A 115,343-nucleotide genomic window follows, 5' to 3' on the forward strand; every position below is an offset into this window, starting at 1 on the left:
ACCATGCCTCAAACGGAATGGTAACATTGGTTAAATATAATAGCTTTAACCAATTCTACAAAGATACAGGAGAAGTAGATAACCAGCCGGAGTAGAGATAGTCACTAAAATGACCATTTTGATTCATCCTTGTTGACAACGATACTTATGAGACCATCATGCGTATCGTTGTTAACATAATAAACATAATTAATATACAAAACAATATTATATTCTTCTTTTCTTTATGAATGTATGAATTGTAAAGCAAGTAGATGGCTAATCCTAAAAAGATAAAATGAAAGATAATAGCCCAAGCAGTTTCGGTAATCCCCCAGATAGTGATGAGTAGAAAGATAACTCATGATAAAGATCGTCGTAAATAACCATAAAAAGATAAGCATAGTGAGCTCCCTTAATCCTATTTTAATAGACTAAACCCTCTTGAAGATCATAACCCATTAATCAAGGATAACGTAAGTATCTAACCCAGCTCAAACTCCGCTTTCAGCATGGAATACATATACAAATCATCAAACTTTCCACATGTATATTCATAATGTCTTAATATACCTTCTTTTGTAAATCCTTGCTTTTCTACTAATCGTTGCGATGCACTATTCAGAGGTTCAATTAGAGCCTCGATCCGTTCCAATTCAAAATGCTTATATCCATAGCTCATGACAGCATTTAATGCTTCTTTAGCAATTCCTTTTCCCCAATATAGCTTACTGAGTTCAAATCCAATTTCCGTGCGGTAATGTCTCGGCTGCATATTTAGAAAGCCACAGCTTCCGATAACCGCATCCTTATCTTTCAGGGTAATCCCCCATCGAATCCCAGTTCCTTCTTTCCTAATGGATTGATACCAATTAATTTCCTCTAACACATCCGTTGATGTTTGATACGGCTCCAAGCCCATATGTTTCACTACTTCCTTATCGGATAGGTAGGAATACATATCATCCGCATCCTTACACGTTGCCTCTCTTAAAATCAGTCTCTCTGTTTCAATGATTGGAAATGTATTCATGTCTGTTTCTCCCTTGTTTGTTTTCCTAGCGGTATATCCTAATTCTTTGCTGGTTTATCTAATGAAGTAATTCCTACTACTACAAATTATATTAAAAAGTAGCTAGAATGCGAACATTCAAATGTACAAACCTCCACAAGAATGAATCTTGTGGAGGTTTTGGGTTAGTCTAATTCAAAAAGTTAATCGTTGGGATTGGTTCAACTCCGCTTGCATAATAATAATTAAGGACACTAAAGAAATCAATTGTCTCTCCACTGTTAACGTCCAATACTAAAATATGGTCACCATAGTTAGTTAAATCGTCTGTATCTAATCTTCTTGGTGTTGTTTTACCTAACGTATCAACAAAGGAGCTGCTATATTGTGTTGGAGGTCCTGAACGATAAGATGACTCATGATACGTAAATAATGTCTCTTCATCTAAGTAGATTAATAGTGCATTACTAGAGCTAGCATATGACGAACTATAATTTACTGGTCCTGAAATAGACTTTATATGGACATCCGAGATATTGTGATCACGTTGATTATAGTTACCATCCCATGCGAAATAATATTCACGCTCCCAATCTAAATGCGCATTGTCGCCATCAATCGTAGCGACATAATTTCCATTTGAATATATCTCCCCGCTTGGATAACTTAGTACAGCATATAGCAAGGTGGAAGATGTAGAAATAACACTTGCTGCTCCCGATGGATTGGTAGCATTCATTTTTACGGTATAACTGTCTTCCAATGTGTCCGTTGAATAGACGCGTAATGCCCAATCACCAGCGGGCAATTGATTATTGGCAATTAGATCTCCGTCATATCCACCAATAGATGTTGGATACGCTGTTCCAGTGTCCCAATCAACTTGGTAAAGTTCAACAATATAATTAGGATTGTCTGTTTGTAGCTCAAATAGAATACTTCTATCACTATCTACACTAAAGAACCAAAAATCGTCCGGGTCATCGGCAGTTAGCGAATCCTCAAAATTCATGCGATCACCAGTAACATCAAAATTCGATTGGATTGAAGGAGCTTGATGCACCGGGGTACCATTGTTCTTATTTGCTTCTGGCAGCTTAGAATCAAAATCAATTTGCTTGTTATTGGAAGATGCTTTTACATTAAATTCCTGTAACTCATGATCATCTAGCTTCGCAGCCCCATAAGCGGTAGATGATAAGGCAAAAACACTAACTAGTAAAGTAACCATAAAAGCCAGGATAACACTTACACCATGTTTACGATTCATACAGAATTCCCCTCCATTGATATAATTTGTCTTCTATATTTATATCGGTTTTCTATTGGGAATTTTAATATAAAAAACAAAACATTGATAAATATCAAAAAAATAATCACATAAAAAAAGACTGCCTATTGTAATTCCCCCTTAAAGCATAAATTTTCTTAGACTTTAAGCGGCGGAATATAGACAGCCTTTCATAAAATAAATAGATTTTTAAGCCATTACATTTCCTTTAGCAGGTATCGGATTTTCTTTGAGAAGTTTTGCGAAATACATGGTATTGTAAGCAAGCATCCTTACATGACTTTGTGTGAATTCATTTTCTTCTCCATTTGCTTCAATAAAGGAAGGTCCTGGGCCTGCCTCACCAACCCAATATGCATCAACATTTGGTGGGACTACAAAGCCGATATGCGATAGACCGTATAGAAGCGATGTTGCTGCATTCTTCGCACCGTCCTCATTCCCCGTTATGACAACGCCAGCGACCTTATTATAATAAATGGATTGCCCCTTATTATTAGTTAAACTGCTTCCGCCATATAAACGTTCCATGGCAACCGTAGCTAAACTACTCTTCTCTCCGAGCCAAATCGGTGATCCAATGATTAGGATATCTGCCTTTTTCACTTTTTCTAAAATCAGCGGCCACTCATCACCATCTCCAAGATCATCGCTAATACCAACAGGGATGTGATAATCGGCGAGCCGAATGGTTTCACTTTCGACATCCTCTTGCTGGTAAATCCGTTTGACTTCTTCATATAATGCGTCGGTGTTTGAAATCTCATTACTATCCTTTAATGACGTATTTAAAAAAAATTGCTTTTACATCTGTCATTGTATCTCTCCTTTTACATAACGGTACCCGGAATCGGAGGAGGATAATCGCATGCTCTAAGCATCTTGCTATTTCGACAGCGGCTAACTTTCCTTCACATCTAAATAAGCGATGCACCTAATCATGCATCGCTTTTCCCATTTCTTCTTGTACTTGCTGTTGTTTTGCTTCTCTTTTAAGTTTTATCGGTGCGTAAATCAAACCTAGAATCAACACAAGACCCATATATCCAATGGTGGGATAGAATAAGGAAACCAAATCGGTGAAGCCGACAAAGCTGACGGCAAATCCGACGATTAAGGTAATCGTATAAAAGATTCTAAACTTGCTTGTCTCTACCTCCGTAAAGCGCGCCGCAAACGAATAAAACATACTTAACGCAGTATTAAAGATCATAGCCAAGATTACAATCGCCATCATCGTGCCTAATAACGGCGAGATATCGTTGACAATCGCCAGCATTGGCATATCCATGCTGCCAACTTCCTCAATTTTAGAGAAGATAGCCAAATGACTTAAGATAATCAGTAATCCTAGCACGAATCCTCCAACTAGTCCTCCAATGGCAGCTGCTTTTCTATCCTTTTCAGCACCGCCCATTACCAATGCCATCGATGCACCTACTGCTGTGTTAAAGGATGCATAATTCACTCCTGCAATAAACCAGTTCGGCAATGTCGTCGGCTGTTGATTCGCTAAGCTGTTCAAGGAACTAAACGATCCATCCATCGAAATAAAGCTATAGATTGATATGATCACAATAAATAGGATTAAGAATGGAGTAATTCCTCCAATGACAGAAACCACCTTGTCCACATTCATCATCCCAAGTACCAACACGAGTATCGTCATGAGAATCGTACCTATGATTTCTGGCAGGCCAAATTGCTGAGCTAAGTTAGAACCTGCTCCTGCCAGCATCACAACACCAACACCAAACAAGGTAAAGATAAGAATATAATCAATAACCGTCCCTATGAAGCGACCAACAATAGTTCTCCCACTTATTTTATATATTACATCTTTATGTGAATTCGTTTTCATTCTACTGCCGACCCAAACAAGCGTCATGCCAACATACGCAAATAAAGCGGTTGCAATAATGCCCCCAATAATCCCCATTAAGCCAAAGCTTGTAAAGTATTGCAGTACTTCTTGTCCAGAAGCGAAACCTGCACCTACAATCACGCCGATAAAAGCGCTTCCAATTAATAGGATCTTTTTCATTGTGTTTCCTCCCATCATGATGCATGATTACTATAACATCTTCACTATGAAATCGATTTGTGTATATACTAAAATGAGAGAATAAGCTTTTGTTTATTTGTTCAAACCATATACGGAGGAAAAAGGTCTATGTCCCAAAAGAAAGATGTACTGAATAGTTTAAATGAAAAGATGACATCCCTCGATCAGCTTGCAGACCAAATTGCAGATATCTTCGGATGTCCCATTACCATAGAAGATTCCAATCATCATGTCGTATCCTACAGCAAGCATAAAGACAACATCGACCAAGTTCGCATATCTACGATTATCAATCGGAAGGTACCAGATAAGGTGATTAATGGTTTATGGAAAAAAGGCGTGATGCCAAAATTAATCGATAGCGATGATCCTGTCAGTATTCCCAAGATCAACGAAGTTGGCCTCGGTAATCGCGTCGCTATTTCCGTACGCAAACATAATGAAATATTAGGATTTGTCTGGGCGCATACTTCCGACAAAACCTTCACGGAGGAAGAATTGGTTCTCTTTAAGGAAGCTGCTGCTTATGTAAAGAAATTTTTCCTGAAAGACCTGCAACGCCATCGCAAATTAGAAGAAGGTTATCGAGACTTCTTTTGGCAGCTGTTACGAGGGGATTTGCAAGATACGGATGCCATCAAACAACGGGAAAAGAAATACAATATGCATTTGGAAGGGAATAAGGCAATTGTTGTGATTCGCTTTACCGATGAAGTAACCGAACAAATGGAAAAGCATGCCTTTTATCTATCCGAATCCCAGGTCAAACTTCATGTGATTACCAGCTTGTTTGACGATAATGATTTTATAATGCTCGTCCATCTAAAGGAAGCATTCGATTATAAACAAACGTTGTATGCTTTTATGGATCAATTCATTACTCGAATTAGTCAGCAATTGGACTTGGCCAACGTGTTTGGCGCAGCAGGTCTAGCTTATCAAGCCGCACAACAGATCCAAAACTCCCATCAACAGGCTAGAGAAGTGTTGAAGCTACAGGAAAAATTGCCTGATACCATCGATCCGGTCAAACTCTATGAAGATTTAGGTGTGTATCAATTTATTGAGCAATTGGCAGAAACTCGCAAGGCGGATCAATACCAGAACCCCTTTATGGAGAAGCTTCGTGCGTATGACCAACAGCACGGAACCTCCCTGCTAGCGTCATTGGAAGTGTATTTACACTGTGATAGCAATGTCTATAACGCAGCCAAACGATTATTCATCCATCCGAATACAATGAATTATCGCCTCAAGCGAATGAGAGAAGTGAGTGGCATCGACTTAAAAGATCCGAATCTAAAAGCGAATATCTACCTTGACTTAATTATAGAAAACATCCAACAAACATGATTTGTGCATTTACACAAATCATGTTTTTTTCTTTTAGATTTTTTCATAATGAAACCGTTTCACAGAAGCGATATGATACAAGGAGAGATTGATTGAGAAGGAGTTGGATAAGATGATTATTGGTGTACCAAAGGAAATTAAAAACAACGAGAATCGCGTCGCTATGACACCTGCTGGTGTGATTCATTTAATAAATGCTGGCCATACCGTTTATATCGAAAAAGATGCAGGAATGGGAAGTAACTTTACCGATGCAGAATACCAAGCAGCTGGAGCAGAAATTATCGTTACCGCCGCAGATGTTTGGGAAAAAGCAGATATGATTATGAAAGTAAAAGAACCACTTGCTGCAGAATACAAATACTTCCGCAAAGGACTTATTTTATTCACATACCTTCATCTAGCTGCAGAACCTGAGCTAGCAAAAGCATTGGTTGAAAATGAAGTCACTGCGATTGCTTATGAAACCATTACAGCAAATGGCACATTGCCATTGTTGACTCCAATGAGTGAAGTTGCTGGGCGGATGGCTACGCAAATTGGGGCACAATATCTAGAAAAATCCGAGGGCGGCAAAGGGATTCTACTTGGCGGCATTCCAGGCGTAAAACGTGGAAAAGTAACGGTCATCGGTGGTGGCGTTGTTGGAACAAACGCTGCAAAAATCGCACTTGGTCTTGGTGCAGAAGTGACGATGATTGACTTGAACCCCGTACGCCTTCGTCAATTAGACGATATCTTTGGTTCAAGCATTCAAACATTAATGTCGAATCCATTCAATATCGCACAAGCTGTCAAAGAATCGGATCTTGTGATTGGATCTGTACTCATCCCAGGAAGGAAAGCTCCTAAACTCGTATCCGATGAAATGGTTCAATCCATGCAGCCTGGATCTGTGATCGTTGATGTTGCCATCGATCAAGGTGGTAACTTCGAAACAGTCGATCACCCAACCACCCATGATGATCCAATCTATGTAAAACACGATGTGCTTCATTATGCGGTTGCTAATATCCCTGGTTCCGTGCCACGTACGTCTACGGTTGGTTTGACAAACGTAACGGTACCATATGCGGTACAAATTGCATCTAAAGGTGCTGCGAAAGCAATTCAAGATAACCCGGCAATTCTGTCTGGTGTCAATGTGATGAACGGAAAAGTAACCTACGAAGCAGTAGCAGCTGATCTAGGATACGATTTCGTATCACCAGAAGATCTATTGAAAGACGTATAAGTAAATATCTTCTATGTGCCCTTCTACCTCGGTAAGAAGGGTACTTCTATATCACGACTATTCAAAAAGCACAGGATCAGCAGTCACCTAAGGAGAGATGCAAAATGAAGCTTGGAAGTTATCGGGATACATGGGCAGAAGTTTCGTTAGATGCGCTTCACCATAATGTAATCGCCTTCAGAAGGCATATTGGCAACCAAACCAAACTGATGGCCGTCGTTAAGGCAGATGGCTATGGACACGGAGCCCTCGAAGTGGCAAACGAAGCGATGGCAGCCGGCGCTGACTACCTCGCTGTCGCTTTATTAGATGAAGCCATACAATTGCGAGAAGCAGGAATCGACTTCCCTATCCTCGTACTTGGATACACCCGTGCAGACGGCGTGAGAACAGCGATCGAAAACCATATTACCTTAACGGTTTTTACCGAAGAAGCAGCAACGAAAGTGAAGATGGAAGCAGAAACACTGCAAAAAACTGCACGCGTCCACTTGAAAATTGAAACTGGCATGAATCGAATTGGTGTGACCAGCAAAGAAGAAGCACTTCAAGTGGCCGAAGCAGCTACATCTGATTATGTCATGCTGGAAGGTGCTTTCACCCATTTTGCCGATGCAGATAATACCGATCCAACCTATACCGAAAAACAATTTCATCAATTTAGAAAGGTCGTTTCGTTTCTCAAGCAGCACCGTCATATACCAATTATTCACTGCTGTAATACGGCAGGAACAATAGCCTATCCAGACATGCATCTAGATATGGTACGTGTCGGCATTGGGCTCTATGGCTTATATCCGGAAGAACATCTGAAGGATATCATTAACTTAACCCAAGCCATGAGCTTCAAAACCAAACCCATCCATATCAAGACATTAGCTGCCGATGAACGAATTAGTTATGGACTAACCTATCAGACATCAAGGGAAAGCATCATTGCAACCATCCCCGTAGGCTATGCCGACGGCCTCTCCCGCCTATTATCCAATCACGGCAATGTAACTGTCCATGGAAAGCGCGCACCCATTGTCGGCAGAATTTGTATGGACCAATCGATGATGGATATTACCGACATTGGGGAAGTCGGATTGGGTGATGTGGTTACCATCTTCGGTGAACCTAGCGAGGGCTATGCCGCTATGGAAGAAGTTGCTGCTTTAATGGGAACCATCCATTATGAAACAGCCTGCCTGATAGGGAAACGCGTTCCTCGAGTATATGTGAAGAAGGGTGAGATTATAGAATATAGAGGTTTGGTTGAGGAAGGATTTATTGCTGGAGGTTGAACGGTGGTTTAGGTGTCAATTTTTAAACAAGGATAATCCATCATCCCCTATGAATTATCCTTGTTTTGTATATAACGTGAATATGTTCTTTGATAAAAAAGCAGCTGAATAGGCGTAACTTATTATTAGGGAACAAACAACGATTGCACTTGTACAGAATGTGGAAGTGCAATCGTTTTTGGGTTGGTTTCACCCGTTTTATTTTAAGTTTTTAACTCCCGTTTCTAATATCTCCATTTGCAGCAGTGTCTGCTCGTCGGTAATGGTTTTAGCTTTACCATTTATAATAGCTTCATATAAATCATCATATACGATTCCATAATCGCCATTTACGGATGCCACTTTTTCTTCGTGAATGGTACCTTCGGCATCGATATATGACAGTACACCATAATGTTTGATTGTATCTATACCAAAATCCTTATTATCAGGCATGTAAAATAGCTTTAAATGTTCTTCCTGACGATCTTTAGTTTCTTTTACAAAGCAGCCCTTTTTTCCATGAACGACGAAGCTTGGTCTTTCTTTCAGTCTAAAATAACTCGATTTCACAGATACTTTTAACGTGCCATAATATAAATCCAAATCAAAATAATCATTCATTCTTCCTTTTCCTAATAATTGCCTCACATCATAATGGATTTGATCCGGCTTACCAAAATAGCTGATGACCTGATCGAGGGTATGGCAGCCATGTCCATATAAGAATGATGAAGCTGGGTCAAAAGAATCGGCAGACTCAGGTACTTCGGGACGATAATAATCATAATGCATTTCCACTTCCAGAAGCTCTCCGACTTTCCCTTCCTCCATAACCTTTTGAACGGTTAAGAAATCACTGTCAAACCGTCGGTTTTGATACGCTTGGATAATCAACCCTTTCTCTTTGGCCAATGCAAATATTTCTTTTGCCTGTTCGGAGGTTTCCATAAACGGCTTTTCAACCAAACAGTGTTTATTATGTCCCAATACGAGTTTTGCATATTCATAATGGCTGTCATGCTTTGTGCACACCACGATGAGCTGAATGTCCTCGTCATGTAATAATTCATTTAAATCCGAAGTATAATTTACTCCTGCAATCCTCCCCCAGCTATCACGATCCGGATTTCTTCGATATATTGTTTTTACCTTTATGTTCTCTCTTTGCAGTACGAATGGCAGATGGTATCGATTCGTGCTTTTCCCATTGCCAATATAACCTATCGTCAGCATGGTCATCCTCCTAAATTCATTCTTCGTAAAAGTCTTGTATGAAAAAGCACCTCCTTAGGGTCTATCATACCAGGAGGTACTTCTCTATTTTATATGGATGTCTTAAAAAGATCTAGCTTGTCTATATTTCTTACATCAAGCCTATAGCGTGGAAGATGATACCAACCACGAACAATCCAAGAATCATAATGATTGGAGAAACTTTTTTCCTAAGCAGCCACATACAAAGAAGTGTGATTAACAATCCGGCTAAACCAGGAATTAAGCTATCTAAGTTGTCCTGTAAGGTCGTTACATCCGTCTGGGTCAGTGATCGACCTTCTTCTTGCTGAATCAGTGCGGTTCGAATCCCTTCTGCCCCAGCAGGCAAATTATCCCAATCTATATAAGCACCTTCGTCCAGTTGAACTTCAGATACCGTCGGAGCAAATGAGACAGCTACCCATCTATTTACTAGTGAACCGAGGATGAACATACCGAGTATCGAGGCGCCTTTGGTAATGTCCTGAAGTAATCCACCAGATAAGTCGTCGGTAATTTTGGAACCAGCTTTGTAACCAAGTTCTTGCGAATACCACATGAACCCCATACGAATAAGATTCCATAAAACAAAGTAAAGAATCGGGCCGAGGATGTTACCGGACATAGCAAGAGAAGCTGCTAATGCACCAAGGATTGGCTTAACCGTGAACCAGAAAGTGGGATCGCCGATACCTGCTAGAGGCCCCATCATACCGACTTTAACCCCTTGAATAGCCTTATCGTCAACCGGCGCACCATTCGAACGTTCTTCTTCAAGCGCTAACGTCACACCAAGAATCGGAGAAGCTACATATGGATGTGTATTAAAAAATTCTAAGTGACGCTGGAGTGCCGCTGCACGATCTTCTTTTCTTTTATATAATCTTTTGATGGCAGGAATCATCGAAAATGCCCAACCACCGTTTTGCATCCGTTCATAGTTCCAAGAACCTTGAATAAAAGTGGATCGCCACCAAATCGCAATGCGATCTCTTTTTGTTAATTTCAATTCTTTATCCATTTTTAGTCCCCCTCCTTTTAGTAGTTATCAATAATATCGCCTAACGGATCACCAGTGTTCCCATTTCCGCCATTACCCGAACCGCCTTGTTTCGTAAGCGCTATATAGATAAGGGCAAGAGCCAGACCGATAGCACCAAGACCCAATAGTGTGATAGATGGTATCGTCGCTAATACAAAACCAATTGCAAAGAATGGCCATACCTCTTTTGTAGCCATCATGTTAATAACCATTGCATAACCAACGGCTACTACCATTCCTCCACCAACTGCTAAACCATCTGTCAGCCAAGATGGCATGGACTGAAGTAACTCTCTAACCGGGCCTGCACCAATAGCCAAGATTAATGCAGCTGGGATGGCAATACGTAACCCCTGCATGCAAATAGCGGCAATATGCCATAGTTCTATTTTCCTGATGTTTCCCTCTTTGGCTGCGGCATCCATTAAATGTACCAATCCGGTTGCAATCGTTCGGACAATGATTGTCAATAATAGACCTGCAACTGCAAGCGGTACTGCAATCGCGATTGCAGAAGATACACCAGCTTCGCCCTGACCACCTAATACGAGAATAATAGCAGATGCAACAGAGGCCAACGCAGCATCTGGTGCTACAGCAGCTCCAATGTTTGCCCAGCCTAAAGCAATTAATTGTAAGGTACCACCTAAGACAAGGCATGGTACTATTTCTCCTGTAACTAAGCCGATTAACGTACAGGCAATGATCGGCTGATGGAAGTGGAATTCATCCAAGATTCCTTCTACACCAGCTAAGAATGCTACGATAACAATTAATATTATTTGAATAATCGTCAATTCCATAATGATGACTCATCCTCCTTCTTTTGATAATTAGGATTATTTCTGTTTGCTGAGCTCTGCTTGAGCCCTTTTGATAATTTCATCCATGTCACCTTGTGAATCGTTGGGAACTTTACGTACATCGAACTTCAAACCAGCTTCTTTTAGCTTAGTGAACGCATCGATATCCGCTTGACTAAAGGCTAACACCTTATTCGGTTGAACTTTACCAGGTGAGTGCGCCATTGATCCAACATTAATTGTCTCTAACGGAACGCCACCTTCAACTGCTCTAAGTACATCGTTTGGATTTTCAAAAAGAAGTAACGCGCGCTGTCCGCCAAAATGTTGATCATCCTTTGCCAGTTCGATCATTTTATTAATTGGAACAACATGTGCCTTTACACCCGAAGGAGCAGCCTGCTGAATCAATTTTTTCCGAAGCTCGTCCTTCGCGACTTCATCCGATACCACGATAATACGTGTAGGCAATGTATTCTTTGTCCAAGCAGTTGCTACTTGCCCATGAAGTAAACGAGAATCAATACGCGCTAACACATACTCAAATTTTCCTGGGGCACCTGTATTTACTGACTGATCAGCTGTTGCACCAGCATCTGCTGGTTCTAATTCTTCCGGTTTCACCTTAACCGCTTCTTTTGCTGTGCCCAAGATATGTGCAGCAATTTCGTGTGCGGTGTCCATGGAAAAGCGCGATGAATAAGTTTCGATCAACATTGCTAAGTTGACACCAGCAACGATTGCCCATTTATCTTCATGCGCTTCCATCAAGCCATTTGCTTGATTGAAAGGAGTTCCACCCCAAAGATCGACTAAGAATAATACTTCGTCTTGGTTGTCGAATGAGGCAATTGCTTCTTTCATTTTTACCTTTACATCATCGGGTCCTTCGCTCGGCATCAATGTAACAGCTTTTACATTTTCTTGTTCTCCAAAGATCATCGCTCCAGATTGCAAGATACCATTGGCAAATTCACCGTGGCTAGCAATGATAATTCCTACCATCTTCTTACCTCCTATTTTTATTGGTAAAGCTTACGTAGCAAACCCCTAAAGTATATTCCATCAGCTTATCTAAAGCGATTACACTCTCCTGAAAAAATTAAAAAAGGCATGAGTAAAAATAAGATCAAATGAAGGCAGGGGTATAGAAGGTCCCTTATGCTTCGTTTAATCAATACTTTCACTCATGCCTGATCGAATCAGTAACACGTAAAAATAATGGAGACAACTATATAATTTTATATTGAAAACGCTTTTATAAAACCACTAAAAATAAGCAAAAAACACTTTAAAGATCCCTGCAGAAATTATATCACAGCCGTCCCCCTGATTCAAGAGGTTATTTGACTATATCCGGTCCCCTTCCTGCCTAGGACCACTTAATCTTAACACAGATACCGTTTATTAACATTCATACCATACTTATCCCATACAATCGCCGGCTGCTCTTCTATCATTTTTATAAAATCATTGCGCAGCCGGCAATGCTCTGTTTCCTTCCGAACAACGCTTTGCTTTCGTACACATGAAAACCAGAAAAAACAGTTTCTATTCCTTTTTTAATTTACTCTTCACACTGCGTTTGATTACATCAAAGAAACCCAATGATTGGACCATATGATCGGGCTCAACGTATTCACGCATTGCCCGAAATACTTTTTTGGGATCTTTAGAAGAAAATGTAAATGTTCCATTCTGCTTCGTTTGGATCGCATAACGCGGGATCCATTTCCCTTTGAACAAGACGGAAGCGATTACGTAATCCACTTCTTCCCAAGGAATTTGAATAAACTTGCGCGTATCGCGTTTATTGAAGAACTCAAACCCTTTATCTCCAATCATAATCTGACCATAGTCTGAAACATTTATATGTGAAGTCGCATCTATTACTAAATCGACCTTTGTATTGATTGATTGAACCATTTGATATACTCCTTTTCTTCCGCTTACTAATTATTATACACGTTGAAACACTTTAAGCAAAAAATACTAGGGATAGAGAGGTCTGTTAACTGTGGACTTCTATTTAACAATCTGTATTCTATCAACTATTCGTTTATATCTAATGAATCTTTTATGAACAAGTTTTATTTTGACAAAGTAATTTCCTATGTAGATAATTTCAAACACATCCACCCACCAACCATCAAAAAGAACCTTTAATCTTAAAACAGATCAAGGTTCTGTGTTTATATTGTATTTGTTATCAGAATTTCAGAGTAAATCCTTGTTTCAGTTAACTATGCACCTTTTCTTTTGCACTAAGTCCAAGTATCTGTGCTGTTGAAGTATGAATTTCTTGAAGAAGCTCTGGGTTTTCCGCTAGTGAGACACCATAAGAAGGAATCATCTCTTTTATCTTCGGCTCCCAGTCTTTAACATGTTGAGGGAAACATTTTTCGATAACCTTGAGCATGACATGAGCCGCAGTAGATGCCCCCGGAGAAGCTCCTAGTAAAGCAGCTACCGAACCATCAGCAGAGCTGACAACTTCCGTACCAAATTGTAGTGTTCCTTTACCACCATTCTCCGTATCCTTGATAACTTGCACTCGTTGTCCTGCTACTACTATACCCCAGTCCTCACTTTTAGCATCCGGAATAAACGCTCGTAATTCTTCCATGCGCTTTTCTTTGGAAGATATCACTTGCTCACACAAATATTTAGTCAAGGAAGCATTTTTTACACCTGCCGCTGACATCGTCACGAGATTATCCGTTTTAACCGAGGTTAACAAATCTAGTATTGATCCCTTTTTCAAGAACTTCGGGGAAAAGCCTGCGAATGGTCCAAAAAGCAATGATTTTTCATGGTCGATAAATCTCGTATCAAGGTGAGGCATAGACATCGGTGGAGCTCCTACCTTAGCTTTACCATACACCTTTGCATGATGCTTTGCGATCACCTCTTGATTGTTACATACCATGAATAGTCCACTTACAGGGAAGCCACCAATATGCTTCGATTCAGGAATACCAGTTTTTTGCAGTAAATGCAGACTACCTCCGCCCCCGCCAATAAAAAGAAAATCGGTCGTATGGTACTCGATTTTCCCATTATCGATGTCACGGACTTTTACTTCCCATGAACCGTTACTCAACCGTTGAATGTCCTCAACAGTATGTTTGTAGTTTACTTCAACGTCTTGATGTTCTAAGTGATCAAACATTTTACGCGTTATTTCACCAAAATTGACATCTGTGCCAGAATCAATCTTTGTTGCTGCTATCGGCTGATCCGTTACCCTGTCTTTCATCATAAGTGGAATCCACTTCTTAAGTTGTTCTGGATCATCGGAAAACTCCATGTCCTGGAACAACGGATGATCTGACATAGTTTTGTAGCGCTTTCTTAAAAATTCTATGTTCTTCTGCCCTTGAACAAAACTCATGTGAGGCAAAGGCATAATAAAATCCTTTGGATTACGTATCAGATTGCTGTTTACGAGGTAAGACCAAAATTGTTTTGAAACCTGGAACTGCTCGTTTACTTTGATTGCTTTTGTCATATCTATCGAGCCATCAGGTTTTTCATACGTATAGTTCAGCTCACACAATGCAGCATGACCAGTACCTGCATTATTCCAAACATTTGAACTCTCTTCTCCTGCTCTTTCCAGTTTTTCAAAAACCCTGATGTTCCATTCTGGTACCAATTCTTTTAACAACGACCCTAACGTTGCACTCATGATACCTGCACCAATTAACATTACATCTGTTTTCGTATAGTTTTTGCTCATTCCTATCCATTCTCCCTGTTTTCAACAGAAAAGATGTAATCGCTCTTGTTGAACTTTCCCCTAGACAAGACTTATCTCGTTAAACATCTTTCCCAGAAATATTTAACCCACTCTCTAGCTTACCACTGTTAAACAAATATTTAAATTTTATTTGATAAAGAGGAGGTAATAACTGGACAGAACGAATAAAACTATGAAACGGAGTAAATCAAAACTACTACAGTTACGATGGTAGCCCCAAATTTTATACTTACTTATCTTTAAAAAATTATAAATTCATCATCAAAACTTTAAAAAAAATAAAATAAATCACACCTTATTCACTCTATTTGAGGTAAAATGAAACTAAGAAAAATTTTAAGGAAGTGGTAGATATGGAACAATTCAAATTTGATCCCAAAGATGGCGAAACAATTGTTCATGCTATAGTTGAGGGTTATCGTGATTATATTGACCACCGTAAAAATCGTAACGCAAATATGAAAATTAGTTCTGCTTTTGCCTGGACGAAAGGAAATTTTATAGAGAGCAAAATTGCAGAGTTCAGTCCAGAGTTAAATTTATCTTATAAAATTGCTAAAGCAGGACTAACGTGGGACTATTTACAATTATTCAAGATGATAAGAAGAAAATTTTTCTGATTAAAAATGCTGCCTATTTTAATGAAAATAGCTTCTCACAAGCAATATTACCTCATAAAAAATGCAAGAGCCATCGTAGAACATATCTCCATGAACTTTCTAAAATAAATCAAGGAATTCCATCTACATCTACTCCTGAGAACCAACAAATCTATGAACAAGGTGAACAACTTTCGTTATTTGTACCCATAGAACAAGTTAGCGACGAGCTTCAATGATTTCAATCTACGTATGATGAATTTCATATTCTTACTTACAAGATTGATGAAGCTTCGCAAATCTCGGAAGTTATGCATTACTTGCCAAATCCAGAGAATAATATCGCCTATAAGATTGAAGATCTTTCAGCCTATATATATGGTGCAGAACTAACTGATGAGGAACGTGCAGTTATAGCACCAGAACAAAAGGATGGTATAATTGATCCTGCAGCTTTCGATATTGGTATCTTTGAGGAAGAGGATAAAGAAAGTAATTAGACCTTTATTAAAATAAGGGGGAGCATTATGTTTATCGGTGAAAATTTAACTAATCTTCGAATCATGCATAGTTATTCACGCAAACAGCTCTCTGAAATGTTAAATGTAACAGAACAGGCAGTATGGCAATATGAGAATAATTATACATCACCTAAAATGCAAGTTGTGAATGATTTAAAATCAATTTTTAATGTAAAAAGTAAATATTTTTATAAAAAGGACGCTCTAAAGCGTTTCTTTGAACCAGAAAACATTCCCATTATGAATATTGCATATCGTTCAAAGATCATGCATGTTATTTCTAAAACTCAATCAGAAGCAAAGCACGTCGAATATTTAGACAGTTTCGTCAACTATTTAATAGCTAATTTAAGTCTTCCAACACAAAAAAGTATTCAATTAAGAGATGAAGTTATTAATTACTTAAATACCTCTAATGATGATAGGAAGATACAAATCCATAAAATTGCCAAGCTGGCACGGAATAGAATTGGCCTTCGAGATGACACCAATGATAATCTTTTGTTTTCAATAGAAAAAAGTGGTATTTTTATTTTTGAAAAACCAATTGGTGATGAAGTTGATGCTTATAGTTTATGGTCTAGACAAGATCGACCATATATTATATTGGGTAATATAAAACGTTCAGCGGTTCGTAGAAATTTCGATATAGCTCATGAACTCGGTCATTTGTTACTTCACTACAAAGTTGAATTTACTAATTTAGATCGTAAAGAACATAAAGAACTCGAACGCGAGGCGAATCAGTTTGCAGGTGCGTTTCTCTTACCAGAAGAATCATTTTTAGAGGATATGGAATCTATACATCATGTGACAAACCCTGATGCATATATCGATTTAAAAAAAGAAATGGAAAGCATCCTTACAAGTTTTAGGATATCGGGCAGCTAACTTAGACATATTAGATTCAAAAAAGCATCGTAATTTTTATGCTGCTCTACATCGAAAAGGTTATTTAAAAAGAGAACCACTAGATGAAATGATACCAATACAAAAACCCCAAAAAATAAAATCGATTATTGATTTTGTTGATAAAAGGGGAATGATTGATATCCGCAAAATGGTTGAACAGGATTGGATGGTAGAAACACCTTTTTTCCACAGAGTTACGGGAATTGACTTAAGCTTTTTTGATCGTTACATGATTAGTGAACAAGATTTTGAGCTAGATAATGTCACTAACTTATCAATGAATATAAATAGCAATTAATACACGAGGTAAAACCTTAATACATAGGGTTTACCTCGTTTCCTTGCACCAAGATATAAACTTTTTGATGTACCCATAAACCTCTCTTATCATAGCGATTTCATGTGAATAAAATTTATCGTTTTTATCTTATATTAAAGCTCCCTTTATTAATCTGTATATCTCTCTCCATCCTCTGCCACTTGTATTTCCCCCCCAAAGAATTCATTTGCATTGTACTCAACAACTTTTTCCAATCTACATTGCAAATAGCTCGCTAATTTCTGATCTGTACAATAAACAAAACAGCCTTTCTGGCCACGTGTTAATAGGGTACGATATGTGTTGCGAATAATATCATCAGCTATTTTTGCCGCTTCTTCAGGTTTTTCTTTTATCATCTTTTTAATACCAAATAGTGATCTATCAGACTTTGCTCGTTTCGTATAGTCTGTATGCATCTTACCATCTTTGTAAAATAAATCATCACCAATAATAACTCCGGCGTAATCAAACTCCAGACCTTGCGATGTATGGATACAACCTGCTTCATTTACCGATTCATCATCTATAGCCCACGTTAATGTATTGTCTAGATTCCAGCTGATTCCAAAATCTTTTTCAGGAATAACAATATCAGGGGTATCTGATTTGGTTCTTGTTTCCTTTGGCCACTCCCAACAATATCCTGCAAGCATTCTTGCTTTGTTTTTATCTTTATTTAGCTGCCGAATACTTTCTAGGAGATCATTGGGGTCGTCGAACACACGGAAGTCATAATCTTTTCCTATAAAGTTTGTATTCGCAGTATGTTTAATCTGTAATACATCATCAATCCATGCTAAATAACCATTAGAGCCATTACATCTAAATTGAGACTCCAATTCTAACTGGTGTACTTCTCCATTGTTTTCAGCCGTGTATTTTTTAATTAAATCAATACTGCCAACATCTTTGAGAGTCACTCTCTGGTGTTCATCAATAAAGAAAATCGTCATATTGGCTGCATTAATAAGTTCCTTGACTTGGTTTTCACCTAAGTTCTGGAACATCCCGGACTTTTCATTTAGCCGATGTGCTTCATCTACTATTAATACATCAAATTCATTACTCGGTGCATCAACATAGCTTCCTGATCCTTTAAACAAGTTATCTATCTGGGTCTTCTTAAAGTTCTTTTTAAGTTTCGTAGCATAAATGTTACGTGGGGCAGAATTTTTTGTTACATATTGAGCTACCATACTTTTTTTAGTTAATTCAACTAATAGATTTATTGCTAGAACAGACTTTCCAGTTCCCGGACCGCCTTCTACAATAAGCACCTGCTTTGTATTTGTTCGTTTAGCTTCATTTGCTAACCTTAAGGCTTCTTCGAAAACAACTTTTTGCTCATCAATCATTACAAACTCATCATTTCCTTGCAGCATCGAATTCAAAGCATCTTGCAATGATTTTGATGGACGTATCTTTCCTTTCTCAATTTTATAGAGCGTTTCCTTATTATCGCCATATTTAATATGTCTTTTTATAAAATCTCGAAGTTTCTTTGCGTCTCCTTTTGCAAAAACCGGAGACTGATCTATGTAATATTGATAAATATCATCTGTTAACGGGTCAGAAGCACCATTTACTATATAGTTATGTAAGTAGGCACAAGGATAAATATCAATTTCATCCTGTTGTACTGTGGCATTGTAATCTTTAATTAACGATCCATAAGACCACGCCTGATAAGAAGGATGGGTTGTTTCAGCAAGCCCATGATTAAACCTAGTCTTGACAATGGCTTCTTTTCCCTGAACCTTTTCAACTTTATCCCATTGTTTCAGCTCCACTACAACAACTGATTCTTCTTTATCTCTTTTTCCAGTAATCAAAAAATCTACCCTCTTAGAGGAATAAGGAACTTTATATTCAATAGCAACCCCGGCATTATCTGGTATTTCAGCATCCATTAAGACACGATACATATACTGCATGGAATTATCCCATGATCGAACCTCGCTCTTATTCACCGTACCTATTTTAGACTGGAAATTGTTGATGATGTTATTCGTTAATTCGTCATGAAAAACATCTTCCAAAAATTCGGACTTTACAGCTTCATAAACTAGCATTACTACCCCTCATTTTTTCTCTGTATGTAAAAATTATATGTGACTATAACCCTATTTTATCAGATATTTAACTAGGTATCACCAATAATTCCCATTATGAAAACATTGAAATTCTATAGTTTTAAAAATTATATTAAGATTTTAAAGTCTAATTTAAACTAAATAATGGTTTTATATAAAGTTGTTAACTTCTATCTACTTATGGTACGGTTCCCCTCTATTAATACGAAACCCGCGATACACCTGCTCCAATAACACCAACCGCATCAACTGATGAGGGAATGTCATTTTTGAGAATGACAAAGCCAAGTCACTCCGCTTCTGAACCTCATCACTGATCCCTAACGACCCACCAATGACAAAGGCAATTTTACTTTTACCGTATGTAGCTAGTTCATCCATTTTCTTAGCGAGCTGTTCGGAGCTTAGCATTTTGCCATTGATCTCAAGCGTGATGACATACGTGTCCTGCGAAAGATGGGATAGGATGCGTTCGCCTTCCTTCTGTTTTACTTCCTGCATTTCTGCTTCGCTCATATTCTCTGGTGCTTTTTCATCTGCTACTTCTATTATCGACACTTTGGCGTAAGCGTTTAATCGTTTCAAGTATTCATCGATGCCCTGCTTTAAGTATTTTTCTTTTAGTTTTCCGACCGAGACAATCGTAATTTTCATCGTAATTAACTTCCTTTATCGATTTTTTCTATTCCTTAGTTTAGCATATCCCCACGCAATCAGATTTCTATAACTGGTTCACGCTAACCATGAACCAAACAACTAGATATAGTGCTAGCGTACAAACAAGGCTGATACTGAATAACACCCTTGTTGTCCGTTTGGAAAGACGCTGCATTCGTTTTCCTTTATACCAGCCGGAGAATTGATACTTATTGCGATAGAGAATATAGATGAACCCAAGTATTCCTAGTGCTTGTAGACAACGAAGGAAGAACAAATAGCTATTGCTTTCAATCAGTGCTTGATAATTTATATTGGTCGTATCTTCAAAAAAAGCAGTTACAACCAAACTCGCTAATATAAACAAGAAAACCGTGATTACAAGCACACGCACAGTCTCCAATATGGCTGACAGCATAACCTTCATCCCGCGCACCCCCTTATTTCCCTCACTATACCAAAACATCTACCCATTTTGTATAAATTTTTCCAAATAGAGCTTGCTGCCTCCGCATTTTTCTTGTTTTATATATCTAAAAGATACATATCACATTGATAGGGTGATCACAATTGACGAAAACCTACAACCACACTACCTATGCTTTACTTGGCATTTTAACAACAGATTGCCGTACAGGATACGAAATTAAACAACTGATCGATCAGAGCTTAAATCATTTTTGGAAGATCAGCTACGGACAAATTTATCCGACCTTAAAAAAGCTTGTCCAAGCTGGACTCGCAACGGTTGAAACGACAGCACAGGATGGGAAGCCGGACCGAAAAGAATACTTTCTCACTGCCAAAGGGAAAGAAGCATTACAAACCTGGCTAGAACAGCCGATGAAGCAAATTCCCACGGAACGAAACGAAGTTATCTTAAAGCTTTTCTTCAGCCGGCACCAGCGAACCGAACCAACCTTAGCACTGCTTCAAGATTACAAGCAGCAATTACAGGAGCGCTATGCCACGTATCAATCGATTGAAGCGTTGATTACGCAAAGCTATAAGCAAAGTCAAGATGCCTCTTATTGGCTGTACACCTTAGATTATGGAAAGCGGGTTACGAAAGCCACCATCGACTGGTGTGATGTCACATTGGCAGATATCCAAACAGAAAAGGAATAGGAACATGGGTAAACACATTTATCAAGGTCGGTATACAGCAGCAAACGATGAGGATATCGTCGTATTTCTAATTGGTATGCGGATTAATCATCAGCTTGCCGTTCACAAATGGCTGCCTGTCTTTATGGCGATGCCTGGCATGATCAAAGAACTGTATACCGAGAAAGAGCGGTTAGGATTTTTATCGACAGAGATGTACTTTGGTTTACGAACGACCGTGATGATTCAATACTGGCGCTCCAAGGATGATTTACTGGCGTATGCCAAGGGTGCCAAGCATCTTACTGCTTGGAAAAATTTCAATCAAAAAGTCGGCAGCAGCAAAGCGGTTGGCATATATCATGAGACGTATCTATTGGAGCAGGGTAATTATGAATCGGTGTATGGAAATATGCCGTTATATGGGCTTGCTAAAGCAAAAGGACATATACCGATCACGAAGGAAATCATGACTGCTAAAAAACGACTAAAAGCTTAGATTAACCTAACCACATCTAGAACAATACCTCGTTCGATTCTTGTAGAATCCTCATACACGCATTACTATAATCGAATCTTTATTCATGCTAAAATGAAAATAGAAGGGTTGGTTCCCATACTGTGCTCAAAACTGGGTACAACTAATGTAAAGGAGTGAGAATGATGAATCAACAACAATTCGAAAAAATGAAGAACGGCAAAGGATTTATCGCAGCACTGGACCAGAGTGGTGGCAGTACGCCAAAAGCATTGGCCGCTTATGGGATTGGTGAGGATGCCTATACAAACGAAAAAGAAATGTTTGATTTAGTACACGACATGCGTACAAGAATCATTACCTCTCCTTCGTTTGATCCGGACTCGATTTTAGGTGCGATCCTTTTTGAACAAACGATGGATAGCAAGATAGAAGGCCTATACACGGCAGATTACTTAGCGGAAAAGAAAGGGATTGTCCCATTTCTGAAAGTCGATAAGGGACTTGCAGACGAGAGCAATGGCGTACAGCTTATGAAGCCAATCAATGATTTAGACGAGACACTGCGCCGTGCGAATGAGCGCCATATTTTCGGTACGAAAATGCGTTCGGTGATTAAAAAAGCAAATCCGGAAGCGATCAAAGAAGTCGTTGACCAGCAATTTGAAATCGGCAAACAAATCCTTGCTGCTGGCTTAGTACCAATTATCGAACCAGAAGTAGATATTAACAGCTCGGAAAAAGAACAATGTGAAGAAATTTTAAAGGCAGAGATTCTTAACCAGCTGGATCAATTAAATGAAGATCAAAACGTCATGTTAAAATTATCGATTCCAACGCAGAAAAACTTCTATAAAGAGCTAATCAATCATCCAAGAGTGGTGCGTGTTGTCGCTCTTTCTGGTGGTTACTCTACAGAAGTAGCGAATGAGAAGCTAAAAGAAAACGATGGCCTGATTGCCAGCTTCTCCAGAGCACTTAGCCAAGACTTAAACGTCAATCAATCCGACGAAGAATTCAACGATACACTAAACAGAGCCGTACAATCGATTTACGAAGCTTCAGTTTAACAAAAGAAAGGGCTGAATCATGAGCTATGATTCAGCCCCTTTTCCTTTTCCGGGAACTTCCCATGCATCAACTCTCGTTTACCCAGCTGCTTCATATGCCGCTGAAAGCAAGCCATGACAAAGCGATGCATAATTGCTTGCGTATAGCGATAAACAAACCATGGCAGCGCTGGGACGTAATCATGGATGGCAATAATCGCCTCATTCGATGCTGGGATTTTGCGAAATTCCATTCTTCCTCTATGATGCTGCTTCTTATCTGTCAAAAGCCCATCCGTTATATCATACAATGCCTGATCAGCAGTACTTCGCTCTGGAGAGTACGTTAATTCCAATAATGGACATTGCGGACGAAGGAAACCGATCGTACAATGCAACTTCTCATCGATCTCTGTTCGCACCCATGGCCGGAGAAAAGCTTGTAACCACCTGACATAATACTTGGCAATCGCATGAGCACTGTTGCCTGCTGGGACAATAATACGCTGCACCGAGCGAACGTCCTGCTTCAATGGCATATCTTTGGTTACAAACAGATGCTGTTCCGGCTTTTCTGCCACTAGACCCGTTCGTACGGCGGTGACAGGCGTGCCATATGCACGTAATATCCGTTCCACTTCCAATCTGCTCTTTAAATGGGAAGAAAGCTTCCTTGCAGAATTTGGCATCGGCCCGGTTAAGCAGATGACTTTCTTCACCCCCTGCGTTTTGGCAGCTTGGGCAAAATTATCTGACAAGATGGCATTCCTATCTGCCACATTTCCTTGGGTAAGTTTTGCAGAAGGCTTCAAGGCTTGCGCCAAATAAACTGCTATATCGGCACCCTCCACTGCTTTCTCTGTGTCTTTTATGGAAAATAGATCACAGGAACGCCAGGTGATGTCTTCTGTATCCTGATAATGATCGCCATTACGGGACAGGCCAATCACATGAACCTTCCCCTTTAGCTTTCTTCGTACATGTTGTCCAATATAGCCGCTCGCTCCAGCAATGGCAACCACCGGTTTCGTTTGTTTCATCTCCGCACTTCCTTTTCTCTCCGTTGCTATGATTTATCTTCTAATCTATCGGATTCAGCTACTATTTTCACGTATTTCTTCTTAATCTCAATGATCTACTCTATCACCCAGCAAGCAACACTTACGCTTCATTCTAATAGATCTGACAAGTAAGATTCAATAACTTTTCTCCCTTTTTAAGCCTTTTCATTTTGACTTATTCGCAAAAATGATGTACATTACTAATAGACGAACATTATTTTTGTTATGTTTGATATCATTCGGATTTTGGGGTGTATAACATGGAGAATGTATTTGATTATGAAGATATTCAATTAATTCCTGCAAAATGTATGGTTTCTAGCCGTTCACAATGTGATACAACTGTTACATTAGGTGGCAACACCTTTAAATTACCAGTCGTACCTGCCAATATGCAGACGATTATAGATGAAAAGATTGCTACGTTTTTAGCAGAACATGGTTACTTTTATATCATGCATCGTTTTGAACCAGAAAAACGTATCGACTTTATTAAAGATATGCATGCACGCGATTTAATTGCATCGATTAGTGTTGGGGTAAAAGGAGAAGAATATGATTTTGTTAAACAATTGGCTGAAGCGCAGTTAATACCGGAATATATTACGATCGATATCGCACACGGACATTCCGACGCGGTAATCAAGATGATTCGTCACATTAAGCAGTACCTTCCTGCTAGCTTTGTAATTGCTGGAAATGTTGGGACGCCAGAAGCTGTAAGGGAATTAGAAAATGCTGGCGCAGACGCGACTAAAGTTGGAATTGGACCAGGAAAAGTATGTATTACGAAGATTAAAACAGGCTTTGGAACAGGCGGATGGCAATTAGCAGCACTTCGCTGGTGTGCGAAAGCCGCAACCAAGCCGATTATCGCTGATGGTGGAATTCGTACACATGGTGACATTGCCAAATCGATCCGTTTCGGTGCTTCGATGGTTATGATTGGTTCGCTATTTGCTGGACACGAGGAATCCCCAGGGGTGACCATTGAAAAAGATGGCAAGCTGCTTAAAGAGTATTTCGGTTCTGCTTCTGAATTCCAAAAAGGCGAAAAGAAGAATGTAGAGGGCAAGAAAATGCTCGTGGAGCATAAAGGTTCCTTAGCTGATACGTTAAATGAAATGCAGCAAGACTTGCAATCTTCTATTTCTTATGCTGGCGGCAATAAACTTGATGCGATCCGTACCGTAGATTATGTCGTTGTGAAGAATTCCATTTTTAATGGCGATAAAGTTTATTAAACATTTCTTTACTAAATCAAGGCTTCAGCAAACATATTGCTGGAGTCCTTTTCTTTTTCAGAATTCTGTTATAGAACTTCACGCCTGCTTGATTTATAATGAGGAAAACAACGATTTAGGAGGATTCCAAGTGCCAATTACGATACCCAAACAATTACCTGCACGACATATTCTTGAACAAGAGAATATTTTCTTAATGGATACCGATCGGGCAACGACGCAAGATATCCGTCCTTTAAATATTGTGATTGTGAACTTAATGCCAGAGAAGGAACGCACCGAGACACAGCTGCTTCGCTTGCTAGGGAATTCTCCATTGCAAGTTACAGCGACATTCCTGCACACGGCGACCCATGAGTCGAAGACGGTCAGTCAATCGCATTTGCATCAGTTTTATCAAACCTTTGCGAATATCAAGCATAAGCGATTCGATGGCATGATCATTACTGGTGCACCGGTAGAAATGCTGTCCTTTGAAGAGGTTGATTATTGGGAGGAGCTGGCTACCATTATGGAATGGGCGAAAACCAATGTTACCTCTGTCTTGCATATTTGCTGGGCTGCTCAGGCCGCACTTTATTATCATTACGGCATTGGAAAATTTGAATTGCCAGCGAAATGCACGGGTGTATTAACGCATACTGTTGCCAATTCAACGGTTGAACTTGTGCGTGGATTTGATGAAGAATTTCTCGCACCGCATTCACGATATACCGGTACGTCAGGCGATACGATTCGGGCGGATGATCGGTTGCTCTTGCTGTCATCTACCAAAGACGATGATCCGTTCATCATTTTGTCCAGGGATGAAAAGCATGTCATGGTAACTGGACACTTAGAATACGATCATAGCACGCTTGCTGATGAATACCACCGTGATCGGAATAAAGGACTGGATCCAAGTATCCCAACCAATTACTTCCCGAATAATGATCCGAAAGAGAAGCCATTAAACCGTTGGCGCTCGCATGCACATCTCCTATTCTCCAATTGGTTGAATTATTACGTGTATCAAGAAACACCATACCAATGGGAATGAGAATGAACCTTCGAGCTTGAACCTTTCTGCTTCTACGCTTTATGATTGAGCAACAGACGATAGAGAGGAGAGCGTATGGGAAAAGTAATTGGACTATATGTATTTGCAATTCTATTTATGGGCGCCGGAATGAGTCATTTCTTGCTTGACCATTTCTTTATTAGCGCCATGCCGGAGTGGGTTCCGTTTCGGCCAGCTATTGTCTATTTATCTGGTATCATCGAAATAATACTGGCTTTCTGCTTACTTTATTCACGTACCCGCAGGAAAGCTGGTATCTGGGTAGCGATTTTCTTAATTCTTGTCTTTCCCGTTAATATTTATATGGCATTGATGCCAGAAGCTTATCATCTGCCTGCTATTGCTTTATGGCTTCGATTGCCGCTTCAAATTGTACTGATTTGGTGGGTGTTAGCGTTAACCAAAAAGTCTAGCTAAAGCAGAATGAAACATATCAAGCCAGCACGGAGGGTTCTGTGCTGGCTTGAGCTAACTTTATTTACAAACGCAGGGAACGCATTTGGGACAACGAATATCAATGCTAGCAGTTGAAACACAAACACACATGGTTGTTTAATTTTTAATTTCCGTTCCTGGCTTCCTACTAATAATAAGGCTGATATGGTCCTGGATATGGACCGTATCCGGGACCAGGGTAATACGGGCCTTCATCAAATGCATTAACCAATGTTCCAGCTAATAACCCGCCAGCTAATCCTCCAACAAACGGACCAAACCCAAAACCGAATCCGGGGCCACCGAAGCCAGGCCCTCCGAAGCCAGGTCCCCCGAATCCAGGACCAGGTCCAAATCCAGGGCCACCAAATCCGGGACCCGGACCAAATGGCGGACGTGGTCGTGGTCCAAATGGTGGTCGCCGAACCAGTTCGTTATCTGGATAAAATCCCTGCCCATAGGCTTGAGCTTCTGTCACTTGCGGGTAGAAATGTGGTTCATCCGAATAATACGAATGTGGATCAGGCGGGGTAGCAGGTACATTCCATTCATGACTCATCTTAAATTCCCTCATTTCTAATTTTATGCTATGGAATATGGATATGCATTTGCCTACCTAAACTATTGGGCGTTTATGCCAGGAATGAAAATTTTTTAGGTAAATACCCTTAATGATCTGGTGTAGATACAAGGAGCCGAAGTGCACCAACAAAAAAAGGTTGTCTGCGATAATGACCATACCGCTTATCCCATTTCCCAGACTGCAGATCTGCTTCCAATTTCGTTACCCCTTTTGAAGCCGTTTCCTCCGAAACAAATCCCCAGGCGGATTGATTTCTTCGTACCTCTGGATTTAAAAATGCTTCTGGCCGCCCATAGAATGCCTCCTGAAATCCATCCAAACAATCCAAAGGAATTGGTACAGCCTCTATCTGACAGCTTCCACCTAATGTTGTTGTCAGCCATTCCATCGTTGGGTATCGCTTCCGTTCTGCTTCTACCACTTCTGGGAAATAGGCCATATTCCAAAATTCATGTAATGCATCGGGGTCGAAGGTCAAAATAGCAACAGGCCCCTTACTGACTCTCCGTAATTCTTGAATTCCTCTTTCCATGTCCTGCCAATGATGAATCGTCACCATTGCCATAGCTGCATCAAAGGATCGATCATCAAATGGCAAAGCTTCTGCTCTTCCGATAACTGCAGGGGGACGTCCTTTCTCTTTCCGTTGCAAACGCATTGTTTTCGAAGGCTCTACAGCCATCACATATTTATCTTTCGGTTCATACGAACCTGCCCCAGCACCAACATTGATAATCGTTTGCGCTTCACCTATTGCTCGTTCCACATATGCAGCTATTCTTGGATCGGTTTGTCTGGACCTTCCATACGTCTCTCCCGCTTGATCATAATTGAATGATGATATGGACATTCCATCCTCTCCCTTAATGGTTTGTGATTTCCTATGGCAAGTATACTATTAGAAATTTGCTGGGTAAAAACCGATCAAAAACCCAACCAACGAATTGACCATTGATTGGGTTTTTTATCTGTCTTTTTACATTCTTACGATTACCGATCCCCCGCTACTGGGAGTTGTTACCATCTGACTTTGTTCTGGATAATGCTGTGCTCGCCTTAATAATTCATTGTTTTGTTTTACAATTTGACCAAGCAAATAATTCATATGATCTAATTTTCTTCCTAATTCTGTCTCGGAATTCGAATAGTAACCCGGACTATACGTAGATGCATACGTATCGGATTTAATCGGACTAGAATGTGAATGAATGGTATACGTTGGATAATCATAGCCTCTCGCATACGACGGATTGCTTGCATCGTCCGTTCGGGAAGCTGATGTTGGTTGAACATTAGCAGGCTGACTGCCTGGATAAGAATAACTTGGATCATGGTACCATTCATTGGAAGGATGACTCGTTACCGGCCGAAAAGAATAGCTGTCTTGCACATTTCTTCCCCCTTTCGTCACCAACTAGTTTATTCACCTAATAAGCAAGAGGGTACATCAATAAGAGAATTAAGGCATTCGCCTATGTTATTCAAATAAATGATGTAGAAGCCGATCGCGATTCTCTATAAATTGTTTTAACAATGTGTAATGACTTGTCTGTTCTAACGTGGTTTCTTGCATGCCATCTTCTGTTAATTCCAGTAGCTTCGCATCCGGATAACCCATCAACATTGGCGCATGGGTAGAAATGATAAATTGGGATCCATTCTCCACCAATTCATGAATACGTGCGAGCATCGACATTTGCCTTAATGGAGATAAGGCTGCTTCTGGTTCATCTAGAATATATAAGCCATTGCCACGGAAACGATGCATAAATGCCGCAAAAAAAGCTTGTCCATGCGACTGCTCATGCAATGATTTCCCGCCGAATCCATCAATTACTTTTCCCCCTGCCTGAGGTTGTTTATCCATTTCTTCAATATTGGTCGCCACATTATAAAATGTTTCCGCCCGGAAGAAGAAGGAATCATTTGGCCGCAATACCCCTTTCACTAAGCGGACATAGTGATCCAATGGAGAATGGGAATCATACGTAGAAAAGCGAAAATTGCGGGTGCCACCTTCCGGGTTGAACCCAAACGCAACTGCAATTGCCTCCAATAATGTAGACTTGCCCATACCATTTTCACCAATGATATAGGTCACATTTGGATGGAACACCACATCTTGAAAATGACGAATCACCGGCAAATCAAACGGAAACGTATGATAAGATGGAATTTCTCCTTCCTTTAGTTGCAGCCTTCGTATAAATGCATCGGTCTCTGTTAGCTTGGGCATTCGTTCCACCTCTAATCCATAAATCTATCGATCATATTGTATCCAGAGTTACCATATTGTTCAACTTTATTGAAAATTCCTCAGACTGTATCGATAACATCCTCCACCCTATGAAAAAAGCCCGAATCAGTCCGCTACGATTCGAGCTTTACCATCATCCACTATTCCGTTAAAATTCATGCTTTGCTAATGTAGTTGCTATTTCATCTTCAATATCCCTGATATCTCCACTTGAACCGAGATAATTATTAATCATAATGGAGAAAATCAATGGTTCATCATCTGATGTTGTGACATAACCAGACAAGGTGGAAACACCAGTTAACGATCCGGTTTTGGCTATGACATTTCCTTTTGCTGGTTCAGAAGTCATGCGGTAACGCAGCGTCCCCCCGACAAGACGATCCGGTTCCCCAGCAACTGGTAAGGAATACTGAAATGCATCGAACCACTCTTTATTTTGCGCTTCATACAGCAGCTGAGCAAGATCCTTTGACGGAATCATGTTTTTATGAGACATTCCCGACCCATCACGAAGCAGGATCGTATCTTCATTCACACCAAGAGCGGTAATGACGTCTTCCATGACTTCCAGGCCTTCCTCCCAGCTGCCTTCATCATGAACGAATTTACCCATTTCCTTGGTCAGTACTTCACCATGTCCGTTATTACTTAACTTCATAAACGGAATAAGTAATTTCTCTAATGGCATCGACTGTTTCGAAGTTAGCAGTTTTGCATCATCCGGGGTTTTCGCAAATGTCTCTCTTGATTTGCCTATAAACCTAATTCCTTCGTCTTCTAAGGATGTTTTAAACACATCCAAAGCATAGCCAGTAGGTTCCCAAACAGAAACCCATGAGCGGGAATTCGATCCTCCGACTGGCATGGTCCCTTCGACTATAATCGTATTCGTTCCATGTTCACGTTCTATCGAAATATCTTTCTCTTCATCTTCGCTCACCATTTCGGTTTTATTGTCGATCGTTACGTAATCTGTTTCTGGAGTAACCCTCACCTCTGCTTTTCCCCTCGCCTTGTTACTAGGTGTCACTTCGACAATGACGGTACCTGCATCATAATCATTATTTGGCGATAAAGTTAAAGCAGAAATTTGCGCACCCGTATAAAAAGGTTCATCTGACCAGTTTAAATCCTGAGAAAGCCGTACATCATCATACCACGTATCGTCTCCAATGAGGTCCCCTTTAATTTTATGAATACCTTCTTCCTTTAAGTCTTTGGCAAATTGATCAAAGTCCTCTTTCAATAAGGTTGGATCACCTTTTCCTTTTAAATATAAATCTCCATGAAGCACCTCGCCTCTTTGTCTTCCATCCGTTAATACTTCGGTGGTGAACCGATAATTTTTACCGAGGGTTTCCAAAGCGGAGACTGCTGTGAGCAGCTTCATATTCGAAGCTGGATGCAAGCGCGTATCTGGGTTTTGAGAAAACAGCATATCCCCCGACTCCGCATGCTTGATACTGACACCTGTTACCGCTCCATCCAATAGTTCATCGGATAAAATCGCTGAGAGCTTATCCTCCAACGGAGCGTCTTCTGGGAAATCATCTTGTGTAATCTCTTCGGATGCTTTAACGAATAGCGGCTCATCTGGTTCTACAAAGGGAATGACAGCAAGAATAACTAGAAGAAATACGAGAAATCCTTTTTTAGCTGTATGTTTCCACATCATGAGCATGTCCACACCCTTTCATTTATTTGAATATTTTAATTATACAGTAAAATGATTCTAACTCATAGAGGATTCATAAAAAGACATCCATGGTCCTAGATAAGCTAACTATATCTATCATCGTATCTGATCATAATGCCAGTATTGTTCCTCATTCCTCTCAAAACAATACGATCGAAGTGAACAGATGTCGCTAGGTTTATTTCTATGCTTAGCTGGGAATCGTTCTATAAGTTACAACTCTACCTAAAAAAGGAGTTTTACAATGAATCAAATTCTCTTTATTCAAACTGGAATGGGGATCGATGTTCATGGACAAGATATAACGAAAGCAGCCGTTCGTGCGGTCGAAAATGCCATCTGGTCGAACTCCATGCCTGGCATTGAAAAAAGTCTTCCCGAACAACGGCTGGAAAACATGAGCGTAACTGTTCGACTTGCGGTTCCGTTAGATCGCGAATCCCTCCATATCGACAAGGTAAAAGAGGCAATCCCTTATGGTACTGTAGATGTGGATGTAACCGATGGAGGAATGGCCACATCTAGCGGGATTATTTTAGAGGATAAAAATGATGAGAACGACTTGATGTATATCGTAAATGCCGCAGTAGAAGTAGGATACTAGGATAAAAAAGCATGCAGCACTTGTCTGCATGCTTTTTTCAACTTGTACTTATGGCCATTCGTTGTTTTGGACGTGCTGCGTGATACCAATGCAGGCAAAGTATAAAAATAAGAATACCATCCATTACATCTCCGCCATAATACATTAGCATCGCACCTGTTTCGGCTTGATCCTTTGGTACACCAACAGGCGGATTCGCATAAATGTACTTCGATAATATGGCATGTCCCGATAGAGCGCACACCAGTACAATAGCACGATACATATGGCTAAATCGATGGGGTGCTGGATCTATATATATCATACTGATGGTAAATAAATATCCAGCTGCGAATACATGAAAGTGTACGAATACATGAACCAGCATATGCTGCTGCATCAGCTCGTATAATCCCGTCGTGTACAGCAGCCAAAGACCGCCAATATTGAGCAACGACGCTGTTATTGGATGCCGAAAGAGACGAATCAATCTATTTTTTAATAGCATCGATAATCTACGTGCTGCGTGGACAGGAAGTGCCCGCAGAATAAGCGTGATTGGTGCTGCAAGGGCAATCAACAAGGGGGCTAACATGCCAAGAAATAAGTGGCCGATCATATGGACAGTAAAGTCTGTGTGCGCCTTTCCTGCAACAGGTCCAATCAAGGCAGCCCCCATTGCAATTATTCCAAACCACCAACAAACATAACGAAACAGGGGCCACGGCTTTAGATGCGTTTTTTGTTTTGAAAAAATACCTAACCCTGTATAGATACCAATTGCCAATATAAGCATGACAATAAGGAACCACTCCAGCCGCATTCCACTTCCATGCATTCCATAGTTAGTCATCCAAGCTCAGCCCCTTTAAAGGATTGGCTCTTTTTCGTGTTTGGAAAACCAGTACAATACCTATAATAATCATGATTGCCGCTATACCATTCCAGACGAAATCGTAGACGAAGACATTATCAACATAACGGATTTGATGAATCCGCATCCATTTATGCTGAATAATCCCATCATACAGCTGAAACGAACCCGAACCAAGCATTGCACTCCCCCACCACCGTTTAAACCATAATGCATTCCTTCGGCGTAGATCTGCAAATAGAAATAATCCACCAATGGTTGCAAACCAACTAAATGCATGGAAAAAACCATCCGAAATCAGCCCTACATCTGTTGTTGATTGATCATAAAAATGATGCCAGCGTAATAGCTGATGAAACACTGTTTCATCAATGAATGCTGCTAATCCAATTCCAAACAGAATCCCCGAAAGCAAATTCCGACCTGCATATTTTGATTTCACTGTATACAGCGACGTTTGAGTAACATTATCTGAGGCAATCCCCATAACGTGACCTCCGATCCTAGGTTTTTTATTTTTATACCCAAAATCAGCCAATTGCATGCAAGTGTAAGAGAAAAACACGTTACCATTTCCATCAATCGCTAAGTAAAATAAGATCGACCCAGTTCGATGTGATAGATTTAGACACGCTGAACTCGTAGATTATTAATCTATCGACCATTAACTTAATAAAACAACGGTTATTGCCCAGCCTACACGACAATGTATAATTATGGTAAATATGTAAATTTTTTAAAATAATGTTGAATTATGACATTTGTTTCGTTATAGTAATAATTGTAAGTCGGAAGGAGGTGAGCATAATGGCAGCATTTTTAAAACTTGTAGCACAGTTGGGTACTAAAGCAGCTAAGTGGGCTTGGGCTAACAAAGGAACGGTTATCAACTGGATCAAGAACGGTGCAACGTTCTCGTGGATCAGCGATAAAATTGACAGCATTATTAACTAATTCCTTGTAATTTGGTAGATTTGCGAGAGATAGAGACGTGACCTCTATCCTTACACAAAATAGGTTTTAAGGAGGTGAAAATACAAATGGCAGCTTTTTTAAAACTTGTAGCACAGTTGGGTACTAAAGCAGCTAAGTGGGCTTGGGCTAACAAAGGAACGGTTATCAACTGGATCAAGAACGGTGCAACGTTCTCGTGGATCAGCGATAAAATTGACAGCATTATTAACTAATTCCTTTGTAATTTGGTAGATTTGCGAGAGATGGAGACGTGACCTCTATCCCTTATACAGAATAGGTTTTGAGGAGGTGAAATAGAATGGCAGCATTTCTAAAACTTGTAGCACAGTTAGGTACTAAAGCAGCTAAGTGGGCTTGGGCTAACAAAGGAACGGTTATCAACTGGATCAAGAACGGTGCAACGTTCTCATGGATCAGTGATAAAATCGACAGCATTATTAACTAATTCCTTTGAAAGTGAGTAGGATTACATAAGGGGTAGAGCGTGACCTCTATCCCTTTTCCTAATTTTAGACCTTCTTAATAAGAATGATACCCAAGCTTTTAACTGCTTATCGTACCTTACCTTTTATTTTAAATCATATGTTTTCATTTTGTCTAATTCTTTCTTTCTGTTTCTTTGTAGCGATTTTCTTCCCCGGTGCCATTCTTCTGTTAGAAGAATGATGCCAACTATAAGAATGATGATATAGGCGGTAGTACTTTCGATACGATTAGATGCAAACATCCAAGTAAGACCGGATACAAAAATCACAGGAATAATAGCTCCCCAATACGCACTGCTGCGTGTCGATAGAAAGTATTGTACAGCAAAGGCTGCTATACAGATAAATAAAAATACGAACTCATTCATTAATGATCCATCCTTTCAGCTTTATATTTATCAATTATATTTTTAGCATCATCTAAGCTAATGCGGCTATCAATTGCCAATTGCTTGACATAATTAATTAAAGGTTCTTTCTCTATGTCTTCATTTAATTCTATTTTTTGAATGATCCTATCTAAACGGGTTCTTACGGTGGGATAGGATACCTCATAGCTTTTTGCTATCTGCTTTAACGAACCTGAGCTTAAAACGAATTTCCTAATAAATTCGATATCTTCATTATCTAAAGCTAAAATCCAAGCAGGTATATCTTTGGTATGCATCGTTAACCACCTCTCTTTATTTTATATTACCACATACATCAATAAAAACAAACATTTTTTCACCAAAATAATAAATAAAATTTATTTTTTGTTTAATTTAATTAAAAAAAAGGTGGAATTATCTTTGAACATATGATAAGTTGATTAGAGATCAGCAATCAATCTATATCAATTTGGAGGTAGGTAAAAATGAAACGCACTGCTGAAATACTACTGACTGTGATTGGGGTAATTATATTTTCCTTTTTGCTAATAGGGAGTGTTACTTTATTGGGAAGTACCCAAAATAATGCTCAAACAAAGGAGTTAGTTCAAGAATTTATAAAGGACGAAAACATAACCGCTGTAAATGCTGATCAAGTTGTAAACTTTTTAAGCAATAGTACGTTATACTTTGTTGTTATTTCACTAATTAGTATTGGCTTAGGGGTTATCTCAATCATCCTTTTGAAAAGAAATAAGGCGAAAACGGCAGGTAAGGTTTTAATTATTACAGCAATCCTGAGTACATTATTTACGTTATTTATGGGGCTGTTTGGAGGAATTGCCTATTTCATTGCCGGTGTAATGGCTCTTGTACGTAATAAAAGATAGATAGGCAAAATATATACGAAGGTGTGACCAGATGTTTACTATATGCTTAAGAGAATTTAGAACATTATTTAAAAGTATCCGTTCATTAATCATCATTATCGTGCTTTTTGGGGTTACCACTGGGGCAGCAAAACTGATTAGTCAGTTTGAAGCGCAACTTAAAGATCTCGGTTTAGGTGATAACGCATATGCAGGGGGATTAATGACACTCCTTTTCATCGCATCCCCCTTATTTGTCACTAGTTTATCTCATAGTGCCATTAATAAAGAAATTGACTCTAGAACGATTCGGTTTTTAGTAACCAAGACTTCAAGAGAAAGTATTATTGTCGGGAAATTTCTTGGAAACTTACTATTTTGGATAGTATGTTTGCTTATCGCTTTATTACTTATTATTCCGTTCTCTCACTCATTTTTTTTCTTGGAACTAATTCAATGTATTGTTTTTGTTTCCTACTTTATAGGGTTCACCATATTTCTTTCAACTATCATCCGTAAGCCATCATTAACTATGTTTTTAGGGATTACGGTTTCTATCGGCTTACCAATCATTGGATTATGGAGTATCGGAACAAATAATATATTGATTACAGCATTAAGCTATATCACACCTTATTTTTATTACACTCAAGAAGAAACCTTTTTCACGTATTTCACAGCCGTTTTTACGTGTATATACTTAGCACTCAGTTTAATGATATTTAGAAAGAGGGATTTGTAATGGACGCAATTACGACTCACAACTTAACAAAGACATACGGAAAAAATACAGTGGTCAATAACATCAATTTAAGTATTAAAAAAGGCGTGATTTTTGGATTTTTAGGTAAAAACGGTGCTGGTAAATCTACTTTTATAAATATGATCACGGGACTTGTAAATCCCACTGATGGATCGTTCGAAATCCTTGGGTACAAAGGGAATTCCATAAAAGAAATACGTCATAAAATAGGCGTATTGCCAGATTACTCTACGTTTTATGAGGATTTTACAGCCTTAGATCATTTAAAGTATTTCAGTAAATTATTAAAATTATCTCTAACGAAAGAAGACTTAATAACAACTCTAAAACGAGTTGAGCTGGAAGATGCCATCCATTTAAAAACAAAACAGTTTTCTTTTGGAATGAAAAAGAAATTGGGCATTGCGCAGGCCTTAATCAATAAACCAGATATATTATTTCTTGATGAACCTACTTCTGGAGTTGACGCTAATTCCGTTTTAAACATACATTCAATTATTAAAGATATAGCATTAAATGGCACTACCATTTTCTTAACCTCTCATAATCTGGACGAAGTGGAAAAGCTGTGTGACGAGGTTGCAATCATGAACAAAGGAACGATACAAACCAAAGGGAATATGGAACAGTTAAGATCGCAATATCAAAAGGATACTGCCATCCATATCAAACATCGTTCGATCTCGGAAGCTCAACAGGAACGATTAAAGAAGGATTTAGATTTGCTTGTGGAATATGCAGATATGACACCCACTTATTCCGAACTTTTCGTTAAAGAGGACAATGTGATTCCTGAGATTAATAAGATACTCGTACAAAACAATGTAGACGTGTATAGAATAGAAGTCGATGAGCCATCTTTAGAAGAAATATTTCTTAATTTAGGAGATCAAAAACATCCTGCTTAATTTGCAGGCAAAGAAGGCCATCTTATCTGGTATGTTGTACCTCTTCAAATAGGAGCTAGTTTCTACACGAAAGATTTGACGATCCTTTTTCGATATCTTTCGTGTAGAACGAAATTGGTAAAAGTATGAATAAAGGAAGCGAGTAATTGTGTATAAAATAAAGGAACCAACTCAACGGATATCACCAGACGCAATAAAGGTATGGAGAATAACAGATGCCCTTACTTCATTTATTTTTTTGGTTGTCGTGGCATTTTTTCTCTATTTACATCATTATTATGATTGGCCGCATTGGATTGAAATTGCTCTATACGCAGTTGCAGCAATTGTATGTCTATCTGCAATGATAGAGCTTATTGTTATACCGGTATATAAACAAAAAACGTGGAGATACGAAATTGACAGTAATTGTATTCAATTAAAACATGGTGGTGCAATTAGAAAAACACATATGATTATACCAATGAACAAAGTTTATTTTGTTGATACCTACCAGGGACCGATATTAAAGAAATACCATTTATCAACTATAAAAATTGGTACAGTCGGTTATGTCCATGAAATACCTAGTGTTCCCGAAAACACAGCTAGCGAGATTCGTAATGATATTGCCTATTTATCAGGAATTAATAAAAGGAAAACGTCAAAGGAGGAGGGAAATGAAAAATAATGCTATGAAGGATAACAGAACAGAACTAGGAAAATCACATCCATTATGGATGTTATTTGAACTTGTAAAATCTATAAAAGGTTTTATTTTCTTTTGTATTTTCCTTTCATTTGTATTCGGATTTTCTTCAACTTCTATATTTTCAGCATATGGTATTTCGCTTATTATACTCTTTGTAATCTATCAAATCGTTTCCATTCTATTGGAATGGAAACATTTTGGTTATTCTATAGATGAAGAAGAATTGTTTATTAAAAAAGGGAGGTTTGTTACTTTACATAGGCATTTTCCCTTGGCTAATATTCAAGGTCTACATCAAAATACGACTTTTTTTCCTCGATTGTTTGGTTTAACAACTTTACTAATTGATGCTGGTTCTAGTGACAAAAATGATTCTATAAAGCTAGAAATGATTTCTTTTCAGGAAGCTAATCATATTAAAACAACACTTTCGGATTTGGGCAAGGTTTATATAACCGAGGAAGAAAATAGGAAGGACATAGAAAAAAATTCACAAGAAATCACTTCTATCAAAAAGCATTATGAGATCAAGCGAAGAGAAATTTTGATTGCTTCGCTTACATCTCTCAGATTACTATTCTTTCTAACCTTAATTTATTCTGTATATTCTGAAGTCAATCAATTCTTTCAGATTGATGCGTATGTTGGAGATATTATCGGATTCTTCCAATCTTCTTGGTTCAGATTAACAATGGGAATAATAATTTTGATCTGTCTATCCATAGTCTATGGTGTGTTAAAAACATATTTACAGTATGGTGAGTTCAATGTAACCTCCGATCCGTATCGAATCTACATTGAAAAAGGAAAATTAAATACTGCTCATTTTTCCATACCCAAAGATAGAATCCAAGCTCTCAGTATTAACAGTGGGTTTATTCATAAGTTCTTAAATATAGTAAAGGTAAAAATGATTAGCTCAAGCGATACAGATGAAGATGTCAAAGCCTCCCATATCTTATTTCCATTTATACATAAAAATAAAGCAAAAAAGTTAATTCCGGAAGTAATTTCAGCGTTTGAAATCGAGGAGGACATGACCAAAATTCCTACATCCTCTATCATCGTAAAGCTATTAAGAACCATTTATTTGTGGTTATTTTTCCCTGTCATGTTGTATTGCTTTTTTCCTGGTTTTTGGTACCTAGCAACAATCATGTTTAGTTTAACCCTCGTATCACAACTACTAAGTAGTTTATTTAGTAGTTATGCACTTAACGGTTCTTTTATCCAGATAAAAAAAGGCGCTATAGCAACAAAAGTCTTCATTACCAGTAGAGACAAAATAGAAAGATTAATGGTAACAGAGACCATACTACAAAAGAAGCTGGGGTTGTCTTCGATAAAAATTATTTCTCGCGCAAGACCAGCAAAAGTTACCACTATGCATGATGTGCCTAAAGACATGGCTATTAGATACTATTCATGGTATTACGAAGGAATAGAAAACCATACAACCATATTAGCATCCAAGCAAACTTCATAATCCCCCGTAGATGATACCTGATTAGCTCAACATATCATATTTTGAGCTGATTGGTGTATCCGTGTCCACGGTTGAATAAGATTTAATCGGAATCACCTAAATTTTTTTCCAATTCTTCAATAAGGTCTTTTGCAGCCGTTCTACTTAGGGTTAATTTTCCGTTCGCAAGTGTAAGATTATCATTAGATACAGTACCTGTAATTTGGCACGCATTGGCAGATTGATGCTTTCGCAGAATAATTTTGTCATTTTCAACAAAGATTTCCATGGGGTCTTTAACTTCAATATCTAATGAGGAACGAAGCTCTTTCGGAATGACCACCCGTCCTAACTCATCTACTTTTCTTACGATTCCTGTGCTTTTCATTATAATAATCCCCCTATCTAAAAAATACCTTCCTTATAGTTAAACCATTCGATATGCATACTTTTTTTAAGGATGGGACAAATTCTTTATATTCAACTAAATAGCTTAAATTCAAAATAATATTTATATAGTTTACATACTATCTAGATTTAATATTTCCTGCAAATGAAATGATTTTAATTTCTGGAAATAATTAAAAGAGCACGGACATGCATTTGCAATGATTTATGCAAACAAAAGAAGCTCGTGCAATGCATCTTACTGACAGGGGATATTAAAGACTCTAATCATTGTGTTACTTTCTTTTATTTCTTAAATTAATAATGTACTTCTGCAATTGATAAGACAAATTGATCAGAGCAAATTAACATCAAATGTAAACGCTTTATTAAAAGGAGGGGGATTCTATAACGTCTATTCATCGATTCATAAAGTGGTTGATTTTTTTTAGCCTTATAAACATCGCTTTCATCATCTTTACGTTATTAGGTGGCATTTTATTTGGCTTCATTCCTGCTTTGTCAGCTTCTATCAAGGCTATCCAAAAAGAATTAAACAATGCGTTGCTTTCTTATCGCGATATAATTAAACAGTTTCTTGAAACTTTTAAAACAGCATTCATACCAATCAATCTAGCATCCATTACTCCTATACTCTTTGGAATTATTGCGATAACGAATATAAACATTACATTTGACGTAATGAACTTATTCGGAATAGCAACTTTTTATGGAAGTATTACTGTCCTTATTACATCTATATTTGTACTCATCCATCTTGCTCTTCTCCAAACTACAAATAAAACATTTTCAGTAAAGCAAATGATCAAGTTATCTTTTATAGCAGCATTCTACTACTTTCCACTAAATGTATTAATGGTTTGTTTCTTAATTTTATGGTTGCAATTCTTACTATTAGCTCCAGGAATATCCTTGTTTTTTGGAATTAGTGTACCAATATTCATTTGTACTGTCTGCTACAGCAAGACAAAGCTATATGCAAGTCAAATTTCTACTGGTATTGGGGAGATCAGCTTTGCAAACAAAAAATGATGTAGAGAAATTTATTCAGAGTTATGTGGAACATGTGGAAAAAAAGCTTCACAATGAAAATCAATTGATTTTCGATTATACGGACACAGCCTATGGAAAAGGAATCACTGAAATCGAATCCATACTTAGACCATTATGGGGCGAGGCATCACTTGCTCATTCTGAAAACAGATCGATTAATCAAACTATCTTGAACAAGATTACAAAAGGTATTGACCCGTCGTCGGCGGAATATTGGGGGATCTTGAACGATAAAGACCAAAGAGCCGTAGAAATGGCCGTATTAGGCTATTCCCTGCTATTAAATGAAACCGTGCTTTGGAATAACTTGACTATAAAACAACAAGAACACTTAGTCGATTGGTTACAACAAGTTAATCATATTAACCTACCGAATAATAATTGGCATTTTTTTCGAATCATCGTCAATATTGGGCTAGAGAATGTCGGCGTTCCTCTAAATACTGAAAAACAAAATGAATCGCTCCAGATAATAGAAAGTCTGTATCTAGGTAATGGATGGTATGCAGATGGTTCACCAAATCAAATGGATTATTATGTTTCCTTTGGTTTTCATTTTTTTAGTTTACTTTATGCCTATTTTATGAAAGAGAAGGATGCAAAAAGAGCCAAAACCTATAAAGAAAGAGCTCTATTATTCGCTGACGATTTTATTTATTGGTTCTCTTCTAAAGGAGATGCTGTACCTTTCGGAAGGAGTATGACGTATAAATTCGCTCAATCTGCCTTTTGGAGTGCACTTGCATTCTGTGATATAAAACCTTTTCGTATCGAAATTATCAAAGGAATTATCCTCCGGAATTTACGCTGGTGGGTGAAACAGCCGATTATTGAATACAATGCTTTCCTGCCAATTGGCTATGCGTATCAAAATCTGATTATGGCAGAAGGATATAATAGCCCAGGCTCTTCCTTTTGGGCATTTAAAGCATTAATAATTACCGCTTTATCAAAGGATCACACATTTTGGAAAGCGAATGAAGAGGACCTGCCATTACTAAGGGGAAAAAAATTACTAAAAGAAGCTAGAATGTTAAGTATCCGTCCAGAAAGCGATCAAGTTTATTTATACACTTCTGGACAATATTCTAAAACGGAACATCTGCATAATGCCGAAAAATATGCAAAATTTGTGTACTCCAATCTTTTTGGGTTTAATATTGCACATTCCAATTACCTACGATCACAAATGGCTGGGGATTCCATGCTTTCATTAAGTGAATATGATGACCTATTTCGATTTCGACGAGAATGTACTCAGATATCCTTACATGAAAACTATATCTTCTCAGAATGGTATCCATGGCGCGATGTTCAAATACGAACATACCTCATACCATTTAAGTATTGGCATATTCGTATCCATGAAATTCGTTCAACTAGGAACTTACAAGGAATTGAAGGTGCATTTAGCATCCCGAAACCAGATGTACTAAAAGATACAAACGCAGGGATACATGAAGAGGAAAATCGTTCTTATGTATCTGATGGTAACTTGTATTCCGCCATTATTAACTTACATGGTTATGATAATGGAGGGAAAGTGATTACTACAGAGCCAAATACGAATATTCTTACTTCAAATCCTAGTCTTTTACCTTCGTTGGAAGCTAACATCTCACAAGGAAATAACTTATTAGTCTCAGCAATTTATGGCGGGACCCAACCTCCCGTGTTCGAGAATGTGCCTCGTTTCTTTCAAGAGCGTTATGGATTCAGAATGGTCCAACGTGAATCTGAAACATTTGTTAAGAAGGAAGGATGAGACTATGAAATATAAAGGTGTTATTTTTAGTATTATTCTATTACTATTCACAGTAATTATTATAAGTTTATTAGGCAAAACGGAAAATACAACTAATGTTGCAAATGGAAAAATGCAAGGAACAATTACCGTATGGGCTTGGGGTGGTTGGGCTCAACATCTAGAAGATATAGCGCCTATATTCGAAGAGCGTAACCCCGGTATTAACATCAATGTAAACAATCAAGGAGTTGAACAAGTCTATCAAAGATTAACAACTGGTCTAGCATCAGGCCAATCAAGCCAACTGCCAGATATTGTGCAGATGGAGGAACAACGATTACCTATTTATAACAACAATTTTCCGAATCGTTTTGTGGATTTAACCGAATTTGGATTTGATCAATATGCTGATGACTTGCCTGAAGCAAAAGTTGCTGCATTATCAAATGAAGAGGGGAACTTAATTGGATTGCCAGGTGATATTGGACCTGTAGGTTTATTCTATCGAAAAGATGTTTTTGAAGATGCTAATGTTGATCCACAAAGCATCAAGACTTGGGATGACTATATTGATGCGGGAAAAACAATTAAAGATGAAACTGGTATCGATATGCTTGGCTTTATGGCAAATGATGATATATCTTTGTATAAAATTTTATTACAACAACAAGGAAGTTTTTATTTTAACGAGAACGGGGAAATTACAGCAGAATCCTTGGAATCAAAGAAAGCTTTTCAATTAATGAGTGAACTATTTCATAGTGGGATTGCAGCTAATGTAACAAATTGGGATGGAAGGATCGCATCACTGCAAAATGGTCAAGTTGCTACAGTGCCCGGTGCTGTGTGGTGGTCACGAAGTTTGATGCAGCAGGTGACGAACTCAAAAGGGAATTGGCGAGTCATGAAATTACCAGAATTTAAAGAGGGTAATACAAATGCAGCTGCAGATGGTGGATCAAATTTTGTTATACCTAATGCTTCTGATAAACAAAAAACAGCTTATGAATTCATTAAGTTCGCTACTACTGACTTGGAAAGTTTAACTAGCTTAGTTGAAAACTATTTTATGTTCCCTGCTTATACCCCTTTATATGAAGAAGAAATCTTTAAGGAAGGAAATGCGTACTTTGGAAATCAAAAGGTGCTGCAGTTATTTGCAGAGATCTCCGAAGAAGTACCTAATGTAAATTATACTTCGGACTATTTACGTGCGAACATTACCTATTCAGATGAATTAGCTTCTATGATGCTGCAAAATAAAAACCCTGAAGAAGCTTTACAAGCCGTATTAAAAAAACTACAGTCCAGCACAGGGCGAGAATCAAGCGAGGAGGATTAATATGGAAAGACCCACCATGAGTATTCATCGTTTGGATATTGGAAAGAAACATGCACCTCTCGTTCTATTAGCACCGGCAGTTCTGTTTTTTTCCTTGTTTATTGCTTACCCCATTGTGAGTTCTTTGCTGCTTAGTTTTCAAATATCAGAAGCAGGACAAACAAGTTTTGTAGGTTTTGATAATTATATTCGTCTGTTTCAAGATCCTTTATTTTATGAAGCGATGAAAAACACCTTAATCATCGGTGTTATTCAAACTCCATCTGTTATTATATTAGGATTACTAACAGCAACCTTATTAAATTCGGGATTAATTAAACTAGAAAACTTTTTTCGGTTAACCTATTTTACTCCAGCTGTTACCTCACTGGTTGGGGCATCCGTTATTTTTTTGTTATTACTAAATCAAGAAAATGGACTAATTAATTTCTTATTGAGTTTAGTAGGCATCGACTCAATCGGTTGGCTAAATACCCCTTTTTGGGCTAAGGTATCAATCATTCTACAAGGAACTTGGAGATGGACAGGGTATAATATGGTAATCATTCTTGCGGGATTACAGTCTATTTCAAAAGACTTATATGAGGCGGCTAGTATTGATGGGGCAACTAAAATCCGGCAATTCTTTTCGATCACGATCCCCCAATTGCGCCCTGTATTATTATTCTGTCTGATCATGTCTACGATCGGTTCCTTTCAATTATTTGATGAGCCTTATATTCTAACCAATGGAGGTCCAGTTAACGCAACGACTACCATAACTATGTATCTATATGAAAATGGATTTCAGTTTTTTGATTTTGAATATGCATCTGCCATTGCCTATGTATTGGTCGGATTTATCGCTTTATTAACCTATGTCCAATTTAAATTAGGAGGGGATAAAAATTGAGATCTTCCATAATGAATAAACTAATCATTTATGTCCTCTTATTATTGGGAGTCCTGTTTACAGTAGCGCCTTTTTATTGGATGGTAATTGGTTCTACTAACCCAACAGATGAAATACTCTCTTATCCACCGAAGTTTTTACCAGGTGATTTTATTGCTGAGAATTTGAAGCGTTTGATGGGTTCTGTAGACATCTGGAAAGCATTACTTAATTCATCAATCATAACGATTACCTTTACAATTCTAGCTGGCATTGTAAGTGCTGCTGCAGGTTTTACTTTTGCTAAGTATCATTTTAGAGGTAAAAAAATTATTTTTGCTATGTTTATTTTATCGATGATGATCCCTTATCAGGCACTTGTTATACCACAATTTAACTTATTTGCTAATTTCGGATTACTTAATACACATATCGCAGTCATTCTTCCACAGCTTACGTATCCATTTGCCATATTTCTGATTATGCAGAATATGAAATCCATCCCAGATTCCTTACTAGAATCTGCACGAATCGATGGGGCAGGTGAAATCTTTATTTTTGTTAGAATTGCATTACCGACTATGATTCCAGCACTAGCAGCAGTTAGTATCTTTTTATTTACCTTTCAATGGAATAATTTCCTTTGGCCGTTAGTGTCTTTAATTACAAAGGATATGTATACACTCCCTGTAGCTTTAGCTACGATAGCAAATCAAGATACAATTGATTATGGTCAGCTGATGCTTGGCGCAACCATTTCGGTTATTCCCATTTTTATTATCTTTCTATTTATGCAGCGTTATTTTGTCGCGGGTATTCTCGGTGGTGCAATCAAAGAATAAAAGGCAGGTGTTAACATGTTAAAAACTGGACTATGCTCGGTTACATTCAGAAAGCTTTCTCCAGAAGAAATTATTCATATCGTGGAAACATCAGGTCTAGAAGCTATTGAATGGGGAACAGATGTCCATTTAACCTTGCAAAAAAGTACAGCATATATCCAATCCATTAAAGAAAAATGCAGAAAAGCTGGTATTGAAACACCGTCACTGGGTACCTATTACCGGTTGAACGAAAGTCCGTTAGCTTACTTTAAATCATGCATAAAAATTGCAGATCAAATCGGAGCGCATCAATTACGGATTTGGGGTGGAAATAAGAGCCCGAAAGATATTACGCACTCAGATTGGAAAAAATATGTTCAAGAAACGCAAATGCTATGCGATGTTGCGGGAGAAAATAATAAAAGTGTCCATGTAGAATTACATGAAAAAACACTGACGGAAAGTGAAACCGCAGCCATTCAATTGATCAACGAAGTGAATAAACCCAATTTATACTGCTACTGGCAGCCTCTCTGGATAAGGTCACAATCTGCTAACATATCCGCATTAAAACAATTAAGCGATCATATTAGTAATGTCCATGTATTTCAATGGGATGAACACCAACGGTACCCTTTAGAACAGGGCTGCTCAACATGGTTAACCTATTTTCAAAAACTCGAACCATCGAATACACCTACTTATGCTTATTTAGAGTTTGTCAAAAGGGATGACGTGAATCAATTCTATAAAGATGCAGAAATATTAAAGAAGCTCGCCCTTCATTACCGGTAAGTAAGTTTACCTCCACTCTACCCGTGGAACAGTTAATTACCATGTAAAAAATAATATAGGTCATCAAGGAGGTAAATCGATTATCATGGAACCAAAAGATATGCAAAAGGACGGGACACCACGTCAACACCAAACCAAACAACCGGGAATCGAATCAAAAATGAACCCTCTGCCACATCAACCGATGGATTATCAAGGTTCGGATAAACTAAAAGGTAAAGCTGCTTTAATTACAGGTGGCGATAGTGGCATCGGCCGTGCGGTCGCGATTCTATATGCTAAAGAAGGTGCAAATGTAGCGATTTCCTATCTGGATGAACATCAAGATGCAGAGGAAACCAAGCAGCTAGTCGAGGCGGAAGGTGCACAATGCATATTACTGCCTGGCGATATTAAAAACTCTGATCATTGCGTGGAATTAGTAGAAAAGACCGTCGGGGCATTTGGCAAGATTAATATATTGGTGAACAACGCAGCGATTCAATTTGTTCGTGAAGATGTACTTGATATATCGGATGAACAAATGGAGGAGGTGTTCCGGGTGAACTTCTTCTCGCAATTCTATTTAACAAAGGCTGCTGTCAAGCATATGAAGGCGGGAGATTCAATTATTAGCACCTCTTCCATCAATGCTTATCGGGGTAATCCGATTTTCATGGATTATTCAGCAACAAAAGGTGCCATTACTGCATTTACCAGAAGTATTGCACAAAGTCTAGCTAAGAAAGGAATTCGTGCTAATTCAGTAGCACCAGGTCCGGTATGGACACCACTTATTCCATCGTCCTTTAATGAAGACGGCGTTGAGCACTTTGGGCAAGATGCATTAATGGGCCGTCCTGGCCAACCTTCGGAACATGCTTGGCCGTTCGTTATGCTAGCAGCTGATGAATCATCTTATATGACGGGGCAAGCTATTCATATTAACGGCGGGTCTTGGACCTCCTCATAAGCATCAAATAGCGCTGACGCACAGGTTTGCTTGAATCCTTTACATGAAGAGCTGACTTTTGCGTCAGCCTCTTTCTATATAAGCCACTTTATCGATAGTTTATTTGTGGTTTCAATTGAATAACCGAACGGTTGACTTTATTGGTTTCTATCGTATCTACGAGCACATCGACAAGCTTTTGGGCAATGAAGTGAGAAGGTACACCTACAGAATGAATTGGCGTATCAATGGAGTTAAATTGATCGATATGATCATAAGAGAATATCATTGGTGTTTGTTTAGTGTCTTTTACATGATGAAGCAATCCCATTGTGATATCATAACTACCGCAAACGACTCCCCCATTTAAGTCATGATTGGCTAAAAATGATTTCATTGCACGACTAGCACTCTCTTCTGATAATCCTCCAGAATCAATTATACGATACGTTATACGCCGTTGCTTGCAATGACGGATAAAGGTATCTTTTTTAACAATTTGTCTAATATCATTCGTATGAAGATCACCGAAATAATCGACTTGATGATATCCTTTATGAATAAGAGCGTCGATCGCTTGTTTCATGGCTAGATCATGATTGACATTAATTATTGGATAGTCTAATTCCCTTTCGACTCCATAAGCGACCACTGGTATATTCTTCGTAATCTTTGTTGGTAATGTCGTATGTTCCCCTTCATCAAAGACAATCACTCCATCGAAGCGGAGCTCTAAAAACTTTTGGGCAGCAGTAATCGGATCCTCGATGGAAACCACCATAAAATACCCTTCTTTTTTTAATGCCTGATTAATTTGGGAAGCTAAGGTAGTGATTGCCACCCTATCTACAGCAGGCCATATTAATCCAATGGTATTGCTTCGATTGGACACAAGCGACCGAGCGGAGTTATTAGGAATATAATTCATTTGTTCTGCTTTTTCTTTAATTTTTCGTTTAGTCGCTTCCGTAACTAATGGTGAATCCTTTAGTGCCTTACTTACTGTTGAATAGCTTACACCACATTCACGAGCGATATCTTTGAGTGTTACTGCCATTGCTTTACCCCTTGAAAAATCTATTGATTTATTAGTAAGATCATTATATCATAATAAATAAGCGGGATGGAAAATTTGTAGCCAAAAATAACAACGTTGTTATTCTAATAGGGGGGAAATCTACCACATAATGAAAACGTTGTTATTGGCTTCGTTTCCTTATACATGGATAGAAAAGCCGAATGATAAGGGGGAGAGCAAGTGAAGAGGTTTTTGTTACTTATTGTAAGCGTTTTAATCATTTTGGCTGGTTGTTCTAACTCGAAAGCAGCAGAAACAAAGGAATTAATCCTAGGACATAATCAACCAACAAATCATCCGGTTCATCAATCATTAGTGGACTTTAAAGAACGGTTGGAACAGAAATCAAACGGAAAGCTCCAATTAAAAATCTATGCGAATGGACAATTAGGCAGTGAACGGGAAGTAATTGAAATGACACAAACCAATGCTGTGCAGTTCACAAAAGTATCTGCCAGTGCGTTGGAAGGTTTCTCCGAATCCTATTCACTATTCAGTATGCCGTATCTATTTCAATCACAAGCATCCTATCGAGAAATAATGAAAAAACCGGAAATTCAGGACGCGTTTTTCAAAACAACTACAGATAATGGTTTTATTGGGATTACGTACTATGATGCAGGTGTCAGAAACATGTACACAAAAGATCGAATGATCGAAACAAATGCAGATATGAAAGGTTTAAAAACACGCGTTCAGCCTAGTAAAACAAGTGTTCAGATGATTGATGCGCTTGGCGGAACGCCTACACCGATGTCTTTTGGCGAAGTGTATACTGCGCTGCAGTCAGGAATTATTGATGCAGCTGAAAATAATGAAACCGCCTTAACGGATAATAAACATGGCGAGGTTGCTAAACATTATTTCTACACAGAACATGCCATGGTCCCAGATATCTTAATTATGAACAAAGATGCTTATGATCAATTAACAGATCAAGAAAAACAATGGGTCAAAGAGGCTGCCAAAGAATCCACTGTTTCACATGAAACACGTTGGGACAAGCAGGTGAAAAAAGCAATTAAAACTGCCAAGAGCGATATGGGGGTCGAATTCCATGAGGTAGATAAAAGCTCATTTATGAATGCTGTTAAACCACTGCAAGAGCAGTTTCAAACAAATCCAGCAACAAGGCAACAATATGAGCAAATAAAGGAGGCAGAAGAAAATGAGTAGATTAAAAGCATCTATTGATAGACTTCTTCTGATCGTAACTGGTGTGTTGATAACGATAATGTCGATTCTCTCCATCTGGCAAGTGGTTGCTAGATATGTACTAAATACACCTAGCACGGTAAGTGAGGAAATTATTCGAATGTTACTAATATGGTTTTCCTTGACTAGTGCGGCCTATGTCTTCGGTCAAAAAAAGCATATTGCTATCCACTTCATACGAGAGAAGCTTCATAAAAAAGCGCAACGTATGATGGAGCGATTGTCAAATATTATTTTATTGATCATTGCCCTTGTTCTGATGATATGGGGTGGTATCCAAGTAGTTGAGCTAACGCTATCGCAAATAGCGCCTTCAACAGGTGTATCAATGGCGATGATGTATGGAGCACTTCCTGTTTCCGGAATATTTGTTGCTTTTTATGCTATTCATGGTCTAACTACCTCAGAGGTATCACTATCCAAGGATGGAAGTGACGGGCCATGACGACAATCGCAGGATTCGTATTGTTTATTTCTTTTTTCATTTTGCTTGCTTTAAGTATTCCAATCGCTATATCGATTATTATTAGCGCTATTCTAACGTTGCTATTAATACTTCCATTTGATGTTACGATCATTACAGCAGCGCAACGTATGGTAACAGGAATTGATAACTTTACCATGCTTGCCATCCCGCTATTCGTCTTAGCTGGGATATTAATGAATAATGGTGGTATCGCCTTTCGATTGGTTAACTTTGCAAAGGTACTTGTCGGGAGAATGCCTGGATCGCTTGCGCATACGAATATCGTTGGAAACATGCTATTTGGGTCTATTTCTGGCTCCAGTGTTGCCGCAGCTGCGGCGATGGGAAGGATTATGACACCATTACAAATAACCCAGGGCTATAAGAGGCCTTATTCAGCTGCTGCCAATATCTCTTCTGCTCCAGCGGGCTTACTTATCCCACCAAGTTCCTTACTGATTGTTTATTCCTTAGTCAGTGGCGGGACTTCGATTGCTGCCTTATTTATGGCGGGTTATATACCTGGAATTTTATGGGGAATTGCTTGTATCACGGTTGCATATGTGTTGGCGAAGAAAGAAGGGTATCCCGTTTCAGAACGGATTGGCTGGAAAGATAAAGGATTTTTAATCCTTGATGCGATCCCAAGCTTATTGCTGATTGTTATCGTTATCGGTGGGATTGTAGCAGGTATCTTTACTGCCACTGAAGGGGCTGCAGTAGCGGTATTATATGCCGTCATCCTATCACTCGTCTATAAAAACTTAAAATTAAAAGATATTCCAAATATCTTAAAGGAAACGGTTGAAATTACCGGGATGATCTTATTATTAATTACAGCATCCGCCCTATTTTCATTAGTTATGAGTTTCACCGGCTTGCCAGAAGCTATCTCAAATGGACTTTTATCACTTACGGATAATCCAATCCTTCTTTTATTATTGATGAACATCATCTTATTAGTAATTGGTACGTTTATGGATATTACACCTGCTGTTTTAATATTTACGCCGATCTTCTTACCGATTTCGGAAGCGATTGGTCTGGACCCGGTACATTTTGGAATTGTGATCGCCTTTAATTTATGTTTGGGTAATATTACACCGCCAGTAGGCAGCGCATTATTCGTAGGTGCTAGTGTAGCAGATGTTCGAATCGAGCATGTAATTCGGACACTCGTTCCGTACTTTATTGTACTGATTGTCGTGTTATTAGTTATTACATTTATCCCACAATTATCGTTATTTTTACCAAACTTATTTGGAATTTAATGTGACTGACAAGGAGTGATCATATGGAATTCATTCATGAACATTTTTTACTTACAACAGATAAAGCGAAGCAGTTATATCAAACTATTCAAGATGTACCTATTTATGACTTTCATTGCCATTTAAGTCCTCAAGAAATATATGAGGACAAAAACTTTGCAACGATTACGGAATTATGGCTCGCCCATGATCATTATAAATGGCGGCTCATGCGGGCATACGGCTTGGATGAGTCGGTCATCACCGGCGATGCAGATGATTTCACAAAATTTAAAGCTTTCATCGAGTTGCTGCCTAACACCATTATGAATCCAATGTATCACTGGTGTTACTTAGAATTAGCTCGCTATTTTAACCACTATGAACCGGTGCAACATACTTCGCCGGAGCAACTATATCATGATTTAAATGAACAATTACAGCAATCATCTCATTCGCCGCGTCAATTAATAAAACAAAGCAATGTAAAAGTCATTTGTACAACCGATGACCCTTGTGATGATCTGAAATATCATCAATTGTTAAAAGAAGATCAATCATTTGATATTTCGGTTCGCCCAACATTTAGAGCCGATTTCTATATTAGTCTAACCAAAGATACGATTCAAACAGCAATCGATAAGCTAACGAAAGCAACAGGGCAGCCCATTGAAACACTAGATCACTATATTCATGCATTGTTATCGAGAATAGCATATTTCCACCAACATGGTGCACGGAGCTCCGACCAAAGCTTTACTGAAGTTGTCTTACCCGGACTAACGAAGGAAGAAGCCATCTCTTACTTTAATAAGTTAAAACAAGGAGAAGGTTTGGATAACCGTTCATTAAAACTATTATCCGGGTATCTTTTAACAGAGTTGTCCAAAGCATATAAACAATTTCATTGGGTTATGCAATTACATCTTGGACCATTACGTAATAATAATACCATGCAATATCGAGCCATTGGAAAAGACGCTGGTTTTGATAGTGTGGGTGACCCACTTAACGCCAAAGACTTGAATGCATTACTAGATCACTTAAATAAGAATAATGCATTAAGTGATACGATTATTTATCCAAATAATGCAAATGATCATTTGATGGTCCAGGCGACAGCAGGAAATTTCACATCCAGCAGCATAAGGGTCCAACTAGGTGCTGCCTGGTGGTATAACGATACGAAACAGGGAATGATTCAGCATCTTATCGATTATGCAAATGTTGGATTATTATCTCAATTCGTAGGAATGTTAACCGATTCAAGAAGTCTATTATCTTATTCACGTCATGAATATTTCCGAAGGATTCTCTGCCAACTGCTTGGAAATCTAGTAGAAGAAGGGGAAATTGAAGACAATCCTGAGTTGCTGACTGGAATATTAAAAGATATCTGTTTTAACAATGCCGTTCGGTTATTTACAATTAAAGATGTTGAGGAGGTAAAATAATGGAATTATCCTTTAGATGGTATGGAGAGAACGATCCTGTAAAACTACAAGATATAAAACAAATTCCTAATATGAATCATATTGTATCGGCTATTTATGATGTGCCCGTAGGGAATGTTTGGGAAAAAGAACGGATTGAGGCGTTAAAATCATCTGTTGAAAAAGAAGGTTTGGCTTTATCGGTGATTGAAAGTTTACCAGTCCATGAATCCATTAAACTTGGCGAAAACAATCGTGATCAATTAATTGCAAACTACAAGGAATCATTAAAAAACTTAGGTGAATCCGGAATCAAGACGGTCTGTTATAACTTCATGCCTGTGTTTGATTGGACACGTACCGATTTACATCACCGATTGCAGGATGGATCAGAAACATTATTGTACGATCATGAGTATGTGCAAACCATCGACCCTGTGACAACGAATCTCAACTTGCCAGGCTGGGATGAAAGTTACACAAAAGCGGAAATGGCTGCATTAATTGAGAAATATCGTACGATGACAGATGATGATCTATGGGAGAATCTTGGCTATTTCTTAAACGAGGTTTTACCTGTTGCCATTGAACATGATATCAATCTCACCATTCATCCGGATGATCCACCTTGGTCAATCTTTGGCATCCCTCGAATCATACGATCAAAAGAAAGTTACGACAAACTGGTAACGATAAATAATGCAAAAAATAATAGTATTTGTTTCTGTACCGGTTCCCTCGGTTGTTTAGAAGAAAACGATCTACCTGAGATGATACGAGCATTTGGAGACCATATCCATTTTGTCCATATGCGAAATATTAAACGTCTCGACAACCATTCCTTTGTTGAAACAGGGCATCTTTCTAAAGATGGTTCCGTTGATATGAAAGCAGTTATTAAAGCCTTAAAAGACATTAACTACAAAGGCACGATACGTCCTGACCATGGTCGCATGATTTGGGGCGAAACTGGCAAAGCAGGATACGGCTTATTTGATCGAGCATTAGGTGCCACCTATATCAACGGATTGATAGAAGGAGTGAATCAATCATGAACCAGCGATTTACCGGACGAAATGTGATTATCACAGGCGCAAGTGGTGTTATTGGCAAAACCTTTGTGAAAGCAATCGTGGATGCTGGCGCAAATGTTGGATTAATTGGACGACAAGCTGACAGATTACATGACGTTATTGCAGATGTTAATCCGAAAAAAGACCAGACCATTGCATTAACAGCAGATGTGTTAGATAAAGCCTCATTAATCGAAGCAAAACAGAAATTCAATCAGAGATTTGGTAATGTACATGCATTAATTAACTGTGCAGGTGGCAATCATCCAGATGCCACCACTGTAGATGAGCATTTTCATCCGCAATCAGAAAAGAACTTTTTTGGCTTACGTGAAGAAAGCGTAGATTACGTCTTTAAATTGAACTACACAGGCAGCTTCTTGCCAACCCAGGTTTTTGGTGAAGATTTAACGCAAGGAGAAGGGAATACCATTATTAATATCTCTTCTATGAATGCCTTCCAACCACTTACTAAAATCCCAGCATACAGTGGGGCAAAAGCTGCAATTAGCAATTTCACACAATGGTTAAGTACGTATTTCGAAGGAAAGGTACGTGTGAATGCCATTGCGCCAGGATTTTTTGAAACAACACAAAATAAAGCCTTATTAAGAAATGAAGAAGGCGCCTATTCAGAACGTGCACATAAAATTTTAAGTCAAACCCCTATGAAACGGTTTGGCAATCCAGAAGAATTAATCGGAACATTGTTTTGGCTGCTGGACTATAGTGCAAGCCCATTTGTAACCGGAATTGTTGTACCAGTGGATGGCGGTTTTTCCTCCTATTCCGGCGTATAAAAAAACGCCTGTCACCAAAAGTGTTACAGACTTTTAATGACAGGCGTTTTTTATACTGACTTCGTATTCCCCTTCAATAGGCTTCCTTATTCAAAATGATAATTTTCCACTTGTGTTAATGTTTGATTATACATTGGTATAGAAGCAAACCGTCGAACGAATAATGGAATTTTATCCAGCGTCACCGGTATTTGTATGGTTTGTCCACCTCTATAATAGTCACTTGTATGATAATCAATCCAACCTTCTTCATTTTTCGGTAAATACACCGTTCTTTCCGTCTGACCTGCTTCTACAATCGGACAAACAAGCAGCTTGTCTCCTACCATAAAATCGTCGGAGTCAAGATACGTAGCTGAATCTTGATCAAAGTCATAAAAGGTTGGGCGAATAATTGGCGCATAATTAGAATGGGAGTGCTCTACAAGCGTCTGTAAATAAGGTGTCAGTCGTTCATGAAAATGCATAGCTGCTTGCACTTCTTCCATCACTTTCGGGTACATCCAAGCCTCATTAACAGAGCCATCACTGTTCCACGAATGAATAGAAAACCGCGGATAAAACACTCCACACTGCACCCATCTTACGAATAGTTCAGGATCTGGTTTCGGACCAGAAAAACCACCGATATCATGACCAAAATTGAATACGCCAGATAGGCTCAGTCCAATTGCCATCTTATTATTAAATTTTAAGGTATGCCAGCTCGTTCGATTATCACCCGTCCATGTCTGCACATATTTACTCATACCAGCACATCCAGAACGACTAATAACATATGGCATGTTATCTTGATGATAATCCATTTGGATGTCTCTGGAAGCTTTCATCATGAGTAAGGGCATAATTGCTTTGTAATCATTGAACTTACCACCCTGGCCAAATCCATGCACCTGTGCGCTATCATCCCAAATCTCAAATTCATTATTATCGTTCCAAGTACAATGAATGTGGTTATCAAGCAGGGTTGTCTTCACCTTCTCTTGCCACCATGCGATGGTATCAGGATTTGTAAAATCTAAATAATATCCTTTATCGTCCCAGAATTGAATGAGTAACGGTTCGCCGTGTTCATCTTTAACAAATCCATCAAACGCTAACACTTCATCTAACAGCGGATGATGAAGCATCAATGACGGCTTAATGTTGGCAACGATTTCAACGCCTTTGTCTACAAATGACTTTCCAAATGCTTTTGGATCTGGAAACTTATCATAATTCCAATTAAATACATAGCGTTTATCATCAATGGACGTATATCCAGATGACAAATGGAATGAGCGTACGGTGATTTGATGTTCTTCACATTGAGCTAGAAATTGTTTCATTCGTTCATGTGAATGAGGTGCATCTGTATACTGCATGGTGGAACCGGAATAAGATAGACTCCATGGAGGCATGATGGTTGGCCGCCCAGTTAACCAGCTAAATCGCTGTGTGACATCTTTCACTCTCGGTCCAGCAATAACATAATAATCTAGAAAGCTACTTTTCGTTTCGTAGTATCGATAGGAGCCATGGTAATTGTCCAACTCTTGACCAAAATCAAAAACGGAATCTTGATAATCATCGTAGAAGATACCAACAGATTGGTCGATATCCGGTTTATACGTGATATAAAAAGGAATATGTTTATACAACGGATCGGTTGTTTCAGCATTGTAACCCATCGCATCGATATTCTTCATTCGAAAACGTCTCCCATGTCTATCGGCTGCACCTGTTTTCTCTCCTAGCCCAAAATACATTTCATTTTCTTGGCGTTGTAAATAATGGCATGTTGGATGGCTCGAACTTATATGATGTTTATAACTTTGTGTATGACGGTCGGTAATCACTTCCACAAATTCTTCTGTTTTATTTTTCTGAAACCAGGAAAGATACAGATCTTCTTTTTGAACAACTAATTTTAATTCCATTGTCTCTATTTCTAAAGTCTTTTCCGTTTCCGTAAATGTATAATTCGGACGGGAGAAACGAGACATATCTTGACGTGCAATTCCTTCAAAAGGCAAGACGGTATCTCCAGGAGTGACCGTCCATGTTGGAAGACTAATTTCCTTTTGTTCACTCATGCTGACATTAATGATATGCGGCTCTAGTACACGAATGTTGCAGTACGTGAAACCATCATATAAAGCCATTTGATTATGTTCATGTTCCATTACTTGGAAAACACTCATTATATCACTCCTACAAATAACAACGTTGTTATTATAATATGACATAAGATTGCTGAAAAATAAAGTCTTTTATAGGAATCGTTAAACGGAGTCTATAAAATGTGTTTTTTAAATTACATTTTATAGACTCCTGAATAGAATGGTTTTGCGTCTTGCTCTTTGAAAACGAGCAGAATCGTTTATTTCAAGAGTTTCTCCTGTAGGCGATTCATTTCGGACATCACTTTTTCTTCATCTATCGTTAAACAGCTTCTATCCTTCACAACCATCTTGCCATCAATATACACATCGGCTACGTCACTTCCACGTGCTGCATAAAGTAGATGGGAATACGCTTCACGGAGAGGATGTAGATGCTCCTTATCATAAGGGTAAATAGTAATAAAATCTGCCTTTTTGGCTGCTTCCAATGAACCCGTGCTTTTTCCCATACCAATTGCCTCAGCTCCTCCCCGAGTAGCTAAAGCTAACGCTGTTTGTGCAGGGAATTTAGTTGGATCTTTATATACACCTTTTTGCAGCAGGGAAGCCGTTCGGGTTTCCTCGAACATATCAAAGTTGTTATTGGAAGATACGCCATCTGTTGCAATTCCTACTTTTATCCCGGAATTTAACAGACGAACAATATCCGCAATTCCTGATCCTAATTTCAGATTACTGATTGGATTATGAGCAACACGTACATCATACTGTTTTAGCATTGCTCGCTCCTCATCATTAAGAACCACACCATGGGCCATCACCGTTGGCTGGTCGAAGAGACCTAATCTGCAAAGATGTTCAACAGGACGAAAACCATAGCGACTTTCAATATCCATGATTTCATCATTTGTTTCTGAAACATGAATGTGTACCATCAAATTATTGTCTTTAGCAATTCCGGCACTCGCAGTAAGAGCATCCGGTGTGCATGTGTAGGCACTATGAGGGGCTACCATGGTGGTCAGACGACCATCAGCAAACGTTTTATAGTTTCTAGAAAATTGCTCTGCTTCCCTCAGGTTCATTTTCTGCTCTTCCTCGGTACCAAAGCTAAATATTGTATACGAAAAAGCACCACGAATCCCGGTTTCTCCAACTGCATGTATAACATCATCTGAATCTATGCCATTTGGATTGAACATATCAGAGAACGTCGTAGTCCCTGATTTCAACATCTCCAAAATACCTAGCTTAGCACTAACAGAAGCAATTTCTGTCGTAAACTGTGTTTCCATCGGCCATATTTTCTTTTCCAGCCAAGGCTTTAACAGCATGTCATCTCCAATACCACGTAAAATCGTCATCACAATATGCGAATGCGTATTTACAAGACCAGGCATCACCCATTTCCCAGCAAGATCCACTACTTGGTCTACATCCACCAGCTGCTCTTTAGAATGTGAACCAATGTATGTAATGAACTGATCTTGTACAATCATCATCCCATTTTCAAAAACTCGATTTTCCTTATCCATTGTAAAAAAAGTAGCATTTATATAAGCTGTTTTTCGTTTCCTTTTAGCAACATCACTTCTTATCATTAAAAAACCCCTTACTATCGTATTTAGTTCGTTATCATTCTATCTTTTCTTGTTTAATCAATGGCTAACTTAAAAGTTACTACTATAATAGTAACTTTTTTCTAGATTACAATGAGCTTCTAATCTCTGTCAAATAAAAATAGAGGGATTGGTTTAAGCTAATACCAGCTGAAGAATAGGAGAATCGGCATTTATCAATTGAAATAAATGGTCCATATCATTTAATATAAATAACAGAATTATTTCATTAACTATTTATTTACCATTAAAATATACGTAAGGAATATAGATAGGAGTATATATGTTACAAAAATTTGGTTTTTCACAATATGAAAGTAATGTGTTTGAAACTCTAGCTTCTAGTGATGAACCTATGGATGCTACTCAAATTGTTAAATATTCTGGGGTTCCAAAAGCAAAGGTGTATGAAGTCTTAACACGTATGATTGATAAGGGTATGGTAATGGATTCGATATCAGAAAAGAAAAAGCTTTACACTGCGCTTCCATTACCCCTTGCTATTGAAAAACTAACAGCTGAATTTCAGGAAAATATTAAGCAACTAAAAACCAGCTCAAAGAAAAAGCCGTTCCTTGATGATCGCATATGGAGCCTGAAAGTAAATACATCTATTCAAGCACAAATGAAGCAACTTATCCAGGAAGCAAAAGAAACCATCCGAGTTTCGCTATGGAAAGATGATTTGGTAGAATACTTGCCACTCTTAAAAGAGAAAGAGAAAAACGGTGTAGAGGTTGAAGTCCTTGTCGTAGGGAACATGAACACCAACTTGACTCACGTCCACACCCTTATACCTGCAAAAGAGCATGATGTATTGGAACGGTTTCGATTGATTATTGTGGACGATCGAGAAACGATTTTTGCAGGAGTGGAAAACGATTCATGGCAAGCGATGAAGACCATGTCAAAACCATTTGTTAAGCTATTTATTGAATTTTTCTATCATGACGTTGCATTAGCTAAAATTAATGAAAAGCATAGTGAATTATTAATGAATGATCAAGACATTAAGCATATCCTGATGAAGCTGCGATATTAAGCGTAACCTAATGTCAATTTGAATCGATGCTGAACCTTCAATAAGCTAGAGCTGCTAGTAGTGAGCTAAGCCCACTACTAGCAGCAAATAAACTACCTTTTACCTAAAGGTAGTTTTTTCGATAGACTATTCATTAAACTAGTTCCGTCATAAACAGCATATGAATGGGATACTTTCTTACACAACGATTCAGAGCCTTACCTATAGAACTTTGTACCCTTTTTTCCTCTGAAAAAATCGGAAAATTGTTACTTCCCCCTCTTCTACCAACCTTTATATCATGCTATGATGCTCTACAATTAGTTTACTATATTAAATAGGAGGGATAGTTAGTTCATGAAAACAAAAAATAAGAAGATAGCTAGTATGATAACTTCGCTTCTGCTACTCACCATGTTCTCCACCCCCATCACCGCAGATACAGAAACACATGACAGAACCCCTCAACCTAAGAATTATCATCTTGAAGAAGAAGCGACACAACCGGTTTACGATTACGACAATGCTATTAAAGAAACGATTTATGTGGAGTCAAACATGGATAGTGACCGAGACGGCAACCTTGATCGCATTGCCGCTGATATTATCCGTCCCCAAGAAACCGACCAGGAATTACAAGTACCGATTATTATGGATGCCAGCCCCTATTATGAAAGTATCGGAAGAGGGAATGAGTCAGAAACGAAAGACCCTGATGGAGATGGAGTTAATGAAAAGTTTCCTTTGTTTTATGATAATTATTTTGTTCCACGAGGCTACGCTGTTGTACAAGTAGATATGGTAGGAACGAATAACTCTGATGGCTGCCCACCTACTGGAGGCTATGAAGAAACAGAGAGTGTCAACGTAGTAATTGATTGGTTAAATGGAGAAGGAACTGCGTGGGACGAAAACGGGCAAGAAATCCAAGCAAATTGGTCAACAGGAAAGGTAGGTATGATCGGAAAATCTTATGATGGGACATTAGCCAATGCAGCTGCTGCTACAGGCATCGATGGCCTAGAAACGATAGTTCCAATTGGAGCAATTAGCAGTTGGTATGATTATTATCGTTACGGCGGCATTCCATTTTATCGCAACGGGCCATCCGGTTTATCACATGCGGTAACAGCGAGCGAACGTATCGAACCATGTGCCGTTGTACGAGAGGAAATACGCAATGATGCAGATGATCAAACAGGTAATTACAATTCCTTTTGGGATGAGCGCAATTTTGTAAAAGATGCAGAAAATGTTGAAGCAAGTGTTTTCGTGATTCATGGCTTAAATGATTATAATGTGAAAGCAAACCATTTCTCCAACTGGTGGGATGCTTTAACAAACCATGATGTACCTCGAAAGCTTTGGTTAACGCAAACCGGTCATGTCGATCCTTTTGATTTTCGACGAGCAGAATGGGTGGATACGCTCCATCAATGGTTTGATTATTGGCTGCTTGACATCGATAACGGGATCATGAACGAACCAATGGTTGATATCGAACGAACGGCCGACGAATGGGAAACTACTGGAAATTGGCCGAATGAAGGGGCAGAACCGGTTACTATCAGGCTCGCTCCTGAAAATGAAGAAGTGCCCGGATCACTAATGACCAGTCCAATCCTTGGGGAATTCACCCAGTCTTTTATCGATAACCCAGAGCAAACAGAACAACAGATGGTGGAGGATGAATTTACAGCGAAAGAAAATCGGCTTATGTATTTATCTCCTGAGCTAAAGGACGAAGTCCAACTAAGTGGGGTCCCCAAATTAAATATAAACGCAAGCATTGATCAAGATGATTCGAATCTTACAGCCCTCATTGTCGACTATGGTACCACTGAACGAGTCAACCATCGTGATAGAGGAGAAGGTATTCGTACACTAGATTCAGAATCTTGCTGGGGAGCAAGTACAGATGTAGATGATGCTTGTTATAAAGAGACAGAAAAAACAACGCATGTGGCACCTTATGAGATTGTGTCACATGGTTGGTTAGATGTCCAAAACTGGGATGGACTAGAACATGCAGCGCCAGTAGAACCAGGAAAAACGTATACATTCCAATGGGACATGTTACCAGAAGATTATATTTTTCAAGAGGGTCATCGAATCGGAGTTATTATCGCAGGTAGTGATGACCAGATGCTGATGCCGGACAACAATCAAGCCTCGTTTGATGTTACCCTTGGCGATAGTTCGATTTCCTTACCTGTTGTTGGTGGTAAACAGACACTAGACAAAGCCTTTGATTATAAAGGCGGTACATCTCCAGAAAATGTAGCTGATATGAAAAAAATCATTTCTATCTATCAAGAAGAAGATGCCTTTGCAAATCCTGGTGTAGCACGCTCCTTACTTACCCATTTAACAGCAGTAGAGCGTTTTGAAGAGCAGCAAGCCACCGACAAATTCATGAAACATATGAAAGGGTTTCAACGATTAATTGAGAAAAAATGGGAGAATAAACAGATAGCGAGGCAAGCTTACCAAGTACTAACCATCGATGCAGCGAGTCTTCTGAATAAATGGGAAAACTAAGACGAAGACAAAAATAACTTATTCCTATCATAATCCGAACGATTTCACCCGAATTCGTTCGGATTATAACTTTACATAAAACAGATTCTATCATGCTCCGTCAACATACTTCGCTTTCCCCACGGGCACCGCTTCAGCTTCCTTGCCCTGGCAAGGGGGATGCCGACGTTGTCCTCAAAGGAAGCGTTTCGTAAGCCCTGATCAGAACACTTTCCTGCAGGATAAGGAAGAATCCGGCAGCGACATCGCGCACAGAAAAAGTGTTCTTCTTCAAGGAGCTACGTAGGTTGACTGCACGTGCTATTTTATCGTTCGGCTTTTTGGATTACCTATTTCGCCCCTTCCTCTTCCTTTTTTGATTACATAAATCATTCCTTCCATTCCGCTAGATTAATATAGACTACAAGCTTATTCGGGATCTGTTCAGGTTTACTCTACTTACCCTTCGTTGACTTGTCCTACCACGTTCGTTGAATCAGAGGGCGTTTCCCATTTCCCTATGATATAAGCAGCATATGTTTGCAAATTGGAATAGGCAAGCTCTGAAATGAATTCATTATCTCTCTGATACGCTAATAATCTGTTAAAGCTGTGCATATGCTTTATAACTTTATCTGCTTTCTCTTTTTTCTCAAAGCGATCAACTGCCGTGAGATGCAAGTCTAATGCTCTCGCATTTTCCGCTTCTTCAAATTCCCCTTCCTCTTCAAAGTGAGCAACAAGTGACTTCATATTAGCTGCTGTTCCAACATCTGTACTATCATATAACGCGATGCCTTCCACTTGGGTATATGTTGCTCGTTCATCAAACAAGAACGGAAGAATACCCATTTTTGGTTGGTCCATTGCAGCATACATTCCCCCACCATTCATTGCTTCTGTTTCTATAGCAAATAACTCTTTATAGATCTCTACCTCTTGCGTCTGATCATTTGTCAGCAAATAACCACTTGGTTTTGTCTCTAATATTGTTGTTGGATCAAAGTTATCGGCACCGTCCAAATAAAACGGTTCCGTTTGATCCGAGCCGGCCGCCTGTTGACGCTCTGGCGCACCAGAAACGACGGCACCTACATCATCAAATCGCTCTCGATAAAAGGATAATACCGATTCCAGTGTACGCATTTGCATGTCGACACGTCGTTGGGGTTCTTGTAGGCCTGCCGACTCTGTTAGTAAACCAATGCCGTTACGTAAACCGAGGATATTACGCAAAATACGCTCATCCCCTCCGCCGGCTCCTCCAGGGGAACCATATAATCCAGTAGTAAATCCTGCCTCCTCTACCTCTGGCAGAAGATAATCTTCCACCATCTCTTGATTTAATGAACGAAGCTGCTCATCGACATTTAAATTACGTGGCCATAACATCTCCATATCAGGATTACCGCTATCCCTCGGGCGTTCATGACCATCAACGGTAATATCTGGCGTAAACTCCTCTAAGACACTGGCAATTGCTTTTACTTCATTGGTACGCATACTTAAATGCTCCCGATTAATATCAATTCCTTCTGCATTGGCTCTTGTATTTGCCGCTCTTCCATCAGGATTAGCAGTTGGAATAAATAAAATAGTGGCTTCTTGTAGTTGATCCAATAACACGGGATCATCTGTAAAAGCTAAATTTCTCAATAATTGCAGCGCCATTTCTCTTGGAGCGCCTTCATTTCCATGCTGGGATCCGACTACGAGCATATTGCGACCGTCAGCTATTTCCTCGTCTGTTGGGGGTGCTGGGAAGCCCACTCGAACCAGATGAAGCGGCCACCCCTCCACCGTTGTTCCAATTTCCGAATAAGCAACACGATCCGACGTGGCAGCTACTTCTTCTAAGAAGGCCAACTCTTCCTCTTGGGTTGTCCAACCGTCCCCATTACGATCTTCAAAGCCTGTTGTCGGCACATCTGTTTCATCAGCCAAGCCTGTCACCGGTGTCATTGTAATAACGAGTAGCCCAATTAATATTATAGTTGCTGCTTTTTTCCATACTGATTGTGTCATTCAAATCCTCCTTATAAAAATAATATATACATACAAGGTGAAAGCTAGCTCCTAGGAAACATAGACAGCTAGTTAAGTAAGTTAATAGACGCCTACTGCATTATAGGCTTGTTCAACTGCCGCTGCTGCTTCAGATTGACTTCCATAAAGGTCCTTCGCTGCTTGAATGGCCGCTTGGCGCATCATACTAAAATCCGAATTACTCGTTAAATATACAGACAATGCACGGTAATAGATTTGCTCTGTTGCTTCTCGTCCTACCCCTGTTACTTCTACTCCATAATGCTCGCCACCTTCAGAAACGAGATAAGCAGCTTTATTATTAATACTGCTATTAATATGAACCCCTCCACCGTCTAACGGACCTGTATATCTCTGATCCCAATGATCTGGATACGGTTCTTGTGTTCTACTTTCAATTAATGCTGCAGGATCTTCCAAGGAGCGTAAGGCTAAGCTACCATCGGCCATGATGTCATCTCCAATCAACCAATCATCACGATCAACCATGGCTCCAAAGATATCTGCAAATGACTCATTTAACGCGCCAGATTCATTTCGGTAAATCAAACCAGCCGTATGTTGTACCACTCCATGACTCATCTCATGGGCAGCTACATCCAGTCCGCCGGCAAGCGGATGGAATCGAATACCATCGCCATCCCCATAGGACATTTGCCTGCCATTCCAAGATGCGTTATTCCAGTTGTCGCCAACATGGACTGCCGAAATTAAGATTTGTCCATGATCATCGACAGAATCACGGTTAAATGTATCTAAATAGTAATCATACGTTTTTTGCGCATTTGCATGAGCATCGACTGCTGAACCATCGCGAAACATCTTATTAATACTTGTTACATCAACGTTTTCTCCTGAAGTATTATCATATGTTACTACTCCTTCTCCCCGGGTCACATCAAACAGCCTAAACAGACCATTAAACGCCTGTGCCTCAAATTTCTGCCTTTCCCCAAATACGCCTGTACCGAATGCAGTGACTTGATGTGCCGCATTATAGGAATCTATGATATCGCCATTTGTGGCATCAATAAAGTAATGCCAGTATCCTACTTCTGGTGTTGTCGTTGATGCTGTGACAAGGTACGTATGATAAAACGTATCCTGATGTTTATAGATATATGGCGTTGCCTTTACTGCCCCATCATATTGCTTAACATTCCCAATCTTGTTTTCTATGTTTTCTTTAGCAATTGCCTTCGCCTTTTCCATTGATACAACAGCTTCTCCAGGTATCCTTTGATCTTCTAACTTAGGAATAACCTCTCCAAAATAGGCCGTCACCTGTTTTTCTTTATCTAGGGTAATCGACTGATCGGCGCCATACACTGGAATACCTTTGTACGTTTGGGCAACTCGAAGATGGGTTTCCCCCGTTTCTTGATCTAGTTGTTCAGATTGAATCGTAAAGTCTACATTGGGGTCGCCTGTTAATTGGAACTGGTTCTGTTTATCTGCAAAGTAGTTGCGCACTGCTTCTTCTTTGGTAGCTCCATTAGGTGCCTGCCAATTTCCAATAATATAGGAAGGTGTACCAGATTCATTCTGTTTCATGTTCGTTTCTTCCTCAGCATAGACAAGGCTGCTTTGCAACATCATTCCTAATGACATCGATAATACCAATGTGGAAATCGTTATTTTCTTCGTTAATTTCACTATCTTCATCCCCTCATTGCCTATTCATTATTTTTCTTCGCCTGCTGATTGTGTGGCGTTGAATGCCCATTCTAAAGCGAGACCATCACCCTGGTACATATTTTGTTCCGCATCATTATCAACAAACTCAAATTCCACCCAAAAATCATGTGTTTCATCTGTTTCCAATCCGCCACGCTGTTCCCATAAAGGATCCCATATATCACGCTTTACTACATCTGGATCCATTTGCTGTAAGTCATATAAGGTGGTTTCAAAGATAGGTTCACTTTCCTGCTGCCAATTCCATAAAAAGTTAACTTTAATATGCTTTCCGAAATCATCCACATTGTCATTGCCTACATCCGTAACTGCATACGCTGTTTCTAAGAACACATTTTCAATTTTTAAGCTTCCATCATTTGATATGGCAAATTCTCGCAGCATGGTATCACCCGGTTTTAAATTAACAAGATTTATAATGGCTGTTTCATTTACCGAGAGATCCAACGTTCCTGCTGCAAAGCTATTATTGGTCACTTCCTGATCACTAAAGTACGCATAGGTTCCACCTATCAGTAATACAAACCCAAACATGGCTGTTGTTAGGGCGAAGCCTAACTTTTTCTTTACGTTCATTCCGTTTCCTCCCTCACGAATTAACTTCTTAAAATTTCTCCCTTCCCTTATGAACAGGGAGCTTGTGTCTGCTATCACCTCACTAAGCTTTATATTTATCCCTAAAAAAAGAACACCTCTATTTCTTTCCTAGGTGAACCTCTTTGATGTATGTATAAAGTTGTAAAGACTATTATAATTTAATAGATTTGCTAGAGGTGTCGAAGCATGGAGTAAATATCTGGAATATTTAAAAATAATTAGATAGTACCAGTAATAGATTTTATAGATTTAGGCATAAAGTTCCGTTCTGAAAGGATCTCACGTATGTATGTCATCATTTCCAAGACGAAATAACTATGATTTCATTTATAGATTGAAATCTACTTCAAAAAAATCCACAAAAGCTCCTATATGTTCAAAGAATACCTAGCACAAATTCCACTATATAAGATGTTTTGTGATTCCTTTTTCCTCCTACATGCTCCATCTGAAGTTAAGTATGATAGCAAATGTACTTCCTTAGACTTAAATTACTAAAAAAAAACGATGACTGATTTGTATTTATTGCGAGCAGGATTATCGCAAGATTCGTCGAATATTACCTATAAAAAACGTGGAGGTAACAAATGATACGTGGGAATAATCTTTATTTACGTGCATTAACAACGGAAGATGTGGGTGACTTGCTTGCATTAGAACAAACGAACCGATCGTTTTTTGAGAATTTCTCCATGGATCGTTCGGAAGAATTCTATACCGAACAAGGCCAGTTACGTCGAATGAGACTAATTCGAAAACGGAGGGAAAACGATGAAGAATATCATTATGGTATTTTCCTCCAAACGCAACAGTTAATTGGCGTTATTAATCTCTTCCAAGTATATCGAGGACCTCTGCAACGTGCATTTATCGGATATTTTCTCGATAAATCCTATAACGGCAGAGGCTATATGACTGAGGCAGTGAAGCTATTAGTTAACGAAGGGTTTGATAAATTACAATTGCACCGAATAGAAGCAGGCGTTATGCCCCATAATATAGGATCGATACGTGTTTTAGAGAAAGCAGGGTTCCATAAAGAAGGTATTGCAAAAAAGAATGTCAAGATTAATGGTGTCTGGGAAGATCACCAAGTACTAGCTCGACTTAACCCTGCTGATGAATAAGTAAAAGTTAATGTTTTACTTAGATGTTTCCTGGAAAGTAATTCCTTCTACTTTTTCGGTATCTTGGTGATAACGAATATTTATCCGTACACCAAACTCTTTATTGCCTTGCCTTAGCCATAGTTTGAATTTTTCTACTTTGGAATCATCTTTTACCTCATTACCACTATATAAGTAATCGATGATTTCAGCATCTGGATACTTTGCCATTGTAGCTTTAACAGCCATTTTCCCCCATTTTGCATATGCTGGTACTCCTTCATCAACGGACAATGGTGACTCCGTCGCTGCCGGAGAAGCAATTCCAGTAAACATGAACATACTCAAACTGATCGCTATGAAAAATGAATGCATATCGAATCCTCCTTTTTGTTTAGAATGTGATAAAACATTGAAATTATTCGTAGATGATGAAGACATTATAATCGTTAACAAATTCAAAAGAAGGTATGATTTGATATAATAAGAAAAAATGAATGACGTTAAGGGAGAGAGGAACAATTACAACAGTTTGCTTAATAAGACATGGTGAAACCGATTGGAATGCACAAGGGAAATTGCAAGGGAAGACAGATATCCCACTGAACAACACAGGGAGAAAGCAAGCAGAAGAATGTGGTACTTTTTTAAATGCCGATGATTATGATGTTTTGATATACAGCCCACTTCAACGCGCGAAAGAAACTGCAACAATTATAAATAGACACTTAGGACTTCCCTTTATCGAGATGGACGATTTTAAAGAACGGTCCTTTGGGGATGCAGAGGGCATGACCATCGAAGAGAGATTTCAAGTGTATCCAGATAAGCAATTCCCTCATCAAGAAGAACGGGAGGGTTTCAAAAAGCGCGTAATGACTGGTTTGGAAAAGGTAACACAACAATTTCCCAAACAACGTATTTTATTAGTAGCTCATGGAGCAGTTATTAATGTCATTCTTTCCGAGCTGTCTAACGGAGAGGTTGGTTCAGGTATTACGAAGTTAATGAACGGTTGTATTAGTAATGTTCAATTCCAAGACCAAACATGGAAAGTACATAACTATAACCAAATTGAACATCTTTCCTAACACGTACTGCTTCCTCAATTGGAATCTCTTTCCACAGGCAATGGTTCATCCTCCTCATCAGCAAAAACGCTCACCGAGGGGGATCTTCTTCTCATTGCTACTATTCGATTTGCTATATCTATAAGAGGTATCTTACATCCCCACTCCCCACCATAATCATCATTACAAATAATAAATTGACATAACAAATCACCCCCTTACTCTATCGTTTATTTCCAGATAATACTAGGTATTTAGAATCAAAATTTAGATATTTCTGTTAATTAACTTGAAAATATTTGTAATAACAAATATGATATAGTTATTACAACAAAACATGCATGTTAGTAATCTACAAAACTATGAAAGCGCTTTTCATAATCTAAACATGAAAAGAGAGGATGCTGAAGTAGTGAATCTATTAAAAGGAACAAAAAAGTTCTTCATTTTTTTCATCTTTGGTTTACTAATACTAACAACAATGCCTACCAATCATAGTATAATTCAAGCAAAAGAAGCAGCAGCATCAGGCTACAACATCGTGGGGTATTATCCATCTTGGGCAGCTTACGGAAGGGACTTCCAAGTATGGGATATGGATGCGTCAAAAGTGAGCCATATTAATTATGCTTTTGCCGATATTTGCTGGGATGGAAGACATGGAAACCCTGATCCAGAGAGTCCCAATCCACAAACATGGGCATGTCAGGATGAAAATGGAAATATTGACGTACCAAATGGAACAGTAGTTATGGGGGATCCTTGGATAGATGCACAAAAAACCAACCCAGGTGATAATTGGGATGATCCATTAAAAGGAAATTTTCAACAACTCATTAAATTAAAAGAGGAAAATCCTCATTTAAAGACGTTTATATCAATTGGCGGATGGTCTTGGTCGAATCGGTTTTCAGATGTAGCAGCGGACCCGACAACAAGAGAACAATTCGCTAACTCTGCCGTTGATTTTATCAGAAAGTATGGTTTTGACGGTGTAGACATTGACTGGGAGTACCCAGTTAGCGGGGGATTACCTGGCAATAGCACACGCCCGGAAGATAAACAAAATTATGTCTTGCTTCTGCAAGAAGTACGGGAAAAACTAGATGCAGCAGAGGCTGAAGATGGAACGGAATACTTATTAACCATTGCTTCTGCTGCCAATGAAGAATATGTTAATAATAATGAATTAACCCAAATAGCAGAGATCGTAGATTGGATTAATATTATGACTTATGACTTTAATGGAGGATGGCAAACCCAAAGTGGGCATAACGCTCCGTTATATTTTGATCCTGAAGCAGAAACTGCAGGACTTCCTAATGCAGAATCCTTCAATGTAGCAAGCGCTGTAAATAGCTACTTGAATGAAGGGGTACCAGGGAATAAACTCGTACTTGGTACACCATTCTATGGTAGAGGATGGAGCGATTGTGAGGCAACGAATAATGGGGAATACCAGAACTGTTCACCTGCAACGGAAGGCACATGGGAAAATGGAACGTTTGATTTTAGTGACCTAGAAGATAATTATATAAACAAAAACGGCTATCAGCGCTATTGGAACGATGAAGCGAAAGTACCTTATTTATATAATGCATCTAACGGCAACTTTATTACTTATGATGATGAGGAATCATTTGGATACAAAACCGACTTTATCAAGTCGAAAGGACTTGCTGGAGCAATGTTTTGGGATTATAGCGGCGATGTCAATCATACCCTTGTCACCACACTAGCTACTAATCTTCAATTCACAGGAGGAGATGGTGGCGATCCTGAATCCCCTGCATTAGCACCGCAAAATGTGGAAGCAACAAAGGTAACCGCATCGAGTATTGATCTATCTTGGAACGAGCCAACAGATGCGACATCGGTTGTAGAATATGTTATTACGTATAATAATCAAGAAATTACTACAACAGAACCTTCCATTGTTCTAGAAAACTTGCAGGCGGCCACCGCTTATACCATCACAGTATCTTCTAAAGATGGAGAAGGAAACCTCTACCCAGCCTCCTCATTAACGGTTTCTACGAGTGAAGAAGGGGCGACCTGTGAGTATCCAGCATGGGAGGCAGCTACAAGTTATGTTGGAGGGGATCGTGTTCAACACAATAATAATTTGTATGAAGCCAAGTGGTGGACAAAAGGTGAAGAACCAGGGACAACCGGTGAATGGGGTCCTTGGAAAATCATCGAAAGTTGTAATGAATAGATAAGCTTGCTGAACTTTAATATTTAAAAGCTCCGTTACCGTTACGGAGCTTTCCCTTATTACATCTATTTTAAAAAGCTGCTGTCCAACCAGCATCAGCAGTAATTACCGTTCCATTAACAAAACTAGACTCATCAGATGCTAAGAATAGAGCCACATTGGCAATTTCTTCAGCTTCTCCGGCGCGCGGCATAACGCCTTGTCCAGCCTTGGTACGACTTGCACCGAATTCGTTCATGTTTTTCATCGATGCGCTAATATTTGTGGCAACCCCGCCTGGAGCAATGGCATTACAACGGATGCCTTCATTTGCATACATATAGCCCGTATTTTTCGTGAATCCAACGACAGCATGTTTGGAAGCTGTGTATGTTGCACCTGCATGGGCACCATTCAGACCACCAGTAGAGGCAGTATTGACAATGACACCATTGCCTTTTTCTAAGAAGATGGATAATGCTTTTCTTGTTGCACGCATCACAGCCGTTGTGTTAATAGCAAAGATGCGCTCCCAATTCTCATCTTCAATATCTCCAGCAGCTTCAAATCCATCCATTATTCCAGCATTATTCACTAAAATATCTAATGTTCCATATTCACTTACTGCTGTATCGATCATTTGATCCACTTCTTGACGATTAGCCACATTCGTCTTAAGTGCTTTAGCAGTTCCACCAGCCGATTCAATGGAAGAAACGACTGCTTCCGCACCTTCTAAGTTAATATCAGAAACAATTACCTTTGCTCCTTCTTTTGCATAGAGCTGTGCTATCGCTTTTCCCATACCAGAGGCTGCACCAGTAACAATAGCTACTTTACCATCTAATTTCATTGAAAATCTCTCCTTTCATAAGTATAGACCTCGAATCCCCTTTTAATAGAAACGATATGTTCTACCATATAAAAATTAGCCTTCCAACTAATGACCAAATCATGTAGCTGTATACTATAAGCATAATGTACTATAATGAAGGTAGCAATATTCAAATAACCGCTAACATGTTGATAAATCAACAAATGACACGGATAGTGTTTATAAAAATAAGCTAACTAAACAGATTGGTGGTAGATTGTATATGAAAGTAGATCGTCGCGTTCATAAGTCGAAAAATGCCTTAAAAACTGCATTGATTCAACTCATGAAAGAGAAGGACATGCAACAAATTACGATCACTGACATTGTTAACAAGGCAGACTTAAACAGAGGAACGTTTTATAAACATTATGACATTCAGGAAGCATTGTTTGAGGAACTGATGGAAGATGTCATCACTGATTTAACGCAATCCTTTCGAGAACCATACCAAAATAAACAAACCTTTATTCTCCATGAAATGAATGCATCGACGATAAAAATATTTGAGCATGTAGCTCGTTACTCCGATTTCTATCAAACAATTATCAACCGTGATACGATTTTTCCTGGATTTCAGCAAAAATTATGTACTGTCTTCAGAGATCTATCTGAAAAGGATTTAATTAGCACAAAAGAAGAGGGTGCCATTGATAAAGACTTACAAGCAAGTTATCAAACGTATGCGATTATTGGGATGATAATGGAATGGGTAAAGAACGGGTTTAAATACACTCCTGAATACATGGCCGATCAATTAATCAAAATGCTTTCCCACTCACCAATTACCATGACCTATCAAACTTCACAACACAGCCATTCTCCAGAACAAACACTATAATTAACGTCTCCTCAATCGAAAGAGACTTCAGTGTCGAGATTATTTTCTCGACAGACTTATTTTTGGGCTATTTTATGAAATTCAATTTTTTCGTTAGTAATATCGAATGCCTAATGGTAGTGATTGGTTTTAATCTAAGATCGCACTCGGAAAGGGAATAGTCCTCCCCCCTGAAGGAGAATAAAACGGGGAAGAGGGACTCTACAAGCTGAGGTCTCCTCAATCGAAGGAGACCTTTTCATTTAGTTCAGGTATTCATTTTCTAATAAATAATTAATGACTTGCTGTACAGCTTCATCTAAAGATTGTTCTTCGGTATCAATCGTCAATTCAGGGTTGATTGGTTCTTCATAGGGGGCATCAATTCCTGTAAATCCTGTAATCTCACCAGATCTTGCTTTTTGATACAATCCTTTAGGATCCCTATGTTCACAAGCCTCTAAACTACATCTCACATAAACCTCTATAAATTCGCGTTCTGCAACAAGAGCACGAACTTGATTACGATCTTCTCGATATGGGGAGATAAATGCAGTTAACGTAAGAACACCCGCATCGACAAATAACTTTGCTACTTCACCAATTCGTCTAATATTCTCCGTGCGATCCTCTGGAGAAAAACCTAGATTTTTATTCAGCCCATGACGAATATTATCGCCGTCTAAGCGATACGTATATATTCCAAGCTGATACAGCTTTCGTTCAAGCTCAACGGTAATGGTAGATTTCCCGGACCCTGATAAACCAGTAAACCATAAAATCGCACTTTTATGTTTGTTTTTGGTTTGTCTCTCTGTTTTAGTAATGATCGAATCATGCCACGAGATATTTGTTGATTTACTCACGTTTTTCCTCCTAATCAGCGTTGTCTTAGCCCTTCCATTAATACATGCGCTACCTCTGGTCGAGAAAACTCTTTCGGTAATTCTTCTCCATTGCGCAGCTTTTCTCGTACCTTGGTTCCGCTTAGATGTACATGGTTGGATTTATCATGCGGACATGTTTTTGCTGTCGCCATATTCTCACAAGCTGTACAATAAAACGCATGTTCAAAGGCCAAAATCTGAATACCTAATTCTTGCTCAAACTGTGAAATTAACTCCTGTGCTTCATAGGTGCCATAATAATCACCTACTCCAGCGTGATCACGGCCGACAATAAAATGCGTACACCCATAATTCTTACGTACAATCGCATGTAATATGGCTTCTCTTGGACCTGCATAACGCATTGCTGCTGGATAAATAACAAGTCTTGTTCGGTTTTTCGGATAATATTTATCTAAAATTACTTTATAACTTTTCATTCGAATCTCTGCTGAAATATCATCCGATTTTGTTTCCCCAACAAGTGGATTTAACAGCAAGCCATCGACGATTTCTAATGCACACTTTTGAATATATTCATGCGCCCGATGTACTGGGTTTCGTGTTTGAAATCCGACAATCGTTTTCCACCCCAGTTCAGCAAATAACTTCCTTGTTTCTTTCGGTTCAAGCTGATGTTCAGGAAATTTCTCATTTTGTTTTGCCTGCAGGAGAAAAATAGGGCCGGCGAGATAAATATCCCCTTTTTCATATACTTTTTTTACTCCTGGATGCTCCGAATCTGTGGTTCCATACACAAGCTTTGCTTCTTTTTCTTTATCAAACGTATACATATCCGATAATTCCAAAACACCATATACTTGTTCATCCTGACCAACTAACGCAACTGTAGAACCAATATCCAATGTGTCCGCAGTGGCTTCATCAACATCCAATGTAATTGGAATGCTCCAAACGGTACCATCGCTCAACCGCATTTGTTCTACAACACTTGTATAATCTGTTTCATTCATAAAACCAGTTAATGGACTGAATCCACCATTAGCAATTAACTCTAAATCTGACAGGTTCCATGCATTTAAATAAATCTTAGGCATCGTATCTATTTTTTTCAGGTAAGCATCTCGTGCAGATTCACTTACGTGACGTTGAATAAGCTCTCCACCATGCGGAATACTTCCTGAACGTTTGGTATCAATTGTTGTTGCCATCACTTTCCCTCCAATTTTAATGATTACCCAACGAGTTGTTGATAGTATTGCTTTAGCTCAACTACCATTCTCCCCATCTTAGGCTTGGTTGGCAGAAATACTTCTGCTATCTGTCGATCCATTAATTCTTGTGCAGTTACTTTTCCAACCGCTACTGCCAGCACATCCTCGTTAAAGGCCTGCCCTAACCGCTCGTCAGCTGCGTTAAACAGGTTCTGCACCTGGGTTTTACTTGTAAAAATAACGGCATCCAACGATTGGTGAATAATATGGTTCTGTAAACTGGCTAACGTTTCCCTATTTGGGGCTCTATAGAAGTATGGTTTGGCTAGGTAGACTTCATATCCCATATGCTGTAAAGCATCTTTTAATAGGGCATCGTCCTGATTGTATGCTTGTAAAAAAACACGCTGTCCAGTCTTGTTTGGCTGTTTTTTTAATGTTGCTAATAAATCCTTCATCGTTCCATCGCTAGAAATAAAATCCGGGGATAAGCTATGTTGCTTCAGCCAATTGAATGTTTTACTACCACGGATAGCTAATGTTGTGGCTGCAACCTTTTGAATAAATTCGGTTTCGTATCCCTTTTCTTTGGCAATCCTTTCTAAACTAGAAGCACCTATTCCCGTTGTTAGAATAATGTAGTCAAATCTTTCTGTTAGGAGTGCAGCAATATTTTGTTCGCAAGTAAGATCATCAAAAACTTGCTCGCCTTGAATGGAAAAGAGGGAAGGTTGCCCACCATTTTTCTTTACAAGTGTAGAAATTTCCTCTGCTTTACGCGTAGCCGCAATACCAACTTTTTTGTTAGCTAAACCGCTCATGTGAATCGTTCCTTCCTGTCTTCCTTTTTAACCAATTACTTATCTCCTTCTGTCTATCTTTATCAAGATATTCATCCGATAATAGAGATTGTAAAATCTTCCTTTGTTCCTGCTTGATAAATGAAGTTTGTTTCATAAACTGTCTCATTTCATAAAGGAAATCAACATAATCACCATACTGTTCATCATACTGGGACTTCAGATCGTTCTTAATTTTACTTGTCAGCATCGGACTTGCTCCGTTTGTGGAGACACTGATGGATAGTTTTCCTTGCTGGAAATGGGCAGGGATATGTAACGTGCCCCCTTTTGCATCTGAAGCATTGTTCACAAGCGTATATGGTGAGGCAGATTGGCAAATCGTTTGATTTAATGCTTCATTATTTGTAGCAGCAACTATAATAAATGCATGCTGTATATCCTTTACGTCAAAACATTTTTTTCGCCAATCTATTTGCCCAGCATCTGCCATAGACCGAAGAGAGGGGGCTACCTCAGGACTAACCACAGTAATATATGCAGCTTGTTTTAAAAATAATGAAACACGTCGCTCTGCGACATTTCCTCCACCAATTATCACGATACTTTTTCCACCTACATCAACCATTAACGGCATATGCGACACCTTTGTCACATCCTTTTTTATGATACTGCCTCGATTACCCGGTCCCTTAATGCTTGCTTCATCGCCACGTGTGCACCAAGGTGTTTGCATAATAAAATTTCTTTTCCATGATTATCTAACTCTGCTACTTTCTCGTTCATAAATCGTGTGAGAAAACCTGTAAACCATATATAAGGAACAATGATGATCTGTGCAGATTCCCCTGCGACAGCTTTCTCCAGCATGGTTTCAAAGGAAGGATCACATGCTGCTAAATAACAAGCTTCTACTTGATCAACACCAATAAAAGCTTGTAACCTATCAGCAATTGCCTCCATATCTTTCTTCGTTTGCGGATTACTGCTTCCTCTACCAACCACGAACACCTTTGCATTGGGATCTATTGGTCTATTCGTCTCCTTGATACGTTCTGCTAGAATGGAAGTTAGTCGATTCTGTACGCCTAAAGGCTGCCCATAAGAAAATGATACATGGGGATACATTGCTTTTTGTTGATTAATAATTTCTGGAATATCTTGATAATAATGACCGGCACGTAGTAAGAGCACTGGTATAACTGCAATTGCTGTGGCTCCTTGTAAGACGAGATTATTAATTCCCTGGTGGATATCTGGATCAGCAAGCTCTAAATAGCAGATTTCCTGTAGATGAATAGGGATTTCCTCTTTCACATCTGCAATAAACTGATTCACCTCTGACTTGGTAGTGGCGTAACGACTTCCATGACTTACATAAAGCACGCCCTGCATTCGCTTTTCCTCCTTAACCACTAATTGCAACCGGTGACGGAATATTCTCATCGGCAAGCCATTCAAACCATTGAAGCTGATCACGTAAACGGACGACCTCACCAATAATTATCATGGATGGATTTTTTATACCTTCTGCTTTAGATACAATGGTTTCTAATGTACCCGTTACCGTTTGCTGTGCTTGTGTTGTCCCATAGTGCACGAGAGCGATTGGTGTATCTTTGTCTTTACCATGACGAATCAGTTGATGACAGATCACCGGTAGATTCTTAACGCCCATATAGATACATAATGTATCCACACCTTTTGCTAGATTTCTCCAATACGTATCGATATCTTCATCCTGTTTTGTTACTCCTGATACAAATGCAACGGAAGAACTTATTTTTCGATGCGTTAAAGGAATACCTGCATATGATGGGGCAGCTGAACCAGAAGTAATACCTGGTACAATCTCAAATGGGATATGATGTTGTTGTAAAGCCAGCGCCTCCTCACCACCTCTGCCAAATATGAATGGATCGCCACCTTTAAGCCTCGTTACGGTCTTCCCTTCACTAGCAAACGAACATAGTAATTGATTAATTTGCTCCTGCTTCAATGAATGATGGTCCGGGCGCTTCCCGCAATAGATTCGTTTTGCATGTGGCGAAGCATATGCTAATAATTGTTCGTTTACTAACCGATCGTAAAGAATGACATCCGCTTGCTCGATCATCCTTTTTCCTTTTACAGTAATTAGCTCTGGATCCCCTGGACCTGCTCCTACAAGGTATACTTTCCCCATTGACTACACTCCCTCTATTCATCTTTTTCCTTATGGAAATTAAGTCCAGAATACACAGCTTCAACATAACCAGCACGAATAACATAGTCGCCGAAGTGTTCCTTTTCTGTACGTTCCTTGGCATAGGCATTAATAATCGGCTGCAGTGTTTCTAGAATTTCATGCTCTCCGATGTTTTCACGGTATAATTTACTTAAGCGATCCCCTGTAAAACTCCCACCTAGATACATATTGTATTTACCTGGGGCTTTGCCAATAAAAGCAATTTCTGCTAATGCGGGTCTGGAGCACCCATTCGGGCAACCAGACATTCTTATCACGATTTCTTCCTCTCTTAATCCAGCTTCATCGAGAAGATTTTCTATCTTTTCCAGTAGGGAAGGGAGATACCTTTCCGACTCTGCCATTGCTAATGCACAAGTTGGTAATGCGACACAGGCCATCGAATTACGTCGTAAGCCACTATACTGACCACCATCTGTAAGCTTATATTGTCTTATTAAATGATCGATATCTTGTTTCTTTTCGTCTGTTACATTTGCAATCGTTAGATTCTGATTTGGAGTAAGGCGAAAATCTCCAGTATGAACTTTAGCTATTTCCCTTAATCCCGTCATTAATTGGTAATCATCGGTATCTTTTACGCGACCATTTTGAATAAATAACGTGTAATGCCAATTCGACTTTCCTTTAATCCATCCATAACTGTCTCCATTATGCTTAAACACGTAGTCTTTTGCTGCTTCTAATTCCCAGCCTAAACGTTCATTCAGTTCTTGCTTTAACCAATCGATTCCTCGTTTATCGATGGTGTATTTAAATCTAGCATTTTTTCGATTCGAACGATTTCCATAATCGCGCTGTATCGTAACAATCTTTTCGGCTACATCCACGGCAGCTTCTGGTGCACAAAAACCGATGATTCTTCCTAACTGTGGATAGGTATCGGTGTTTCCATGTGTCATTCCCATACCACCGCCAACCGTTACATTGAAACCAAGCAGCTTATCTGCTTCCTTTACCGCAATAAATCCTAGGTCTTGTGAAAATACATCAACGTCGTTAGAAGGAGGTACAGCAATTCCAATTTTAAATTTTCTAGGAAGATAGGTTGTTCCATAAATTGGTTCCATCTCCGCTTCTTCTCTAGAATCAACTACCTTCTCTTTATCTAACCAAATTTCGTGGTATGCTCCCGTTCGAGGGGTAAGATGATCACTAATGTTCTGTGCCCATGCAACTACTTCCGCATGAACATCCGATTGATAAGGATTCGTATTACACATTACATTTCGATTAACATCCCCACAAGCAGCTATGGAGTCCATCAATGTATCATTAATACTACTGATTGTATTCTTTAAATTCCGTTTCAGAATGCCATGTAGTTGATAAGCTTGCCTTGTCGTCAAACGAATCGTTCCATTCGCATATTTATGTGCTAATTCGTCCATGACCAGCCATTGCTCCGCTGTTGTAACACCACCAGGGACCCGCACGCGTAGCATAAATTGATACGCTGGTTCCAATTTTTTACGTCTCCGTTCATCTCGGAAATCACGATCATCTTGCTGATAGCTACCATGAAATTTTAATAGTTTATTATCATCATCAGAAATGGCACCTGTAATTGGATCTGCCAAGCCTTCTGTAATCGTTCCTCGAAGGTAATTACTATTTTTTTTGATGCGCTCCATATCATCCAATGGTACTTGCTTAATTGAGTCGTTCCCTTTACCCATATAGAAACTCCTTTCGTTAATAGACATCTCTCTGGTAGCGTTTCTCCTGACGCATTTGATTGAGATACGATTCTACCTCATCTGGTGTCATATCGCCTTCTTGTTGCAAAATAGTGGCAATCGTTTCATTTACATCTTTCGCCATATGTTTCTCATCACCACAGACATAGATTGCTGCACCTTGCTTCACCCAGTCATACAATTCTTTGCTTTTTTCCAACATGCGATGTTGGACATATACCTTTTCTTCGGTATCACGGGAGAAGGCTACATCCATTTTTGAAAGTACACCTGAATTCAACCACTTTTGCCAATCCACTTGGTAGAGAAAATCCGAAGAAAAATGCTGTTCACCGAAGAATAACCATGTCTTGCGTTCAGCTTCTGTTTCTTCTAGTTCTTCTAAGTAAGAACGGAATGGGGCAACCCCTGTGCCCGGGCCAATCATAATCACTGGTGTTTCTGGATCTTCAGGGAATTGAAAGTTAGGGTTTTGATGAATATATACAGGTAATTTCTCACCAATTTCAATTCGATCTGCCACTTGTGTGGAACAAACCCCAAAGCGTTCGCGGCCATGAGCTGAAAAACGTACCTTCCCAATCGTAAGGTGGACTTCATCAGGATTTGCATCATAACTACTCGCTATCGAGTAAAGCCTTGCTGGGATTTTACGTAGTATTTTGACAAATGATTCTGGCCCCAGCCCATCCGGCGGATAGTCCTGCACCAAATCCAACATATCTCTGCCGTCAATATACGTTTTAAATTCGTCCTTTCTATCCGGGGTTATCAGTTCACTTAGTTCCTCATTGTGAAAGATCGATGCTGCTTTCTCTACTAATGGTTTTGTCAGGATACTGATTTCAAAATTAGAGATAAGCGCTTCCCGTAAAGACCGTATATCTCCTTGTTTATTGACAGAAACCGTCTCATCAGGATTCCATTGCAGTGCCTGAATGAGCTCATCTACTAGTACAGGATTGTTCTTAGGAAAGATACCTAAACTATCCCCGGGTTTAAATGTAAAGTTTGAACCTTCTAATGATAATTCCAAATGACGTGTCTGCTTGTTTGAACCGCGACCACTAAGGTTAATATTGTCAACGACCTCTGCAAGGAATGGATTTGTCCTGGAGAAAACCGGCTGCTCCGAAACGATTGTTCCTGCCGTTTGTTGGCCAGAAAGCTCTGCTTCGCTAGCTTGATCCATTGATTTTCGCAGTTCTCCAAGCACACCTGCCATCCATTCAGCCGCCGGTTCATCAAAATCTAAGTCACAATCGATTCGCTCATATAGCCTTTCTCCGCCTAATTCCTCTAATCTTGCATCAAAGTCTTTCCCTGTTTGACAGAAAAACTCGTAAGATTCGTCACCTAACGAAAGAACTGCAAAACGCAAATCTGCTAATTTTGGTGCTTTTCGACTATGAAGGAACTCGTGGAAGACCACCGCATTATCCGGTGGATCTCCCTCTCCATGAGTTGCGGTAATAATTAATAAATCTTCTACTTTCTTTAACTTATTTGGTTTAAAGTCATCCATTGCACTACATGTGACATCTAAATTGGTTGCTTCTAACTTCTGTGTCATTGTTTCTGCTAACGATTGTGCTGTACCTGTTTCTGAACCATATAAGATCGTTACAGATCGTGCTGCAGCACCTCCAGTTGTTGCTGTCTGTCCTTGTGTTGTCCTATTAGCATCTTGAATAGATGCCGTGGATTGCACAGCTGAAAGGTATCCACTCAACCACATTTTTTGTTGATCTGTTAGCATTGGTAGTAATCTGTTTAATTGTTCTGTTTGCTCTTCGTTAAAAGGGCTATTCGTTACATCAAGCGGCAATTCATCCACCTCACAGGCTTTTCTATAATTTCGACATGCATAAATCATTTATTACAAAGTATACCAATTAATTTACTCGGAATTAAATGAAATAAAAAAGATGTGTCATTACTTCCATCATAAGCGTTGATTATTTCCAGTTGTATGAAGTCCACATTCCGTCTTATTTAACCCCGTCCAGCGACCAGCACGAAGGTCATCAGAATCTGTCACTTGATTGGTGCAAGGAATACAACCAATACTTGGATAGTTCTGATCATGTAATACATTGTATGGCAATTTGTATTCGCGTATATAATTCCATACATCATCCCATGACCAGTGAATGAGTGGACATACTTTAATCGATTGAAACCGTTCATCTTTATTTACAAAGTCTGTATTGCTGCGACTTGGTGACTGATCTCTTCTTAATCCAGATATCCAAGCAGGTACATTACTTAATGCTTCCTCAAGTGGCTTTATCTTTCGAATGAAGCAGCATTGATCAGGTTCTCTTTTCCATAAAGCAGATCCATGTTTTGCTGCCTGCTCCTCTACAGTCAAATCTGGTTTCTTTAGCCGAATTCGCAGCTGAGGATACGTTGCTTTCACCTCATCAATTAAGTCGTACGTTTCCTGAAAATGCAGCCCGGTGTCTAAAAAAACAATTTCCGCATCTTGCTTCACTTTGGAAATTAAATCAATTAACACCATACCTTCAGCACCAAAGCTACAAGCGTACACAATAGAATCGCCATACGTCTCATACGCCCACTTTAAAATGGTTGATGCCCCTTTTGTTTCATCTTCTGGATGAAAATCTTTAAAAGGATCAACGGTAAAATCATGATAAGAAAGGATTTCACTAGTCACCTTCCATTCCTCCTTCCAAAACACTAGATTGAACAAAAACTCTTCTTACCTAGCGATAAGAAGAGTTAAAATACCATTTATTTGCCACTCTTCTTATCTATCAGACGCATATTGTCTGTAGGAATTAGCACAGTGTTAGCCATCAATAACCTGTTGCCGAAGTTTCATTGGGCCTTTTCCCTCCACTTCTCTTGATAAGAAATGTTTATTTGTACTGATTGTTATTATTGTTAGATATATTAAATCCTTTACCAGAAAAAGTCAATGCTTATTTCAAAAACAAATTAAAATTTAGACTTTTAATATATATACAATAAAATGAAGCTTCTTGTGACAATTATTTTTTAAGATAGTGCTTTTAATCCAGTAACACCGGTGATAATGGCAATAAGGCTTGCAATCCGATATTTATTCGTTGATTCTCCAAAGAACACCATATTCATGATCACTGCTCCAGCCGTTCCTATTCCGATAAATACAGAATAAGCCACACTAACTAGTAAATAAGAAAAAGACGCATAAAGAAATACAAACGAAGCACCCAATCCTCCCAAATAGAGCAAGCCATTTCTAACCGTCTTATCCTGGCTATATAATCGCAAACCCAATACACCTATCATTTCAAATAGAGCAGCGCATGCTATGAATAACCATCCCATTACGAATGCACCTCCTGTTTACTTGGTTGATCGGAGAGTTTAAGACCAACCACACCTGCTACGAGAACGATCATAAATATGATTTTCCCCATGTTTAAGCTTCCGCCAAAAATATACACATCCATGAGCGCCGTACCAACTGTTCCTGCCGCAGCAAAGATAGCATATACGGTTCCAGTAGGTATCCCTTCACATGCTTTCGATAAGAAGTGAAGATCCAGAAAAATTGCAGCAATGATTAGCGCCCAATGCCACCAGTCAGTGGCAGTATTAAATCCATAAATCCAAATTAATTCAAATACACTAGTTAACACGACATAAATCCATGATTTATTCATTTTTCCACCTCATAAAACATCTCATCGTTATTTTCATCACAATTTCATAATCTTTCCAAAAAATGAATGACTATCAGTCATTTTAAGCAATAAAACTTGGACAACTCCAAGTCATTGGTTATATAATGCATGTGTTGCAAATGTTAATACTTCATCCTGCTTGCTTTTAGCTGCTTGCTCATCCTGGTGATCATACAAATAAGATTGTTCAGCCGCTGATTCAATTAATCCGATCAACAGCTTTGCTGTTGCCTCCAAATCGAGAGAGGGACGAAGAACAGCTATAGCTTTTGGTTGTTCTAGAAATTCACGCATCCATGCATAATACGGTTCGTATATTTTTTCCCATTGACTTAAATACTCACTAGACGCCAATCCAGCAAATATTAAGGCAAATACCTCCCGATATTCCTTTGTAATAGCAAAAACAACATCAACCACCTGGGCAAGCTGATCCAAGAAGCTGCATTCATTATTTACTTGCTTGTGCATCTCTTCTACGATTCGTTCTACCATTACTTCCGCAATAGAAGGCATTACGGCTAATTTCGATGGGAAGTATAAATAAAATGTTCCCTGAGCAATACCTGCCCCCTTAACAATATCTGATACTTTGGTTTTTTCAATACCTTTTTCACTAAAAACATGAATAGCAGATTGAACGATTTTTTCCTTTTTATTATCCATATCCCAACTCCTACCCCTTGTGACTGACTATCAGTCATTTTATAATAGATAACTTGCATTGTCAATAGACAGTGTCCTATCCGGCACTGTCTATCATGAGGTCGTTTGAAAATGATCCGTCTGCCATTGCTGAAAACCACCTTGCAGATTCATCACGTCAAATCCTTTATTCACTAATATACTTGCTGCAATTGCCGAACGCTTACCCGAAGCACAGTGAACTACTACTGGTTGGTCGAAAGATAGTTCATGTGCTTGTTCGTTTAATTGAGGAAGGGGGATATGAATCGCTCCTGGTATATGAGCTTTTTCCCATTCTTTTTGGTAACGAACATCCAAAATCTGCACCTGCCCCGCATGTCTTTGCCTTTCTACATCTTTTGGATCCTGATTTAGATAAGAATTCGTATTGCCGGCAGTTTCAACGATTGTTGGGGAGAAAAATCCAACGATATTATCCATTCCGATATTGCTTACAATTGTCTGTATATCCTTTAAATCATTGGAATCAGCAATGAGGTATATGTCATCCTTATAATTCGCCAGTCTCCCCATCCACTCTGCAAACATATCTGGATAAGGAATGTTAATGGTTCTAGGAATGCTCCTCATTGCAAAAGAAGTCGCGCTTCGTGTGTCGATGATAAGATTATTCTTGTCCGTAGCTAACAATTCAACTTCGTCTCCAGGCCGATGGAATTCAACAGTTGATGGAACAGCAGCTAGTGGTGTTAAACCGGATATATTGACTTCTTTCATTTTTGCAAAATAAGCTGGGACTTCAGGCTGTCCATCCAATAAAAAGTCCATAAAAGCTTGCTCATTCGTATACCGTAGCGCTGGATTTGTCCTTTTTTCATAACCTACCGTGCTATTTGGTATGGAACCTAGACCTTTTCCGCAAGCACTTCCTGCCCCATGGCCTGGCCAGATTTGTAGGTAATCTTCGTACTTCTTAAATCGCTGTATAGAAGCAAACATTTGACGTGCCCCTTGAATGGCAGAACCTTTCACACCGAGTGATGTTTCTAAGAGATCTGGTCGTCCTACATTTCCAACAAAAATAAAATCTCCAGTAAATAACCCGATTGGTTGATCGGTTGTTCCTTTGTCTATTAATTCATATGTCATATGTTCTGGAGTATGACCAGGCGTATGCACTGCTTTCAGCTGGATATTACCAACATGAATCGTTTGTTCATCGATAACACCTTGAACAGGGAGGAAGGGGGGCCATTTATATCCTCCATTACGCTCTCCTTCCGTTGAATAATAGATCGTTGCTCCTGTTCGCCTGGCTAATTCAGCAGACCTGAAACAAAATCAGCATGAATATGTGTTTCGATTGCACCCATAATTCGAAAACCCTGTTCTTTTGCAACCGTTAGATACATATCAATATTCCTTATCGGATCTATAATTGCAGCTTCTCCTGTAATCTGGCAACCGATCATATAGGATGCTTGTGCTAAGGACCGATCATAAAAATACTGTAAATACACGGAGTCCCTCCTTCTGTCATGTGTCTATTCTTTTCAGAAGAATGAGCCTGGTACTTGGTTAAGATAAGAAACTTTAAAGCTGAATTCTTTAAACCGCAATCAGGAATACGGCATGCTTTTCGCGGGGACGGCCTCAGCTAACTTGGGTAAGAAAAATTAATTGCCCGCGTGGATTTTCGAGCCCGTGTTGTTCCCGCGCGAATCATGCCTATCAGTATCGGACACGGCTATCCTTCGTTATTTTATAAAAATTACTTTTGTCCCACTCTTAAAATGCTAATCAATCTCTTTTTGACAATAGTACCAGTCGACACATTCGTAATCCTTATTATTCATTCGTTCGTTCGCCTCTTCCTTTGTCTGCGGAGGTTTGACGACTACTTGATCACCTGGCTGCCAGTTTGCCGGAGTGGATACGCCATGCTCATCGGTTGTTTTTAAAGCTTTCACCAGTCGGACAATTTCACTCATATTGCGTCCAGTAGTAAGAGGGTAGTAGATAAGCGATCGAATCACCTGCTTATCATCGATTACAAAGACAGCTCTTGATGTTTCGGTTCCAGTTGATTCTGGCATTACCATCCCATAAGCTGTAGCAACCTTTTGATCCAAATCTGCGATAATTGGAAAATCAATGGTTGTATCAAAATTCTTTTCGATATTACGTAACCAAGCAATATGGGAACTTACACTATCGATGCTTAAACCAATTAATTCCGTGTCCATCTTCTGTAATTGATCATATACCTCCTGAAAAGCCACAAATTCAGACGTACATACAGGGGTGAAGTCAGCTGGATGAGAAAATAGCACGACCCACTTTCCTTGATAATCGCGAAGAGAAATATCCCCTTGTGTCGTTTTGGCCATAAAGCCAGGTGCTTTTTCCCCAATTCTAGGTAATGGATTTGCTTGCACATTTTCCTGCTGTTCCATATGTGAAGCTCCTTTCTATTTCAATATAGGTAGTTCTCCTAATCTTTACCTTTATATTCCGTCTAGCAAACATCCATGTTGAAAATAAAGCAATTGTCATTGATTGTTAACATTTAGACTTCACTTGTACATAAAAAAGGCCAATTCTATATATCATTGACCTTTTAAACGCAATAGCATTTGCCGATTATTCAGCTTGCTTTTCAATATATACTTGATGTGGGAAAGGTATATCAATATTATTTTCATCAAATGCTTCTTTAATCGCTTTACGTAATTGTCTTTCCACACCCCATTGCTCCATATTTTGTGTCTGCGCAATAACACGAAGGGTGATATCTGACTCACCGATCATCTGTACACCTACCACGTCTGGACCTTCGACAACCATATCATTTTCTTCTTTCACTCGATCACACACTTCTTGCAGCACCGTCATCGCATGATCGATATTATCACTATAGGAAATTCCAATATCAACAAGTGCTCGCATATTTCCGCGAGAATGGTTACTTAATGAGCCAATTTCTCGATTTGGGATAAAATTAAGCGTCCCATCAAAACTGCGAAGCTGTGTTGTACGAAGCCCAACTTCCTCTACAATTCCATCATATCCGGCAGTTGTCACATAATCGCCTACATCTAGTTGTTTTTCTAATAATAAGAAAAACCCTGTTACGATATCACTGACAAGCCCTTGTGCGCCAAAACCAATTGCTAACCCAATAATTCCTGCACCAGCAATTAATCCGGCAGCGTTAATGCCGAAGATCCCTAACACAATTACTAAGGTAATAAAAATAAGTATATAGGAAAAAACACTAATAGCGAGAGCTTGTAATGTTTGCGTTCTACCTGCTGACATCTGCTTTTTATTTTGTACCTTTGAAAATGAAGACCGAATTAGTTTTTTACCAATCGCTCGGACGATCATAAACGCAATAAGAATTGCAATTAATTGAATAAGTATAATACCTGCATCTACCGCAAGTTCTGCCCAGTTAATGTTTTCTAGCCAATTCATAACATGTCTACTCCTTTAATCATGATTTATTACTCCGAAAATAGGTATTTTTTCTAAAAAAATATACGTGTAATAATGCAAACTATGAAAATGGAAAGACGGATACATGAAAATCCAGCTTCCAATCATACGTAACCTAAAAAACAACTTCGTAATCCCCCTAAGATAGGGATCATCCCTTTTTCCAGCAAACCATTCATCCTAGTAACGTACGACAGATGAATCCTGCAATACTTAGCATTCACCCCCTACACGAAAGTATGGTGCATAATCACGTAAGAAATTCATTCTACCAGAATACAATGTAACATAAAACACCCATTATGTATGTACTCTATTACTACCATCCATTTCCCTAAAAAAAATTTGGTTAAACAGATCCTTTACAGGTTCTTCGCTTCATACGTAAGAGGCTGTTTTCCACGGGCAAAGACATAGCTAACCAACCGCTTAATCGATCATCATGTTCTCGCTGAATTCACCCCTATTTCATTTGCTGTGGTTACTGACAACACCGTTCTTTTAGGTAATTATCCTCTGCTATTCAAAAAATCCGAACTATTCATCATCCGGATATGACTTCGTATACTCGGATGAATAGTTCGGATATCTCTTTACCTAATTACTTTTAACGTATCCTCTAAAGCATTCTATGCTTCTACTTTTTTGAAGAACTGCGGTAAATGCTCCTGATGTGCCGCTAACATTTCATCTACGATTTCCTTTGCAATCGTATCCGAAGGAGTTAGTGGATTAATCGCTAAAGCTAGCACAGCTTTATTATAGTCGCCAGTTACAGCAGCTTCGGCGGAAACCCTTTCAAACGATTTAATCTGTTGAACTAAGCCACGAACAACTACAGGCAGATCACCAACAGCAATTGGTTTAGGTCCGTCTTTTGTAATAATACAGCTAACCTCTACTGCTGAGTCATCAGGAATACTAGCTATAGCCCCGTTATTTCTTGTATTCACTGGCTGAATATCTTGTTTGTCTGTATAAATAGAAGTAATTAAGCGAACTGCTGCATCAGAATAATAGGCCCCTCCACGTTTTTCTAACTGAGGTGGCTTTATCGCTAAATTTGGATCTTTATACAGCTCAAATAATTCATTTTCTAATTGTTGAACTACTTCCGCACGCGTGCCCTCTAATTCAGCATTTTTCCTATCTTTTTCTATCATGTCTTGCGTTTTATAATAATACATATGATATGGACAAGTTAAGACATTAAGCGCTTTAATAAACGCTGGCTCCCATCCCAATCCGTCAATATTTTTAACAAAACTACTATTATCCGGATCTGTTAATAAATCCATCACCTTATCTTTGACACTTTCGCCATCGACATAAACATCTATCCCATAAACCATATGATTTAGTCCTGCAAAATCAATACGAATTCGCGAATGATCAACATCTAATAACTTAGCAATACCCATTTCCATTCCAATTGGGACATTACACAATCCTACAACTTTTTTAATGTTAGAATAACGCAGTACGGCTTCTGTCACCATACCAGCTGGGTTTGTAAAGTTAATTAACCAGGCATTCGGACATAATTCCTCCATGTCCTTACAAATATCTAATATAACGGGGATTGTACGTAAGCCTTTAAATAAACCTCCTGGCCCATTTGTTTCCTGACCAAGAACGCCATATTTCAATGGAATACGTTCATCTTTTGCACGAGCATCTAATAATCCTACTCGAAATTGAGTAGTAACAAAATCAGCATCCTTTAAAGCTTCTCTTCGATCAAGTGTTAAATGTACATCGATTGGAAGACCAGCTTTTTCAATCATTCTTTTAGCAAGATTGCCAACAATTTCTAGCTTTTCTTTTCCTGCTTCAATATCTACTAACCATAACTCTCCAACCGGTAATTCGTGATATCGTTTGATGAATCCTTCTACTAATTCAGGAGTATAACTAGAACCCCCACCAACCGTTACAATTTTAATACGTTTGGTCATAATCGATACACCTCCGAATAATTTAACAGGCAATTGAGTTGTTTGCCGTTTAAAGAACTATTGCTTTTTAGCAAACGTAAAAGACTTATGCATGAATTGTATATCTATTTTGTAAGAAGGTAAATAAGTCACGAACAACTTGTTTTTTATAACGAAAGAAGGAATATGTTTCATAAATGTAACACAGTGTATCTGAAACATCGTTGTGTTAGGATAAAGTTAGCGTAGTAAGATGAATGATTTCTTATAAAAGGAGTACCTTCTTATATGTTCACACATGACATGATTGCTTCATTCAATGAGTTAGAAACTTCATTATACAATTATATTTGTCAAAACATCGATAAGGTTGCTTATATGCGGATTCGTGAACTTGCTGATGAAACCCATGTATCAACCGCTACGATCTTACGATTTTGCAGAAAAATAAATTGTGATGGTTTTTCCGAGTTTAAAGTAAAGCTAAAAATGCATATGAAAGACACTAAAAGTACGAGCTTACAACGTACCCAGCATGCAGTGATAGAATTTTTTGAGCGCACGCTAAAAGGGGATATAGAAGCATATATCAAGCATGCAGCGAGCCTTGTTGCCAAAGCAGATAATGTCATTTTTATTGGGATAGGAAGCTCAGCTATCCTTGCTGAATATGGAGCGAGGTATTTCTCTAGCCTAGGTAAATTTTCGATGTATATCAAAGATCCTCTTTTTCCGGTTCACACGAATCACCTTTACAATTGCGCAACAATCGCGCTATCCGTCTCAGGAGAAAATAGTTTCACAGTCACGCACCTTCATCAATTGAAACAAGAGGGAAGCAAAATTATTAGTATTACAAATAATAAACATTCAACCATTGCGAAAATATCTGAGATAAATATTCCTTACTATGTAACAGAGGAGTGGCATGAAAATGCGAATATTACTACCCAAGTACCTGTTCTTTATATTCTAGAATCAATGGCCCGTGAAATATATAAATTGAATAAATGAGGAGATAGGAAGAAGCTTGCATGTCTAGATGAATGGTCTTAGCAATAGAAAAAGCTACCCGATCAATCTCGAGCAGCTTGGAATATGCTTAACGCATTTGTACACGATGTAAATGTGCAAAGATGCCATCTCGTTTCAGTAATTCCTCATGACTTCCTTCTTCCTCAATACCATCTTTCGTTACTACCATAATGCGGTCCGCGTTTTTTATGGTTGCAAGACGATGGGCAATTACTAATGTCGTTCGATCTTTCGACAATTCCGTCAATGCTTTTTGAATAATTGTTTCGGTTTCTGTATCCAATGCTGAGGTGGCTTCATCAAGAATGAGAATAGGCGGATTCTTTAAGAACATACGAGCAATAGCAATTCGTTGCTTTTGTCCTCCGGATAGCTTCAATCCTCGTTCTCCCACTTGCGTTTCATATCCATCTGGTAATTCATTAATGAATTCCTCCATATGTGCGCGGCGGGCAGCTAATTCAATCTCTTCATCGGTGGCATCTAACTTTCCATATGCAATATTTTCACGTAATGTACCAGTAAAAAGAAACACATCTTGTTGGACGATCCCAATTTGCTGTCGTAGCGACTCCTTCGTCATGTTACGAATATCCATACCATCAATGGTAACTTGTCCAGCTGCTACATCATAAAATCTAGGAATTAACGAGCAAATAGTTGTTTTACCAGCACCTGATGGACCTACAAAAGCAACCGTTTCTCCCGCATGAATTGAAAAATTCATTTCATTTAACACTGGTTTTTGAGTTTTTTCATATGCAAAGGTTACCTGATTGAATGCGATGTTTCCATGTAGATAATCGACATGTTTAGCATCTTCACGGTTTTGTACATCCGGTTCAACATCTAATAAATCTACAAAACGCTTAAACCCAGCCATCCCTTTTGGATATAATTCAAGCAATGCGGTTATTTTCTGAATAGGTGTAAATAGGACATTTACAAATAAGACAAAACTCACCAATTCACCAATTTGCAGTTGCTGCTGATAGGTGAGCCATGCTCCTACTACCAATACTAATAAAGTAATTAGACGCATGAGCATATAAATATTGGAATGAACAATCGCCATTACTTTGTATGCTCCAACCTTCGCTTTACGGAAACTAAAATTATCTTTGGTAAAGCGATCCATCTCATGAGCTTCATTCGTAAATGACTGAACGACACGAACGCCAGATACAGCATCTTCTACTCGTGCATTCACTCCAGCAATATCTTCATACATCTTTTTCCATGCCTTATTCATTTGAATGTTACTAAAGGCAATTAGGAAAATTAGAACGGGAACCGCAAGTAAGATAATAAATGCTAATTTTACATTTATGGTAAACATGATAATGAATGCTCCAATAAATGTCATAATCGAGATGAAAAAGTCTTCGGGTCCATGATGTGCAAGCTCGCCAATATCAAATAAATCATTGGTAATTCGACTCATGATATGCCCGGTTTTTGTATTATCAAAGAATCGGAACGATTGGCGTTGTACATGTTGAAATAATTCCTGCCGCATATCCGTTTCAATATTTATCCCTAATTTATGACCTAAATAAGTCACTACATATTGTAAGGCGGTACTTATTATATAGACCAACAATAATAAAACACTTACTAACACAATTAAATCCCAATCATTCCCTGGGAGCAATTGATCAATAAATCGTTGAACAGCTACAGGAAAAGCCAACTCTAAAATAGCCACGATTACTGCTGAGGTAAAATCAATTATAAATAAACGCTTATGCGGTTTGTAGTAAGAGAAAAAACGACGTATCATTGCGATGGTAGCACTTCCTTTCCACAGTCTAAAAGAATTATACGGCTTTCCTTGCACGTTTACAAGAAGACTGTTTAAGAATTCATAAAAAGCTTGGCAAGGTTGTCCTATTTCTTGCATATACATAAGCAAATGGTGGAAAAGGAGGTTATCCATGAAAGTAAAATTAAACATGCCATTTCTTCCCTGGGTGTGTTATGCCATTGGCTTTGTATTCATCATTTCTGGAATGATGAAGCTTGTTGTTAATGATTTTAAGGTGACATTTTCCCAATTGGGGATTCCATTTCCAGAATCAACGTTATTTCTTCTAGCCATTCTTGAAATTGCTTGTGGTATTCTAATTGCAGGTAGAATGTATATAAAACTTGCTATCCCTCCATTAATTCTGGTTATGTTTGGAGCACTTTATTTAACCAAACTTCCTATTCTGTTAAATCAAGGTCTTCTTTCATTTTTATTTGAAGCAAGATTGGATATCGTAATGCTTATCTTACTGCTTCTTATTTGGGATAGAGTAAAAGAGTGGAAAACCACCTAACGATCTGTTGATAACTCGTGTATAAATCAATAATATCCTGTTGAAAACCAAAATTATTCACAAAGTTATCCACATATGCACAAGTGTTCGTAGATATTTTGTTATTACCTGTCATTTAAATTCTATATATTGATTTTTACCACAAAAATTATCAACAGATTGTTAATAACTATTAATTTCTGTGGATAAAAAAGCGAGTTATCCTCAATTAAAAGATAACTCGCTTTTTCTATTCCTGTGTACCTAATTTTATTGTTGTTTCGTGGCGTTCTCCTTCACGATAATACACAACGGATACCTCATCTCCAACCTCTTTTTCTTGATAGAGAATTTTGCGAAGATCGATCATGTTCATCACTTGCTTCCCATCTAGTTCTGTTATCACATCGAGTCGCTGTAATCCCGCTTGATCCGCAGGCGATAGCGGCTCCACGCTCCATACATAAACGCCGCCTTCTATATCATTAGGCAATTGAAGTGTATTACTCCACTCTGATTGCGGAACTTCTTCTAATGAGTAAATTTCCACACCTAAGTATGGTCTTGTCACTTCACCTGTGGATTCCAATTCTTCGATAATCGGCATTGCGGAATCAATCGGGATGGCAAACCCTAATCCTTCTACAGCAGTTTCATTAATTTTCATCGAGTTAATTCCAATTAATTGCCCGCTTATATTAATTAATGCTCCACCACTATTTCCTGGATTGATTGCAGCGTCTGTCTGAATAACTTCCGCTTGCCAATCGGCACGTCCATCCTGATTAAAATCTTGCGGAATCGTTCTTTCCGTACCGCTAATCACTCCTTGCGTTACAGAACTTGAAAACATAAGCCCAAGTGGATTACCAATTGCTATTGCTGGCTCACCGACTTTTACATTGCCTGATGACCCAAGCTCCATCACTTGATCCACATGTTCGCTATCCATTCTTAGTACCGCAAGATCGGAAAATAAATCACTGCCTACTAATTCTGCCTCTATATGTGTTTCATCATAGAGTACGACCTCAATCGTATCTGCCCCTTCAACAACATGATGATTCGTAACAACATAGGCTATGCCATCTTCTTGTTTGTAAATAACGCCTGAGCCTTCTCCAGCCTGATTATTATTACCTTCCTGCTGCCAAAAGTCATTTTGGCGTTGAATGTTAATAACACCTACAACGGCTGGTGTTACTTGATCAACGATATCCGTAATTTGTGTAGAAACATCTACATTTACTGACTGGGTTGGACCATTCGTATTATTCCCTGTATCTTCATTGGCTTGTTGATTGCTTTGATCTTCTGATAAAATTCCAGAATCAACAAGTGCTGGCAATGCTACCGAAACAAGTAAGACACCGATAATAATTCCAAGCAATAACGGCACTAGCCAATTTTTCTTCTTTCTTTTTCGATGTGGATTTGGTGGATAATGCTCATCATAATAACCCATTTATCTACCCCTTTGTGAGCTTTCGAATATGACATATTTCAATTTAGTATTATTCCCATCATACGCAAAAACATATACAAAAAATCATCCAACCTCATAAAGAGTTGTTGGACTCTGATGATCTGTATCCATTAAATCCAATGAAATACCATGCTCTTTTAACACACTATCTACCGACATGCGGGCAAGATCTTTCATATTATTATCGAGCGACAAATGGGCTAAGTAGATACGTTGTGTATTATTTCCAATAATATCTGCCAAGGCCAAACCTGAATCTTCATTTGAAATATGGCCAGAGTCCCCTAGAATTCTACGTTTGACATTCCATGGATATTTTCCCATTCGCAGCATGCTCACATCATGATTCGCTTCAAAGACATAAGCATCCGCTTGTTCTACGGTTTTTTTAATTCGTTCCGATACATAACCTAAATCGGTCACAAGCGCCACTTTTTTCCCATGATGATGAAACGTGTAAAACATTGGTTCGGCAGCATCGTGAGAGACACCGAAAGATTCTACATCCATATCGTTAAATGTCTTCACTTCATGCATATTAAATAGAAACTTCTGGTCCGTGGTAATCTTACCAATCGACCCTTCCATCGCTTTCCATGTCTTTTCATTTGCATAAATAGGTAATTGATATTTACGAGCCACAATTCCCAGCCCTTTAATATGATCACTATGTTCATGGGTAACTAATATTCCAGATAATGATGCAGGATCAATATCAATTTCTTGAAAAAGCCGATCCATTTGCTTCCCGCTTAACCCTGCATCCACTAATAATCGTTCCTGCTCTGATTCGATATAAAATGCATTCCCCGTACTGCCAGAAGCCAATACGCTAAACCGTAACGTCATTCCCCTTCACTCCGTTTTGTCTTTATACTTTCTTCTACTACTAAATTATCCACATACTTAACAAACGCATCTTTCCATTCCACGTCATCATTCATCCGCTTATATAAACTCAAATTTTTGCTAATCGTCTCGGAAATAAATTTCGTATCACTATCGGTAGATACGAAAAGCTCCATTGCATTTACAAAGAAGTTTTTCTCATCATTTACGGTAATTCGATAGTTCGGTGCAAACACTTGTGTCCCTGTATCCGACTCGATACGGGTATAATAGCCGTTTTCAATGAAAGTAACCTCATCCCCCTGTACAATCTGATTATCCCTGAACAACGTACTAATAGCACTTATTGGCTTAGAAAGGTTTTTGGCACCACCAAGCTCCTCGTCCTTTCCTAGCGTTGCCTGTGTGTAATAGACCATTTCATTGTCTTCGTTTAAGTACACGAGTAAGGAACCAAAGCGATTATAGTAAATAGGTCGATCGTTTTTTGTCTGAAAGAAAATTAATACATTGCTTTGTTGATCCCAACCCCAATAAGTAAATTCATCGGTAAATGCAGTATAGCTTTTAACCTGTTGCGCAATGCTGCCTTCACTTGCATTCTCCGGTATTGGCACAGGTTCCTCGAAATGGGAGACAATGAGATTATTATCAATAATTTGAGCATCCTGGTTTTTTAATCCTTCGATTTGTTCTGCCTCTTTCTCTGTAAACTCTTTTGGAGCGACATTGATGATCGAATCTTTTTGCAGCACATCTAGGTCAGCACTAATTTTGATGTTTTCTTGCTCCAATTGATCTTCAATTGTTGTTTCCGTACTATCATACGTTTCATAACTCGTTCGATCCTGTTTTTCTAGGAATTGAACAAATAAATAAATATTAAGGACGATAAAGCATAAGATAAATAAGGTCTTAATTTGATTCCACTGCATACCTTACGCCTCCTCCTGTTGAGCATTCGGCACATCTTCAAATTGAATCTGCTGCCATGCTCCATTAATTTCCATAAACCATTCAGGCTCGAGGATTACCGTACGATCATCCTGATAATATAAGTCATATCCAAGCTGAATATCTTCTACGTTTTCGATATTAATATCATTTGTTTCATTTTTGAGATGATAGATAACTTCTTCTCCTGATGGTAAAGATGTAGATTTATCATTTTGTATTTCATTATCCAATCGCAACAGACCACGGTTATAGCGTATTAAATCCTGACCTTGGAATTGTAACTTCATAATCGAATAATCATTTGGGCTATAGACAGGCAATCCAGCGTAATGCAATCGAAATGTAATTTCATTAGATGCCGAATTAATCTCTGATAGCAATTGGCCCGTCCATCCTTTATGACTGTTAACCTCATCAATGCTATTCTGTAATAATGTGAGTGCTCCTATGCTGGTTATACCTATATCCGAAGCATTTGGATTATAGAAATTCATTAATCTCTCGTTTGGACTTATACTAATCTCTCTTGTCCCATCATTATAATATTTTCCCAAATTTAAATTTGGTGTATTTTGAGGGTTGACCACCTGCTCATCTGGGAATAATTCTCTTACGAATTCATCTGGTGATATATGAGAGACAGCAATCGTACGTCGCGTGACATTATCTGTATTACTTCGTACATAGATCGGCTGGGCTCCGCCTTCAAATTCCACGTATTCCGTCAAGCCTTGTCGTGATGCCAATAATTCCGTAATTTGATCATAAACAATGGAATTAGTTAATTGAGCGGTTGCTTGATTTCTTTCATCGACAGATAAGAATTGGATGGTAATCGTTGAGTTATCCGGATTAAGCGTTAAATAAATCTTATCAAACGACCAGTTATCCGTGATTTCTACTTGGTTGGTAAAAGAAAACAATGGATCATTAATGATTCGAATTGGTAAGGCATCTGGTAAAGTCAACTCTACATCATAACCCTCTGGACTTTCCCCATCAGTTAAGGTTAAATCGGTAAATGTCCATGACTGCATTTCCTGAAAGAAATTAGCATTTTCTCTTGGGTTCTCATACCCTAAATGCTGTTCACCTGCATGAAAGATAATTGATTTTGGCTCAATGATCTGATTCTTCGTCACCTCGCTGCCACCAACATCCACTTCCCTCGATAACTGTTGTTGATCATATTGCTCATATTCGGTTTTATAGTTCCATATCCCAAAGGTAAGCAATAGACTAAGGCCGATTAATACGACTAATAAAAATGATTTAAACGTCTCTAGTTTCATTATGCACCTCTCCGCTTCTGATTCATCAGCGGAAGTGTAAAGTAGATCGTTGTCCCTTTACCTTCTTTGCTTTTCGCCCAGATTTGACCATGATGAGCTTCTACGAGCTCTTTCGCAATCGCCAAGCCAAGTCCAGTACCACCCAGTTTTCTAGTTCTTGCTTTATCTGCTCGATAAAACCGTTCAAAAATCTTGTCCACTTTATCATATGCGATGCCCATACCTTGATCTTGAATACTAATTAATAAATGATGCCGTTTATGTTCTACACCTAGTTTAATCGTTCCACCTTCAGGGGAGTATTTGATCGCATTCGATATGATATTATCGAGTACTTGTGTCATTTTATCTTTATCCATCCATACGTTATAATTTCCTTTTGGCAATTCGCGCTGCAAGTGAATTCCTTTTGGTGTATGCATTTCAAAACGATCAATAATATGATGATAATAGCTTATAAAGTCTGTACGCTCTTTCTGTAACGGATACTCTTGGGCATCCATCTTAGAAAGTTGTAACAGATCGTTCACCATCCGAATCATTCGCTCGGTTTCATTTTGAGCCACAGCCAAGAATTTCGGTGCGATTTCTTTATCTTCCCAAGCCCCATCATTTAATGCTTCAATATAACTCTTCATGGTTGTTAATGGTGTGCGTAATTCATGTGAGACATTGGATACAAATTCTCGACGCTCTGCTTCCACCTTCTCCTGCTCAGTTACGTCACTTATCACCGTAATAAAACCAGTGACCTCATCTTCATCATCAAATACAGTGGAGAAATTGGCGCGAATAATAGATTCCTGTTCATCATCACTAAAATCAATAATCATCGATCCACTCTCTTGCAGCTCAGCAATATCGACTACTTTTTCCTCTAGTTGTAATAAATCCAGCAAAAACTCGCCAATAATATCATCTGGATTATAGCCAATTAGACGGCCTGCAGCATCATTAATTAACGTAACCGCTCCACCATTATCTGTGGCAATTACCCCATCTGACATATTTGATAATACGGAACTTAGTTTTCTCCGTTCTTCTTCAATTGTCGCATAGGAATGCTTCAATTGGTTATTCAAGTCATTAAATGTTTCCGATAAATGACCTATTTCGTCTCTTCCATACACATTTACTTTCTGAGTAAAGTCACCTGTTGCCATTTTTTGCGCTTGTCTGCGCATTTCTATAATTGGCTTTGTGATAGTGCGGGCCACTAGAATACCAATGATTGCTGAAACAGTTATCGCTAAAATCGATCCTTGCAGAAAAATTTCATTAATATCATTTAATTGATCATAGACCGGCTCTAATGATGCGCGCAAATAAATAACACCTAAGATAATATTTTCATCATCATCATCCAAAATTGGCTGTGCAAGTACAAAGTAGCGATCACTATCTATTAAATGCCGCCCGCTGCTTTGGGAATTATTCATAAGTGCACTCTGTATATGTTTATCGTTTATTTTCCTGTTGACTTCATCATCTGCATTTAACCCATTGGAAGCGATAACTCTACTCTGGTTATCTATTACTTGCAGACTGGTGATATCAGATGGATCAATACCTGATACAATGCTTTTAATCTCTTCTTCCTTGGTAGGTACATTCGGATCGTCTGCATCTCTCTGCCGTTCAAATGCCTGCTCAACATTACTACTTAATAATTCAACCCGATCGTATATCGAACTTTCAAAACTAGACATTAAATTGTCTTCTAGCTCCGATGTAAAAAAGGAGCCGATAACCTGAATAGCTATCAGCAAGAGAAGAATATAAATAATAATGAATTTAAGCTGGATTGAGCGGAAAAAACCGACTTTTTTCATAAACCTACTCCTGATCTGGGTTTCGTAAATAATATCCGACACCGCGACGTGTTACAATCCACATTGGATTACTCGGATTCTCTTCTATTTTTTCACGTAATCTCCTTACCGTTACATCAACGGTACGAACATCTCCAAAATAATCATAACCCCATACTGTTTCTAGTAAATGTTCACGTGTCATAACTTGTCCCATATGACGTGCAAGGTAATGTAATAACTCAAATTCACGATGAGTTAATTCAATTTGTTCGCCATCACGTGACACTACATATGCATCTGGATGGATGACTAAGGATCCTATGACAATGTCCTTCGATGCTTTTGTTGCATCTTCCGGTACTACCTGCTGTCTCCGTAAGTTTGCTTTAACTCGTGCAATTAGTTCACGATTACTAAATGGTTTGGTAACATAATCATCAGCACCTAGTTCCAAGCCAAGCACTTTATCAATTTCGGAATCTTTTGCTGTCAACATAATAATTGGCATCGTTTGGGTCTTTCGTATTTCCCGACAAACTTCATTCCCATCTTTATTTGGTAACATAATATCTAATACCACTAAATCTGGGTTTTCTGATCCTGCTAGCTCTATAGCTTCATCGCCATCATAAGCTACAACTACTTCGTAACCTTCTTTTTCAAGATTAAACTTTACTATATCTGCAATTGGCTGTTCATCGTCTACTACTAGTATTTTTTGACTCATTTATGCCACATCCTTCTTTTTTACCATACTGTTTATATTTTATCTTATTTTCGTTTAAATGTCTTTTGGTGGATAACAATGTTTAACTGCTTATACTATAACGTTATATAAGTTCGAAAGCAATGAGAGGTTTTATTACGTAGATCGTAGAAAGGAAAGTATTATAAAGTAGAAATAAAACACTTCGTCGTTTTTTTGTGATTTTTAAATCACTTTCCATTCTATACTAGAAAAAAGACTGATTCAAGAGTCACTGCTCTTAACCAGTCTTCTTTTGCTTTTAATTCTGAACATAATCTATCGGGTTTTCACGCTGGTCGTCTTTATATACTTCAAAATGGAGGTGAACGCCTGTGGAATTCCCCGTAGAACCCATTACCCCTATTTTACTTCCTTTTTCAATCGTATCTCCTTTGTTAACGCTCAATGAGGACAAGTGAGCGTAAATGGTTTTCATTCCGTTATTGTGATTGATGATCACCTTGTTTCCATAGCCACCATCATCAAATCCGGCAGAAACCACTGTTCCATTATCAGCTGCCTTGATTGTACGATCGCTAGTACCTGCAATATCAATACCTTTATGCATTTTTCCCCATCGTTCTCCCATATGGCTCGTTATTTGACCACCTACCGCTGGCCATTCTAACTCGCCAGTACCGCGAGATGGAAGTTCTTTTGTACCTTTTATAATAATTTCTTTTTGGGGTTCTTCCGTAGTGGTTTCATTCAATACTTCTTTATTCACCTGATTTCCATTACGAGTTTCCGTTTCGTAAAGTACTTCTTTTTCACCATCTTTACCTTCTTGTTTGGTTTTTTCTTCCCCTTTATACAATTCACCAGACGTAATGATGTCTGTTTCATACTCTACTTTTTCTTCTTGTAGCTGCGTTTCCGTCACAATGACTTCAGCAATTGGTTTTTGTTCATTTACTGTTATTTCCTGATCGATTTTTAATACGCTTTTTTCCTCAAGGGATGCATTTAAATCCATTAATTTCTTGTTCGAAAGATTATAGTTTTCTGCAATTTCACTTAATGCTTCCCCTTTATTAACTTTATGCACCTTTTCTTCCGTCATTCCTTTACGCAATCTTTCAATCCCTTGCTCAAGTGTAGAAAGACGATCAGGTGTGACTTGCTTTTCTTTGTAATCAATGTCCTCAGAAATCGTTACATCTGTTACTTGCTTATCACCTCTGTTGCTTGATTCGAGATTATCCTCCTCTTTAGAAGCTAATGCCTGTAGGTTTTTTTCATCTACAAAGGTTGTGACATAGTTGCGGACAACCTGTTCTGCTGTTTCTCGATCCGTATAATATCCTACCGATTCCCCTCCAATGTTGAGTTCAACAGCATCAGCGATTATCGTGACATTTGCCTTAATGGAATGTAGCACACGCTCATGATCAAATGTTGGGTTAAATACCTTTTCGGATATAACAGAAATCTTTTGCTTTGGTTGCAATGATGTGTGGTTATCGGTTTTGGCTTTTGCCGTTTTTTGATCAATTGCGTCATCAACTACTTTTTCATTAGCTACTTTTCCAATATGTTCGCCATCTATGTAAACATGATAGACTGTATCTAAGTCTTCAGCTGCATACACCGTCGTAACCGTAAAGATAGTTGCTAGAATAAATCCAGTTAGTACTTTTATATGAAAGCCCGTTGAAGCTTTTTTATTATTTTTTTTCTTATCTTTGCCTATACCCACTTCCCGTTGCTCCTCCTTACATCTCTTTCTGTCCATTTAGCTTCTATTAATCTAACATAGGATAATAGACTCAGAAATAGAAATAACAGAATTGTAAAGAAAATGTATATCTACAGTCAATTTCTTAGTATAATTAGGAAATTTATTGGCGAATATTGGATGAAACCAATAGTTAAGGGAGATATTTCCAGATAACCTGGATAAGCAATGTATCAGCCCCAAGCTGTTACGCATTTCTAGGGTTAGCTAGTTATAGAGGAGTCTCCTTTTATGATGGGAAGCTCTAACGTCCATTCGCGAACATCCAGATAAAAAAGCTTGTAGAGAAACACGAGGTTTCACTACAAGCTGAGGGCACCACAATGGGTGGACTTTTTCTAGCTGTATACGCTTCGAACAATATTGGTTTGTGCACGATCTGGGCCAACAGAGAAAATGGATAAAGGAATCTCCGTAAGCTGTGAAATCCGCTCCAAATAATGACGGGCATTTTCTGGAAGTTCATGCAGACTTTTGGCGTTCGTTATATCTTCTGTCCAGCCTGGCATTTCTTCATAAACAGGTTCACATTCAGCAAGTGCAGCTAAGCTAGCTGGGAACTCATGAATGATTTCCCCTTTATACCGATACGCTACACAGATTTTAACCGTTTCGATTCCAGTTAAAACATCTATCGAATTTAATGATAAATCGGTAATACCACTTACACGACGCGCATGGCGGACAACGACACTATCAAACCAGCCAACACGACGGGCCCGACCTGTAGTCGTTCCATATTCCCGTCCAACCTCACGAATTTGTTCTCCAATTTCATCATGTAACTCCGTAGGAAAAGGACCATCGCCTACACGAGTTGTATATGCTTTAGAAACGCCTACCACATGGTCAATCTTGGTTGGTCCCACACCAGAACCGATCGTAACCCCTCCAGCAATCGGGTTAGAGGAAGTAACGAATGGATAGGTACCTTGGTCAATATCTAGCATAACACCTTGTGCACCTTCAAATAGGACACGACGTCCTTCATCCAACGCATCATTTAACACGACGGAAGTATCGCAGACGTATTTTGCCATTTGCTGCCCATACGCATAATATTCTTCGAGAATTTCTTCTACTTGCATAGGCGCTACTTCATAGACCTTTTCGAATAGACGATTTTTTTCTAATAGGTTTTGTTCAAGCTTCGCACGAAAAACTTCCTTATCCATTAAATCAGCGATACGAATGCCACAACGTGCTGCTTTATCCATATAAGCTGGTCCAATACCTTTTTTCGTTGTACCAATCTTATTTTCGCCTTTTGCTTCTTCCTGCAAAACATCTAATTTAAGGTGGTAAGGTAAGATAATATGAGCACGGTTACTGATCCTTAAGTTATCCGTTGAAATATTGCGTTCATGTAAATAGGCAATCTCATCCATAAACGCCTTTGGATCAATAACCATCCCATTCCCTAATACACATGTCTTTTCATCAAAAAATATGCCAGATGGGATCAAATGCAACTTGTATGTGACATCGTCAAATTTAATCGTGTGTCCAGCATTGTTACCACCTTGGTAACGAGCTACTACCTCGGCATTTTGCGATAAGAAATCAGTAATCTTCCCTTTGCCTTCATCGCCCCACTGCGTTCCAACAACTACTACTGAGGACATGGTGCACCTCCACTATATTTATCAATATTGTATGTCTTTAATTAATCACAAAAGTAATTTTATCAGTAATACTCCTAATCGTCAATGTGAAATACGAACATTACATTAAAATACAAATATATCGTTCGTATAAATTCAATAAACAAAAAACAGCCCCTCTTGGAGCTGTTTTATACGGAAACTGGTGGTATATCACTTTCTTGATAACGGTGGTCTAAGTCCACAAACTTATTATACTCTTTCACAAATGCCAATTCTACATTACCAACGGGACCATTCCGCTGCTTCGAAATAATTATTTCGATAATATTTTGTTTTTCGGATTCGGAATCATAATAGTCATCTCGATATAAAAATCCTACTATATCAGCATCCTGCTCAATACTTCCCGATTCACGTAAATCTGACATCATCGGGCGTTTATCCTGACGAGATTCAACACCACGGGATAGCTGAGATAATGCAATTAAAGGCACATTTAATTCTCTCGCTAATCCTTTTAATGCTCTGGAAATCTCAGAAACTTCTTGCTGTCTGTTTTCTTTTGAATTTGCACTGCCTTGGATAAGTTGTAAATAATCAATCAAAATCATGCCAAGTCCATGCTCTTGTTTCAAACGACGACATTTCGAGCGTATGTCTGCTACACGAATTCCCGGCGTATCGTCTATATAGATACCCGCATTTGATAAACTCCCCATAGCCATCGTCAACTTACTCCAATCATCCGCCTGGAGCTGACCATTTCGTAATCGTTGGGCATCTATATTCCCTTCCGCACATAACATACGCTGCACCAATTGATCGGCACCCATCTCTAAACTAAAGATGGCAACATTCTCATCGGTATTAACAGCTACATTCTGGGCAATATTCAGTGCAAATGCGGTTTTACCTACAGATGGACGTGCAGCGACAATAATGAGATCATTTCGCTGAAAGCCGGAGGTAATACGGTCTAAATCACGAAATCCAGTCGGTATCCCTGTGACATCACCAGTTTGATGATGTAATTGTTCTATATTGTCATAAACATCTATTAAAACATCTTTAATTGCTTTAAATGCACCTGAATTCTTCCTCCCAGACACATCAAGAATGCTTTTTTCAGCTTCATTAACAATTTCTTCTACTTCATCCTGACGTTCAAAACTAGACGTAACAATATCCGTTGCAGATCGTATTAATCGCCTTAACAATGCTTTCTCTTCAACAATTCGGCAATAATAACCGATATTTGCCGCTGTCGGTACACTATCAGCAACCTCAGATAAGTATTGAACCCCACCGGCTTCGTCCAATTGTTGAGCGTTATACAAATAAGAAGTAACAGTAACCACATCAATTGGTTCGCCTCGATCAGAAAGAGCCATCATGCATGCAAAAATACGCTGATGACTAGCACGATAGAAATCCTCTGGTACCAAGATTTCCGATGCAGCGGAAAAGGCATCTGGATCAATAAAAACAGCCCCGATAATCGACTGCTCCGCTTCAATATTATGTGGTGGTGTACGATCATTCCATGACTCGCTCATTGGGTCTGTCCCCTTTCTTAGGAGATAAAGTAAATCTTCAATTAGGCTTCTCGGACAAATCATCTCCTCTTCAAGTGGGAGTATTCCTGCCAATTAACCTAGGTTAAATCAAAATAAATGCGCCCTGGACACTAAACAGCGATTCTAGTATTCCAGGAATAACCTTGCTCCAGTACATTCTCCCGAAACGCATAGTGCGAGTAACCTTTACTTTTGTACGGAGGCTGTGAGCAAGCTAAAGAACTAAAACCTACCTGTTCGAAACTATCCTTTTTACCTTTTAAGAAGGAAGGCGCATCAGCATCATGATTTTAAAGAACCTTGATTATTTTTCCGATACATGTACTTTTATTGAACCGGAAACTTCTGGATGTAGCTTCACTGGTACCGTTGTATAGCCTAACGAGCGAATAGGTGAATCCAGTTCAATTTTACGTTTATCAATCTGGTAACCGTGAGCCTTTTTCAGCGTTTCTGAAATCTGTTTACTTGTAATCGAACCAAATAAACGTCCACTATCCCCGGATTTAGCAGTTAATTCAACTGTTAAATTAGCCAATTTATCTTTTAATTGAATCGCTTCTTCTTTTTCTTCTTGTTCTAATTGTTCTTGTTTCTTTTTCTTTGCATCTAATGCTTTAAGATTCCCCGATGTTGCTTCTTCAGCTAAATTATATTTTAATAGATAGTTACGGGCGTACCCATCAGAAACATTTTTCACTTCACCTTTTTTGCCTTTGCCTTTTACATCTTTAAGAAATATTACTTTCATTCGGATTCGCTCCCCTCATAATATTCATCTATAATTTCTTTTAATAGGTTTTCTGCCTCATCAATGGTGGTATCTTTAATTTGAGTAGCAGCATTGGTTAAATGCCCACCACCGTCCATCTTTTCCATTATAATTTGTACGTTAACATCTCCTAATGACCTGGCACTAATGCCAACTCTTCCATCTTTCCGCTCGGAAATAACAAAAGAAGCGCTAATGCCGCTCATCGTGAGTAATATATCTGCAGCCTGTGCGATTAATACCGGCCCATGAACCTGTCCTTCTTCTGCTTTAGATATAGCGATCTCATCTCTGAATATATCTGCCCGTTCAATTAATTTACTTCGTTCAACATACACATCAATGTCTTCCTTCATGAACTCTTGTACCAGCACTGTATCCGCACCTTTTGCACGTAGATAGGAAGCTGCGTCAAACGTTCTAGATCCCGTTCTTAACGTAAAACTTTTTGTATCCACAATGATACCAGCAAGCAATGCGGTCGCTTCCAACATTCTTAGCTTTAATTTTTTCGGTTGGTATTCCAATAGTTCGGTTACTAATTCTGCTGTCGAAGATGCATATGGCTCCATATATACGAGTGTTGGAGTTTTAATAAACTCTTCCCCTCGACGATGATGATCAATAACGACTTTATAATCCGATTTCTGCAGCAATGATTCACTTGCAACCATGGAAGGGCGATGGGTATCAACCACTACAATTAAACTTCGACTACCGATAACAGCGTCTGCCTCGTCAGGGTCAATAAAATACTGCCAAAGTTTTTCGTCATCCTGAATTGCTTTCACAAGGCGATACACACCTGTGTCAACATCCTCTGGATCAAATACAATATAGCCTTCCACATCATTTGCAAGAGCTATATTTAATATGCCAATTGCTGCACCTAATGCATCCATATCCGGTGCTTTATGCCCCATAATAATTACATTATCACTTGCTCGTATCAACTCTTTTAAGGCATGAGAAATAACTCTAGCTCTCACACGGGTCCGCTTCTCCATTGGGTTTGTTTTCCCTCCATAGAAACGAACCTTGCCTGATTCATCCTTGATCGCTACTTGGTCACCGCCTCGGCCGAGAGCTAAATCAAGACTAGATTGTGCTAATTCTCCTAATGTTGGTATATCCACATTGCCTACTCCAACACCAATACTTAGTGTTACAGGAGTATTGCGTTCGCCGCTTAACTCACGTACCTCATCTAAGATTTCAAATTTGGCCTTTTCCAAGCTCGCTAAAATTTCTTTTGAACCGACCGCAATAAACCGCTCTTGGGATGTTCGTTTTAAATAGAGGCCATAGTGATTAGCCCATTTATTTAACACGGAAGTTACTTGTGAGTTTAGATGGCTCTTATTCGTATCATCCATGTTTTGTGTGATTTCCTCATAGTTATCTAAAAAAATAAACGAAATCACGGTTTGTTCATTATGATAGAGGTTCTGTAATTCCGCTTGCTCGGTGCGATCAAATAAGTATAGTAGCCGTTCTTGTTTTTTTACCGTGGTTTGAAACATATAACCTTGTAATTGAAACCAAATATCATCTTTATTCTCTTTTATCTTTGGAATTAAATCCTCTGATAACGTATGAAGTGAATTTCCAACTAAGCTATCCTTTTCAAATCGATTCATATATGGGTTTGCCCATTCTATTTTATAATCCTCACTAAATAGAATGATACCAAACGGCATCTCCAATAATGCTTCTTCTCCTACCTTTTTAATCCTGTGAGATAACGTTGTTATATACTGCTCCGCTTCGTCTTGAAGCGTTTGTTCTGATCGTATACTATAGTAAAGCGAAACAGCTAATAGCACAGTCATGATTAGCCCCAACATCCACTGGAAATACCAAATAACTCCAAGTAGAATAATGGAAAGGAGATAGATAATCCATACATGATTTCTCAATGTTGGCTTATTTTGTTTATCTGACATCACATTCAGCTCCTACTGTGCAATACCTTTTATTTTCATTACCGTTTATTTCTTCTTCGCTAACCGATCTCTTAATTCAAATCCTAAATCGATAATCCCGATAAAGCGTACAATAAAAAGTAGGATAGGGATAAACAGTGCTAATATTGTACATATAACCGGAAACGCTTTTGTCATATTTTTATGATGCGTATAGAAAAACAGGAATGAAAACCCTTGAATCGTCACAAGCATTTGTGTGATTACTAATAAATTCTGAGTCGCCATATATAGCATACTATCTGGATCTGTAAAAATATATGCGAACAATAGTGCAATTACATAAACAAAAATAATTGCTACTGGAAAACGCAAATCTCGAAACGGTGGAAAATGTAAATTCTTTCTATCTAATCGGTTGATTACTTTATAGCTCACCCATTGACTAACAAAAGCAAATAAAATTGCTGATGCAGCTAGGAAAAATGGAAAAAGATCAACTAAACTATTCATCGTCTCTTCCATCGTTGCTTTTAATTCCTCTGTTTGTTCATCTGTAGCAAATTGCTCAATAACCCCAGATGACATTTCCATGGATTCTGTTGTCATCTGTTTAAATTGTTGAAGGATATTTACATCGAACACAAATTGTGTAAATACAAACGCAAATAGCAGTCCTATAATAAAACCAAAGGTGCCCCTTGCCCATGTTTCATAAGCAGTTAGCTTTCTATAAATAGCACCCCCAATTAAAATTCCACCAAGGCCAGCAACAATCGTTAGTGGTAACGTGTAAATCGTTGTTAGTAAAATTGTTATTAGCAAAGCTGCTGTTAACATTAGTAATGCCGGTTTCCAATCATGTCTCGATGTATATAAAATAAATGGAATTGGCAATAAAAAGATCGATACCATAGCTAAAATCGGAATAAACATGCTAACAAGCAATATTCCAATAAATACAGCTGTTAATAACGCACCATCGGTTAGTTGTTTTGATTGATTCATTTTGCACCCCATCTTACTTAGGTTGATACTATATCATTATAATATGATAACATGTTTTTAGCGTAAATAGTTGTCGAAAAGGGTAGAAAAAATATTTCCCGGGTAATAATTTATTCGCTTACCTCGAAATATAGGGGAATTATTTATTACGTATGCCCTGTTTTGTCATATATTGTAATTACAAATGAATAGGTTATATGAATTGTCACTGTTTTTTCAAGTCCGAGAAAGGCAATTATTGCTTGTTTGCCTTATAATAGTAATTGAAATAAGAAATAAGGATGGACAATCATGGTATTTCTAAATGCATTTATACATACTATCAAATTACCTAGAAAAAAGGCAATCTTTCAGCTTAATCGAGTTGGTATGGATATAACAATTATTTACATGTTTATTCTCTTGATGCTTGTTTCTATTCCGTCGCTGATTGATCGATTTACAACAGATAGCGGGCTAAGCGCCGATCTGAGTATCTTGTTTATTATTATTTACTTTTTCATTTTTTATTATTTGCCTCTGACCATTATCGTATTGATTTTAATTTCTATTATTGCTTATATTGCAACAGGTTTGGCAAAACTAATGGGGAGGAAGCTTAAATTTTCGATACTATGGAAAATGACAGCTTTTACCACAACGATTCCATTTATCTTGTATACGATAATAGCCTTATTTTTCTCAATTAGTGATACATATTTATGGGCGATTGCTGGATATTCCATTATTTTATTAATCATCATTATTTCCGTTTATCCCAAACGCCGGAGTACCAAATAATGATTTACAACAACTGCAAGGTGGGGTTATATGAAGCATCTTATTCTTCTTCTGGTTGCCTTACTCTCATTAACTGGATGTGCCATGTTTGAGCAAGAGGAACCTTTTCAAGAATCAACAGAAGAAAATAGAATATTAGTATCTGCAGACGCTAGCTTAACGGATGTACTACCAGAGATTATCTCTGCCTTTGAAGCGAGTCATCCTTACATTACGGTTGATGTAAACTACGGAGGGTCCGGAAAGTTATCTCAGCAGATACAACAAGGAGCACCAGTTGATTTATTTTTATCTTCTAATCAAGAGTGGATGAATGTATTAGAAGAAGAAGATGTTATTGTTAAAGAATCGCGTTCTAATTTTATTGGTAATAAACTCGTTATCATTAGTAATAAAGAATCAAGTCTTTCTTTACCTACGATTCATAGCCTCTTAGATACCTCTGTGAGTAGTATAGCTGTTGGCGATCCAATAACCGTTCCATCAGGTACGTATGCAAAAGAAGCTCTACAATCTCAAGGAGTATGGGATCAAATAGAGAATAAACTCGTTTATACAAATGATGTTCGTCAGGCACTTCAGTATGTAGAAACAGGTAAAAGTAATGTAGGCGTTGTCTACGCTTCTGATGCTGCTAGCTCCAAGCAAATAAATGTGCTAACAGAAATAAATAAAAAGCTGCATACACCAATTGTTTATCCAGCAGGTGTGACATCGTATAGTACCAATCGCCACGATGCAGAATCGTTTATTGATTTTCTAAACACAGAAGAAGCAACTGAGATTTTTGAGTCTTATCAGTTTATTAACATCAATAACAGAAAATAACCATTCTAACCACGAAAACCAAGCCCAGCATGAGCTTGGTTTTCGTTTGTTATAAATAGCCAAACAGGCAAGCTAATGAAGTTGGGTACGCTTAAGCAAATTCAACATTCTTTCAAACGCAATTAGAAGTTATGGCGCTTTCACAGGCACTGCCTCAGCAACTCCGTTAACCAAAAAAGGAAGCATCTCATGAAGATGCTTCCCTTTTATAGATATTATTAATCTGCAACGTAAGGCAATAATGCCATTGTACGAGAACGTTTGATTGCTCTTGTAAGTTTACGTTGGTATTTTGCTGAAGTTCCAGTAACACGACGAGGTAAAATTTTACCACGTTCAGAAATGAAACGTTTTAGCAAATCAACATCTTTATAGTCAATGTGTGTAATTCCGTTCGCTGTGAAGTAACACACCTTACGACGCTTTGCACGACCGCGACGAGCTGCCATAGTTAACCCTCCTATTCTTCATAGAATGCTCTTTAAAATGGTAAATCATCATCTGATATATCGATAGGTTCTCCATTATTCTTAAATGGATCGTCTTGATTGCGATTAGGTTCAAACTGGTTCTGGTTTTGGTCTCTGTTTGGTTGGAATCCTGATGAATCTTGTCCTCCTTGAGAAGAACCTTTTGTTTCCAGGAATTGTACACTATCAGCAACAATTTCTGTAACAAATACAGTCTTTCCATCCTGACCCTCGAATCGACGTGTTTGTACACGACCGTCAACACCAACCATACTTCCTTTTTTCATATAATTTGCTAGGTTCTCAGCTGGTCTCCGCCACACAACGCAGTTAATGAAGTCAGCTTCACGATTACCTTGCTGATTTGAAAAAGGACGGTTCACTGCAAGTGTAAAATTAGCTACAGCAACCCCGCTTGGTGTATACCGTAAATCAGGATCCTTCGTTAACCTGCCGACTAGTACGACACGATTTAACATCAGAACCACTCCTTATTTATTGATCATCTTCTCGAACTGCGATATGACGAATAATATCATCAGAGAACTTAGCTAGACGATCAAACTCATTAATTGCTTGCTCATCTGCACTAAAGTTAATGACTACATAATATCCATCACGATAGTCATTGATTTCATAAGCAAGACGCTTCTTGCCTTTTTCATCAACTTTTTCAATCTCCGCGCCATTATTAGTAAGGACTCCATTGAAACGCTCAATCAAAGCTGTTTGAGCTTCCTCTTCCATGTCTGGGCGGATGATGTACATGATTTCGTATTTTCTCATCCGTTACACCTCCTTTTGGACTTAACGGCCCCTATTTATTGATACACAACATTGCATATCGCAACAGGAGCAAGGAGTAATTCAAATTTTAATTACTCACAATAGTGTATTATACCAAATCATTTTATAATTAACAAGTCTTCGAGAGATCCGATTTACGTCGTTACTAATCTGTTACACATTAAAACGAAAATGAATAACGTCGCCATCTTTCACAATATATTCTTTTCCTTCTAATCTTACTCTTCCATTTTCCTTTGCTTGGTTCATCGTTCCAGCTGCTATCAAATCATCATAAGAAACGGTCTCAGCTCGGATAAATCCTCGCTCAAAATCTGTATGAATGATCCCTGCAGCCTGTGGTGCTTTAATTCCTTTACGGAATGTCCAAGCACGGACTTCTTGTTCTCCGGCTGTAAAATATGTTGCTAATCCTAACAAGGAATAAGCAGCTTTAATAAGCTTGTCTAATCCAGATTCGGCTATCCCCAGATCTTCTAAAAACAATTCTTTTTCTTCTTGATCCAACTCTGCAATTTCTTCTTCTATCTTTGCACAAACAACGATTACTTGGGCATTTTCTTTAGCAGCATATGCTTTTACCTTCTGTACGTTTTCATTTGAGTCAGGGTCTGTAATTTCCGCTTCACTTACATTTGCTACGTAAAGTGTTGGCTTGCTTGTTAACAGATGTAGTCCTTTTACAATCTTCTGTTGTTCTTCGGTAAAGTCTGTAGCTCTTGCTGGCTGTTCATCTTCTAATCCGGTTTTTAATTTCGATAGAACATCATATTCGGCTACCGCCGCTTTATCTTTTTGTCTAGCTAATTTCTCTACCCTTTGCATTCGCTTCGTAACTGTTTCCAAATCGGCAAGAATTAGCTCTAGATTAATCACCTCAATATCATCTATCGGGTTAATTCTGCCAGATACATGTGTAATATTATCGTCTTCAAAACAGCGTACTACCTGACAGATAGCATCTACTTGTCGAATATGTGATAGAAATTGATTTCCTAATCCTTCGCCTTTACTTGCTCCTTTTACAATACCTGCAATATCGGTAAATTCAAACGTTGTTGGTACTGTCTTCTTGGGCTGTACTAAATCGGTTAGTTTATTCAAGCGATTGTCTGGTACTTCCACTATTCCAACATTAGGATCAATGGTAGCGAAAGGATAATTCGCAGCCTCCGCTCCAGCCTGGGTAATAGCATTAAATAATGTAGATTTTCCAACATTAGGAAGACCAACAATTCCTGCTGTTAATGACATTCAAGATTCACTCCTTAAGGATTTCCATTCATATGAACGCGTTTGTCATCCTAATTATAGATATTTGCCTCTAAAATGACAAGCTAGCAAAAAACAAAAATAGGCATAAAATGATGCCTATTTTTGCTTTTCACCCTATTATCTTATAAGTTTTCTTTCTCTATAATGCTATAGTAACATTTTTATGGATAAATAGTCTATTTTAACTACTTATCCTTTTTCTGCTTTTTCGATAACTTTTTTTAGTTTTTTGGTGAATTGCCTTCTTGGTATTAATACACTATGATCACAGCCAAGACATTTGATCCGAATATCCATCCCCATACGTATAATTTTCCAGCGATTTTCTCCACAGGGATGTTGCTTCTTCATCTGTACGACATCATTTAGGGCAAATTCTTTATCTTCCATGGTATTCCTTCTCCTTTTCTGATCCTAGATCGTATATATCCCCACATCTATTGATCCCGTTGAGGTGCTTGTTCTCCTTGACTTGAATCTGTTTCCGGATATCCTTTTTGTAGATGATTTGACGTTGAGCCTTCCGTTTGTCTATCCTTTACGACGTTTTCCTTCTCTTTCCCTGTATACATAACAATTCGTGGTGCAGGAATTTCGATACCTTCTCTATACAATTTATCTTGTATATCTCTTCTAATATTTCGCTCTGCAGCCCATTGGAATCCAGGTAATGTATCAGCAATCACACGGATAACAAAATGAGAAGCTTCTAAATTTTGAACACCTATTATTTCCGGTACACCAACAAGAAAATCATATTTATCAGGAAGCGTTACAGCCACATCATTAATAATTTTCTCTGCATCGTCCACACTGCTTTCATAAGGGACATTAACATCAATTATCGCTAGTCCATTATGTGTCGAATAATTAATGACTTGGGTCACATTGCCATTAGGTAAGATGTGCATTTCACCGGTCCAACTCAACACTTTTGTCGTACGGAGGCCAATTTCTTCAACCGTCCCCTCAATGCCGGAGACCCCAACATAATCTCCAACGGAAAATTGATCTTCAAAAATGATGAAAAAACCAGAGATAATATCTCGTACTAGATTCTGTGCTCCAAAACCAATAGCCAAGCCCGCTACTCCAGCACCGGCTAATAAAGCCCCGACATTAAATCCGAGTACATTATCTAGTATCATGATCATGGCAATGAAATAAACCACATAGGCAACAACACTTTTAATTAATTTCTTTAGTGTGTTTTCTCTACGTTCGGTAATCCGTATGGGGGCATTTTCTCTTCTTCTAAATAATCGATCGACTACTTTTCGAGTAATACGTACAATAGCAAATGCTAACGCGACGATCATCAGAATTTTAAGAGCACCTTCCCCTAACGTCCACCAAAGCTCAGGACCAGTAAGATAATCCCAGAGTGTTGTAATATCCTCAATTCCTTGTTCTACATTTTTTTCTACATTTTGTTGTACATTGCCTTCCACTGAGGATCCCTCCTTTATGCCATACTTACATTACGTCTTTTTATCTTCAATTTTATTCCATAATGGAAATAATAACAATCTAGTTAATACATATAAATTTAAAACACCATAAATCGGGTACAAGTAATTAATTAAAGTAGAAAAACCGAGCGCTGTTAATGGAATCATTGTAACTAAGGTTACACAAACAATCAACCATAATGGTTGCTGAATATAATCTTGAATTCGCGTAACAATTCCCAGTATGCCAGAAGCTGCGGTCGTGAAAATGGCAAACCATAATAAGACACTCATTAACACTAGCATCTGAAATGGATAATGTTTTAATATCGCAAATAACGGTATTTCATATAGCAATAACTCATCTGCTATTTGAATTAAACTATTATTATAAATAAAAGAAATGACACCTAAGGTTAAGCCACTTCCGACACAGGCAATCCATATTTCTTGTTTGGATTGTACCTTATTCCCTATGGCACCCAATACAGCAATTAATGGAAGAATATTTAATGCCGTAAACGGAAACGCTGCTGTCCAATTTCGTTGTTCATCCCAATGTGAGAACAAATTTAATTCCTGATCAATCGTAAACCATAGCAATACAAATAATAGACCAACCAAAAGTAGTGGCAAGATAAATTGATTAATAGATAACAAGCCATTAATCCCTTTCAGAAATAAAACAACCAGCGCTATAATTATTATACTGATCCCCCACCAATAGGAGAAGTTAAATGCCTGAGATGTTGCCCCACTACCAGCAATCATGATAACGGTTGTGGTAAACAGGTAAATAAATATCATTACATCATAGATTCCTGTAAGTCTCCTACCAACTATATCTTTAAGGACAGGTAAATAGTGGGTCGATTTTCTTTGGTAGCTTATACTCATAATGACCAAACAACATATGGTGAAAAATAGAGCAAATAAACCAATAGCTAGTCCACTTTCATGGCCGAAAAATTGCCAAAGTTCCCTCCCCGAAGCATAGCCTGCCCCAATTGTTGTTCCGATAATTAAAAACATCCATTTTAATCCACCACGCAGCATTTCGGTTCCTCCAATATTTTTAATAATCAATGTATAGATCTGTTAAAAATTCCGTATACTATACCAATATGTTTTTGGAGGATAAGCTATGAATTTTAAAAACAGTTTATGGAAAAGAAATGAAAATTTACGGATGCTCCATACAGATTCTGATTTTATTCCTTCTATGCGTGATAAAATTATATCCTGGTTCCCAAATTCACCGCATGATTATGTTGTTGTTTTCATTGGCACTGACCGTTCTACAGGTGACTCGTTAGGCCCATTAGCAGGAACATTACTGGCTGAAAAAAAACCAAAGCATATTACCGTATATGGGACATTAGAAGAGCCTGTACACGCTACAAACTTAACAGAATATATCGATTATATTGAGACACACCATTCAAATCCATTTATCATTGCTGTTGATGCCTGTTTAGGCAAACATAGTTCTGTGGGTTTACTAATTACAGGTACAGGGCCAATTAAACCTGGAGCAGCATTAAATAAACCATTACCTGCAATTGGAGATATGCATATTACTGGGGTGGTGAATGTAAGTGGGTTCATGGAGTATTCTGTGCTTCAAAATACGAGACTTAGCCTAGTGATGGCAATGGCCCAACAAATTTCTTCCTTATTGGATGAATTGGATCAGTGTTTAACCTATGGGAAAGCTACTCCTTCTGTCGTTATCCAAGTATCAAAACCTACCATTATATAACCTTAAAGAGGGGAAAATATTTCAGCTAAACAAAACCCGAATCCATTTAATAGACTCGGGTTAATTATTTTTTACTTATTTAATCAATGATGATAACACTATCGGAACAATACTAGGGAAAAATTTAAGGGTAAGCGATTGTTGCTTACCCATGTTAACTGCTGTAGCCATACTTATG

Annotated in this window: 114 protein-coding genes, 1 pseudogene and 1 riboswitch (1 of these 116 only partly in view); of the genes and pseudogenes, 46 read left to right on the top strand and 69 right to left on the bottom strand. The window is 38.6% G+C overall.

Annotated elements, in window-relative coordinates; genetic code table 11:
* A protein-coding gene (locus tag M948_RS30010; RefSeq protein WP_021290150.1) for a multicopper oxidase family protein crosses the window boundary here: on the top strand, nucleotides 1–95 show its 3' end. It extends 1,441 nt beyond the left edge of the window; only the last 95 of its 1,536 coding nucleotides appear in the window; its start codon lies beyond the left edge, outside the window; it ends in the stop codon at nucleotides 93–95.
* 368 nt (nucleotides 96–463) lie between these two features.
* On the opposite strand, the gene M948_RS30015 is transcribed toward M948_RS30010, so the two are convergent.
* From M948_RS30015 to M948_RS30025, 4 genes are all read right to left on the bottom strand, one after another.
* Complete coding sequence (locus M948_RS30015; protein ID WP_021290151.1) at nucleotides 464–1,012, bottom strand: GNAT family N-acetyltransferase; 549 nt, start codon at nucleotides 1,010–1,012, stop codon at nucleotides 464–466.
* A gap of 169 nt (nucleotides 1,013–1,181) precedes the next feature.
* Nucleotides 1,182–2,261 carry a hypothetical protein gene (locus M948_RS30020; protein WP_021290152.1) on the bottom strand — a complete coding sequence of 360 codons (1,080 nt, stop codon included), beginning with the start codon at nucleotides 2,259–2,261 and terminating at the stop codon, nucleotides 1,182–1,184.
* Nucleotides 2,262–2,471: 210 nt separating this feature from the next.
* Nucleotides 2,472–3,044 carry a flavodoxin family protein gene (locus M948_RS0121740; protein ID WP_051170031.1) on the bottom strand — a complete coding sequence of 191 codons (573 nt, stop codon included), beginning with the start codon at nucleotides 3,042–3,044 and terminating at the stop codon, nucleotides 2,472–2,474.
* 172 nt (nucleotides 3,045–3,216) lie between these two features.
* Nucleotides 3,217–4,326 (bottom strand): YkvI family membrane protein, encoded by a 1,110-nt coding sequence (locus M948_RS30025; RefSeq protein ID WP_021290154.1) that lies wholly within the window; start codon nucleotides 4,324–4,326, stop codon nucleotides 3,217–3,219.
* Between the two features lie 129 nt (nucleotides 4,327–4,455).
* Here M948_RS30025 and M948_RS30030 point away from each other — a divergent pair, with 129 nt between their 5' ends.
* The 3 genes from M948_RS30030 to alr all read left to right on the top strand — a co-directional run bounded on the left by M948_RS30030 (nucleotide 4,456) and on the right by alr (nucleotide 8,220).
* Nucleotides 4,456–5,700, top strand: coding sequence for a PucR family transcriptional regulator (locus M948_RS30030; RefSeq protein WP_021290155.1), 1,245 nt, complete (start codon nucleotides 4,456–4,458; stop codon nucleotides 5,698–5,700).
* 112 nt (nucleotides 5,701–5,812) lie between these two features.
* Nucleotides 5,813–6,934: an alanine dehydrogenase gene (ald, locus tag M948_RS30035; protein WP_021290156.1), complete on the top strand. Its 1,122-nt coding sequence runs from the start codon at nucleotides 5,813–5,815 to the stop codon at nucleotides 6,932–6,934.
* 104 nt (nucleotides 6,935–7,038) lie between these two features.
* On the top strand, nucleotides 7,039–8,220 hold the full coding sequence (alr, locus tag M948_RS30040; RefSeq protein ID WP_021290157.1) for an alanine racemase: 1,182 nt from the start codon (nucleotides 7,039–7,041) through the stop codon (nucleotides 8,218–8,220).
* A gap of 198 nt (nucleotides 8,221–8,418) precedes the next feature.
* Here the strand turns inward: alr and M948_RS30045 are convergent, their stop codons facing one another.
* From M948_RS30045 to mqo, 6 genes are all read right to left on the bottom strand, one after another.
* Complete coding sequence (locus tag M948_RS30045; protein ID WP_021290158.1) at nucleotides 8,419–9,435, bottom strand: oxidoreductase; 1,017 nt, start codon at nucleotides 9,433–9,435, stop codon at nucleotides 8,419–8,421.
* 130 nt (nucleotides 9,436–9,565) lie between these two features.
* Complete coding sequence (locus M948_RS30050) at nucleotides 9,566–10,477, bottom strand: PTS system mannose/fructose/sorbose family transporter subunit IID (RefSeq protein ID WP_021290159.1); 912 nt, start codon at nucleotides 10,475–10,477, stop codon at nucleotides 9,566–9,568.
* Nucleotides 10,478–10,494: 17 nt separating this feature from the next.
* Complete coding sequence (locus M948_RS30055; protein WP_286191272.1) at nucleotides 10,495–11,295, bottom strand: PTS mannose/fructose/sorbose transporter subunit IIC; 801 nt, start codon at nucleotides 11,293–11,295, stop codon at nucleotides 10,495–10,497.
* 42 nt (nucleotides 11,296–11,337) lie between these two features.
* Nucleotides 11,338–12,306 carry a mannose/fructose/sorbose PTS transporter subunit IIA gene (locus M948_RS30060; protein WP_021290161.1) on the bottom strand — a complete coding sequence of 323 codons (969 nt, stop codon included), beginning with the start codon at nucleotides 12,304–12,306 and terminating at the stop codon, nucleotides 11,338–11,340.
* Between the two features lie 546 nt (nucleotides 12,307–12,852).
* Nucleotides 12,853–13,227 (bottom strand): DUF956 family protein, encoded by a 375-nt coding sequence (locus tag M948_RS30065; RefSeq protein WP_021290162.1) that lies wholly within the window; start codon nucleotides 13,225–13,227, stop codon nucleotides 12,853–12,855.
* 313 nt (nucleotides 13,228–13,540) lie between these two features.
* Nucleotides 13,541–15,043, bottom strand: coding sequence for a malate dehydrogenase (quinone) (gene mqo / locus M948_RS30070; protein ID WP_021290163.1), 1,503 nt, complete (start codon nucleotides 15,041–15,043; stop codon nucleotides 13,541–13,543).
* Nucleotides 15,044–15,417: 374 nt separating this feature from the next.
* On the opposite strand from mqo, the gene M948_RS43990 reads away from it, so the two are divergent.
* From M948_RS43990 to M948_RS30080, 3 genes and pseudogenes are all read left to right on the top strand, one after another.
* Nucleotides 15,418–15,684, top strand: coding sequence for a hypothetical protein (locus M948_RS43990; RefSeq protein WP_021290164.1), 267 nt, complete (start codon nucleotides 15,418–15,420; stop codon nucleotides 15,682–15,684).
* Between the two features lie 299 nt (nucleotides 15,685–15,983).
* Nucleotides 15,984–16,163, top strand: a complete 180-nt coding sequence (locus M948_RS43995; protein ID WP_021290166.1) for a hypothetical protein — start codon at nucleotides 15,984–15,986, stop codon at nucleotides 16,161–16,163.
* A 27-nt stretch (nucleotides 16,164–16,190) separates the two neighbouring features.
* Nucleotides 16,191–17,394: pseudogene (locus M948_RS30080) on the top strand (XRE family transcriptional regulator).
* A 149-nt stretch (nucleotides 17,395–17,543) separates the two neighbouring features.
* On the opposite strand, the gene M948_RS30085 reads toward M948_RS30080, so the two are convergent.
* From M948_RS30085 to M948_RS30095, 3 genes are all read right to left on the bottom strand, one after another.
* Nucleotides 17,544–19,490: a DUF2075 domain-containing protein gene (locus M948_RS30085; protein WP_021290167.1), complete on the bottom strand. Its 1,947-nt coding sequence runs from the start codon at nucleotides 19,488–19,490 to the stop codon at nucleotides 17,544–17,546.
* 195 nt (nucleotides 19,491–19,685) lie between these two features.
* The gene (gene rlmH / locus M948_RS30090; RefSeq protein ID WP_021290168.1) at nucleotides 19,686–20,165 is read right to left on the bottom strand and encodes a 23S rRNA (pseudouridine(1915)-N(3))-methyltransferase RlmH; all 480 of its coding nucleotides are present in this window, start codon (nucleotides 20,163–20,165) and stop codon (nucleotides 19,686–19,688) included.
* 67 nt (nucleotides 20,166–20,232) lie between these two features.
* A complete protein-coding gene (locus tag M948_RS30095) occupies nucleotides 20,233–20,595 on the bottom strand; it encodes a hypothetical protein (protein ID WP_021290169.1) in 363 nt (120 codons plus the stop codon).
* A 143-nt stretch (nucleotides 20,596–20,738) separates the two neighbouring features.
* Here M948_RS30095 and M948_RS30100 point away from each other — a divergent pair, with 143 nt between their 5' ends.
* The 3 genes from M948_RS30100 (at nucleotide 20,739) to M948_RS30110 (ending at nucleotide 22,823) form a co-directional block, all read left to right on the top strand.
* On the top strand, nucleotides 20,739–21,296 hold the full coding sequence (locus M948_RS30100; protein ID WP_021290170.1) for a PadR family transcriptional regulator: 558 nt from the start codon (nucleotides 20,739–20,741) through the stop codon (nucleotides 21,294–21,296).
* A gap of 4 nt (nucleotides 21,297–21,300) precedes the next feature.
* Nucleotides 21,301–21,774, top strand: coding sequence for a DUF4188 domain-containing protein (locus tag M948_RS30105; protein WP_021290171.1), 474 nt, complete (start codon nucleotides 21,301–21,303; stop codon nucleotides 21,772–21,774).
* A 164-nt stretch (nucleotides 21,775–21,938) separates the two neighbouring features.
* Nucleotides 21,939–22,823, top strand: a complete 885-nt coding sequence (locus M948_RS30110; RefSeq protein ID WP_021290172.1) for a fructose bisphosphate aldolase — start codon at nucleotides 21,939–21,941, stop codon at nucleotides 22,821–22,823.
* Nucleotides 22,824–22,840: 17 nt separating this feature from the next.
* Here the strand turns inward: M948_RS30110 and M948_RS30115 are convergent, their stop codons facing one another.
* A complete protein-coding gene (locus tag M948_RS30115) occupies nucleotides 22,841–23,842 on the bottom strand; it encodes an NAD(P)H-binding protein (RefSeq protein WP_021290173.1) in 1,002 nt (333 codons plus the stop codon).
* 281 nt (nucleotides 23,843–24,123) lie between these two features.
* Here M948_RS30115 and guaC point away from each other — a divergent pair, with 281 nt between their 5' ends.
* From guaC to M948_RS30130, 3 genes are all read left to right on the top strand, one after another.
* Complete coding sequence (gene guaC, locus M948_RS30120; RefSeq protein ID WP_021290174.1) at nucleotides 24,124–25,107, top strand: GMP reductase; 984 nt, start codon at nucleotides 24,124–24,126, stop codon at nucleotides 25,105–25,107.
* Nucleotides 25,108–25,237: 130 nt separating this feature from the next.
* Nucleotides 25,238–26,146, top strand: coding sequence for a homoserine O-acetyltransferase MetA (metA, locus tag M948_RS30125; RefSeq protein WP_021290175.1), 909 nt, complete (start codon nucleotides 25,238–25,240; stop codon nucleotides 26,144–26,146).
* A gap of 75 nt (nucleotides 26,147–26,221) precedes the next feature.
* The gene (locus tag M948_RS30130) at nucleotides 26,222–26,584 is read left to right on the top strand and encodes a DoxX family protein (RefSeq protein WP_021290176.1); all 363 of its coding nucleotides are present in this window, start codon (nucleotides 26,222–26,224) and stop codon (nucleotides 26,582–26,584) included.
* Nucleotides 26,585–26,750: 166 nt separating this feature from the next.
* Here the strand turns inward: M948_RS30130 and M948_RS0121760 are convergent, their stop codons facing one another.
* The 5 genes from M948_RS0121760 to dacB all read right to left on the bottom strand — a co-directional run bounded on the left by M948_RS0121760 (nucleotide 26,751) and on the right by dacB (nucleotide 31,120).
* The gene (locus tag M948_RS0121760) at nucleotides 26,751–27,161 is read right to left on the bottom strand and encodes a hypothetical protein (protein ID WP_021290177.1); all 411 of its coding nucleotides are present in this window, start codon (nucleotides 27,159–27,161) and stop codon (nucleotides 26,751–26,753) included.
* 109 nt (nucleotides 27,162–27,270) lie between these two features.
* The gene (locus M948_RS30135; RefSeq protein ID WP_021290178.1) at nucleotides 27,271–28,035 is read right to left on the bottom strand and encodes a class I SAM-dependent methyltransferase; all 765 of its coding nucleotides are present in this window, start codon (nucleotides 28,033–28,035) and stop codon (nucleotides 27,271–27,273) included.
* 126 nt (nucleotides 28,036–28,161) lie between these two features.
* Nucleotides 28,162–28,575 (bottom strand): hypothetical protein, encoded by a 414-nt coding sequence (locus M948_RS30140; protein ID WP_021290179.1) that lies wholly within the window; start codon nucleotides 28,573–28,575, stop codon nucleotides 28,162–28,164.
* Nucleotides 28,576–28,662: 87 nt separating this feature from the next.
* Nucleotides 28,663–29,421 carry an AAA family ATPase gene (locus M948_RS30145; protein ID WP_021290180.1) on the bottom strand — a complete coding sequence of 253 codons (759 nt, stop codon included), beginning with the start codon at nucleotides 29,419–29,421 and terminating at the stop codon, nucleotides 28,663–28,665.
* 169 nt (nucleotides 29,422–29,590) lie between these two features.
* A complete protein-coding gene (dacB, locus tag M948_RS30150; protein WP_021290181.1) occupies nucleotides 29,591–31,120 on the bottom strand; it encodes a D-alanyl-D-alanine carboxypeptidase/D-alanyl-D-alanine endopeptidase in 1,530 nt (509 codons plus the stop codon).
* Between the two features lie 265 nt (nucleotides 31,121–31,385).
* On the opposite strand from dacB, the gene M948_RS30155 reads away from it, so the two are divergent.
* The gene (locus tag M948_RS30155; protein ID WP_021290182.1) at nucleotides 31,386–31,745 is read left to right on the top strand and encodes a Lin0512 family protein; all 360 of its coding nucleotides are present in this window, start codon (nucleotides 31,386–31,388) and stop codon (nucleotides 31,743–31,745) included.
* A gap of 37 nt (nucleotides 31,746–31,782) precedes the next feature.
* Here the strand turns inward: M948_RS30155 and M948_RS30160 are convergent, their stop codons facing one another.
* Complete coding sequence (locus M948_RS30160; RefSeq protein ID WP_021290183.1) at nucleotides 31,783–32,577, bottom strand: cytochrome c oxidase assembly protein; 795 nt, start codon at nucleotides 32,575–32,577, stop codon at nucleotides 31,783–31,785.
* Complete coding sequence (locus tag M948_RS30165; RefSeq protein WP_021290184.1) at nucleotides 32,570–33,085, bottom strand: DUF2243 domain-containing protein; 516 nt, start codon at nucleotides 33,083–33,085, stop codon at nucleotides 32,570–32,572. The genes M948_RS30160 and M948_RS30165 overlap by 8 nt, the downstream gene beginning before the upstream one ends.
* A 320-nt stretch (nucleotides 33,086–33,405) precedes the next feature.
* On the opposite strand from M948_RS30165, the gene M948_RS30170 reads away from it, so the two are divergent.
* From M948_RS30170 to M948_RS30180, 3 genes are all read left to right on the top strand, one after another.
* Nucleotides 33,406–33,552: an aureocin A53 family class IId bacteriocin gene (locus M948_RS30170; RefSeq protein WP_021290185.1), complete on the top strand. Its 147-nt coding sequence runs from the start codon at nucleotides 33,406–33,408 to the stop codon at nucleotides 33,550–33,552.
* 86 nt (nucleotides 33,553–33,638) lie between these two features.
* Nucleotides 33,639–33,785 (top strand): aureocin A53 family class IId bacteriocin, encoded by a 147-nt coding sequence (locus M948_RS30175; protein ID WP_021290185.1) that lies wholly within the window; start codon nucleotides 33,639–33,641, stop codon nucleotides 33,783–33,785.
* 86 nt (nucleotides 33,786–33,871) lie between these two features.
* Nucleotides 33,872–34,018 carry an aureocin A53 family class IId bacteriocin gene (locus M948_RS30180; protein WP_021290185.1) on the top strand — a complete coding sequence of 49 codons (147 nt, stop codon included), beginning with the start codon at nucleotides 33,872–33,874 and terminating at the stop codon, nucleotides 34,016–34,018.
* Nucleotides 34,019–34,141: 123 nt separating this feature from the next.
* On the opposite strand, the gene M948_RS30185 is transcribed toward M948_RS30180, so the two are convergent.
* Both M948_RS30185 and M948_RS30190 read right to left on the bottom strand, forming a co-directional pair.
* Nucleotides 34,142–34,426, bottom strand: a complete 285-nt coding sequence (locus M948_RS30185; RefSeq protein ID WP_021290186.1) for a hypothetical protein — start codon at nucleotides 34,424–34,426, stop codon at nucleotides 34,142–34,144.
* Nucleotides 34,426–34,725 (bottom strand): DUF2089 family protein, encoded by a 300-nt coding sequence (locus M948_RS30190; protein ID WP_021290187.1) that lies wholly within the window; start codon nucleotides 34,723–34,725, stop codon nucleotides 34,426–34,428. Before M948_RS30190 ends, M948_RS30185 begins: the two co-directional genes overlap by 1 nt.
* 189 nt (nucleotides 34,726–34,914) lie before the next feature.
* On the opposite strand from M948_RS30190, the gene M948_RS30195 reads away from it, so the two are divergent.
* The 5 genes from M948_RS30195 to M948_RS30215 all read left to right on the top strand — a co-directional run bounded on the left by M948_RS30195 (nucleotide 34,915) and on the right by M948_RS30215 (nucleotide 39,146).
* On the top strand, nucleotides 34,915–35,319 hold the full coding sequence (locus M948_RS30195; RefSeq protein ID WP_021290188.1) for a DUF4064 domain-containing protein: 405 nt from the start codon (nucleotides 34,915–34,917) through the stop codon (nucleotides 35,317–35,319).
* A gap of 31 nt (nucleotides 35,320–35,350) precedes the next feature.
* On the top strand, nucleotides 35,351–36,040 hold the full coding sequence (locus M948_RS30200) for an ABC transporter permease (RefSeq protein ID WP_021290189.1): 690 nt from the start codon (nucleotides 35,351–35,353) through the stop codon (nucleotides 36,038–36,040).
* On the top strand, nucleotides 36,040–36,969 hold the full coding sequence (locus tag M948_RS30205) for an ABC transporter ATP-binding protein (RefSeq protein WP_021290190.1): 930 nt from the start codon (nucleotides 36,040–36,042) through the stop codon (nucleotides 36,967–36,969). The genes M948_RS30200 and M948_RS30205 overlap by 1 nt, the downstream gene beginning before the upstream one ends.
* A 148-nt stretch (nucleotides 36,970–37,117) precedes the next feature.
* Nucleotides 37,118–37,639 carry a PH domain-containing protein gene (locus tag M948_RS30210; RefSeq protein ID WP_021290191.1) on the top strand — a complete coding sequence of 174 codons (522 nt, stop codon included), beginning with the start codon at nucleotides 37,118–37,120 and terminating at the stop codon, nucleotides 37,637–37,639.
* Nucleotides 37,629–39,146 carry a PH domain-containing protein gene (locus tag M948_RS30215; protein WP_021290192.1) on the top strand — a complete coding sequence of 506 codons (1,518 nt, stop codon included), beginning with the start codon at nucleotides 37,629–37,631 and terminating at the stop codon, nucleotides 39,144–39,146. The genes M948_RS30210 and M948_RS30215 overlap by 11 nt, the downstream gene beginning before the upstream one ends.
* Nucleotides 39,147–39,228: 82 nt before the next feature.
* Here the strand turns inward: M948_RS30215 and M948_RS30220 are convergent, their stop codons facing one another.
* Nucleotides 39,229–39,513, bottom strand: coding sequence for an AbrB/MazE/SpoVT family DNA-binding domain-containing protein (locus M948_RS30220; protein ID WP_021290193.1), 285 nt, complete (start codon nucleotides 39,511–39,513; stop codon nucleotides 39,229–39,231).
* 437 nt (nucleotides 39,514–39,950) lie between these two features.
* Between M948_RS30220 and M948_RS30225 the strand changes: the two genes are divergently transcribed.
* From M948_RS30225 to M948_RS30255, 7 genes are all read left to right on the top strand, one after another.
* Complete coding sequence (locus tag M948_RS30225; protein WP_021290194.1) at nucleotides 39,951–40,565, top strand: DUF624 domain-containing protein; 615 nt, start codon at nucleotides 39,951–39,953, stop codon at nucleotides 40,563–40,565.
* The gene (locus tag M948_RS30230; protein ID WP_021290195.1) at nucleotides 40,549–42,351 is read left to right on the top strand and encodes a DUF2264 domain-containing protein; all 1,803 of its coding nucleotides are present in this window, start codon (nucleotides 40,549–40,551) and stop codon (nucleotides 42,349–42,351) included. The genes M948_RS30225 and M948_RS30230 overlap by 17 nt, the downstream gene beginning before the upstream one ends.
* Before the next feature lie 4 nt (nucleotides 42,352–42,355).
* A complete protein-coding gene (locus M948_RS30235; protein WP_021290196.1) occupies nucleotides 42,356–43,675 on the top strand; it encodes an ABC transporter substrate-binding protein in 1,320 nt (439 codons plus the stop codon).
* Nucleotide 43,676: 1 nt separating this feature from the next.
* Complete coding sequence (locus M948_RS30240) at nucleotides 43,677–44,567, top strand: carbohydrate ABC transporter permease (protein ID WP_021290197.1); 891 nt, start codon at nucleotides 43,677–43,679, stop codon at nucleotides 44,565–44,567.
* Entirely contained in the window at nucleotides 44,564–45,388 is an 825-nt protein-coding gene (locus M948_RS30245; protein WP_021290198.1) for a carbohydrate ABC transporter permease, read from the top strand. The genes M948_RS30240 and M948_RS30245 overlap by 4 nt, the downstream gene beginning before the upstream one ends.
* A gap of 15 nt (nucleotides 45,389–45,403) precedes the next feature.
* Nucleotides 45,404–46,165 (top strand): sugar phosphate isomerase/epimerase family protein, encoded by a 762-nt coding sequence (locus M948_RS30250; protein ID WP_021290199.1) that lies wholly within the window; start codon nucleotides 45,404–45,406, stop codon nucleotides 46,163–46,165.
* 85 nt (nucleotides 46,166–46,250) lie between these two features.
* Nucleotides 46,251–47,117 (top strand): SDR family oxidoreductase, encoded by an 867-nt coding sequence (locus tag M948_RS30255; protein WP_021290200.1) that lies wholly within the window; start codon nucleotides 46,251–46,253, stop codon nucleotides 47,115–47,117.
* Between the two features lie 88 nt (nucleotides 47,118–47,205).
* On the opposite strand, the gene M948_RS30260 is transcribed toward M948_RS30255, so the two are convergent.
* Complete coding sequence (locus M948_RS30260; RefSeq protein WP_021290201.1) at nucleotides 47,206–48,153, bottom strand: LacI family DNA-binding transcriptional regulator; 948 nt, start codon at nucleotides 48,151–48,153, stop codon at nucleotides 47,206–47,208.
* A gap of 201 nt (nucleotides 48,154–48,354) precedes the next feature.
* Between M948_RS30260 and M948_RS30265 the strand changes: the two genes are divergently transcribed.
* From M948_RS30265 to M948_RS30290, 6 genes are read left to right on the top strand one after another with little or no spacing between them, the layout of a single operon-like run.
* Nucleotides 48,355–49,350: a TRAP transporter substrate-binding protein gene (locus M948_RS30265; RefSeq protein WP_021290202.1), complete on the top strand. Its 996-nt coding sequence runs from the start codon at nucleotides 48,355–48,357 to the stop codon at nucleotides 49,348–49,350.
* Complete coding sequence (locus M948_RS30270; RefSeq protein WP_021290203.1) at nucleotides 49,343–49,834, top strand: TRAP transporter small permease; 492 nt, start codon at nucleotides 49,343–49,345, stop codon at nucleotides 49,832–49,834. The genes M948_RS30265 and M948_RS30270 overlap by 8 nt, the downstream gene beginning before the upstream one ends.
* Complete coding sequence (locus M948_RS30275; protein ID WP_021290204.1) at nucleotides 49,831–51,126, top strand: TRAP transporter large permease; 1,296 nt, start codon at nucleotides 49,831–49,833, stop codon at nucleotides 51,124–51,126. The genes M948_RS30270 and M948_RS30275 overlap by 4 nt, the downstream gene beginning before the upstream one ends.
* A gap of 23 nt (nucleotides 51,127–51,149) precedes the next feature.
* Nucleotides 51,150–52,559, top strand: a complete 1,410-nt coding sequence (gene uxaC / locus M948_RS30280; protein WP_021290205.1) for a glucuronate isomerase — start codon at nucleotides 51,150–51,152, stop codon at nucleotides 52,557–52,559.
* Nucleotides 52,559–53,593, top strand: a complete 1,035-nt coding sequence (gene uxuA / locus M948_RS30285; protein ID WP_021290206.1) for a mannonate dehydratase — start codon at nucleotides 52,559–52,561, stop codon at nucleotides 53,591–53,593. Before uxaC ends, uxuA begins: the two co-directional genes overlap by 1 nt.
* On the top strand, nucleotides 53,590–54,411 hold the full coding sequence (locus tag M948_RS30290; RefSeq protein WP_021290207.1) for an SDR family oxidoreductase: 822 nt from the start codon (nucleotides 53,590–53,592) through the stop codon (nucleotides 54,409–54,411). The genes uxuA and M948_RS30290 overlap by 4 nt, the downstream gene beginning before the upstream one ends.
* Nucleotides 54,412–54,497: 86 nt before the next feature.
* On the opposite strand, the gene M948_RS30295 is transcribed toward M948_RS30290, so the two are convergent.
* Nucleotides 54,498–56,594 carry a glycoside hydrolase family 31 protein gene (locus tag M948_RS30295; RefSeq protein ID WP_021290208.1) on the bottom strand — a complete coding sequence of 699 codons (2,097 nt, stop codon included), beginning with the start codon at nucleotides 56,592–56,594 and terminating at the stop codon, nucleotides 54,498–54,500.
* Nucleotides 56,595–56,773: 179 nt separating this feature from the next.
* Nucleotides 56,774–58,117, bottom strand: coding sequence for an amidohydrolase family protein (locus M948_RS30300; protein WP_021290209.1), 1,344 nt, complete (start codon nucleotides 58,115–58,117; stop codon nucleotides 56,774–56,776).
* A gap of 301 nt (nucleotides 58,118–58,418) precedes the next feature.
* Between M948_RS30300 and M948_RS30305 the strand changes: the two genes are divergently transcribed.
* A complete protein-coding gene (locus tag M948_RS30305) occupies nucleotides 58,419–59,177 on the top strand; it encodes a TrmB family transcriptional regulator (RefSeq protein WP_021290210.1) in 759 nt (252 codons plus the stop codon).
* Nucleotides 59,178–59,513: 336 nt separating this feature from the next.
* Nucleotides 59,514–61,697, top strand: coding sequence for a Xaa-Pro dipeptidyl-peptidase (locus M948_RS30310; RefSeq protein WP_021290211.1), 2,184 nt, complete (start codon nucleotides 59,514–59,516; stop codon nucleotides 61,695–61,697).
* Between the two features lie 438 nt (nucleotides 61,698–62,135).
* Here M948_RS30310 and M948_RS30315 read toward each other — a convergent pair whose 3' ends face one another.
* The 3 genes from M948_RS30315 to M948_RS30325 form a co-directional block, all read right to left on the bottom strand.
* On the bottom strand, nucleotides 62,136–63,701 hold the full coding sequence (locus M948_RS30315; RefSeq protein WP_021290212.1) for an FIMAH domain-containing protein: 1,566 nt from the start codon (nucleotides 63,699–63,701) through the stop codon (nucleotides 62,136–62,138).
* An 81-nt stretch (nucleotides 63,702–63,782) separates the two neighbouring features.
* On the bottom strand, nucleotides 63,783–65,333 hold the full coding sequence (locus M948_RS30320; RefSeq protein ID WP_308436487.1) for a M4 family metallopeptidase: 1,551 nt from the start codon (nucleotides 65,331–65,333) through the stop codon (nucleotides 63,783–63,785).
* A gap of 72 nt (nucleotides 65,334–65,405) precedes the next feature.
* Nucleotides 65,406–65,996 carry a CalY family protein gene (locus M948_RS30325; RefSeq protein WP_021290214.1) on the bottom strand — a complete coding sequence of 197 codons (591 nt, stop codon included), beginning with the start codon at nucleotides 65,994–65,996 and terminating at the stop codon, nucleotides 65,406–65,408.
* A 608-nt stretch (nucleotides 65,997–66,604) separates the two neighbouring features.
* On the opposite strand from M948_RS30325, the gene M948_RS30330 reads away from it, so the two are divergent.
* Nucleotides 66,605–67,144 carry a GNAT family N-acetyltransferase gene (locus tag M948_RS30330; protein WP_021290215.1) on the top strand — a complete coding sequence of 180 codons (540 nt, stop codon included), beginning with the start codon at nucleotides 66,605–66,607 and terminating at the stop codon, nucleotides 67,142–67,144.
* 15 nt (nucleotides 67,145–67,159) lie between these two features.
* Here the strand turns inward: M948_RS30330 and M948_RS30335 are convergent, their stop codons facing one another.
* Nucleotides 67,160–67,498 (bottom strand): DUF3889 domain-containing protein, encoded by a 339-nt coding sequence (locus M948_RS30335; protein WP_021290216.1) that lies wholly within the window; start codon nucleotides 67,496–67,498, stop codon nucleotides 67,160–67,162.
* Nucleotides 67,499–67,644: 146 nt separating this feature from the next.
* Here M948_RS30335 and M948_RS30340 point away from each other — a divergent pair, with 146 nt between their 5' ends.
* Nucleotides 67,645–68,214, top strand: a complete 570-nt coding sequence (locus M948_RS30340; RefSeq protein ID WP_031335287.1) for a histidine phosphatase family protein — start codon at nucleotides 67,645–67,647, stop codon at nucleotides 68,212–68,214.
* A gap of 460 nt (nucleotides 68,215–68,674) precedes the next feature.
* Nucleotides 68,675–70,411: a glycosyl hydrolase family 18 protein gene (locus M948_RS30345; RefSeq protein ID WP_231378665.1), complete on the top strand. Its 1,737-nt coding sequence runs from the start codon at nucleotides 68,675–68,677 to the stop codon at nucleotides 70,409–70,411.
* Nucleotides 70,412–70,481: 70 nt separating this feature from the next.
* Here M948_RS30345 and M948_RS30350 read toward each other — a convergent pair whose 3' ends face one another.
* Entirely contained in the window at nucleotides 70,482–71,243 is a 762-nt protein-coding gene (locus M948_RS30350) for an SDR family oxidoreductase (RefSeq protein ID WP_021290220.1), read from the bottom strand.
* 244 nt (nucleotides 71,244–71,487) lie between these two features.
* Here M948_RS30350 and M948_RS30355 point away from each other — a divergent pair, with 244 nt between their 5' ends.
* Nucleotides 71,488–72,105: a TetR/AcrR family transcriptional regulator gene (locus tag M948_RS30355; RefSeq protein WP_021290221.1), complete on the top strand. Its 618-nt coding sequence runs from the start codon at nucleotides 71,488–71,490 to the stop codon at nucleotides 72,103–72,105.
* Between the two features lie 242 nt (nucleotides 72,106–72,347).
* Here the strand turns inward: M948_RS30355 and cysC are convergent, their stop codons facing one another.
* The 17 genes from cysC to M948_RS30435 form a co-directional block, all read right to left on the bottom strand.
* The gene (cysC, locus tag M948_RS30360; protein ID WP_021290222.1) at nucleotides 72,348–72,950 is read right to left on the bottom strand and encodes an adenylyl-sulfate kinase; all 603 of its coding nucleotides are present in this window, start codon (nucleotides 72,948–72,950) and stop codon (nucleotides 72,348–72,350) included.
* A 14-nt stretch (nucleotides 72,951–72,964) separates the two neighbouring features.
* Nucleotides 72,965–74,143, bottom strand: coding sequence for a sulfate adenylyltransferase (gene sat, locus M948_RS30365; RefSeq protein WP_021290223.1), 1,179 nt, complete (start codon nucleotides 74,141–74,143; stop codon nucleotides 72,965–72,967).
* Nucleotides 74,144–74,166: 23 nt separating this feature from the next.
* Entirely contained in the window at nucleotides 74,167–74,967 is an 801-nt protein-coding gene (locus M948_RS30370; protein WP_021290224.1) for a uroporphyrinogen-III synthase, read from the bottom strand.
* Nucleotides 74,951–75,583, bottom strand: coding sequence for an NAD(P)-binding protein (locus tag M948_RS30375; RefSeq protein ID WP_231378666.1), 633 nt, complete (start codon nucleotides 75,581–75,583; stop codon nucleotides 74,951–74,953). The genes M948_RS30370 and M948_RS30375 overlap by 17 nt, the downstream gene beginning before the upstream one ends.
* Nucleotides 75,584–75,609: 26 nt before the next feature.
* Nucleotides 75,610–76,341 (bottom strand): sirohydrochlorin chelatase, encoded by a 732-nt coding sequence (locus M948_RS30380; RefSeq protein WP_021290226.1) that lies wholly within the window; start codon nucleotides 76,339–76,341, stop codon nucleotides 75,610–75,612.
* A 13-nt stretch (nucleotides 76,342–76,354) separates the two neighbouring features.
* Nucleotides 76,355–77,131, bottom strand: a complete 777-nt coding sequence (gene cobA, locus M948_RS30385) for a uroporphyrinogen-III C-methyltransferase (protein ID WP_021290227.1) — start codon at nucleotides 77,129–77,131, stop codon at nucleotides 76,355–76,357.
* A gap of 14 nt (nucleotides 77,132–77,145) precedes the next feature.
* Nucleotides 77,146–78,873: an assimilatory sulfite reductase (NADPH) hemoprotein subunit gene (gene cysI / locus M948_RS30390; protein ID WP_021290228.1), complete on the bottom strand. Its 1,728-nt coding sequence runs from the start codon at nucleotides 78,871–78,873 to the stop codon at nucleotides 77,146–77,148.
* Between the two features lie 16 nt (nucleotides 78,874–78,889).
* Nucleotides 78,890–80,722 carry an assimilatory sulfite reductase (NADPH) flavoprotein subunit gene (locus tag M948_RS30395; RefSeq protein WP_021290229.1) on the bottom strand — a complete coding sequence of 611 codons (1,833 nt, stop codon included), beginning with the start codon at nucleotides 80,720–80,722 and terminating at the stop codon, nucleotides 78,890–78,892.
* Nucleotides 80,723–80,839: 117 nt separating this feature from the next.
* Entirely contained in the window at nucleotides 80,840–81,577 is a 738-nt protein-coding gene (locus M948_RS30400) for a phosphoadenylyl-sulfate reductase (RefSeq protein ID WP_021290230.1), read from the bottom strand.
* Nucleotides 81,578–81,667: 90 nt separating this feature from the next.
* A riboswitch (SAM riboswitch) is annotated at nucleotides 81,668–81,778 on the bottom strand.
* A gap of 143 nt (nucleotides 81,779–81,921) precedes the next feature.
* A complete protein-coding gene (locus M948_RS30405; RefSeq protein WP_021290231.1) occupies nucleotides 81,922–82,236 on the bottom strand; it encodes a DMT family transporter in 315 nt (104 codons plus the stop codon).
* Nucleotides 82,236–82,574 carry a DMT family transporter gene (locus tag M948_RS30410; protein ID WP_021290232.1) on the bottom strand — a complete coding sequence of 113 codons (339 nt, stop codon included), beginning with the start codon at nucleotides 82,572–82,574 and terminating at the stop codon, nucleotides 82,236–82,238. The genes M948_RS30405 and M948_RS30410 overlap by 1 nt, the downstream gene beginning before the upstream one ends.
* Before the next feature lie 111 nt (nucleotides 82,575–82,685).
* Nucleotides 82,686–83,261, bottom strand: coding sequence for a TetR family transcriptional regulator (locus M948_RS30415; RefSeq protein ID WP_021290233.1), 576 nt, complete (start codon nucleotides 83,259–83,261; stop codon nucleotides 82,686–82,688).
* A gap of 93 nt (nucleotides 83,262–83,354) precedes the next feature.
* Entirely contained in the window at nucleotides 83,355–84,539 is a 1,185-nt protein-coding gene (locus M948_RS30420) for a rhodanese-like domain-containing protein (protein ID WP_369759839.1), read from the bottom strand.
* A 20-nt stretch (nucleotides 84,540–84,559) separates the two neighbouring features.
* A complete protein-coding gene (locus M948_RS42525) occupies nucleotides 84,560–84,763 on the bottom strand; it encodes a hypothetical protein (RefSeq protein ID WP_021290235.1) in 204 nt (67 codons plus the stop codon).
* Nucleotides 84,764–85,039: 276 nt separating this feature from the next.
* Nucleotides 85,040–85,699: a peroxiredoxin gene (locus M948_RS30425; RefSeq protein ID WP_021290236.1), complete on the bottom strand. Its 660-nt coding sequence runs from the start codon at nucleotides 85,697–85,699 to the stop codon at nucleotides 85,040–85,042.
* 187 nt (nucleotides 85,700–85,886) lie between these two features.
* Entirely contained in the window at nucleotides 85,887–86,723 is an 837-nt protein-coding gene (locus tag M948_RS30430; RefSeq protein WP_021290237.1) for a mechanosensitive ion channel family protein, read from the bottom strand.
* A 650-nt stretch (nucleotides 86,724–87,373) separates the two neighbouring features.
* Nucleotides 87,374–88,702, bottom strand: coding sequence for a 6-phospho-beta-glucosidase (locus M948_RS30435; RefSeq protein WP_021290238.1), 1,329 nt, complete (start codon nucleotides 88,700–88,702; stop codon nucleotides 87,374–87,376).
* Nucleotides 88,703–88,969: 267 nt separating this feature from the next.
* On the opposite strand from M948_RS30435, the gene M948_RS30440 reads away from it, so the two are divergent.
* Entirely contained in the window at nucleotides 88,970–89,695 is a 726-nt protein-coding gene (locus M948_RS30440) for a MurR/RpiR family transcriptional regulator (protein WP_021290239.1), read from the top strand.
* An 88-nt stretch (nucleotides 89,696–89,783) separates the two neighbouring features.
* Here the strand turns inward: M948_RS30440 and M948_RS30445 are convergent, their stop codons facing one another.
* Nucleotides 89,784–91,499 carry an ABC transporter ATP-binding protein gene (locus M948_RS30445; RefSeq protein ID WP_031335293.1) on the bottom strand — a complete coding sequence of 572 codons (1,716 nt, stop codon included), beginning with the start codon at nucleotides 91,497–91,499 and terminating at the stop codon, nucleotides 89,784–89,786.
* A gap of 154 nt (nucleotides 91,500–91,653) precedes the next feature.
* On the opposite strand from M948_RS30445, the gene M948_RS30450 reads away from it, so the two are divergent.
* Complete coding sequence (locus tag M948_RS30450; RefSeq protein ID WP_021290241.1) at nucleotides 91,654–92,040, top strand: DoxX family protein; 387 nt, start codon at nucleotides 91,654–91,656, stop codon at nucleotides 92,038–92,040.
* Between the two features lie 229 nt (nucleotides 92,041–92,269).
* Here M948_RS30450 and M948_RS30455 read toward each other — a convergent pair whose 3' ends face one another.
* The 12 genes from M948_RS30455 to M948_RS30510 all read right to left on the bottom strand — a co-directional run bounded on the left by M948_RS30455 (nucleotide 92,270) and on the right by M948_RS30510 (nucleotide 107,792).
* On the bottom strand, nucleotides 92,270–93,484 hold the full coding sequence (locus M948_RS30455; protein WP_021290242.1) for a S1C family serine protease: 1,215 nt from the start codon (nucleotides 93,482–93,484) through the stop codon (nucleotides 92,270–92,272).
* A gap of 84 nt (nucleotides 93,485–93,568) precedes the next feature.
* Nucleotides 93,569–94,354: an MBL fold metallo-hydrolase gene (locus M948_RS30460; RefSeq protein WP_021290243.1), complete on the bottom strand. Its 786-nt coding sequence runs from the start codon at nucleotides 94,352–94,354 to the stop codon at nucleotides 93,569–93,571.
* Nucleotides 94,351–95,289, bottom strand: a complete 939-nt coding sequence (locus M948_RS30465; protein ID WP_021290244.1) for a two-component system regulatory protein YycI — start codon at nucleotides 95,287–95,289, stop codon at nucleotides 94,351–94,353. Before M948_RS30465 ends, M948_RS30460 begins: the two co-directional genes overlap by 4 nt.
* A gap of 3 nt (nucleotides 95,290–95,292) precedes the next feature.
* Entirely contained in the window at nucleotides 95,293–96,603 is a 1,311-nt protein-coding gene (locus tag M948_RS30470) for a YycH family regulatory protein (protein WP_021290245.1), read from the bottom strand.
* Entirely contained in the window at nucleotides 96,603–98,435 is a 1,833-nt protein-coding gene (gene walK / locus M948_RS30475; protein WP_021290246.1) for a cell wall metabolism sensor histidine kinase WalK, read from the bottom strand. The genes M948_RS30470 and walK overlap by 1 nt, the downstream gene beginning before the upstream one ends.
* Before the next feature lie 4 nt (nucleotides 98,436–98,439).
* On the bottom strand, nucleotides 98,440–99,144 hold the full coding sequence (gene yycF / locus M948_RS30480) for a response regulator YycF (protein ID WP_021290247.1): 705 nt from the start codon (nucleotides 99,142–99,144) through the stop codon (nucleotides 98,440–98,442).
* Nucleotides 99,145–99,424: 280 nt separating this feature from the next.
* The gene (locus tag M948_RS30485; protein ID WP_021290248.1) at nucleotides 99,425–100,864 is read right to left on the bottom strand and encodes a peptidoglycan DD-metalloendopeptidase family protein; all 1,440 of its coding nucleotides are present in this window, start codon (nucleotides 100,862–100,864) and stop codon (nucleotides 99,425–99,427) included.
* Nucleotides 100,865–101,241: 377 nt separating this feature from the next.
* Nucleotides 101,242–102,528 (bottom strand): adenylosuccinate synthase, encoded by a 1,287-nt coding sequence (locus tag M948_RS30490; RefSeq protein ID WP_021290249.1) that lies wholly within the window; start codon nucleotides 102,526–102,528, stop codon nucleotides 101,242–101,244.
* Nucleotides 102,529–102,698: 170 nt separating this feature from the next.
* The gene (gene dnaB / locus M948_RS30495) at nucleotides 102,699–104,066 is read right to left on the bottom strand and encodes a replicative DNA helicase (protein WP_021290250.1); all 1,368 of its coding nucleotides are present in this window, start codon (nucleotides 104,064–104,066) and stop codon (nucleotides 102,699–102,701) included.
* Nucleotides 104,067–104,391: 325 nt separating this feature from the next.
* Nucleotides 104,392–104,838 carry a 50S ribosomal protein L9 gene (rplI, locus tag M948_RS30500; RefSeq protein ID WP_021290251.1) on the bottom strand — a complete coding sequence of 149 codons (447 nt, stop codon included), beginning with the start codon at nucleotides 104,836–104,838 and terminating at the stop codon, nucleotides 104,392–104,394.
* Nucleotides 104,835–106,805, bottom strand: a complete 1,971-nt coding sequence (locus M948_RS30505) for a DHH family phosphoesterase (RefSeq protein ID WP_021290252.1) — start codon at nucleotides 106,803–106,805, stop codon at nucleotides 104,835–104,837. Before M948_RS30505 ends, rplI begins: the two co-directional genes overlap by 4 nt.
* A 45-nt stretch (nucleotides 106,806–106,850) precedes the next feature.
* On the bottom strand, nucleotides 106,851–107,792 hold the full coding sequence (locus tag M948_RS30510; RefSeq protein ID WP_021290253.1) for a YybS family protein: 942 nt from the start codon (nucleotides 107,790–107,792) through the stop codon (nucleotides 106,851–106,853).
* Nucleotides 107,793–108,083: 291 nt separating this feature from the next.
* Between M948_RS30510 and M948_RS30515 the strand changes: the two genes are divergently transcribed.
* Together M948_RS30515 and modA are read left to right on the top strand one after the other, a co-directional pair.
* Nucleotides 108,084–108,572 (top strand): DUF1189 family protein, encoded by a 489-nt coding sequence (locus tag M948_RS30515; protein WP_021290254.1) that lies wholly within the window; start codon nucleotides 108,084–108,086, stop codon nucleotides 108,570–108,572.
* 30 nt (nucleotides 108,573–108,602) lie between these two features.
* Nucleotides 108,603–109,400, top strand: a complete 798-nt coding sequence (modA, locus tag M948_RS30520; protein WP_021290255.1) for a molybdate ABC transporter substrate-binding protein — start codon at nucleotides 108,603–108,605, stop codon at nucleotides 109,398–109,400.
* A 218-nt stretch (nucleotides 109,401–109,618) separates the two neighbouring features.
* Here the strand turns inward: modA and rpsR are convergent, their stop codons facing one another.
* The 7 genes from rpsR to M948_RS30555 all read right to left on the bottom strand — a co-directional run bounded on the left by rpsR (nucleotide 109,619) and on the right by M948_RS30555 (nucleotide 114,459).
* Nucleotides 109,619–109,849: a 30S ribosomal protein S18 gene (rpsR, locus tag M948_RS30525; protein ID WP_021290256.1), complete on the bottom strand. Its 231-nt coding sequence runs from the start codon at nucleotides 109,847–109,849 to the stop codon at nucleotides 109,619–109,621.
* 32 nt (nucleotides 109,850–109,881) lie between these two features.
* Complete coding sequence (ssb, locus tag M948_RS30530) at nucleotides 109,882–110,349, bottom strand: single-stranded DNA-binding protein (protein ID WP_021290257.1); 468 nt, start codon at nucleotides 110,347–110,349, stop codon at nucleotides 109,882–109,884.
* 16 nt (nucleotides 110,350–110,365) lie between these two features.
* Entirely contained in the window at nucleotides 110,366–110,656 is a 291-nt protein-coding gene (rpsF, locus tag M948_RS30535; RefSeq protein WP_021290258.1) for a 30S ribosomal protein S6, read from the bottom strand.
* 174 nt (nucleotides 110,657–110,830) lie between these two features.
* On the bottom strand, nucleotides 110,831–111,931 hold the full coding sequence (gene ychF, locus M948_RS30540) for a redox-regulated ATPase YchF (RefSeq protein ID WP_021290259.1): 1,101 nt from the start codon (nucleotides 111,929–111,931) through the stop codon (nucleotides 110,831–110,833).
* 210 nt (nucleotides 111,932–112,141) lie between these two features.
* Entirely contained in the window at nucleotides 112,142–112,342 is a 201-nt protein-coding gene (locus tag M948_RS30545; RefSeq protein ID WP_021290260.1) for a DUF951 domain-containing protein, read from the bottom strand.
* 47 nt (nucleotides 112,343–112,389) lie between these two features.
* Nucleotides 112,390–113,403: a mechanosensitive ion channel family protein gene (locus tag M948_RS30550; protein ID WP_021290261.1), complete on the bottom strand. Its 1,014-nt coding sequence runs from the start codon at nucleotides 113,401–113,403 to the stop codon at nucleotides 112,390–112,392.
* Nucleotides 113,404–113,433: 30 nt separating this feature from the next.
* On the bottom strand, nucleotides 113,434–114,459 hold the full coding sequence (locus tag M948_RS30555) for a YkvI family membrane protein (protein WP_021290262.1): 1,026 nt from the start codon (nucleotides 114,457–114,459) through the stop codon (nucleotides 113,434–113,436).
* An 88-nt stretch (nucleotides 114,460–114,547) separates the two neighbouring features.
* Here M948_RS30555 and yyaC point away from each other — a divergent pair, with 88 nt between their 5' ends.
* Nucleotides 114,548–115,165 carry a spore protease YyaC gene (gene yyaC, locus M948_RS30560; RefSeq protein WP_021290263.1) on the top strand — a complete coding sequence of 206 codons (618 nt, stop codon included), beginning with the start codon at nucleotides 114,548–114,550 and terminating at the stop codon, nucleotides 115,163–115,165.
* The last annotated feature ends 178 nt before the right edge of the window (nucleotides 115,166–115,343 follow it).

Origin of the sequence: Virgibacillus sp. CM-4 (genome assembly GCF_000445495.1) — a bacterium.
GTDB lineage: Bacteria > Bacillota > Bacilli > Bacillales > Amphibacillaceae > Virgibacillus > Virgibacillus salexigens.

What these genes read in the sequence shown, in the direction of transcription:
- M948_RS30015 (WP_021290151.1), bottom strand. Translation starts at nt 1,012, where the DNA reads ATGAATACATTTCCAATCATTGAAACAGAGAGACTGATTTTAAGAGAG.
- M948_RS30020 (WP_021290152.1), bottom strand. Translation starts at nt 2,261, where the DNA reads ATGAATCGTAAACATGGTGTAAGTGTTATCCTGGCTTTTATGGTTACT.
- M948_RS30025 (WP_021290154.1), bottom strand. Translation starts at nt 4,326, where the DNA reads ATGAAAAAGATCCTATTAATTGGAAGCGCTTTTATCGGCGTGATTGTA.
- M948_RS30030 (WP_021290155.1), top strand. Translation starts at nt 4,456, where the DNA reads ATGTCCCAAAAGAAAGATGTACTGAATAGTTTAAATGAAAAGATGACA.
- ald (WP_021290156.1), top strand. Translation starts at nt 5,813, where the DNA reads ATGATTATTGGTGTACCAAAGGAAATTAAAAACAACGAGAATCGCGTC.
- alr (WP_021290157.1), top strand. Translation starts at nt 7,039, where the DNA reads ATGAAGCTTGGAAGTTATCGGGATACATGGGCAGAAGTTTCGTTAGAT.
- M948_RS30045 (WP_021290158.1), bottom strand. Translation starts at nt 9,435, where the DNA reads ATGCTGACGATAGGTTATATTGGCAATGGGAAAAGCACGAATCGATAC.
- M948_RS30050 (WP_021290159.1), bottom strand. Translation starts at nt 10,477, where the DNA reads ATGGATAAAGAATTGAAATTAACAAAAAGAGATCGCATTGCGATTTGG.
- M948_RS30060 (WP_021290161.1), bottom strand. Translation starts at nt 12,306, where the DNA reads ATGGTAGGAATTATCATTGCTAGCCACGGTGAATTTGCCAATGGTATC.
- M948_RS30065 (WP_021290162.1), bottom strand. Translation starts at nt 13,227, where the DNA reads ATGGTTCAATCAATCAATACAAAGGTCGATTTAGTAATAGATGCGACT.
- mqo (WP_021290163.1), bottom strand. Translation starts at nt 15,043, where the DNA reads ATGAGCAAAAACTATACGAAAACAGATGTAATGTTAATTGGTGCAGGT.
- M948_RS43990 (WP_021290164.1), top strand. Translation starts at nt 15,418, where the DNA reads ATGGAACAATTCAAATTTGATCCCAAAGATGGCGAAACAATTGTTCAT.
- M948_RS30085 (WP_021290167.1), bottom strand. Translation starts at nt 19,490, where the DNA reads ATGCTAGTTTATGAAGCTGTAAAGTCCGAATTTTTGGAAGATGTTTTT.
- rlmH (WP_021290168.1), bottom strand. Translation starts at nt 20,165, where the DNA reads ATGAAAATTACGATTGTCTCGGTCGGAAAACTAAAAGAAAAATACTTA.
- M948_RS30095 (WP_021290169.1), bottom strand. Translation starts at nt 20,595, where the DNA reads ATGAAGGTTATGCTGTCAGCCATATTGGAGACTGTGCGTGTGCTTGTA.
- M948_RS30105 (WP_021290171.1), top strand. Translation starts at nt 21,301, where the DNA reads ATGGGTAAACACATTTATCAAGGTCGGTATACAGCAGCAAACGATGAG.
- M948_RS30110 (WP_021290172.1), top strand. Translation starts at nt 21,939, where the DNA reads ATGAATCAACAACAATTCGAAAAAATGAAGAACGGCAAAGGATTTATC.
- M948_RS30115 (WP_021290173.1), bottom strand. Translation starts at nt 23,842, where the DNA reads ATGAAACAAACGAAACCGGTGGTTGCCATTGCTGGAGCGAGCGGCTAT.
- guaC (WP_021290174.1), top strand. Translation starts at nt 24,124, where the DNA reads ATGGAGAATGTATTTGATTATGAAGATATTCAATTAATTCCTGCAAAA.
- M948_RS30130 (WP_021290176.1), top strand. Translation starts at nt 26,222, where the DNA reads ATGGGAAAAGTAATTGGACTATATGTATTTGCAATTCTATTTATGGGC.
- M948_RS0121760 (WP_021290177.1), bottom strand. Translation starts at nt 27,161, where the DNA reads ATGAGTCATGAATGGAATGTACCTGCTACCCCGCCTGATCCACATTCG.
- M948_RS30135 (WP_021290178.1), bottom strand. Translation starts at nt 28,035, where the DNA reads ATGTCCATATCATCATTCAATTATGATCAAGCGGGAGAGACGTATGGA.
- M948_RS30145 (WP_021290180.1), bottom strand. Translation starts at nt 29,421, where the DNA reads ATGCCCAAGCTAACAGAGACCGATGCATTTATACGAAGGCTGCAACTA.
- dacB (WP_021290181.1), bottom strand. Translation starts at nt 31,120, where the DNA reads ATGATGTGGAAACATACAGCTAAAAAAGGATTTCTCGTATTTCTTCTA.
- M948_RS30155 (WP_021290182.1), top strand. Translation starts at nt 31,386, where the DNA reads ATGAATCAAATTCTCTTTATTCAAACTGGAATGGGGATCGATGTTCAT.
- M948_RS30160 (WP_021290183.1), bottom strand. Translation starts at nt 32,577, where the DNA reads ATGACTAACTATGGAATGCATGGAAGTGGAATGCGGCTGGAGTGGTTC.
- M948_RS30165 (WP_021290184.1), bottom strand. Translation starts at nt 33,085, where the DNA reads ATGGGGATTGCCTCAGATAATGTTACTCAAACGTCGCTGTATACAGTG.
- M948_RS30170 (WP_021290185.1), top strand. Translation starts at nt 33,406, where the DNA reads ATGGCAGCATTTTTAAAACTTGTAGCACAGTTGGGTACTAAAGCAGCT.
- M948_RS30175 (WP_021290185.1), top strand. Translation starts at nt 33,639, where the DNA reads ATGGCAGCTTTTTTAAAACTTGTAGCACAGTTGGGTACTAAAGCAGCT.
- M948_RS30180 (WP_021290185.1), top strand. Translation starts at nt 33,872, where the DNA reads ATGGCAGCATTTCTAAAACTTGTAGCACAGTTAGGTACTAAAGCAGCT.
- M948_RS30185 (WP_021290186.1), bottom strand. Translation starts at nt 34,426, where the DNA reads ATGAATGAGTTCGTATTTTTATTTATCTGTATAGCAGCCTTTGCTGTA.
- M948_RS30190 (WP_021290187.1), bottom strand. Translation starts at nt 34,725, where the DNA reads ATGCATACCAAAGATATACCTGCTTGGATTTTAGCTTTAGATAATGAA.
- M948_RS30195 (WP_021290188.1), top strand. Translation starts at nt 34,915, where the DNA reads ATGAAACGCACTGCTGAAATACTACTGACTGTGATTGGGGTAATTATA.
- M948_RS30200 (WP_021290189.1), top strand. Translation starts at nt 35,351, where the DNA reads ATGTTTACTATATGCTTAAGAGAATTTAGAACATTATTTAAAAGTATC.
- M948_RS30205 (WP_021290190.1), top strand. Translation starts at nt 36,040, where the DNA reads ATGGACGCAATTACGACTCACAACTTAACAAAGACATACGGAAAAAAT.
- M948_RS30215 (WP_021290192.1), top strand. Translation starts at nt 37,629, where the DNA reads ATGAAAAATAATGCTATGAAGGATAACAGAACAGAACTAGGAAAATCA.
- M948_RS30220 (WP_021290193.1), bottom strand. Translation starts at nt 39,513, where the DNA reads ATGAAAAGCACAGGAATCGTAAGAAAAGTAGATGAGTTAGGACGGGTG.
- M948_RS30235 (WP_021290196.1), top strand. Translation starts at nt 42,356, where the DNA reads ATGAAATATAAAGGTGTTATTTTTAGTATTATTCTATTACTATTCACA.
- M948_RS30240 (WP_021290197.1), top strand. Translation starts at nt 43,677, where the DNA reads ATGGAAAGACCCACCATGAGTATTCATCGTTTGGATATTGGAAAGAAA.
- M948_RS30250 (WP_021290199.1), top strand. Translation starts at nt 45,404, where the DNA reads ATGTTAAAAACTGGACTATGCTCGGTTACATTCAGAAAGCTTTCTCCA.
- M948_RS30255 (WP_021290200.1), top strand. Translation starts at nt 46,251, where the DNA reads ATGGAACCAAAAGATATGCAAAAGGACGGGACACCACGTCAACACCAA.
- M948_RS30260 (WP_021290201.1), bottom strand. Translation starts at nt 48,153, where the DNA reads ATGGCAGTAACACTCAAAGATATCGCTCGTGAATGTGGTGTAAGCTAT.
- M948_RS30270 (WP_021290203.1), top strand. Translation starts at nt 49,343, where the DNA reads ATGAGTAGATTAAAAGCATCTATTGATAGACTTCTTCTGATCGTAACT.
- M948_RS30275 (WP_021290204.1), top strand. Translation starts at nt 49,831, where the DNA reads ATGACGACAATCGCAGGATTCGTATTGTTTATTTCTTTTTTCATTTTG.
- uxaC (WP_021290205.1), top strand. Translation starts at nt 51,150, where the DNA reads ATGGAATTCATTCATGAACATTTTTTACTTACAACAGATAAAGCGAAG.
- uxuA (WP_021290206.1), top strand. Translation starts at nt 52,559, where the DNA reads ATGGAATTATCCTTTAGATGGTATGGAGAGAACGATCCTGTAAAACTA.
- M948_RS30290 (WP_021290207.1), top strand. Translation starts at nt 53,590, where the DNA reads ATGAACCAGCGATTTACCGGACGAAATGTGATTATCACAGGCGCAAGT.
- M948_RS30295 (WP_021290208.1), bottom strand. Translation starts at nt 56,594, where the DNA reads ATGAGTGTTTTCCAAGTAATGGAACATGAACATAATCAAATGGCTTTA.
- M948_RS30300 (WP_021290209.1), bottom strand. Translation starts at nt 58,117, where the DNA reads ATGATAAGAAGTGATGTTGCTAAAAGGAAACGAAAAACAGCTTATATA.
- M948_RS30305 (WP_021290210.1), top strand. Translation starts at nt 58,419, where the DNA reads ATGTTACAAAAATTTGGTTTTTCACAATATGAAAGTAATGTGTTTGAA.
- M948_RS30310 (WP_021290211.1), top strand. Translation starts at nt 59,514, where the DNA reads ATGAAAACAAAAAATAAGAAGATAGCTAGTATGATAACTTCGCTTCTG.
- M948_RS30315 (WP_021290212.1), bottom strand. Translation starts at nt 63,701, where the DNA reads ATGACACAATCAGTATGGAAAAAAGCAGCAACTATAATATTAATTGGG.
- M948_RS30320 (WP_308436487.1), bottom strand. Translation starts at nt 65,333, where the DNA reads ATGTCATTAGGAATGATGTTGCAAAGCAGCCTTGTCTATGCTGAGGAA.
- M948_RS30325 (WP_021290214.1), bottom strand. Translation starts at nt 65,996, where the DNA reads ATGAACGTAAAGAAAAAGTTAGGCTTCGCCCTAACAACAGCCATGTTT.
- M948_RS30330 (WP_021290215.1), top strand. Translation starts at nt 66,605, where the DNA reads ATGATACGTGGGAATAATCTTTATTTACGTGCATTAACAACGGAAGAT.
- M948_RS30335 (WP_021290216.1), bottom strand. Translation starts at nt 67,498, where the DNA reads ATGCATTCATTTTTCATAGCGATCAGTTTGAGTATGTTCATGTTTACT.
- M948_RS30345 (WP_231378665.1), top strand. Translation starts at nt 68,675, where the DNA reads ATGCCTACCAATCATAGTATAATTCAAGCAAAAGAAGCAGCAGCATCA.
- M948_RS30350 (WP_021290220.1), bottom strand. Translation starts at nt 71,243, where the DNA reads ATGAAATTAGATGGTAAAGTAGCTATTGTTACTGGTGCAGCCTCTGGT.
- M948_RS30355 (WP_021290221.1), top strand. Translation starts at nt 71,488, where the DNA reads ATGAAAGTAGATCGTCGCGTTCATAAGTCGAAAAATGCCTTAAAAACT.
- sat (WP_021290223.1), bottom strand. Translation starts at nt 74,143, where the DNA reads ATGGCAACAACAATTGATACCAAACGTTCAGGAAGTATTCCGCATGGT.
- M948_RS30370 (WP_021290224.1), bottom strand. Translation starts at nt 74,967, where the DNA reads ATGAGCGGTTTAGCTAACAAAAAAGTTGGTATTGCGGCTACGCGTAAA.
- M948_RS30375 (WP_231378666.1), bottom strand. Translation starts at nt 75,583, where the DNA reads ATGCCGTTAATGGTTGATGTAGGTGGAAAAAGTATCGTGATAATTGGT.
- M948_RS30380 (WP_021290226.1), bottom strand. Translation starts at nt 76,341, where the DNA reads ATGCAGGGCGTGCTTTATGTAAGTCATGGAAGTCGTTACGCCACTACC.
- cobA (WP_021290227.1), bottom strand. Translation starts at nt 77,131, where the DNA reads ATGGGGAAAGTATACCTTGTAGGAGCAGGTCCAGGGGATCCAGAGCTA.
- cysI (WP_021290228.1), bottom strand. Translation starts at nt 78,873, where the DNA reads ATGGGTAAAGGGAACGACTCAATTAAGCAAGTACCATTGGATGATATG.
- M948_RS30405 (WP_021290231.1), bottom strand. Translation starts at nt 82,236, where the DNA reads ATGGGATGGTTATTCATAGCATGCGCTGCTCTATTTGAAATGATAGGT.
- M948_RS30410 (WP_021290232.1), bottom strand. Translation starts at nt 82,574, where the DNA reads ATGAATAAATCATGGATTTATGTCGTGTTAACTAGTGTATTTGAATTA.
- M948_RS30415 (WP_021290233.1), bottom strand. Translation starts at nt 83,261, where the DNA reads ATGGATAATAAAAAGGAAAAAATCGTTCAATCTGCTATTCATGTTTTT.
- M948_RS30425 (WP_021290236.1), bottom strand. Translation starts at nt 85,699, where the DNA reads ATGGAACAGCAGGAAAATGTGCAAGCAAATCCATTACCTAGAATTGGG.
- M948_RS30430 (WP_021290237.1), bottom strand. Translation starts at nt 86,723, where the DNA reads ATGAATTGGCTAGAAAACATTAACTGGGCAGAACTTGCGGTAGATGCA.
- M948_RS30435 (WP_021290238.1), bottom strand. Translation starts at nt 88,702, where the DNA reads ATGACCAAACGTATTAAAATTGTAACGGTTGGTGGGGGTTCTAGTTAT.
- M948_RS30440 (WP_021290239.1), top strand. Translation starts at nt 88,970, where the DNA reads ATGTTCACACATGACATGATTGCTTCATTCAATGAGTTAGAAACTTCA.
- M948_RS30445 (WP_031335293.1), bottom strand. Translation starts at nt 91,499, where the DNA reads ATGATACGTCGTTTTTTCTCTTACTACAAACCGCATAAGCGTTTATTT.
- M948_RS30450 (WP_021290241.1), top strand. Translation starts at nt 91,654, where the DNA reads ATGAAAGTAAAATTAAACATGCCATTTCTTCCCTGGGTGTGTTATGCC.
- M948_RS30455 (WP_021290242.1), bottom strand. Translation starts at nt 93,484, where the DNA reads ATGGGTTATTATGATGAGCATTATCCACCAAATCCACATCGAAAAAGA.
- M948_RS30460 (WP_021290243.1), bottom strand. Translation starts at nt 94,354, where the DNA reads ATGACGTTACGGTTTAGCGTATTGGCTTCTGGCAGTACGGGGAATGCA.
- M948_RS30465 (WP_021290244.1), bottom strand. Translation starts at nt 95,289, where the DNA reads ATGCAGTGGAATCAAATTAAGACCTTATTTATCTTATGCTTTATCGTC.
- M948_RS30470 (WP_021290245.1), bottom strand. Translation starts at nt 96,603, where the DNA reads ATGAAACTAGAGACGTTTAAATCATTTTTATTAGTCGTATTAATCGGC.
- walK (WP_021290246.1), bottom strand. Translation starts at nt 98,435, where the DNA reads ATGAAAAAAGTCGGTTTTTTCCGCTCAATCCAGCTTAAATTCATTATT.
- yycF (WP_021290247.1), bottom strand. Translation starts at nt 99,144, where the DNA reads ATGAGTCAAAAAATACTAGTAGTAGACGATGAACAGCCAATTGCAGAT.
- M948_RS30490 (WP_021290249.1), bottom strand. Translation starts at nt 102,528, where the DNA reads ATGTCCTCAGTAGTAGTTGTTGGAACGCAGTGGGGCGATGAAGGCAAA.
- dnaB (WP_021290250.1), bottom strand. Translation starts at nt 104,066, where the DNA reads ATGAGCGAGTCATGGAATGATCGTACACCACCACATAATATTGAAGCG.
- rplI (WP_021290251.1), bottom strand. Translation starts at nt 104,838, where the DNA reads ATGAAAGTAATATTTCTTAAAGATGTAAAAGGCAAAGGCAAAAAAGGT.
- M948_RS30505 (WP_021290252.1), bottom strand. Translation starts at nt 106,805, where the DNA reads ATGTCAGATAAACAAAATAAGCCAACATTGAGAAATCATGTATGGATT.
- M948_RS30510 (WP_021290253.1), bottom strand. Translation starts at nt 107,792, where the DNA reads ATGAATCAATCAAAACAACTAACCGATGGTGCGTTATTAACAGCTGTA.
- M948_RS30515 (WP_021290254.1), top strand. Translation starts at nt 108,084, where the DNA reads ATGGTATTTCTAAATGCATTTATACATACTATCAAATTACCTAGAAAA.
- modA (WP_021290255.1), top strand. Translation starts at nt 108,603, where the DNA reads ATGAAGCATCTTATTCTTCTTCTGGTTGCCTTACTCTCATTAACTGGA.
- rpsR (WP_021290256.1), bottom strand. Translation starts at nt 109,849, where the DNA reads ATGGCAGCTCGTCGCGGTCGTGCAAAGCGTCGTAAGGTGTGTTACTTC.
- ssb (WP_021290257.1), bottom strand. Translation starts at nt 110,349, where the DNA reads ATGTTAAATCGTGTCGTACTAGTCGGCAGGTTAACGAAGGATCCTGAT.
- rpsF (WP_021290258.1), bottom strand. Translation starts at nt 110,656, where the DNA reads ATGAGAAAATACGAAATCATGTACATCATCCGCCCAGACATGGAAGAG.
- ychF (WP_021290259.1), bottom strand. Translation starts at nt 111,931, where the DNA reads ATGTCATTAACAGCAGGAATTGTTGGTCTTCCTAATGTTGGAAAATCT.
- M948_RS30545 (WP_021290260.1), bottom strand. Translation starts at nt 112,342, where the DNA reads ATGGAAGATAAAGAATTTGCCCTAAATGATGTCGTACAGATGAAGAAG.
- M948_RS30555 (WP_021290262.1), bottom strand. Translation starts at nt 114,459, where the DNA reads ATGCTGCGTGGTGGATTAAAATGGATGTTTTTAATTATCGGAACAACA.
- yyaC (WP_021290263.1), top strand. Translation starts at nt 114,548, where the DNA reads ATGAATTTTAAAAACAGTTTATGGAAAAGAAATGAAAATTTACGGATG.